Origin of the sequence: Dokdonella ginsengisoli (genome assembly GCF_042652785.1) — a bacterium.
GTDB lineage: Bacteria > Pseudomonadota > Gammaproteobacteria > Xanthomonadales > Rhodanobacteraceae > Dokdonella_A > Dokdonella_A ginsengisoli.
On record NZ_JBHSHD010000010.1, the window covers coordinates 792,410 to 907,752 of the forward strand.

A 115,343-nucleotide genomic window follows, 5' to 3' on the forward strand; every position below is an offset into this window, starting at 1 on the left:
ATCGGTCTGGCGATGGGCCGGCGCGGCACCGACGTCGCGCGCGAGGCCGCCTCGATCGTGCTGCTGGACGACGACCTCGGCCACCTCGTCGCCGGCATCCGGACCGGACGCCGCATCTTCGACAACCTGCGCAAGGCGACGATCTACATCACCGCGGTGCACGTCCCGATCGCCGGCCTCGCGCTGCTACCGCTGCTGCTCGGCCTGCCGCCGCTGCTGCTGCCGATGCACGTGGTGCTGATCGAGATGGTCATCGATCCGATCTGCGCGATCGCGTTCGAGAACGAGCCGGTCGAGCCCGGCACGATGGAGCAGCCGCCGCGCCATCCGGACGATCCGCCGCTGGGCTGGCCGCAGATGCTGGTCGCCTTCGCGCAGGGCGCGCTGCTGCTGGCGGCCTCGCTCGGCCTGTACGCCGCGCTGCTGGCGGCCGGCCAGCCGGTCGACCTGGCGCGCACGCTCGCCTTTCTCGCCTTCGCCGCCGGCAACCTCATGCTGGTGCGCGTGGTCGGCACGCGCGGCGCGACGCTCGCCGCGCTCGCCGCACCGGATCATCGCGCCTACTGGACGGTGGCCGGCGTCGCCGCCCTGGTCACCGCGGCCTGCGTGTTCGTGCCGTTCCTGCAGCGCCTGTTCCGCTTCGCCGTGCCGCCTGCGGGACTCGCCGCGGCGGCCGTGGCGACCGGCCTCGCCGCCGCCCTGGTCTTCGACCTGGCCAAGACGCTGCCGGCGGTGCAGCGCGTGCTCGGCCGCCGCCGGCCGGCTTCCCTCCGACCCGTCCCGGGAGATTGCCCATGAAAGTGCTGTTCGCCTCCGACGGCAGCGACTGCTCCGACCGCGCCGCCCGCTATCTCGCCGGCACGCTGCGCCGGCACGCCGACGACCTCTGCGTCACCCTTCTGCACGTGGACGCGCCGATGCTCGGCGGCGTGGTTTCGGCACTCGGCGAGCGGCGCGTGGCCGAGATCCATCACGAGAACAGCGGCACGGCCCTGCGTGCGGTGCGCCGCAGGCTGAAACGCGCGCGCATCCGCTTCGACGAAAGGCACGAGGTCGGCAACGCCGCGCAGCACATTTCGCGCCTCGCCGAGAAGGAGCGCGTCGACCTGATCGTGATGGGTTCGCACGGACGCACGCCGCTGGGCAGCACGCTGCTCGGTTCGGTCACCATGCGCGTGCTGGCGCAGTGCAAGGTGCCGGTCCTGGTCGTGCGCTGAGCCGCGACGCTAGGCGCGACGCGGCCGCGGCAGCATGCGCCGCAGCGTGTCGTCGCGGCGGATCGCGTGGTGGAACAGCGCCGCCGCGGCGTGCAGGCCGATCAGGCCGTAGCCGGCGGTGCCGATGGTCTCGTGGATCTCCTCCAGCCGGTCGGCGAGCGCGGGATCCTGCGCGACCAGCGACGGCAGCTGCAGGCCGAAGAACGGCGCGGTCTTGCCTTCGGCGCCGAGCAGCAGCCAGCCCAGCAACGGCATGCCGAGCATGAAACCGTACAGCAGCACGTGCACGCCGCGCGCCGCGAGGCGCTGCCAGCGCACGGGCTCGGGTGCGATGCCGGGCGGAGTATCGGTCAGGTGCACCGCCAGCCGCAGCGTGGCCAGCACGAACACCGACAGGCCGAGCATGAAGTGCCACGTCTTCAGCGCATCGCGCGCGGCGCTTCCTTTCGGGAAATAGCCGCGCATCTCGATGCACAGGTAGACCGCCGCGATCAGCACCAGCATCGCCCAGTGCAGGGCGACCGCGAGCGAACCGTAGTGCGTGCGCGTGTTGCGCAGGGTCATCGATCTTCTCCTACGGAAAACGAATGGAAGTGGCGATCTTCAGTGCAGCGTGCGGTGGACGATCAGCGCGAGCGCCGCGATCCAGCACAGACCGACGAACAGCGCTCCGCCCCACCCCGCCGTCAGGCCGCCGCGCTTCCTGTACAGCCAGCGCAGCATGCCGGTGGCGATGACGGAGACGGCGATGACGAGGACGATGACCCACAGCAGGGGATCGGAATTGGAGTACGTCATGGCGACACCTTCGGTTCAATGGTGGAGGAACAGGGGAATGGCGGCCTGCCGCAGGACGCTGCGCGTGGTTCCGCCCAGCGCCCATTCGTCCAGCCGGCTGCGGCCGTAGGCGCCCATCACCAGCAGGTCGGCGCCGACCTGCGCGGCGGCCTCGAGCAGGGGCGCGCCGGCGTCGCGATCCGGCGTGGCGAGGGTGCGCGGTTCGGCGCGGATCTCGTGGCGCTCGAGGTAGGCATCGATCGAGAACGGCGGATGCCAGCCGGCCGCGCCCAGCGGCTTGCGCGGTGCGCCTCGCAGCAGGACCACGCGCGCGGCGCGCCGCACAAGCGGCATGGCCGCATGGATCGCGCGGATCGATTCCACGCCCGCATTCCAGGCGAGCGCGACGCAGTCCAGGCGCGCCTGCTTCAGGCCGGCCGGAACGGCGATGCACGGCAGCGGCGTGGCGAGCAGCAGGCGCGCGAGTTCGCCGGGGTCGCCATGCGCGTGCTCGTCGTCGCGCTCGAGCACGAGCAGGTCGTGGCGCAGGCTCAGGCGGGCGAGCACGTCGGGGAGATAGCCCTCGGCGATCTGCCAGCCGGCCGTTCGCGCGCCGAGCGCCCGCGCATGCTCGACGAACGCCTCGCCGCAGGCCTGCGCCAGGGCCAGCCGCTCGCGCGCGTGCCGCAGCAGCGTGCCGAACAGCTCGGAAGAACCGAAGCGCGGCATCGAATCCAGCGGCGAGGCGTGCACGTAGACGCCGGTGGCGGCGCCGTCGATCCGCGCGGCCAGATCCGCCGCGTAGGAGACGCCGGCATTCCATGGCTGGATGCGGGTGACCCGGCAGAGGATGTCGCGCATGATGAAACGGACTCGCGGAAGATGCCGTCGAGCTTAGGTCACCGCGGCGCGGGCGCGTTGATCCCGGTCAAGGCCCGCTGCGGCACGGCGGCGCATTTCCGCCTGAATCGAAGCCCGGTGCCGTCCGCTCAGCGATACACCAGCACCGGAATGTTCGAATGCGTGAGCACCTTCTGCGTCTCGCTGCCGAGCAGCAGGCTCTGCACGCCGCGCCGGCCGTGCGAGGCCATCACGATCAGGTCGCACTTGCGCTTGCGCGCGGCCTCGACGATCGCCCCGGCCGGATCGTCGGTCGTCGCGTATTCGACCTCGCACTTCACGCCGGCGGCGTGCGCGGCGCGCGCGACGAAACCGGTGTAGTTGCCGGCGTAGTTCATCGCCGCCTTCTCGTAGTCGCCGCGGCTGGTCTCGAGCAGGCCCAGCATCACGTCGGAGGCGTGAAAGCGCGGGATCGCGTGGAAGCACGTCACGCGCGCGCCGATTTCGCGGGCCAGGCGGATGCCCTGCTTCGCAGCGGCCTCGGACAGCGTGGAGCCGTCGGTCGGGATCAGGATGTGCTTGAACATCGTCTTCCTCGTCGTTTCAGGAAATCGCCACGCGCCGCGACCTGCCGTCGGCGCTCTTGGGCAGCGTCACGGTGAGGATTCCGCGCTCGTAGGTCGCCTCGGTGCGCTCGGCGTCGACGTCGAGCGGCAGCACGAACACGCGCCGCGCGCGGCCGTAGCGGCGTTCGACGTGCAGTTCCTTCTCGCCCTCCTGCCGGCTTTCGCGCTTCACCTGCGCGCCGATCGACACCTGCCTGCCGTCGATCGACAGTTCGATGTCGTGCTTCTCGACGCCGGGGATTTCCGCGCGGATGACATAGTTCGCCTCGTCCTCGCCGACGTCGAGGCGGATGTCCGGCGCCGCGTCGCTCGCGCGCCAGGCCGGGCGGAAACCGATGCTGCGGAAGAAGTCCTCCAGTTCGGCGAACGGGGTCGACGCGGCGCGCGGACCGGACGCATTCGGCGGGACAGAAGTGCTCATCGGCGATGTACCTGCGCGGGAAATCGGTGCCAGTCCGGGACCGGCACCGGAACCCTACGCCCGGCAGCGGCGGACGCGTTGACGTGCGTCAACTGCCGGCGTGGCGGCGGATTCAGCCGTCGGACCCACGGTGTCGATCGCACCCGCAGCGCAGGTCCCGATCAGGCACTGACCTCGATCAACTGCGCCGCGCGGCGGCGGCGCTACAGTCGGCGGCAACTGTCCAAAGGAGAATCCCCATGACCCGGACGATGCGCGCCGCCGTCGTGCGCGAACTCGGCAAGCCGCTGGCGATCGAGGAGCTGCCGGTGCCGACCCCAGGCCCCGGCGAAGTGCTGGTGAAGATCGCCGCCACCGGCGTGTGCCACACCGACCTGCACGCCGCCGACGGCGACTGGCCGGTGCGGCCGTCGCCGCCGTTCGTTCCCGGCCACGAAGGCACCGGCATCGTCGCCGCGCTCGGTGCCGGCGTGCGCGGACTCAAGGAAGGCGACGCGGTCGGCATCGCCTGGCTGCACGACGCCTGCGGCGGCTGCGAATACTGCACGACCGGCTGGGAAACCCTGTGCGAGAGCCAGCACAACAGCGGCTACAGCGTGAACGGCACGTTCGCCGAGTACGCGATCGGCGCCGCGCCCTACGTCGCGCGGCTGCCCGCGGGCGGGGATTTCGCCGAGCTGGCGCCGATCCTGTGCGCCGGCGTCACCACCTACAAGGGCATCCGCGAGACCGAGGCCAGGCCCGGCGAGTGGATCGCGATTTCCGGCATCGGCGGGCTCGGCCACCTCGCCGTGCAGTACGCCAAGGCGATGGGCCTGCACGTGGCGGCCCTCGACGTCGGCGAGGAAAAGCTCGCGCTGGCGCGCCGCCTCGGCGCCGACCTCGCCGTCGACGCGCGCTCGCCCGACGCGGTCGCGCGCGTGCTGGCGGCAACCGGCGGCGGCGCGCACGGCGTGCTGGTCACGGCGGTATCGCCGCCGGCGTTCCGCCAGGCGATCGACCTGACGCGCCGTCGCGGCACGGTCAGCCTGGTCGGCCTGCCGCCGGGCGACTTCGCCACGCCGATCTTCGACGTCGTGCTCAAGCGCATCACGCTGCGCGGCTCGATCGTCGGCACGCGCCGCGATCTCGCCGAGGCGCTGCAGTTCGCCGCCGAGGGCAAGGTGCGCGCGCACCTGCACAAGGCGCGCCTGTCCGACATCAACGGCGTGTTCGACGACCTGCGCGCCGGCCGCGTCGACGGGCGCATCGTGATCGATCTCTGAGTCCGCCCCGAATGGCGCGCGACGCGGCGGGACGGCCGCGCCGCGTGCGTGCGCGTCTCAGCGCACGATCAGCACCGGCAGGCGCGAACGCGCGATCGTGCGCGTGGCGACCGAGCCGAGCAGCAGGTTGCCCAGCGCGCCGTGCCCGCGCGAGCCCATCACGACGAGATCGCGTGCCTCGGCCTTCGCCACGCGCGCGATGACGCTCGCCGGATCGCCGACCGCGGCGACCTCGCGGAACGCGATGCGCGCCTTCTTCAGGATCGCCGCGATCGGCTGCAGTGCGGCCGCGCTGGCCTCGGCGTGATAGCGCGCGGCCGCTTCGGCGCCGACCTCCAGCGTCAGCGTACGTCCGAGCGGGCGGTCGACGTTCAGCACGATCACGTCCGGCTTGCGGCCGAGCATGCTGCGCGACTGCACGAGGAACTTCGCCGCCTTGCAGCTGTATTCGCTGCCATCGGCAGCCAGCAGGATCTTCATGGGTTTGCCTCCTTCGACGGGGTTGCTGGAAGGGAGAAATGCGCGCAGGCGCTTTTCGTTCTTCGCGCAGCATCGCCGCACGCGGCGATTCGCCCTTGACGAAGATCAAGCGGGCGCCGTCGAGCGCATGCGGTACGCTTGATCCCGATCAAGCGGCAGCGCCCGCCCGCCGATAGCGTGGGCGCGACTCCCCCCACCACCCGCCCGGCCATGCAAGAGAAGATCCTCCTCGACGGAATCGACCTGTACGGCCTCGTCGTGGCGCTCGGCGGCGGCCTGCTCGTCGGCCTGGAACGCGAGCGCCGGCGCACCTGGGACAGCGGCCTCGCCGGCGGCCTGCGCACGTCGATGCTGGCCGCGCTGATCGGTGCACTCGGCATGCTGCTCGGCCCGGTCGCGGCAGCGCTCTGCGCGGTGCTGGTCGGCGCCTGCGTGCTCGCCGGCGGCTGGCCGCTGCGGCACCGCCACCGCACGCTCACCGCGGAATTCGCCCTGTTCGCGACCTTCCTGCTCGGCGCGCTGGCGATCGGCCATGCGCAGCTCGCCGCCGCGCTGTTCGTGGTCCTCACCGCGCTGCTCGCCGGCAAGGAGACCCTGCACCGCTTCTCGCGCGAAGTGCTCGGCGAACAGGACCTGGACGACATCCTGCTGCTGGCCGCCGCCTGCCTGATCGTGCTGCCGCTGCTGCCGGACCGCGTCGTCGGTCCATACGGCGTGCTCAATCCGCACAAGCTCGGCCTGCTCGTGATCTGGGTGATGGCGGTCGGCGCCGTCGGCTACCTCGGCCTGCGCCTGTTCGGCGCGCGGCGCGGGCTGGTGCTCGCCGGCGTCTTCGGCGGCTTCGTCTCCAGCACCGCGACGATCGCCGGCATGGGCCAGCGCGCACGCGCCGATCCGGCGCTGACGCGGTCGTGCATCGCCGCCGCGCTGGCCTCCAACGTGGCCACGCTGGTGCAGCTGGCGCTGATCCTGGCCCTCGTTTCGCCGGCCAGCCTGGTGGCGCTGGCCTGGCCGCTGCTCGGCGCGGCGCTCACCACGATGGTCGTATGCGTGGCCGCGATGTGGCACGCGAACGGCGGCGCGGCCGATGCAGGCGCCGCGCAGGACTACGGCCGTCCGTTCGTGCTTTCGCACGCGCTGGCGTTCGCCGCCATCGTCGCCGTGGCGCTGCTCGGCGCCGCCGCCCTGCAGGACTGGCTCGGGCCGCGCGGTGCCTTCGCGGCGGCGGCCTTCGGCGGCTTCGCCGACGTGCACGCGGCGACGCTCGCCGTCGGCCAGCTCGCCGCCACCGCCACGCTGACGCCGCTGCAGGCAGCGCAGGCGATCGCCGTCGCCTTCACCGCCAACGCGGCGTTCCGATGCTTCGCCGCGCTGTCCGGCGGACGCGCGTTCGGCCGGCCGGTGGCGGCCGGTCTGATCGCCGTCAACGTGGTGCTGCTGCTGATGCTCGGCCTGGAGCCGCCGCGCTTCTGAGCGGCCCGCTTGCGAGCGGTGCGCTCAGTGCGTCTGGACCGGTTCGGCCTGCGCCAGCGGGAACGCGAACGGCTCGTCGATCCACGGCCGCACCGCGTCGTGCATCGCCAGCCGCGCTCGCAGCGGCACCGTCGCCGCCGTGTCCACGTGCATGGCCCCGGCACGCAACGGCTGCATCCGGCGCAGCAAGGTCAGCGCGTAGCCGGACGAGCGGATCGCGCGATCCTGTCCGTGCGAGGCGACGTGGCGGACGTGATTGGCGCCGGGCAGCGGCTCGAGCGCATCGGCGACGTTGTTGGCCAGCAGCGCGAGCCGCGGCTGCGCGGTGATGGCGGTCAGGCCGGCGTGCCGCACGCCGTGCAGGGCGGTCTCCTCGAGCAACGGTCCGGCGATGCCGCGCAGGCGTGCCCGGCGCAGCGTCTGCTGCGTCCAGTCCGGCTGCCCGCCGCGCTCGGCCGCCAGTCGCACCGTCCCGCGCAGGCATCCGTGCGCCAGCGCCCGCGCGAAAACGCCCGCCTGCCGGCGTGCGGCTTCCGCGCCGTACGGCAGGCCGAGCATCAGCAACGCATCGGCGAGCCCGATCATGCCGATGCGCAGCCGCGGCGCCGGCGCGTGTGCGTTGCGCGCCAGCAGCAGGGCGTCGTCCAGCGCGCGCACCGCCAGGCCGGCCACGGCTTCGAATGCCGATTCGTCGAATTGCGGATGCGCGGAGAACGCGCCGCGCACGAACATCGGCAGGTTGAGCGCGGCGACCAGGCGATCGTCCGGCCAGCGGCGGCCGGGCGTGCCGGCGCTCTCCAGGATGCGTTCGTCGAGCAGCAGCTGCCACGAGGCCAGCGCCGTGAACAGCTCGTTGCGTTCGCGCGAGGCCCACATGCCCCGCTCGCCGCACAGCGCGTCGGCGACGCGGCGCCAGGTCGCTTCGATCGACAGATCGTGCAGGCGATCGTGCTCGCGCCAGCGGAACCAGGCGTCCCACGCCTCGACGGCGGCCGCATCGATGAATGGCGAATATCCGTGCATGCGTGGACTGCGTACTCCGGCACGCAGTATCGGTGCGACGCCGGCGCGAGCCGTTGAGCTGGATCAAGCCGGCGCGGCGCGGCCGCGTTACACGCTGTTACACACCGTTACCGAAACGTCGTCGAGGCGTGACGCGCACCGCCGAGGCTGTGCGCATCGAACGACGAGCGGAGAGCGAGGATGAACACGGTTTCAGCGCAGGCGGCCGCGGCCGGCCCGGCGGCCCTTCACGAACCCCGGTACCTCGGCGACGTCGACATCGAGCAGCTTCGGCAGCACGTGCCGGTGACGCGGCGCCGTCTCGAGGCCGGCCAGCACCTGTATCGCGCCGGCCAGCCGTTCAACGCGCTGTTCCTGGTCAACGTGGGCTGCCTGAAGACCTGCGAACTGTCCGACGACGGCCGCGAGCAGGTCACCGGCTTTCGCATGCGCGGCGACCTGATCGGCGCCGAATCGATCGGCCTGCGCGGATACGCCTGCGACGTCGTCGCGCTGGAAGCCGGCGAAGTGTGGGAACTGCCATATCCGCCGATGCTGTCGGCGTGCCTGCGCATTCCCGAACTGCAGGCGCGCCTGACTTCGGCGCTGGCCGAGGAGATCCGCCACGACCGCTCCTGGATGCTCGCGCTGGGCACGCTCGGCGCCGAACGCCGGGTGGCGTCGTTCCTGCTCGACCTCGCCGCGCGCTACGGCCGCCTCGGCTTCAGCGCGTGCCACTTCATCCTGCGCATGAGCCGCGCCGACATCGCCAGCTTCCTCGCGCTCAAGCATGAGACGGTGAGCCGGGTGCTGTCGCGGCTGCAGGAGCGCGGCCTGATCCTGGTCGAGCGCCGCGAGATCCGCATCCTCGACGCCGACGGCCTGCGCGAGGCCGAACCGGCGACGCTGCACTAGCGGCGGTCGAGCGTGCTGCGCAGCGCGGCGGCGAATTCCTCGCGGCTGTACGGCTTGCGCAGCAGGTCGAAGCGGTTCGCGTCGGTGTCGCCGCTGAGCAGCGGATGCTCGTAGCCGGAGGTGAGCAGCACGCGCAGCGCCGGGCGCAGCCGCTGCGCCTCGTGGGCGAGGTCGACGCCGGTCATGCCGCTGCCGAGCACGACGTCGGAGAACAGCAGCTCGATCGCACGGTCGCCGCGCAGCACGTCGAGCGCCTCCTCGGCGGTGGCGGCGACGCGGCTGGAATAGCCGAGCGAACGCAGGAAGGCGACCGCGATCTCGCGCACCTCCGGCTCGTCCTCCACGACCAGAACCTTCTCGCCGCCGCTGGTCAGCGCGCTGCGTTCCGGCCCCGCCGCATCGGCCGCAGCCGGCGGCGCCACCGGCAGATACAGCACGATGCGCGTGCCGTAGCCGAGCTGGCTCTCGATGCGCATCGCCCCGCCGGACTGCTTGGCGAAGCCGTACACCATGCTCAGCCCCAGGCCGCTGCCCTTGCCGGCGATCTTCGTGGTGAAGAACGGCTCCATCGCGTGCGCGAGCACGTCGGGCGCCATGCCGATGCCGGTGTCGGCGACGCTGATGGAGAGATAACGGCCCGGCTCCAGCTCCAGCGCCGCATCCTCGGCGAGCGCCTCGTGCGCCTCGACCGCGATGCCCAGCTCGCCGCCGCGCGGCATCGCGTCGCGCGAGTTCAGCGCGAGGTTGACCAGCGCGGCGTCGAGCTCGCCGGGGTCGACGAACACGTCCGGCAGCTGCTCCTCGCAGCGCGTGTGGACGACGACGGTTTCGCCGAGCGTGCGCTTGAGCAGCGCCGACACGTCGCCGAGCCAGGCGGCCGGCGCGATCGGCCGCGGCGACAGGCGCTGCCGGCGCGCGAACGCCAGCAGCTTGCGCGTCAGCGCGGCGCCGCTGCGCACCGCGCGCAGCGCGCTCTGGATGATCGGTGCGCGCTCCTCGCGGCCCTCCTCCTCGTCCTCGAGCAGCTGCAGGTTGCCGGAAATGATGGTCAGCAGGTTGTTGAAATCGTGCGCGACGCCGCCGGTGAGCTGGCCGATCGCCTCCAGCCGCTGCGCGTGCGCGAGCCGCTCCTCGCTGCGGTTGCGCTGCATGGCCGCGGTGAACAGGTGCGCGGCCGACTGCAGGAAGTGCAGCTTGTCGCGATCAAACGCCTGGGCCTCGCCGGTCAGCGCCAGCAGCACGCCGACGGCTTCGCGGCGATCGAACAGCGGCAGCAGCGCCGCGTCGCGGAAGCCGGCCTCGGCGAGCAGCGCCTGCAGCCCGCCGGCGCTGGACGCGGGCAGGTCCTGCAGCGCGATCGCGCCGCGATGGCCGCCGGAGGCCGCGGCCTTCCAGTTCACCTGCTGCAGCAGCGCGGGCAGGCGTTCGAGCGTCTCCAGCGGCATGCCGACGCTGCCGCGCGCACGCAGGTCCTGGCGCTGCGTGCCGGAAAGGAAGATCGCGCTGGCCTCCACCTCGAGCGCCTCGGCGACCAGCTCCGGCAATTGCGCGAGCAGCGCCTCGTAGTCGCGCGATTCCAGCGCGAGACGGCCGAGCTGGCCGACGAAGGCGTCGTAGCGCGCACGCGCCAGGGTCAGCCGCGCGCGCTGCGTCTCGGAGATGTCGCGGATCGAGGCGGCGTACAGCGGCGCGTCGCCGGCGTGGATCGGGCTCAGTCCGATCTCCACCGGAAACTCGCTGCCGTCGCGGCGCATGCCGACCAGCTCGAACCCGGCGCCCATCGGACGCACGCGCGGATTGGCCATGAAGCGCTCGCGATGCGCACCGTGCGCCGAGCGCAGGGCCTCGGGCAGCAGCGCCTCGACCTGCAGTCCGCGCAGGTCGGCATTGCCGTAGCCGAACAGCCGTCCGGCCTGGACGTTGGCCAGGACGATGCGCCCCTCGCGGTCGACCACGATCATCGCGTCGGGCGCCGTCTCGAACAGCGCCTGGAACAGGTCGGCGCGGTCGGCCGCGCTCATGCGCGCTGCGGCCTCACCGCCAGCACGTAGCCGACGCCGCGCACCGACTTGATGATTTCCGGGTTGGCGGGATCGGCTTCGATCTTGCGCCGCAGCCGTCCGATCTGCACGTCGACGGCGCGGTCGTACGGGCCGGCCTCGCGTCCGTGCAGCAGCGAGACCAGATCGTCGCGCGACAGCACGCGGTTCGGACGCTCGAGCAGCACGCACAGCAGGTCGTATTCGCCGGTGGTCAGGTTGACCGGGCGGCCTTCGGCGTCGGTCAGCCGGCGCGCCGAGAGGTCGAGGCGGAAGCCGGCGAAGCGGACGGCGGCCTGCTCCGGCGGCGCCGGCGTCTCGCGGCTGCCGCTGCGGCGCAGGACGCTGCGCACGCGGGCGAGCAGTTCGCGCAGGTCGAACGGCTTGGTGACGTAGTCGTCCGCGCCCAGTTCCAGCCCGACGACGCGGTCGACCGATTCGCCGCGGCCGGTGACGATGATGACCGGGCCGCGCCAGTTCGCGCGCAGGTAGCGGGTCAGGTCGAATCCGTCCTCGCCGGGCAGGCCGAGGTCGAGCAGCACCAGGTCGACCGGCGCTTCGGCCAGCACGCGCCGCATCGCGGCGCCGTCGGCGGCGGCGCTGACGCGGAAGCCGTGCTTGCCGAAATAGCGTTCGGCGAGCGCGACGATTTCCTCATCGTCGTCGACCACGAGCAGGTGCTGGGACGGAGGGGACGAAGGCGTCGCGGCCGGCATGACGAAATGGAGAAGTGGACGGCCGCATTGTAGTCCGCCCGGGCCGCTGCGGGGCGAACGCGCGGCCGCGCACGTTCACGACGACGCGACGCGTCATCCGTGCCTTCGCCGGTTCCTCACGCCAGCGACAGCGTGTGCACGACCTGCCGCGGATCGGCCGGATCGACGGCGCGGCGGAAGCCGAGGAAGTCGGCCAGCTCGCGCATCGCGGCGTTGTCGGCCGCGTCGTAGGACACCATCGAGCGGATGCCGCGCGCCCGCGCGACCTCGATCAGGTGCCGCATCAGCACCACGCCCAGGCCCTTGTGCTGCCACTCGTCGGCGACGGTGACGGCGCATTCGCACGTCCGCCCGTCGGCGCCGAGGCTGAAGCGGCTGACGCCGACCTCGCGCTTCTCGCCGTCACGGTGGACCAGCGCCACGAAGGCGGCGTCGCGGCGGTAGTCGATGTCGGTCAGCCGGCGCAGCAGTTCGTCGCCCGGCTCGCCGATCGAGCCGAGGAACCGGTAGCGCCGCGACACCGGCGAGAGCCGCTCGATGAATGCTTTCTCCAGCGCCGCGTCGGCCGCGCGGATCGGCCGGATCAGCACGTGGCTGCCGTCGCGCAGGGTGTCGGTCCAGTGCGGATGGTCGGCGCCCGCTTCGGCCGGGGTCAGCGCTCCGCCGTCGCCGGCCTTCGTTTCCGGTCCGCCTGCTGGGATGGTCATGTTCGGATCCTCCAATGGGGTCGGCGCCGAATCTGCGCCGATCCATGCACGGGCTCTTGATCCGGATCACCCGCGGCGCACGCGGCCGCGGCCCGCCTTGACCGGGATCAATCGCCGCTGCGGCGCGGCGGCTAAGGTGGACCGTGATCGCCGTCATCGAGGAGACCGAACATGAGCGCGAAGGGCAAGAACAGGCACGGGCGGCATCGGGCTGCCGGCCCCGCGGCGGTTTCGCCGCCCGCGGAACACCACGAAGAAATGCCGCTGGATCCCGCATCCCGGCTCGGCAGCGCGGTGCTGGAGGGCGTGGTCGAAGCGCAGTCCGAGCTGCTGCGCTTCCTCGGCTCGCGCCTGGCCAAGACCGCCGCGGCGTTCGGCCAGCTCGCCGCGTGCAGGACGCCGGCGGAAATCGTGCAGCTGCAGCTGCAGCTGGGCGCCGACGCCGCCACGGATTGCCTGGCGCAGGCGCAACGGATGATCGGCGTGATGGAAAAGGCGGCCAGCGAGAACCTGGCCCTGGTTCCCTGAGGCGGGAGGAGACGAACATGCGCGACATCCTTGCCCTCGCGGCGGACTACCGCTCCTGGGACGGCGGCATGGCCTATGCGGCCGATCTCGCCGCACGGCTCGACGGCACCCTCACCGGCGTCTTCGTGCAGCCTTCGCCGCTGCTCATGATGCCGGGGTATTCCTCGCCCGACCTGCTGGAGGCGGTGATCGAGAACGCGCGCGACGTCGAACGCAAGGCGCACGACGCGCAAGGCGCGTTCGTGGCGTGGGCAAAGACCATCGGCGCGCGCCGCGTGGCCTGGCAGGTCGCCGAGGGCCACGTGCCGGAGGTGCTGGCGCGCCTGGGCAACTGGCACGACCTGCTGGTGCTGGAGCGCAATGCGCAGGCGCCGTGGGGTTCGCCGCCGGACCTGGGCATGCTCGCGCTGCGCACGCACCTGCCCTGCCTCGTCGTGCCGCGCGACTGGCGCGTCGCCCGGCTCGACCGCATCGCGCTCGGCTGGAACGGGTCGGCCGAATCGCTGCGCGCGATCCACGCTTCCATTCCGCTGCTGCAGCACGCCTCGAAGGTGGCGCTGCTCGACGGCGGACAGCGCGATCCGGACCTGGAGATCGGCTGGATTCCGCACTTCGACGTCGAAGCCTACCTGCGCCTGCACTGCGTGGAGATCGAGCGGATCCGGCTCGACACCGACGACGAGCGCGCCGGCGAAACCCTGCTCGACGCCGCGGCCGACATCGGCGCCGAGCTGCTGGTGATGGGTGCCTACGGCAGGACGCGCATCAGCGAGTGGGCGTTCGGCGGCGCCACGCGCAAGGTGCTCGCCGATGCGACGATTCCCTTGTTCCTGCGGCACTGAGGCGGGCCCGCGACGTGTGGACGCAGCGGCTGGCGGTGCGGATCTTCGCCCGTGCCGCGCTGCTGCTGTTCGCGGCGGCGCCCGCCTGCGCCGCCGGAACCGGGCTTCGCCCGGGGCAGTACCTGTGGCATCCGCAAGTCGCGCCGGAAGGGCCGCTGGTCGTCGTGGTCAGCCTCGACGAACAGCGCCTGTACGTCTACCGCAACGGCGTGGCGATCGGCTACAGCACGATCAGTTCCGGCCGCCGCGGCCACGAGACGCCGAGCGGCGTCTTCACGATCCTGCAGAAGGACCGCGATCATCGTTCCAACCGCTACGACGACGCGCCAATGCCGTACATGGAGCGGCTGACCTGGGATGGCGTGGCGATGCACGGCGGCACCCTGCCCGGCTATCCGGCCTCGCACGGCTGCGTGCGGCTGCCGCACGACTTCGCCGAGCGCCTGTTCGCGATCACGCGCCGCGGCGACACGGTGGTGGTGGCGAGCGGCGCGGCCTCGCCGGTGGCGATCGTGCATCCATCGGTGCTCGCTCCGGTCACGCCAAGCGGGCTGCCGGCCGACCTGCGCGATCGTGCCCACTCCGCCTGGGCCTGGGACGAATCGGCGGCCCCGCCGGGGCCGCTCAGCCTCGTCGTCAGCACGCCGGACCGGCGCGTCCACGTACTGCGCAGCGGCATCCGCATCGGCACTTCGCGCATCGACGTGGCCGAGGGGTTCGACTTCAGCGGCGCGGTGGTGTTCGTGCGGCTGCGCGAGGCCGGGACCACGGCTTCCGCGCTTGCCGCACCGCGCTGGGCGATGTACCGCCTGCGCGGCGAGGCGGCGCCGACGATGGACGAGCTGGCGGCGAAGCTGAAGGTTCCCGACGAATTCGCCGCGCGGGTCGAAGCGGCGCTGGCGCCCGGCACCAGCATCCTGGTCGTCGACCGCCCCGCGACCGGAATGGCCGATGCAGCAGGCGCCGCGCAGCCGGTGCTCGAATCCGAAACGGTGCGCGATGGTAAGCTGGATGTCTCGCGCTAGCGCGCCGTTGCGTCGCGAACGGCCGGCCTGGCGTTCGTTCGAGCTCATCACGATGTGGATCCGTTTCGCCGTCCTGCGGCTCGCCTGGCTGCCGCTGTTGTCCTGGTCCGCTGCCGCACCGGCGGCGACCACCGCACCGGAGGCTTCCGACCGTCTCGCCGCCACGCTCGCCGCCGCCGCACCATCGGCCGACCGCGAAGTGATCCGGCTCGCCACGCACGCGCTCTCCTGCGTGCGCCGCCACGGCGGCGAGGACCGCGTGCTCGGCGTGATCGACTACTCGCGTCCCTCCACCGAGCAGCGGCTGTGGGTGTTCGACCTGCAGCAGGAGAAGCTGCTGTTCCAGGAATGGGTCGCGCACGGACGCAACACCGGCGACAACTACGCCGAGCGCTTTTCCAATCGCCCCGGCAGCCTGATGTCGAGCCTGGGCGGCTTCGAGGCGGCCGGCACCTACGTCGGCCAGAACGGCTACTCGCTGCGGCTGCAGGGACTGGAGCCGGGATTCAACGATCGCGCCTACGAGCGCGCCATCGTCATCCACGGAGCGCCGTACGTGAGCGAGGACCTGATCCGCACGCAGGGGCGGCTCGGACGCAGCTTCGGCTGTCCGGCCGTGCGGCCGCAGGTCGCCCGTCGCCTGATCGACACGCTGAACGAAAGCTCCTTCGTGTTCGCCTACTACCCGGACCCGCACTGGCTGTCGACCTCGCCGCTGCTGGGCGACTGCGGCGGCGCGAACGGACTGGAGTGATTGGCTCCCTGCGCGGCGCCTAGCCCTGGTCGCGCGGCGCCGTCGCACCGAGCAGTTCGGCGTAGGCCCGCTCGAGATCCGCGCTGAGCTTGCTCAACAGATCGATGCGCCCCTGCAGCTGGCGCGCGATGTCGGCCTTGGTGTCGACCCGGGCCTTGCCCATGTCGGCGATCTGCTCCAGCACCAGCCACTGCATCTGCATGAACATCCCCTGCAGTTCATAGCAGCGCGAGACCTCGATGGTCCAGGCGTAGTCCGTCTCGCGCAGCGCCTGCGAGGACTGCGCGGTGCGCCATGCCGCCTCGGAGAGCAGCGCCAGCGGCACGTCGAAATGGGCGCTCTGTCCCTTCGCGGAGGAATCGTCCTTCGCCAGTTCGGCCAGGTAGGCCAGGTTGCGCGACATCGCCTCGCGGCTGCCGCCCAGCTCGGTGCGGTTGGTGCGCATCTCGGCGAGGATCGCCGCGCGCGCCGTGCGTGCGCGTTCAACGTCCTGGCCGTGCTCGTGCCACGCGTTGGCGCCGAGGGCGAGGAACAGGGCCAGCACCACCGAAGCGGCCTCGATGAGGATTTCCGGCAGCTTTTCGCGCAGGCGCAGGCGCAGCGGCGGTGCGGAGGAATCGGCAGGCATCGCGGTCTCACCCGGTTTCGGCAGTCGCGCAGCATACGCCGCCGGCACGTCGGATGAGCGCCGCCTCGCCACGCCGGCGCAACCGGTCTCGCCGCCCCTGCCCGTCGCCGGTGGCAACGGCTACTATGCCTGCGTCGTTGTCGGGGATTGCTGACGTCGGTGGCTGCGCTGGAGTATTCATTCGAGGGGTTTCGCGTCAAGGTTGCCGAGCGCGAACTCTGGTGTGGCGACGCGCTGCTGTCCGTCAACCGCTACATCTTCGACTGCATCGCCTACCTCATCGAGCACCGCGACCGCGCCGTCGGCCGCGACGAACTGGTGGCGGCGGTATGGGGCCGCGTCGAAGTCACCGACGGCCATCTCAACCAGATCATCGCCCGCGCCCGCCGCGTGCTGGACGACAACGCGCAGACGCAGCGCCTGATCCGCACCGTGCCCGGATTCGGCTACCGCTGGGTCGGCGAAGTCGACGCGCGGGAGACCAAGGCAGCGGAGGAGACCCCGGCCAGACCGCCGGCGCCCGCTGCCGTGCCGGCGTCCGCACCCGAGGCGGCAGAACCGCCCCCCGTCGCAAGCGAAGCGAACCGGCGCGCGCGGCCGCAGCGGCGCTGGGCATACGCCGCCGCCGCGCTGCTGGCCGCCGGCCTGGCCGCCTCGTGGATCGCCGCGCACCGTCCCGGCGGCGGCGCGCCGACGGCGGCTCCGGCCGGCGAGGCGCTGCTCGCGGACAAGGCCGTCATCGTGCTGCCGTTCGCGGTCGAGGCGTCCTCCGAATCGGGCTGGCTGGAACTGGGCGCGATGGATCTGGTCGCCGAGCGCCTGCGCGCGGCCGGCCTGCGCGTCTCGCCCAGCCGCACCGTGGTCACCGCCCTGCACGGCGCCGGCACCTCGGCCGACGCGCCCGACTACGCGAAGATCCGCGGCGTGCTCGGCGGCGACCTGATCGTGCAGGGCAAGGCCACGCGCACGGGCGAGGACTGGCGCGTCGAGCTGGCCGCCGCCAACACCGCCGGCGCCGAACGCCGCATCCAGGCGCGCGGCGGCGACGCGATCCGCACCGCCCGCGCGGCGGCCGACCTGCTGCTCGCCGCCACCGGGCACGAGCCGCCGCAGGACGCGCACGAGGCCGGCGACGATGCGCTGCGCGAGCGCCTGCAGCAGGCGCAGGCGGCCACGCTGGCCAACGAGCTGCAGCTCGCGCGCAACATCCTGCTGGCCATTTCCGACGTGCCGCACGCGCCGCCGCAGGTGCGCTTCCTGCTCGCCGACCTGGATTTCCGCAGCGGCAACTACGACCGCTCGGCCGAAGCGGTGCAGGCGCTGCTGGACGATCCGTCGATCGCGCCGGACGACGTCGATCGCGGCCGCGGGCTGATCCTGCGCGGCAACCTGAACTTCCGCCGCTCCGACTTCGCCAAGGCGGTCGCCGACTTCGATGCGGCGGTGACCGTGCTCGACGGCGGCGCCGCGCCGCTGGACCTGTGCGACGCGCTGACCCGCCGCGGGCTGACGCGCGTGGCGCTGAACGACCCGGACGGCGCGCTGGCCGACTACGGCCGCGCCTACCTGCTCGCCGAGCAGTCCGGCGACCGCCTGCGCGTGGCGCACATCGAGACCGGTTTCGGCCAGCTGCAGATCGCGCGCCACCGCCTCGAGCTGGCGCTGCCCCATCTCAACGCGGCGATCGACCGCTACGAGGCGTTCGGCGTGGTCGAGCGCGTCGTCACCCTGCGCAGCGTGCTCATCGACGTCTACTCCGACCTGCTGCGCTGGGCCGACGTGCTTCCGCTGAGCGAGCGCCAGTGGCAGGCGCGCGACCGCATCGGCGATCCGGGCCTGACCCTGGTGGTGTTCAACCGCCAGGCGCGCGTGCTGATGAGCGTCGGGCGCTACCGCGAGGCGGCCGAGGTGGTGGCCGAGGCGCAGCGGCGCTTCCACGACCTGCGTCCCGGCACCGTGCGCTACCTGTACGACGTACAGGCCGAACTCGCCTCGCGCTCGGGCCAGCCCGAACGCACGGTGACGGCAGTCGACGCCGCGCTGGAAACCTGGCCGCGCGATCCGTCGTTCGACCGCTACGCCTACCTGGTGCTGCTGCGCCAGCGCGCGCTGATCGCCGGCGGGCACGTCAAGCGCGAGCAGATCGAGGACTGGCTGCCGCCGGACGGCGACGGCATGTCCGCCGTGTTCCTGCTGGCGCGCGCCGAGTGGGCGGCGGAACAGAAGGCCGAGGCCGAGTCGGTGCGCGCCACGTTCGACCGCGCGCTGGCGAAGGCCGAGGACGTCGGGCTGCCGGTGCTGGTGTCGCTGGTGGCGCAGTCCTACGTCGACTGGCTGCTCGCCCACCAGCGCCGCGACAAGGCGGCCGAGCTGGCCGGGCGCGTCGCCGTGTGGGCCAACGACGACTACGAATCGGCGCTGATCCGGGTCAAGGTGTTCCACGCGCTCGGCAGCACCGACGCCTGGCGCCAGTCGCTCGGGCGCGCCCGCGAGCTGGCCGGCGAGCGCGTCGTTCCCGCCCGCCTGACCCTGCCGCCGGCGGTCGGCTGAACACCCGGCGCGCCCGGCCCGGCGTGCCGTCGCCGGGCTGACGCACGCCTGCTTCACCCTGCCCCATGCCTGCGAAGTTCCGCGCGGCCGCCCGCCGGACGGCGCCGGTCAGCGCGCGAAGCCGCCGGGACACCCGCCGTCATCGCCTGTCATCGCCTGTCATGTGCGTCACGTGCCTGACCCATAAAGGTTTTGCACAGTCCGTACAGCACCCTCCGAACCGGGTGGCTTCAGGTCCAGGGCCGCGTCGCCGGCCCCGGTGGCAGTGCCAGCAACTCCAACGAGAACCCGAATGAACGATTTCATCCACGACAACGACGCTGCGCCGGCGCCCCGCCGGGGCGGCGGAAGCGGCGGGCGCCGGTACGCCGGCTTCTGGTCGACGCTCGCCGCCCTGCTGCTGGCGACCACCTGCCTGGCGCTGGCCGGCCCGCGTGCGGCGCACGCGTTCGACCCGAACGCCGACAGCCACGTGTACGAAGCGCGCCCGTTTCCCGACGGCGGCGTGCTGATCTCCGGTGCGTTCACCTCGGTCGGCGGACAGCCGCGCAACCACTACGCCAGGCTCAAGCCGGACGGCAGCGTCGATACCGCCTTCCACAATGCCTCCGCCGTGCGCGACGTCATGGCGATCGCGGTGCAGCCCGACGGCAAGGCGCTGATCGGCGGCATGGGCGCGCAAGGCAACGGCGGCCTGCTGCGCCTCAACGCCGACGGCACGGTGGACGGCGGTTTCGTCGACGCCGCCAGCGCCGGCACGCCGCTGATCCGCGCCATCGCGCTGCTGCCGGACGGCAAGATCCTGATCGCCGGCACGTTCAGCGTGATCGGCGGCCAGCCGCGCACCAATCTGGCCCGGCTCAATGCCAACGGCACGCTCGACGCCTCATTTGATGCGGGCACGCAGGCCGCGGCGACGCAGTTCGTCCAGGGCCTGGCGGTGCAGACCGACGGCCGCATCGTGGTTTCCGGCTACGGCATGCTGCTGCGCCTGCTGCCCGACGGCCAGCCCGATGCCGCCCAGCCGCTGCCGGCGGTGAATCCCGATTCGATGGTCTACGCGATCGAGCTGCAGCCCGACGGCAAGCTCCTCGTCGGCGGCGGCTACGGCCTGACGCTCGGCGGCGTCGATCGCGGCACCCTGGTGCGACTGAACGCCGACGGCAGCGTCGATGCGGGCTTCGCCCCCGACGCACGCGGTGACATCAATTCAATCGTCCGCGACGGCAGCGGCAACATCGTGATCGCCGGCAACGCCGGTTCCGCCGCCGGCGCCCTGCATCGCGGCCTGCTCCGGCTGACCTCGAGCGGCGCACTCGACCCGAACTTCCTGATCCCCGAAACGAACGCCACGCCGGTCTACGACGTGGCACTGCAGGCCGACGGCAAGCTCATCCTCGGCGCGCATTTCACGCAGATCAACGGCCTGACGCGCAACCACGTCGCGCGGCTGCATGCGGACGGCCGCCTCGACAACGGAGGCACCGCGCCGCTGTCGGTCACGCCGCGCGTCAGCGCCGGCGGCAGCGCCAGCCCGGCTGCGCCGCAGCCGGTCGGCGAAGGCGGCCGCGCCGAGTTCACGTTCACACCCGATGCCGGCAACGCGCTGGCCTCCGTCTCCGGCTGCGGCGACGGACTGCGCAGCGGCAACGTCTACCGCACCGGCTGGGTCTACGCCGACTGCACGGTGTCGGCCAGCTTCGTGCCCGAAGCCAACATGGTGTTCGAGCCGGCGGCCAACGCCAATGTCGAGTCGATCGAACTGCAGGCCGACGGCCGCATCCTGGCCGGCGGCTGGTTCACGCGCATCGGCGGCCTCGACCGCCTCAAGGTGGCGCGGCTGCGTCCGACCGACGGCGCCGCCGAAGCGGATTTCGCCGACGGCACCGGCATCTACGAAAGCGGCAACACCGGTGGCTCGGTGGTCTACGCCATCGCCGCGCAGCCCGACGGCAAGGTCCTGTTCGGCGGCGAGAAGGGCGTGACCCGCAACAACGCCGACGGCTCGCGCGACACCGCGTTCGCCGCCGCGCTGGGACCGGACGCGTTCGTGGAAAAGCTGCTCGTGCAGCCCGACGGCGGCATCCTGGTTTCCGGACGGCAGCTGCTCGCCAGCGCCTCCGTGTCCAACCTGGTGCGCCTGCATCCCGACGGTTCGCTCGACGCCGGCTTCAACGCCGATTTCGGCCTGGCCGAGGATCTCTTCATCTACGCGCTGGTGCTCGAGCCCGACGGCCGCATCGTGGTCGGCGGCGAAACGGTCGGCGGCGGCTTCCTCGGCCGCCTCGACACCGCCGGATCGCTGCAGACGATGTTCCCGGTCGCGGCGACGATCGCCGGCGTCTCCGCCCTGCAGCGCCTGGACGACGGCCGCTATCTGATCGGCTCGTTCGTGCGCATCGATTTCGGCGACGGCTCGCCGGTCGATTCGCAGCTGGTGCGCATGCTGCCCAGCGGCGCGCGCGACCCGACCTTCGCCGCCCGCGTCGACGGCGGCTACGGCGGCATCAAGAGCATCGCCGTGCAGCCCGACGGCGCGATCCTGATCGGCGGCGGCTTCCGCACCGTCGACGGCGTCGTGCGTCCGAACATGGCGCGCCTGCAGGCCAACGGCACTCTCGACGAGAGCTTCGATTCGCGCCCCAACACCTGGGTCAAGGACATCGCCGTGCAGGGCGACGGCAAGATCGTCATCGCCGGCTACTTCAGCCAGATCTCCGGATTCCCGCGCCGCGGCATCGCGCGCCTGAAGAGCGACGGCCGCGTCGACGTCGACGCTTTCGTGGTCACTCCGCTGGCCGGCGCCAACGGCACGATCACGCCGAACACGCCGCAGGAAGCGCTGCCGGGCGAGCAGGTGCGGTTCACCATCGTGCCCGATCCGGGCTACGTGATCGGCGCGGTGACCGGCTGCGGCGGTTCGCTCGACGGGCTGGTCTACACCACCGGCACGGTCGGCGGCCACTGCACGGTCACCGTCGAGTTCCTGCTCGAGACGATCACCTACACGGTACTGCCGGCCGCCGGCGCCCACGGCAGCATCACGCCGGCGACGCCGCAGTCGGTGCTGTTCGCGCAGACCGCGAGCTTCGAACTCGCACCGGAGGCCGGCTACTACGTCGCCGGCGCGGAAGGTTGCGGCGGTGCGCTCGACGGCACCACCTACACCACCGGCCACGTGCTGGCCGACTGCTCGGTGATCGCGCGCTTCCACCAGCCCGCCGCGCTGACGGCCGGCTCCGGCACGCCGCAGAGCACGGCGGTCAACACCGGCTTCGGCACGCCGCTGTCGGTGCGCGTCAGCGACGCGGACGGCCTGCCAGTGCGCGGCGTGGAAGTGAGCTTCAGCGCGCCCGCCTCCGGCGCCGGCGCGATCCTCGCCCAGGCCAGCGCCGTGACCGGCGCGGACGGCACCGCCGCGGTGCTCGCGCGCGCCAACGGCACCGCCGGCAGCTACGCCGTGACCGCCAGCGCCCACGGCATCCAGACGCAGTTCGCGCTGACCAACGAATCGGCGGCGCAGGGCGGGATCGAACTGCAGGTCACGGTCAGCACGCAGCCGCCGCCGGCCTGCGGCACCGAAACGCACATCGAGGTGACGCCGGGCGAGCCGGTCAACTACTGCTTCACGATGATCAACCGCAGCGACGTGACGCTGAACTACCACACGCTGATGATGCTGACCCACGCGCCGTTCCAGTACGAGTCCAACGGCTGGGACCGCCTGTTCGACCTGCTGCCGCAGCCGGTGCCGCCCGGCGGCAGCTTCCGCTACAACCACGTGGCGACCGCCGGCACGCGCGACCAGGCGCCGCGTTTCACCTGGAACGCCACCGCCGCGCTGCCCGGCTACGAGCTGGGCAGCGACGCCGGCGTCACCTTCACCGACATCAGCGCGACCGGTACCGCGCTGGAACTGGACACGCTGGGCGTGCACCGCCTGGACGCGCTGCCGTTCCCGATCAGCTTCTACGGCCAGTATTTCCACGAAGGCGACCGCAGCGTGCTGTGCATCAACAACAGCGGCACCCTGTCGCTGCGCACGGCCGACGATCCGGACGGCTGCCCGCAATCGCTCGTCGTGCCGCCGCCGCTGGTCGGCGACAACGACGCGATGGCCGCGGTGGCGAACATGAGCTTCCCGTACTACGGCTACAACGGCATGGCGCCCTACTGGGACCTGCTCGGCAGTCACGGCGTGGTGTACTACGCGACCGTCGGGGAGGCGCCCAACCGCCGCCTGATCGTGCAGTGGAAGGACAAGGACCACGCCGACTATCCGAACCCGGCCAGCGGCGTCACCTTCGAGGTGGTCATCGAGGAAGGCACCGGTCGCATCCACTACGTCTACGACGACCTCACGTTCGACGTCGTGGCCGAACCCAACCCGGACTTCGGCGGCTCGGCCACCGTGGGGCTGGTCGGCTTCACGCCGATGTCGAGCGATCCGCCGTTCCGCGAGTATTCCTACGCCAGTCCGGCCCTTGCCGAAGGCCAGGTCATCACCTGGACGCCGGTCGACGTGCCGCGCCAGGCGTGGAACGACGTGCAGGTCGACGTCGGCGCGCCGCGGCTCGTGCTGGCTCCCGCCTCGATCCAGGCGAGCGCCGGCGCGGGCGAACAGGCGCATGCGTCGCTGACGATCGGCAACCACGGCGAGATCGACCTGGCCTGGTCGCTGAAGCAGGCGCAGGCGCGCGGGCACTTCCCGCCGGTCGACCTCACCGGCTGGCTGCCGGAGCTGGAACGTTCCAGCGAGCGCGCCTACCGGCCCGCCGTCAGCCGCACCGCGGATACGGACGGCGACACGCCGCAGTCGGCGCTCGCGGTGCCGGCCTACGCCAACGCGCGCACGCACTGGAACGGCTTCAACTTCGGCGCGATCGCCTTCGACGCGAGCCGGCCGGACCTCGTCGTGCAGGGCGTGGGCGTGCCGCTGCAGTCGGGCGAATACCTCGTCGCCGAATTCGCCGGCAACGACTTCACGCGCGTCTACGAGATCGGCTCGTTCGGCGGCGACTACGGATTCTCCTGGTCGGACACCACCAGCCTGCTGCCCACCGGCATCGGCGAGCTGCTGCCGCAGAACGTGCAGCAGCCGCCCTACATGCGCTGGACCTCGATGGCCTGGGACAGCCGCACCGACACCATGTTCGCCGCCACCGCGGCCGACATCGGCAACTGCACCTCGACGGTGGCGTCCGACCTCTACCGCATCGACCTGGACACGGCGCAGGCGCACTACGTCGGCGCGATCGACGCCGGCGAGACGGACGTGTGCATCCGCGCGCTGGCGGTCGGACCGGACGGCGCCATGTACGGCATCGACGACTTCAACAACACGCTCGTCGCGATCGACAAGACCACCGGCGCGGCCGCCATCGTCGGCCCGCTCGGCGTCGCCGTCGAAGGCCCGGAATTCAGCGCCGACTTCGACGAGTCGACCGGCGTGCTGTACTTCGCCAACGGCAGCCGCCTGTACACGGTGAACCTCGTCACCGGCGCGGCGACCCTGCACGGACCGGGGCTGACCATCGACGGCACGCCGGTGCGCATCGACGGCCTCAGCATCGCGGTGGCCGGCGGCGACTGCGCCGCGCCGTCGCAGGTGCCGTGGCTGCGCGTGCAGCAGAACGCCGGCAGCACGCCGCCGGCGGCGCAGGCGCAGGTCGCGGTCGATCTGGACGCGCGCGAGCTGGCGCCGGGCACCTACGAGGCGAACCTGTGCGTGTTCAGCAACGACCGCGCGCAGTCGCTGGTGCGGGTGCCGGTGTCGCTGACCGTGACCGAGAGCGGCGGCGACGCCCTCTTCGCCGACGGTTTCGACGGCGCGCCCTGACCGTTCCGCTCCACGGCGATCCGGCCGCACGCCGCGGCCGGATCGCTCCTTCCGTCTTCCCGACGCGCTCTTCTCGTCTTTCGGAAACACCCATGACGACTCTTCGTTGTTCCCTGCGTCCGTCCACGCTGCCGTCCGCGATCCTGCTCGCGCTGTTCGCCGCGGCCGGCGTCCCCGCCGCCGCGGCCGCGCCGCCCGATGCGCGGGCGGTGCGCGAAATCCCGGCCTCGCCCGTCGGCCGCTACCTGGTGCGGTTCGAGGAACCGGGACTGGCCGCCTATACCGGCGGGCAGGCGGGCCTGGCGCGCACCGCGCCGGTGAGCCTGCCGTTCCCGTCCCGCTTCGACGCCGCCTCTGCGGCGGCGCGGGCCTATTCGGCGCATCTGGCCGCGCAGCGCGCCGCGCACCTGGCGAGCATCGACCGCGCGCTGGGCAGGCCGGTGACGCCGGCCTTCCACTACGAAGTCACCCATCACGGCGTCTCGCTGCCGCTGTCGGAAGACGAAGCCGCCAAGGTGGCGGCGCTGCCCGGCATCGTCAGCGTCACGCCGGTGAACGTGCAGCAGGCCCTGACCTATCGCGGACCGACCTTCATCGGCGCCGGCGCGATCTGGGACGGCAGCGCCGTGCCGGCGTACGCCACGGCGACGCGCGGCCAGGGCATCCGCGCCGGCATCATCGATGCCGGCATCGACGGCGATCACCCCTCGTTCGCCGACGACGCGGCCTGCGGCTTCGACGCCGATCACCCCAAGCTGGTGGCGCGCGACTGCACCAGCAGCGACGGCATCGTCTGCAACGGCACCAACCCCGCTCCGGACACCGGCATCGGCCACGGCATGCACGTCGGCTCCACCGCCGCCGGCAACACGCTCGACGCCGACACCGTGCCCACGCCCGTGCTGCCGGCCGGCGGACGCATGTCCGGCGTGGCGCCGTGCGCGGCGATCGTCAGCTACAAGGTCTGCGGCAGCGCCGGCTGCTTCGACGATTCCCTCGAGGCCGGCGTGCAGAACGCCGTCGCCGACAACGTCGACGTGGTCAACTACTCCATCGGCCGCACCTGCGGCTACGACGATCCATGGGCCTCGGCGCCGGACTTCCGCGGCGCCGCGGCCGCCGGCATCGCGGTGGTCGCCGCCGCCGGCAACACCGAGTCCATCTGCCTGGACCCGGCCGGGCGCGTCACCAACCTCGGACCGTGGGTGACCACGGTGGCCGCGACCACGCACGACGTCGCCTTCATTCCGGCGCTGTCGATCACCGGTCCCGTCGAACCGCCGCCGATCCTGCGGCAGATGCAGGTGGATGCCGGCACCACCACCCTGTCGGCGCTGGAAGTGGGCGAGCGCCTGGCGAGTCCGTTGCGCACCTTCGACGGCAACCTGCGCGGCTGCACCGCCGGCGGCAGCATTCCTGCCGGGCATTTCGACGGCGCGATCGCGGTCCTGCAGCGCGGCGACTGCAATTTCTCCGAGAAGATCGCCAACGCCGCCGGCGCCGGCGCCGACCTGGTGCTGGTCGTCAACCAGAGCACCGATCCGTTCCAGATGGACACTACCGGCGCGCCGGAGACGATCGGCGCCTTCAGCATCAACGCGCTGAACGTTTCCGAGGCGCTGCTTGCGTACCTGGCGGAACATCCCTCGCCGATGCCGCCGGCCGATGCGCTGTTCGTCGACGGCTTCGACCCGCCGGCCGGCACGACCGCGCATTTCCAGCCCACCCTGCAGGTCACGCAGCAACCCGACGTCATCGGCAACTTCAGCCTGCGCGGCCCGGTGCCGGCGCCGCTGGCGGACCTGGCCAAGCCGGACATCGCGGCGCCGGGCGTGGGCATCTACGCCGCGACCGATCCGGCCTCGGGCCGCTACGAGTGGCTCAGCGGCACCTCGATGGCCAGCCCGCACGTGGCCGGCAGCACGATCCTGCTGCGCGCCCTGCATCCGGACTGGTCGGTGGCCGAGATCAAGTCGGCGCTGCTGACCACCGCCGTGACGCTCGGCTACCGCGAAGACGGCGTCACGCCGTGGACCTCCGAAGACGTCGGCAGCGGCCGCGTCGACCTGACCAGGGCGGCGCTGGCCGGCCTGACGCTGGACGAAAGCATGGCCCGCTACGACGCCGCCGACCCGGACGGCGGATCGATCCGCATCCACGAGCTGAACCTGCCGTCGCTGCGCAACATGAGCTGCGGCGAGCACTGCCAGTGGACACGCACCGTGCGCAACCGCCTGGCGCGCGCCGGCACCTGGACGGTGGATTACGACGTTCCGGCCGGCTACACGCTCAGCGTCGAACCGGCCAGCTTCACCCTCGAGCCGGGAGCGAGCCAGACGCTGACGATCAGCGCGACGGTGCTCGACGTCACCCTGCCGGCGCAGAAGAGCTTCGGCCAGCTGCGGCTGCACGAGAGCGCCGGCGACGTGCCGGACCAGCAACTGCCGATCGCGGTGCGCGGCGACGAGACCAGCGTGGAGTGCGCCAACGGCCACTGCAACCTCCGCACCGACCAGTTCGCCAGCAGCTACAGCGCAGTCGGCTGCGAGGGCTCCGAACCCTGCCGGATGATCTGGGCCAACCGCTTCTCGCCGCCGTCCGCCGCGTTCCCGATCACGCTGACGACGATCACCTTCCTGACCGGATCGTCCGCCTACGTGCACGCCGGCGACCAGTTCGACTTCTACGTCTACCAGGACGACGACCGCGATCCGGCCAACGGTGCGACCCTGGCCGGTTCGCAGAAGGGACACGTCATCGCGACGGCCGGCGCGCGCCTGCGCACGCTGATCCTGGACCAGCCGATCGTGCTGGACGGACCGGGCGACGTCGTCATCGCCATTACCAACCCGGCCGGCACCGGACCGCGCCCGGCGGCCGGCGAACTGTCGACCTTCCGCAGCCGTTCCTACGCCGGTGCCTACGTCGGCGAGGATCCGCAGCTCGACAGCCCGGACGTGAACCTGCGTCTCACGCCCCAGGCCGTCGGCAGCGCCGTGAACTGGGTGATCCGCGCCTCGGGCAGCAACGCGGCCGGACGCCACATCGAGCTGGGCGGCGCGGCGACGCCGGTGGTGCGCTGAGGCGAACGCCCGCCCCGCATGCGAGCCAGGAAAGGCAGGACCGGCCCGTCGTCGACGGGCCGGTCCTTTGCCGGGTCTGGCGATGGCCGGACGAGGCGACGACGAGGTCGCCGCGACTCAAGGAGCGAGGAGGTCCGCCGGCTTCGACCGCCGATGCTCCTCGCGCGTCTGTCCCATCGAGGGAACGAGGAGCGCGTGCGCTCCCCGGATTGCGGAAGCCAGTCCTACGGATTGAATCCGTTCTGAAAGATGATGTCGGCTCCGCAATTCCTGGCACCGAGTGGTCCATCCATGCAGGGATCGCCGGTCGCAATGCCGGCCAGCGGAAATTCGGTCGCGTCGGGAATGCCGTCGCCGTCGGAGTCCGCAGCGTTCGGATTCGTGCCGACGACGTACTCGAAGCCGTCGATCAGACCATCCTGGTCGTGGTCGGTATCAGCATCGATCACGCCATTGCCGTCCGCGTCGGTCGCTGGATACGCGTAGCCGATCATCGTCGTGCTGCTGATCGGGCAAGCCGCGATGTAGCCGGCGGCTACGAACGCAGACTTCTCGCCATCGAGGAATACAGCGCAGTCGTTGTCGGCCTCCCGATACTGGCGCCACAGCTTGACCGCTCCGGGCGGTATGCAGGTCGATTCGGGCGTGCACGGCGCATAGATGTAGCCCTGAATCGTGCGCAGATCGTAGTCATCGCCGGCGCATGTCGACGTCGGATCATTGTCGAGATGGCCGTTGTTGCAATGGACATGATCCGGGCCGAAGTACGCCGATTCGATCTCCGCCTTCGTCGTCGCGAGCAGGTAGTCCTTGCCGCCGGGATAGTCCTTGTCCATCAGATGCAGCGGAATCAGAGCCGGCCATTCACTGCGTGGACGGTACTCGGTGGTCAGCACGTAGATCGACGCGCGCGGCGTGGCCGGCGGTGTCGTGTCGAAGCTGTCGTTTGGGTCGGCCGGATCGTCTACGTCGTAGGGAAAGGCATAGCCTGGAATCGGCGGCTGCTTGCCGGTCCCCGACACCGGCTGTACGTACTTCTTGTCCTGGTTGATCATCAAGCTCAGCGCGTACTGCGGTGAACTGGTCTCGGCGAAGTCCTTGGTCGTCGCTTGCCACAGCCGGAACAGCGGCGTGGCGCGATTGCGCACGGTCGCACCAGCGACGGTGCCGAGCATCTTGCGTGCCGCAGCCGCGGCATCTGGAATGCCATAGCCGAGCTTCGGGTCCCAAGCGCCCGCACGCGATGCGGTTTGCTTCAACACGGTGCGCAGTCCTGCCTTCTCTCCAGCGATCGGCTCCGGGTTGCCGGTCGGCACCAGCGGATTGATCGAGCGCAGCAACCCGACCACTCCCGCGATCTGCGGCGCCGACATCGATGTTCCGGTACACCAGCCGACGCCATCGCCCATCGGCGTGCCGTAACCGTCGCCGCACTCGGCGTATGCCGCATGCAGCGTGTTCGGGTAAGTCGTCGACAACACTCGCTTGGCCGATCCGAGCAGTTCCTGATGGGTGCGGTAGTAAGTACCGTTGCTGCTCTTGCTGTAGTTGCTGCCGCATTGCGCCGAGTCGGGGGATGGCGGGCAATTTGGCGCGTCGTCCCAGAATGCCCGCCCCTCCACGAAGCCCCCGGCGGAGATCACGCGTTTGTCGCTGGCAGGGAAATCCAGCTCGGCTTTCACGTTGCCGGACGAGGCGACCTGCGCTACGTCGCGTCCCGTCGCATAGGCGATGGCCTGGCACATCGGATAGTCACGATAGGCGGTCTTGCAGTCGTAGACGCCGCCGCTGCTGGGAGCGCCGAAACTCATGCTGAGCGCTTGGACGCCGGCGTCGACGGCTTGAGCTTTGGCGCGGTCGGAGGCGTTGTCATTGAAAGAAGGAACAATTCTGGCAGGTGTGAAAGCGTGACTGCACTCAAGGAACGCGGCTTTCCAAGCGGAAATTCCACATTGCTGGCATGTCCCCTGCAAACCCAGGCCGCTCGTTCCATTGGCAGCTAGTAGACCTGCAACGTGTGTGCCGTGGCCGAGATTCGCTGGCAGCAGAAACCCGGGTGTGGCCGTGCACGCCGTATCACTGATGTACATCGCTTTCTTTTCGTCAACATTCGTTGAATCGAATGAGCTCTGCGGGGGTTGCGCAGTCAATCCGACGTCACGCGACGCCGTCTTAATGAAATTGCCGCCGGCATAGGAATTGCCGTTGAACTGTCGTAATCCAACGTGCTGCTCGAATAGTCCAATATCGATCTGACCGATCAGCGCATAACCGCTCGCCCACTGCCATGCCCTATCGACGTTCATGTCGTAGATTCCATATTGCGTCTCTCCGCCGAGAGGATCTTCTGACTCAGGCACAATGCCGGCATCGATCAGCTCGACGGAGTGGAGTTGGTATTCAGGGCTTACGGAAGCCGAAGCAACGTACGGATCGGCCTGTAAGGCCGCCAGTGCGGCTGGCAAGTCCGCAAGGGCGAAGGTCGCCACTTGGCAGTCTTCCAGCTTCTTGCGTGCCGAGTTCGGGTTCCTGTTCAACCAGTCTAGGAAATCCCCCGTAGCGCGATCGGGGATTAGCCAGGCACTGGCTAGTGGCGCCTTGATCTTGAATGCCTCCAGCGGTGGTGTGCTCGAGCGCGGAGAACTGTTGATCCAGGTCATGATTTGCGTCGGTGTCGGCGCGCCTAGTGCGGGCGTCGGCCGAATGCAAACCTGCGCCATAGGCTGCTATGCACGTGTGCCCAATGGGAGGCAGGCGAATGCTACAGCCAGCATGACCAGTCGACGTCTACGTAGCACCCATACGGCTAGTATGAGAAGAACCTATAGCGCGATCGTTCCGGCCTGATTGAACACCGGAACGGAGACCGGTGCCGGGGGCGCGCTTACGCTGAACGGCACGATGCCAATGTTTAGAATGGTCGGACCAAAGACGGGATGCGGATAGATAAGATCAACCGTCAACGTGTAGTCGCCTGAAGGAAACGCGCCTAACTCACGTGTCGTGATGCCAATTCCGTCCACGCAAAGTTCGCTTCCTGGCTCGTAGTGGTGACCGTACTCAAGAATGCGAATTTCATTGCCATTATGGGTGATTTTAGGATAACCATATCGGCCAGCAATCCAATCGCAAATACCTCCGCGCATGCTCACCGACACAGCTTCTCCCGCCAATGGATTTTCCGGCGTGATCCATGGTGGGTCGAAGAACGCCTGCGCGTTCTGCACGAACAAGACAACGAAGGCGAGCACACATTGAAAAACGAAACGACGTACGAGCATATCCCCCTTCCCCTTCCCCTTCCCCTTCCCTAGATATCCAATGGTGCCGCGACTATAGCGGACGCAAGTTTCGGCTCAAGGTCGCACGCCGCATTAGCGGGCGCACCGCTGTTGCGGCGCAGGCTTGAGTCCATGGCGGATCGGTGCGACGAGTATTGTTCGTGTCTAGCCAAAATTTTGATCGCTGTTGTCCAGCAGCGCGGTGCAGCGGTCGGTCGAACGCAGGCCTGTCCGACAGCATGAGCACGTACATTGAATGACATGCAAGCCGCCATCGCAATTACCGGAGCCGCGCGCGAAACATTCCAAATACCATAAGGCCCAGCGACGATATAGCTGTACCGAGTGGACCGAAGGTCGGTACGGAAACAGGTTCAGGTGGCGCCGTTACGGAAAACGGCACGATTCCGATATTCAGGAAGGCAGGGCCAAAGACCGGATGCTCATAGACGAAATCGACGGTCAACACGTAGTCGCCCGGAGGAAGCGCACCTATAGGATCTGTCACCGTTCCGACACCATCGATACAAAATTCGCTACCTGGCTCGTAGTGGTTCCCATACTCAACAATGCGGATCGCATTGCCTTCTTGGGTAATTTGCGGAAAGCCTTCACGGCCAACGATGAAATCGCATATGCCGCCGTGGATGTTGACTGATATGACATTCCCGACGATCGGGTTCGTCGGTGTGATCCACGGCGGATCGAAGAAAGCTTGTGCGCCGTGCGAAAAGAAAACAATGCAGACGAGTAAAAACTGAATCGCTATACGACGTACAAGGACATTTCCCATCGCCTTTCCCCTTCCTTAGATATCCAATGGCGATTCGACTATAGCGGACGCGTTTCGGTTCAAGGTCGCGCGCCACATTGGAGAGTCGACGCCAGCCGTACGACGCGACTTGACGAAGCACTGTTCGGACCTGTCTGAAATTCTCACGACCATTATTCAGAAGTGCACAAACCATGTTTCGGCAACGAGGCACGGAGGCGCCTACGTTTGCACAGCATCCAGACGCATGACGTCAGAGCAACGATCAGCGTGGCCGCACCGATCGGATTGAACACGGGGACGGAAACCAACGCCGGAGGCGTATTCACACGGAACAGCACGACACCGATGTTAAGAATTTCCGGTCTACCCGTGAATTGGTCTTCGTAGACCAGGTCCACGGTCAGAGTGTAGTCGCCGCGCGGAAAGACTCCTATTGACCTCGTACCAGTCCAGACTGGTGGAAAGACGCAAAGCTCATCTCCAGGCTCATAGTGGGCACCAAATATAGCTATGCGGATTGCATTGCCTTCCCGCGTGATCTGCGGATAACCGTCTCGGCCAAGAAGTATGTCGCATATTCCACCTCGAACACCGACCGATATGGCCTCCCCAGCAACAGGATTCTCCGGCATAACCCACGGCGGATCGAAGAATGCCTGCGCGTTCTTCGCGAATAGAGTGGGAAAAGCGAACACCAGCGGCATCGCAATGCAGCGTACGAACATGACCTCTTCCCCAGGATCGGTCGCGTCGCAACTATACCTGCAGCCAATGGCAATTCAAGCTTGAAAGCTCGGGAAACTCGGGAAACTCGGGAAACTCGGGAAACTCGGGCATCTCACTGATTAACTTGCCTCGTATTTTCGCCACATTGCGCGAATTGTACTTATTCACTCGACCATGCACGTGAGTTCGCGCAAGCCAAGTAAGGTCGTAAGAATGGCTCGCTGTGGTCGTCTCAGACTAGCGCCGTGCTCGGCGCGTCAAGGCCAAGCCCTTCGGGCGCGCTGCGCGCGGCCTTGACGCACCTGCGCGCGGCGCTGTGAGGGGTTCGCCCACAGCAATCCACTCCGGATCGCGGGCGAAGAGAACAGCCATGCACAACACACACCGCGCACACAACGCCCCCGACGCACTCGCTCTACAAATCGCCGAACTCAACTACGCCCTCTCCTGCCACATCCCCGCCATGAAGCGCCGCGTGCGCATCTACACCGGCTACGGCTCGGTCGAGTTCTACGGCACGCAGGCGCGCAGGATCGCCGCACTGTGCGAAGGCATCCTGCAGCGGCGCTTGCAGCGCCTCGAACGCCAGAGCGGCCTGCTGCGCTGAGGCGTCGCGCCGGGCGGCTCCCTGCCGCCCGGCGTCTTTCTTGAGCCTGCAAAAAAATGGGGATCCCGCTTTCCGTGCGGACCGAAGCTTCGCCGCCTGCCCGCTTCAACGAGGCCGACCAACGAACGCTTGCGGACAACGATCGACCGGCGTCATTCCTCCCCACGCGGCGAACCGCGGCGCACGCGCCCGAGCATCGCGTCGAGCACGCCGTCGCGGCGGATCAGGCCGTGGTACAGCGCCGCGCCGAGGTGCGCGAGGATCGTGAGGAACAGCAGGTAGGCGAATGCGCCGTGCGCGGCGCGCAGCCAGGCGAAGGCGGTCGCGTTCTCCGGCAGGATCGCCGGCAGGCGCAGGTCGCTGGCGAGCATCACCGGATACCCGCCGGCCGACAGCATCGCCCAGCCGATCAGCGGCATCGCGATCATCAGCGCGTACAGCAGCCAGTGCGACAGCAGCGCGGCGATGCGCTGCAACGGCGGCAGGTCCGGCGGCAGCGGCGGCGGCGGATGACGCAGGCGCACCGCCAGGCGCACGATCGCCAGCACGAAGATGGCCAGGCCCAGCGGCTTGTGGATCGCCAGCAGCCAGGCGTGCCGTTCGGCGACGGTGGCGACCATGCCGACGCCGACGAACAGCATCGCCAGGATCAGCACGGCCATCGTCCAGTGCAGCACGCGCGCGGGCAAGGCGAAGATCATGGACGTATCTCTCACGGACGTTTCTCCTGCTTCGGCGTCGCGTAGCCGGGAATGCCGGCCTCCTCGCTCGTGCGGCGGCGATACGAATCGGCGTAGGCCGCCGAACGCGCCGCCAGCAGCGGATCGCCGGACGGCGCGATGCCCGCGGGCAGTACGGTCGGGTCGTAGTTGACGTCGCGGCAGGCGCCGTCGTCCTGCGCCTGCTCGCGCTCGAGCACCAGCGTGCCCGCGTCGATCTCGGTGCGCTCCGGCGGCCACACCTGGGTGGCGTCGTCGACCGGATCGCCCGGCGCGGCCAGCGTCACCCGCAGATGCCAGCGCTGCGGTGCCGCGGCGAGGCGCTGCTGCAGATCGCGCACGAGGTAGTCGTCGTCGCCCGCCGGCGCGGCGGACGCATCGGCGGCTTCCGGCACCACCCGCCAGCGCACCGCGTGGCGATCGCCGCGCGCGTCGACGAAATAGAACGCGTTGAGGCCGTAGTAGCTCTCGCTGACGAAACTCGCCGACGGCCTGGCCGTCTTGACCCAGGCGCGGAACGGGCCGGTTTCCGGATGCGCGTCGAAGAACGCGGCGAGCTTGGCCGGATCGGGCTTGCCGGTGGCCGGGTCGCGCTCGCCGGCGACGGCCTGGGCGAAGAACGCCTCGGGCGTGGCGACCGGAAACACCGGCATGCTGTTCATGCCGGTGCGCCACTGCTGGCCGTCGGGCAGGTCGAAGCGCAGCGCCAGGCTGCGGATCGGCACGCTGCTGTCGGGCGCATACGGATTGCCGCCGGGGATCGCGAAGCGGCCGATCACCGGCGTGCGCCCGGCGGCGAACACCGGCGCCGTCGAATACGCGCTCGCCTTGCCGTTGCCTTCGAAGTAGCCGGCCACGCACACGCCCTTGGCGTGGTTGCGGCGGTAGCCCGGATGCAGCCCGCCGTTGCGCTGCAGTTCGTCGACCAGGCGCCCGGCGGTGAGCCGGCCCGGCGTCAGCCAGCCGCCGACGTAGGCGAATGCCGCGGCGAGGACCACCACGGCGGCGGCGATCGCCGCCCAGCGCCAGCCGACGCCGGCGGGACGAAGCGGATCGGGAGAATCGTGCATGGGCGGCTCCGGTGCGGGGTGGACTTGCTGCCAGACGCCGCCGGGGCGAGTCTATTCCCTGGCCGCGGAATAATGGCGCGGCAGCGGCGTCCTGCAGGCATGACCTTCGCGCTTCCTCCATGACCGACCTCGCCTTCGACGACGCGCTCGGCGAACTGCTGCCGCGCCTGCGGCGCTTCGCGCTGTGGCTGACGCGCGACCTTTCCGCGGCGGACGACCTCGTGCAGTCGGCGCTGGAACGCGCCCTCTCCCGCCGCGCTTCCAAGCGCGACGACGGCGACCTGCGCACCTGGCTGTTCCGCATCGTCTACCGGCAGTTCCTCGACGGCCGGCGCCGCTCGCAGCGCTACGCGCGCTTCCTCGAACGCTTCCGCAGCGTCGACGAGCCGGAGAGCCCGTCGGCCGAGCGCGATGCGCTGGCGCGGTCGGCGCTGGCCGCGTTCGAGCGCCTGCCGGCCGAGCAGCGCTCGCTGCTGCTGTGGATCACCGTCGAGGGCTTGAGCTACCAGCAGGTGGCCGACATCCTCGAGGTGCCGATCGGCACCGTCATGTCGCGGCTGTCACGCGCGCGGCAGTCGCTGCGCCGCTTCGGCGACGGCGAAATCCGCACGCCCGCGCTGCGGCTCCTGAAGTGAATCGAAAGAACCGATGCCTCCGTCCATGAGCCCGCCCAGCGAACACGATCTGCACGCCTACGTCGACGGCCGCCTCGACGGCGAACGCCGCGAAGCGGTGGAGCGCTTCCTCGCCCGCCATCCCGAGCGCGCCGCCGAAGTGGCCGCCTGGCAGCGCGACGCGCAGGCGCTGCGCGCGCAACTGGGCGCGGCGAATGCGCTGCCGGACAATCCCGCGCTGCATCCGGCGGCGCTGCGCGCGCGCGCGCATCGCCGCCGTCGCGCGCGCCTGTCGCTCGCCGCGGCCGCGCTGGCCTGCCTGTTCGTCGGCGCGCTCGGCGGCTGGCACGCACGCGGGATGCGCGCCGAGACGGCCGCCGCGCCGATGAGCGACGCGCTCGAGGCCTACCGGCTGGTGGTCACCGACGGCAGCGCCGCCCCGGATCTCGTCTCGCGCAGCGAGGGCGACCTGCAGTCCTGGCTGGACCGGCACTTCGCACAGGCGACGCGCCTGCCGGACCTCAGTGCCGCAGGCTTCCATCCGACCGGCGGGCGCCTGTTCGCCACCGACCAGGGCGCCGCCGCGATGGTGCTCTACCGCGATGCGGACGGCCACGCGATCAGTTTCTACGTGCGCCCGCCCGGCCCGCGCCATCGCCTGCTGCCGGAAGGACAGCGCAGCGACCGCGGCCTGCTCGCGCAGTACTGGTCCGGCCAGGGCTACAACTACGCGATGGTCAGCCGCGACGAGGGCGCCGACGCGCAGGTGGCCGCACGGGCGCGCCGGCGCGCCATCTAGGCCGGGCCGGTCATGCGGCGATCCGCCGGGCGTGGACGTGCAGCTCGTCGATCAGCGCGGTGAAGTGATCGAACACCTCGCTCACGAGCGCGAGATGCCGTGCGCGCAGCGCCGGATCGACTTCCAGCGTCACGTCGTTGCCGCCGTGCAGCGCTTCTTCGTGGCTGCCGTCGGCGTCGTGCTCCACCGCGAAGTGACGGGTTTCGGCGACGTAGTGCAGCTTCTGCCCGAGCGGAACCGGCGGGATCCGGTCGGCGATCCCGGCCATCGCCCTGCAGAAGACTTCCCCGGCCGCTTCGATGGCCTCGATGATGACCACGCGCTCCAGGGGATCGGCCCGCTCCGCCATCGACCAGAGCCGATAAGGCAGCAGGCGCGCGGCGCGGTTGTCTTCGCTCCAGAGGAAGCGCAGCGTCTCGGAGAACGGCTGGATGTCGTCCAGCCCGAGAGCGGCGAGATCGTCCAGGAACCACGGCCAGTGGTGGGTGTCCTCCACGGCCTGCCTCGCCTGCCAGCGGTCGTTCGGGCCGAGCGAGCGCAGCGCGTAGTGGTTCAAATCGGCGAAGGCCATGATGAAGTAGGCCGCGTGCTTGACGAATCCCAGGGTGCGCACGGGATCGTCTTGAGGGCTGTGCAGGAACTGGAAGAATGGTGCCTGCCGGAAGGTCTCGCGTCGCTCCTCGATGTGGTCGAGTACGGTTTGCATGATCGGCCTCCTGCCGCTGGTGGTGTCGATGGCTGCACAGGGCAGCGGCGACAGGATTGTTGCAATTCCGCCTCGGTACAAGTGCCGGGCCGTTCAGCCGCCCCGCACGTGCGGTGCAAAGATCGCCACCGGCGGACAGACCGCCGGTTCCCTGCGACGCGAAGGAGCTTCCGTCATGCAATGCCTGGACAACCTGCTGCTCAACACCGACAGCTACAAGGCCAGCCACTGGCTGCAGTACCCGCCCGGCACCGACGCCACGTTCTTCTACGTCGAGTCGCGCGGCGGCACCTACGACCGCACCGTGTTCTTCGGACTGCAGGCGATCCTGAAGGAATACCTGGCCAGGCCGATCACCCATGCCGACGTCGACGAGGCGCGCGACCTGTTCGCCGCGCACGGCGAGCCGTTCAACGAAGAAGGCTGGCGCTACGTCGTCGAGCGCCACGGCGGCCTGCTGCCGATCCGCATCCGCGCCGTGCCCGAAGGCTCGGTGGTGCCCACGCACAACGCGCTGATGACGATCGAGTCGACCGATGCGAAGGCGTACTGGGTGCCCTCGTACCTGGAAACGATGCTGCTGCGCATCTGGTATCCGGTCACCGTCGCCACGATCAGCTGGCACGCCAAGCAGACGATCCGCCAGTTCCTCGAACGCACCAGCGACGATGCGGAAGGGCAACTGCCGTTCAAGCTGCACGACTTCGGCTCGCGCGGCGTGTCCAGCGTGGAATCGGCCGCGATCGGCGGCGCCGCGCATCTGGTCAACTTCCGCGGCACCGACACCGTCTCCGCGCTGCAGCTGGCCAGGGCCTACTACCACGAGCCGATGGCGGCGTTCTCGATTCCCGCCGCCGAGCACAGCACGATCACCAGCTGGGGCCGCGAGAACGAAGTGGCGGCCTATCGCAACATGCTGACGCAGTTCGCCAGGCCCGGCGCGATCGTCGCGGTGGTGTCCGACAGCTACGACATCTTCCACGCGATCCGCGAGCACTGGGGCAGGACGCTCAGGCAGGAAGTGATCGACTCCGGCGCCACCGTGGTGATCCGCCCGGACTCGGGCGATCCGGTCGCCGTCGTGCACCAGTGCCTAGAGCTGCTCGACGAGGCCTTCGGCCACACCGTCAACGCCAAGGGCTACAAGGTGCTCCGGCACGTGCGCGTGATCCAGGGCGACGGCATCAACCCGACCAGCATCCGCGCCATCCTCGAACGCATCACCAGCGCCGGCTACGCCACCGACAACGTCGCCTTCGGCATGGGCGGCGCGCTGCTGCAGCGCCTGGACCGCGACACGCAGAAGTTCGCGCTGAAGTGTTCGGCCGCGCGCGTCGGCGGCCGCTGGATCGACGTCTACAAGGACCCGGTCACCGACAAGGGCAAGCAGAGCAAGCGCGGCCGCATGACCCTGCTGCGCCATCGCGAATACGGCGGCTACCGCACCGAGACGGTACCGCCGGAGGCCGCTTCGCTCGACGAGGTACGCAAGCCGATGGGCTACGACGACGCGATGGTGACGGTCTGGGAAGACGGCCGCCTCGTGCACGACTGGACCTTCGGCCAGGTGCGCGAACGCGCCGACGCCAGCCGGCTCTGATCCGCGCTTCGCGACGTTCCGTACTCAATCCTGCGACCCGGCCTGCCCGGGTCGCACGGGCGCCTGTCTCTTGCGCGGGCGCCCGACCTCCACGGGAGTCCACTCATGTTCGGTTTCCGCTACGTCAAATCCTCTCCGAGCCAGTACCTCATCCAGTACCGCAACGGCCGCATCCTGCGCGAGGGCACGGGACTGGCCTTCTGGCACTTCGCGCCGCAGTCGATCCTCGTCGGCGTGCCGGTAACGGCGATCGAGGCGCCCTTCATGTTCGAGGAGGTCACGCGCGACTTCCAGCAGGTCACGCTGCAGGGCCAGGTCAGCTACCGCATCGCCGATCCGAAGCGCCTGTCCGAACAGCTCGACTACAGCCTGGCGGCCGGCGGCCGTTACGCCTCGGAAGACCCCGAGCGCCTGCCGCTGCGCGTGCTCAACGCGGTCAGGGCCACCTTCCGCAACCTGCTGCAGGCGCTGGATCTGCGCGAAGTCCTGCAGGGCACCGAGCGGCTCTCGGCCGCGGCCCACCATGCCGCGGCTGCGGCGACCGGCCTGAGCGGCCTGGGCATCGAGATCTCGGCGCTGAACCTGCTCGCGGTGAAACCCAATCCGGAAACCGCGCGCGCGCTGGAAGCGCCGATCCGCGAGGAAATCCTCAAGCAGGCCGACGACGCCACCTATGCGCGCCGCAACGCGGCGATCGAGCAGGAACGCCAGGTCAGGGAAAACGAGCTGCGCAGCGAGCTGTCGATCGAGCAGAAGAAACGGCAGGTGCGCGAAACCCAGGCCGAATCCGAACGCGCGCTGCTGGAGAAACAGCAGCAGACGCAGGCGCAGGAACTGGCCGGCAAGGTCGAGCTGGAACGCCACAACGCAGACCTGGTCCGGCTGCAATCGGAGAACCGCAAGCAGGAAGCCGACGCGCGTGCGCACGGCCTGCAGGCCATGGTCAACGCGATGAAGGGACTGGACGCCCGCTCGCTGCAGGCGCTGCTGCTCGGACAGGCCAGCCCGGAGACATTGATGGCGCTGGGCTTCCAGAACATCGCCGACAACGCCGCGCGCATCGGGGAGTTCAACCTCTCTCCCGACCTGCTGCGCGAACTGGCCGGGCGCAAGGCGTGACGCATGGATCGCACCGACCGCAAGATCGTGCTGGTGACGCGCCGCACGCGCCTGGAAGAACTCGTGGCGCGCCACAACACGGTCGAGCAGGCACGCTTCCAGACCGAACGGCTGGGCATGGATTTCGGCGACTTCCTCGAAGAGGATCGCCTGCACCGTGCCGCGCTCGACGCGCTGACGCCGGCGCTGCAGGTCCACGGACGGCTGCAGCGGCTGGATCGCCGATTCCTGCCGAACTTCCTGTTTCCGCCGGACTGCCTGGTCGTCGTGCTCGGGCGCGACGGCCTCGTCGCCAACACGCTGAAGTATCTCGACGGCCAGCCGGTCCTCGCGGTGAATCCGGACCCGGCCCGATGGGACGGCGTGCTGCTGCCGTTCGCGGTGGACGACGTTTCCGCCGTACTGCCCGAGGTGATGCGCGGCCGCCGGCCCGTGCGCGAGATCACCATGGCCTGCGCGCGCCTCGACGACGGCCAGAGCCTGCTCGCCGTCAACGACCTGTTCATCGGCATGCGCGGCCACGCTTCGGCGCGCTACGAGATCGCCTTGGACGGACAGCGCGAACGGCAGTCCTCCAGCGGCATCATCGTCTCGACCGGCCTGGGCTCGACCGGCTGGCTGCGCAGCATCCTGACCGGCGCCTGCGCCGTGGCCGGGCGCGACGCGGACGAGGGCATGCTCGGCATCCGCCAGCACGGCTTCGCCTGGAACAGCCGCACCCTGGTCTACAACGTGCGCGAGCCCTACCCCAGCCGCACGACGGAAGCCGGCCTGGTGTTCGGACAGATTCCCGAAGGCGGAAGCCTGCGCATCCGCTCGCTGATGCCCGAGCACGGCCTGATCTTCAGCGACGGCATGGAATCGGACGGGCTCGAGTTCCGCTCGGGACTGGAAGCTACGATCGGTGTCGCGCCGCGCCCGGGTCTGCTGCTCGGCTGAGGTCCGCCCGGCCCTGCCGGACCTGCCGGGCAGCGCCCCGGACTTCTCGCCACGGACGGGCGCGCCGGAAGCGAAGCGCCGATCCCCCGGCTGCTTCGTCTTCCGTCGGCGCGCCCGCCGCTCGCGGCGGCGTCAGAACTGCCAGCTCGCCTCGCCGAACACGCTGCGGCCGATGCCGACCTGGGTCGTCGTGCCCGGGTAGCCGGGGCGGATCACCTCCTGGTCGAACACGTTGCGCACGCCGCCCGCCAGGGCGAAACCGGACCATGCGCGCGGACGCCAGCTGACGAAGACGTCGTGGGTCTTGAAGCTGCGGTCGATCAGCCACTGCCCCGAGGCGTTGCGCGCGGGGCGGTTCGGCGCGGCGAAGTACCAGTTCAGGCGCCAGTCCAGCTGCACGTCGATCGGTGCGATGCGGTAGCCGGCGGTGAGCAGCAGCTTGTCGGCGAACGCGTGCGGCACGTCGCTGCCGGTCTCCTCGTCGCGCACCTTCAGCTTCGAGTAGACCAGGTCGGCGCTCCAGTTGCCGTTGCGGAAGCTGCCCTCGACCTCGATGCCGCGGCGCTCGACCGAATCGAGGTTGCGGTACTGGTTGAGGCGGTCGCGCAGGGTGCCGCCGACGCCGGTGTCGCCGGCGATCGGCGTGCGCGGGTCGATGTCGACCAGGTCGATGAAGTCCTCGAAGTCGCCGCGGAACGCGTTGAGCTTGAACAGCAGCGCGTCGACGCCGGCGAGCGAGCCGAGATCGAGCGCGATGCCGCCCTCGTATTCGCGCCCGACCTCGGCCTTCAGGCCCAGATTGGGCACCCAGAACGTCCACGGATTGCCCGAGCCGGTCGCGTAGAGCTCGAACGCCGACGGCGCGCGGAACACTTCGGAGTAGTTGGCGAACACGCGCAGCCAGTCGTTCGCCTGCCAGCCCAGGCCCAGGCGCGGCGACAGCCGGTGGCTGTCGTAGGTGTCGGTGGATTCCTGCGGCAGCGGCTGGCTCAGGCGGCCGGCCTCGCGCTCGAAGCGGTCGTAGCGCGCGGCGGCCAGCACTTCCCACTGGCCGCGTTCGCCGAAGCTCATGCTGTCCTGCAGGTAGAGTCCGTAGTCGCGCGACTTGGCCGATGCGAGCAAGGCGTACTCGCGCGTGTACTTGTCGAACTGGTCCTCCTTGCGCGCGGTGGCGTCGAAGCCGAACTGCACCGTGTGGCGCACGGCGCCGGTGCTGAAGCGCGTCAGGTTCTGCGCGTTGACGCCGGCGTAGCGGTTGCGGTCGACCAGTCCGCTGTATTCGTCGATCGGCGGGAGATCCCAGATCCTGCGGTCGTACTCGGTGCGGTTGGCGAACACGTCGACGGCCAGGTTGATCCAGGAGCCGGCCGGCGTGTAGTACCAGCTGGCGGCGACGTCCTGCTGCGTGTGCGTGCCGGTGATCTCGGTGTCGGTCCACTCGGCCAGGTGCCACAGCGTGTTCCACGGGTTGCGCACGTCCATCTTCGAGCTCTGCAGCTTGAAGTGGAGCTCGTGGTCGGAGGCCGGCGCGTAGCGCAGCTTGAGCAGGCCTTCGCGCTTGTCGTTCTTCGTCGGGACGTCCAGGCCGCCGGCGAGCTGGTGGGTGCGCGCGTTGGTGCCGAGCGCGCTCAGCAGGTAGTCGAAGTTGCGCGCGTCGTTGGTGCCGAACACGTGGGCGGCGACGTGGCTGCGGTTGTTGTCGTTGTAGCCGAGCTTGATGCGCGTGCCGAACGCCTCGCCGTCGCGCAGCAGGTCGCGCGCGTCCTTCGTGCGCATCTCCATGACGCCGCCGAAGGCGCCGCCGCCGTGCACGACGCTCGACGAGCCGCGCACCACCTCCACTTCGCGCAGCATTTCCGGATCGACGCCGAACGTGCTGATCTGGTTGGCGAAGTTGAAGCTGCGGCGGGCGCCGTCGACCTTGACGATAACGCGATCCTCGTCGGCGAAGCCGAAGCCGCGCAGGGTGAAGTTGCGGCCGATGTCGCGGCCGACGTCGTAGTCGAGGTTGAATCCCGGCACAAGGTTGAGCAGGTCGATCACGGTCGACGCCTGCTCGCGCTCGATCACCTCGGGCGAGATGACGCTGACCGCGCCCGGATAGGAGAGCGCATCACCCTTGATGCGCCGCGCGGTGACGGTGATCTGCTCGAGCGAGGAGATCTTGCCCTCGGCGTTCTTGCGCTCGGATTCGGAGACGGAGGAGAACGGCGTCTCGACCTCCTCCTCCTGCGAGAAGGCGGCGGTCGGGAGAGAGAGTGCGATGGCGGTGAACAGCAGTTTCTTCGGCATGATGTCCTCGCGAATGAAAGAAGATTCGCTGGCGGACATCGGGCACGGCCCGGAACTGCTGGCATCGGATTGCGGGCCGTCGGGCCCGAAACGCGCGGCATCTTAGTGACGGCGGCGGAATGTGACAAGGCCGCGCGAGCCGCGCCGGCGCGGTCCGGAGCCGCGCCGGCGTGTGGAAATGCGACGCCGCCCCCGCGCATGCGGAGGCGGCGCGCGCCTTACGGCGCCGAGTCGAAGCCGTTGGCGAAGATCACGTCGTTCGGCAGCACCGAAGCGTTCACCGCCACTTCGATCACCGGGTTGGCCGGGTCGTTGCTGTGCACGCAGACGAAGGCGGAGTAGCTGCCCGGCGCGAGCGTGGCCGCATCGACGGTAGCGGTGATCTTCGTCGTCGCGCCCTGCGCGACGCTGCCCGATGCCGGCGCCGCGCTCAGCCAGGCAACGGCGGCGGGACTCGCGCAGGAGGTCGGTGCGGTGTCGACCGTATAGGTCAGCGTGCTGCCCTTCGCGCCGGTGTTGCTCAGGCCGAACAGGTCGCTGCCCGTGGCGCCCGCCGTCACGCTGACTTCGAGATCGCCCGAGGTGACCGTCGCAGTCGGGTCGGCCGGCACCGAGCCGACCCACGGCCCGAACGGCGTCAGCGTCGGCCCGGTCTTCTTGCACACCATCGAGTCCTGCGGGATGCAGTCGCTGCCGCTGCAGCCCGGCGGCCAGTCGTTGGACGTGGAATCGCGCACCGCCACGCGGTAGTACAGCGCCGGCCGCACGTCGACCAGGCTCTCGTCGTTGACGAGGTTGCCCGCTTCCATGTTGCAGATGAACAGGTCGGCCTGCGGATCGGATTCCACGATGTCGGCGTATTCGCCGTCGTGCTGCTGCGTGGCCATCACGTCGACGAGATGGAAACCGCGGCCGGACTGGTTCGCCGGCACGGTGTAGTCCTCGTCGCCCGGGGTCAGCTTGTAGCCGTTGCCGGTGGCCGGGTTGCGCACTTCCCAGGTCTTCGCCACGCCGCCCGGTCCGCCGGTGGCATCGCGCAGGTCGGAGAACTCGGTGGTCTTGTCGACGCCGTTGACGCTGACCGTGTTTGCCGCATCGTCGATGGCGAATTCCATGCGCCAGTAGTTGTGGTGCCAGTGCGTGACGTCGTTGAAGGTACCGTCGCGGTTGCCGAAGCCGAACGAGGGCTGGATGCGGCCGTCGTTCCAGAACGTCCAGCGCGAGGCGTACATGTACCAGTCGGCGCGATACTGCGTGGTCAGCACGACGTGGTCGCCGTTGTCCTCGATCGCAAACGGCGCACCGCAGGTCGCCGTGGCGTTGGGATAGCCGGACAGCTGGTACGGGCAGATCTCGTAGGACATGGTCGGGTCGTGGGAACGATCGCACGAGGCGATCGCCGCCGGCGGATCGACCGAGACGCCGAGCTTGTTCTGCACCGCGCGGTCGGCGAGCAGCGGCGAATCGTCGTTCTTCCAGTCGCGATAGCAGTCGCCGCCTTGTTCGTCCTTGTACTCGGCGAACAGCATCGGCGCGTGCGCGCGCACGAACACGAGGTGCCCCTTGAAGTAGACCTTGCGCAGTTCCATGCCCGAACCGATGCCGCCCACGCTCTCGCTCGGCGGCAGCCAGCACATTTCCCAGATCGGGTCGGTCGCCGGCCAGCTCAGTTTCGTTTCCGGACTCGTGCAGGTCGGCGAACCGGCGTGGGCGACGCCCCAGCCGGCGAACAGCAGCAACAGCGGCAAAGCGAGCTTGCGTGAACGCATGACCTAATCTCCCTCAGGGTTTGGTGGACGTCTTCTCGTCCGACGGGCGATAGAACGGATACACGACGCGATCGCTCTGCAGATCGACGATCGAATGCGAGACCGCGGTATTGCCGCCGTCGGCGGACGCGATCGCATGGATGCAGCGCGTCCTGTCGCCGCAGTACGGGTCGCCGGGCTTGCGGTAAACGAAGCCGCCGGCCCAGACGACGACGCCGGGCCTTTCGATGAGCGGCTTCAGCTCGGGCTGCTCGCGCACCAGCACCTGCACGCGCTCGCGCTCGGCCTCCGTCAGCGGCGGTTCCTCACCCGTGACCCGCTGCGTCTTCAGCAGCGCTCCGCTCTGGTCGAAGGTCTTGCGCAGCGCGATGCCCTGGTCGTAGTCCCAGCCGTATTCGACCTGGAAGCGCTGCTCCTTGCCGTCCTTCCACGAGAAATCGCTGTGGCGGCGGCCGACGACGTAGCCGTGCAGACGGCCCGCCCCGGCGACGTCCTTGGTGGTGCCGGCGTCCGCGGCGGATCGTTTCACGCGCGCGGACTGGCCGGCGCAGGCGGTGCACAGCGCCGCGAAGAGAAGTACCGGGATGCGGGTGGAAGTGTTCAAGGCGTGCGCTCCTGCGCGGTGACGGCAGCGGCGCTGACGACGGGTGCCGGCGGCGACTTGCCGTAGCCCGGCTGGTCGGGATCGTCGGCGGCGTTGTTCCACAGCTGGTAGACGAATTCGCCGCGGCTGCGTTCCTGCGGGCCGACGGCGAACGGCCGCTCCGGACTGCCGCTGCACATCGCGTTCTCGCCCGGCGTGGCGTTGAGCACCGCCTGATCGCGCAGGAATTCGATGTATTCGCGGCTGGAGGTCTGGTAGTACAGCGTCGCGCTCGCGGTGAACGGCGGCGTGGTGCCGGCCGCCAGCGGGAAGCTGTAGTCGGCGCGATCGAGGTTGACCAGCACGCCCGAGCCGGGCGAGGTTTCCGGGTAGACGTGGCCGACCGGCGCGGCTTCCTCGCCGTCCGGATCGTCGCCCGCCTTCGGACGGAAGCCGAGCGGCGGAATGCGGTTGTCCTTGGCCACGCAGTTGTTGAGCACGAAGTGGAACTGCTTCTTGCCGCCCTGCTCCACTTCGCAGGCCTGCGTGGTCGCGTTCCAGATGCCCTGCAGCGCCTCGTAGACGCGCGCCTGCGGGTCCTGCGTCAGCGTCGCGCTGGTTGCGTCGTATGCGCCGCTCTCGGCGACCAGCTGGTTGTTCGCATCGCGCACCTGCACGTTGATCCACATGCGGCGGCCCTCCGCGTAGCCGGTCGGCAGCTTGTGGCCGGACAGGTTGGTGATCTCCACGCGCACGCCGAGCGAGCCGGCACTCGCGCCGGTCGGCGGCTGGTACTTCGTCGTGGTGGCGCTCAGCGCGGCGCTGGACTGCAGCATCGCCTGCGCGGCGGCGATGGTGCGGTCGAAATCGGCGGGCAGGCTGCTGCTGATCAGGCCGGCGTACTCGCCCTTGATGATGGCCGGCACCCAGGTGTTGGCGCCGGCGAATTCGTGCATCGGCAGGTTGCCGGTGCGCGAGCCGGCCGGATTCTGGCGACAGGCCGCAGCCTCTTCGGAAATCGACGAAGGCATGTGGCAATCCTGGCAATGGCGTGCGCCGGCGACCGCCGGAGTGCCGGGTGCACCGTCGCCCAGGCCGTCGCGGAAGATCGCCTCGGCGAACAGGCTGCGCTTCCACTCGGTGTAGGTGCGCTCGATCGGGAACGGCCGGCCGCTGTCGCTGCCGTCGGCGCGGATCAGCGTGCGCAGCGGCCCTTCGTCGGTGTCCGGCGTGGTCACGTCGTGGCAGCTGCCGCACAGGGCGGAATCCTTGTGGTAGCTCGAATACACGTAGCCGTGCGGTGCCTCGAGCGGATCGTTCTCGGCGTACGCGTACGGCCCGCGCCGGCACGGACCGGCGTAGGTGCCGCCCGACGGCGTGGTGCAGCTGAGCGCGTCGTCGACCCAGGTGTTGCCGTTGCCGATCGCGACCGTTTCTCCCTGCGGTCCGGCCGGCATCAGGCGGTGGCAGTACTGGCAGTCGACGCCGCTGTAGTCGTTCGACTTGCCCTCGCGCTCGGCGTAGTTGCCGAGCAGGCGGCAGCCCTTCTCGCCGTCGGCTGCGGGCGGATTGCCCTCGGCGTCCTTCACCACGCGCCCGCTGAGCCAGCCGCGCGGCGTGTGGCAGCGCAGGCAGTAGTCGCCGACGCCGTCCTTGCCGATGCTGGCCGCGTCGTGATTGGCGACGTCGAGCGCAGCCCAGAACAGCGGATCGCGCACCGCATTGGCCATCATCGAACCGCTCCAGGTCGAGTGCGGCATGAAGGTCGACTGCACCGGCGGCACGCCGCGATGGCAAGACGAGCAGCCGGTCGGATCGATCAATGCCGACTGCAGCCCCGGCTGCGTGCCGTGCGGCGTGAAATCCAGCGCCTGCGCACCGGCGCAGGCGAACACGGCCACGGCGGCGAACAGCAGCCTGGCGCACCGCCGAAGTCGACGGTGCGGTTTTGTCTCGGAACCACGGGCGGCGCTCCCCGGGAGCGCCCACTCACGCATGATGCGATCGACCTGTTTGCATGTCTTCGGCTCCCCAGCCGTGCGAAATCCAGCAGTGACCGTACGACCGTCGCGACTGCGATCGCCCGCACGTACTGGCGGCCCGACCGCCGCGGCGCATCCGGCATTCTGCACTCCGCCGGCCGCCGCACGAAAGGGCCGCGGCAAGGTAGCAATGCCGGGCGGGGAAAGGGACTGCACAAATCCGGCACTTCGTCTTGCCCGGCGTCCGCGTTCCGTCGGAAAGGCGAGGCCTCCCTGCGGAGGCCTCGCCCTCTTGCGGATGACTGCCGAAGGACTGCTCAGCGCCGGCTGGAACCCTCCGCCTCGTCGATGGTGATGTCGTCGACGAAGCAGTTGCCGTCTTCGGCACCGGTGGTGGTGTACTCGAACCGGATCTCATGCGCGGCGTCGTCGGCGTAGTCGCTCAGATCCACCGACACGTTGGTCCAGTCCGCATCCACGCCGTTGGCGACGATGTCGGTCGTCGAGACCGCGGTGCCGTCGACCGAGATCGTCAGCGTCGCCGTGCCGTCCGGGGCCTGGTCGACGAAACGCCAGTAGTTCAGCCAGCGCGGACCGCCGCTCGGAATCGTCACGCTCTGCGACCATTCCTGCGTCCCCGCGGCATCCCAGCCACCGCCCCAGGCCGCAAAGCCTTCTCCGCCGTGCCCCACCGGATTGCCCAGGCCGGAGGTTTCGTAGAAGGGAGTGCCGCCCCCGGTATCGTTGCTGTCGCTGCCTTCCCAGAACGGATTCACTTCCGTGTTCCCCGGCGTGGCCTCGAAACCCGGATCCTGCACCGGCTGCTCGAACGGGCCGACTTCCTCGCCGTCGAAGCCGTCGCAGAAGATCGTGTCCTTCGCCGAGCACGGATCGCCGCCCGTGGTCGCCTCGACCGTCACGTCGACCGGCACCGTCACCAGCGGCGTGGCCGCATCGTTGCTGGTCACGCACAGGTTGGCCGAATAGCTGCCCGCGGCGAGCGCGGAAGCGTCGACCGTCACGGTCGCATCGGCCGAGGCGCCGCCGGCCAGCGAGCCGCTCGCCGGCGTCACGCTCAGCCACGGGACATCGCCCGGACTGTCGCAGGCGGCCGGCGACGAACCGCCGCCGATCGCCATTGCCACGAGCTGCGCGCTGTCCTGCGCGGCGCCGACCGCCGTGGCCACACCAGTGGTGACGTCGACGGTGAAGACGCCGATACCGGCGTTGGCGAAGTACAGCGTGCCGCTCGCCGGGTCAAAGGCCAGGCCCGAGAGATTCGTCACGTTGACGCCGAGGGAGCCGATCACCGCCGTGTCGCCGGTGGTCTTGTCGATCGAGATCAGGCTGTCGCCGGTCTGCAGGGTCCCATACAGATGGCCCTGCGCGTCGGCCGCGATGGCGTTGATGGTGTCGCCGACGGCTGCACCGGTGATCGCGGCGATCAACGTCGTGGCGCCGGTGACGGGATCGACCGTCGACAGTTCCTGGTCGCTGGTCGGGCCGATCCAGTACAGCGTGTTCGTCGACGGATCGGCCGTCATGCCCCAGACGTCGCCGCCGCCAGCACTGCCCGAAATCTCCGTCGCAGCGCCGGTGGTGGTGTCGACCGAGAACAGTCCGCTGTCGCCGAGCATGTACAGCGTGCTGGTGTCGCCGTCGAGGAAGCCTGCACCCCAGAACGGTTCACCGTTCGCTGGGCCTACGGCCGTCAACGTGCCGGGCGCATTGAAGTCGAGCGAAACCAGGGTGCGCGTACCGGAAACCTGAGCGAAGCCGTTGACGCCGCTGCCGAACGCAATCGCCGCAGCCGGTGCCGCGAATGGCGAGGCAAGGCGAGGTGCGAGCTTGGGCTCGACGCCGTCTGCCTGGCCGACCGGCGTGACCTGGCGTCGATCCAGCGGGAAGTGACCGCGCGCCGCGTCGAAGCTCCGCTTGGAGGCGTGCGCGTGGCGCGCGGGCGCCTTCGCCGGCGCTTCCGCGATCGACCAGGTCAACGTGCCGCCGCCGGTGTTGGCGACGGTCAGCGTGCCGGTTCCGGTGGCGCCGGCGTCGACCGAGATCGCCAGCGGCGACGGCGTCACCGAGATGGCCGGTGACGCCTCGCCCGCCGCGAAATTGGCGATGACCGTGCAGTCCGCCGTCACCGCCGTCGTGGTGTACACGTTGCCGGCGAGCGAGCCGCCGCAGGTGCCGCCGACGGCATCGACGTGAAAGCCCGAGTCCGCCGTCAGCGTGAAGCTGGCGGTGGCGCCGGAATTCACCGTCTGCGGCGTGTCCGGCGAAATCGTGCCCGACGGCGTGCCGACGCTCGGCGTCACCGTGAAGGTTTCGACCGGACCGATCGTGATCGGGTTGCCGTCGCCGTCGTAGGCGTAGTCGACGATCGTCGCCGGGAATCCGCTCGGAGCGGTGGTGGTCACGTGCACATAGCCGTAGCACACGCCGCCGGCGACCGGATTGGCCAGGCGGCCGTCGCAGTTGAACTTGAAGCCGATGTAGCCGTCCGCGCCTGCAAGCCAGCCTGCCGCAGCCTCCTGGTCGCCGTCCTTGAACGTCGAGGAAGGGCCGATCACCGCTCCCGACTGCAACAAGGAGAACTTTTGATCGGCGTCGACGACGATCTCGTCGCCCTGGTCGTCGACCGCGAACAGGTCGAACGTCGCGTTCCCCGTTCCCGAGCCCCAGAAATTCAGGTCCCAGTCGCCGTTGATGGGGCCGCCGTCGTCGAACACGCCGGTGACCCAGTTGATCGTCGTGCCGTCGAACGTCTGCGGCACGGACTTGTTCAGCGCCGGCGACTGATAGATGCCGTTGCCGGCACCTTGGGTCGCGGCCGGGCTGGCCTGCACCGGCGCCACCAGACCGGCGCCGGAGGCGAAGACCGCCCCGGCGACGGCCACGGCCAGTCCGAGCGACTTCGACCATGCGTTCGCTCGCTTGCTTCTCTGATTCATCGACATGCGGTGATCCCCAGTTGATAGGTCCGCAATCGCGTCAGCCGTCGGCGGCGACGCGACCGTTCGTTCGGGAGATCAGCCGGCACACGTCATCCAGGCGCGACTGCCTGTCGCTGCCCGCGCGCGGTTACGCGCCTGACGTATGAATTCCGGTCCTGCGGCGGCAGCCGTCGATCCCCGGTTCTTCGATGCCCCGCACCGCCCACCCTGCAGTCCGGACATTCCCTCGAGCGTGCCTCGGCGATGGCGTTCGTCCGGCGAACGAGAAGCGGGAGCATTCGATCCGCCGGCGAGAAAGCGGATCGAATGGACGAGCGATCCCGCTCCGTTCAGGACCCTGCCCTTCGCGGAGTGCGACTCGATGAAATGAACGACATCGCGATCGATAATGACATTGCATAAGCGCGCACGGCACTGGACAAATGCACGCAATCATTCAGTGCCCCGTATCGATGCAAAGCAGCCGTGCCGCGGACTGCGTTTGGAGAGGCCGCATTTTTCTGGAATCACGCAGACAATTGGAGCAACATCAATCGTTTATTTCTCGATTCCATTTCTATACAGATATACGAAAATTCGACATCGTTATATCTTTCCATTGATTAATTCGTCCCCTTTTATCATTCATTTGTCGGCATTTTTCCGGCGTTTTTCGGGAATCGCACCGGCGAATCGCGCAATGTCAGGCGGGGCGGCCGGAGGACGGCGAAGCATCGACCTGCCGGGCGAGAAAATCGCTCGTCGCCGATTCGTCGAAGACGTCGGGCATGCAGCGCTGCAGCGCCGGACCGAGCAGCGCCGGCCCCAGCGCGAGCAGCAGGAACTGCAGCGATCGATCCGTGCTCTCCGGCCCGGCCGCGCCGCGACGCGGCTTGCGCACCAGGCTCCGCGCGAGCGTCAGCAGCGACTGCAGCAGCAGCGCGCCTTCCGGCGTCGGCTCGACGACGGTGACGCGGCGCAGGTACTCGCGCACGTCCGGCTGCGAGGCCATCAGGTCCCCGATGCGCCGGGCGAACGCGCCCAGTGCGGTTTCGCCGGCGAAATCGGCAGGGTCGTCCGCCGCGGCGGCTGCGGCCTGCTCGAATCGCCCGGCGATCCAGCGCTCGACCGCCTCGCGCAGCCGCTGCTTGTTGCCGAAGTGGTGGGCGATCAGCGTGGCGGAAACCTGTGCCTCCTGCGCGATCACGCGCAGCGGCGTGCGTGCATGGCCGTGCGTCGCGAACCGGTGCAAGGCGGCCTGCAGGATGCGCTCGCGGCGGTTCGGCTCGCCGGACCGGATTCCGCTCGTGCCCATCGAACCTCCCCGACGCGCGCGCCGGAAAGGCGCTCGGTGCACAGACGTGCAACGGCGACAATCCCCTACCCGGCGGGCACCGGGCCCATGTTCAGAAGCGGTACGCGGCGCGGAACGTGTAGTAGCGGCCGACGGCGTCCTCGAACGCGGCGTTGTAGCCGCCGGCGGCTTCGTCGTAGTAGCGCGGCGAGCGGTCGAACGCGTTGTTCACGCTCAGCGTGAACGTCCAGTGCGCGATGCCGCCGTAGGTGAGATTGAGGTTGGCGAGCAGCAGCGGCGGAACGGCGCATTTGCCCAGCGCCGACTTGTACTGCGGACACGGCGAAGCGGAGTCCGCGTAGGGCTCCAGCTCGTACGATCCGACGTAGCGCAGGTACGCCGCACCGCTCCAGTCGCCGCGCGTCCAGCGCAGGCTCGACACGCCGGTCAGGCGCGGCGCGTCGGCGTAGCCGGCACTCCGCGACACCGGCACGCCGGGGGCGATGCGGCGATCGAGCGTGTCGAGATAGTTCAGTCCCAGGCCCAGGCGGAAGCGCCCGGCGTTGCCCGCGTCGAGGTCCCAGCGCGCTTCCGCATCGGCGCCGCTGGTGACGGTCCTGGCGAGGTTGGCGAACGCATTGTCGACCGCGACCAGCTGGTCGTCGCCGTTGCGCTGCAGGAAGCCTTCGAACTGCTGCGGATGGTCGAACACGTAGGCCAGCGGCGCGGCGGCGATTTCGTTGTCGCGCACGCTGCGGTACAGGTCCACGCTCAGGCTGAACGTCGCCGACGGCGCCCATACGGCGCCGAACGCCGTCGTCACCGACTTCTCCGGACGCAACGCAGCGTTGCCGCCCATGCTGATGTCGAGCTGGCAGGCGCTCTGGCCGTCGGCCGTGGCGAGTTCGATCGCGCACGGCCCGGCCGACTGCGGAATCCAGACCGTGCTGGAAGCGGGCACGCCGCGCGGCTGGTGCAGTTCGAGCAGGGTCGGCGTGCGGTAGCCGGTCGAGCGCGACGCGCGCAGAACCAGGCTGTCCAGCGGAGCCCAGCGCAGACCCAGCACCGGCGTGGCGTGCGCGGCGAAGCCGGCGGTCTTCTCCAGCCGCCACGCCAGCGATGCGTCGACGCGCTCGACGATCGGCAGGTCGAATTTCAGGTAGGCCGCGGAGGAATCGCGCTCGAGCGACTGCGCGTATTCGCGCGGCTGGTTCAGCAGCTTGCCCGCCGTGAGTTCCCTGCCCGGCTGCTGCTCGATGCCTTCGCGACGGATCTCCACACCGGCCGTCATCGACGCGGCGCCTGCGGGCAGGTCGAAGAGGTTTCCGGAAGCGTCCAGCGAGAATTCGTCCAGCGACGTGCGTCCCCTGCGCCGGATCTGCGGGGCCATCGCCTCGCGCAGCGCACGGCTCGGCGGCGCCTCGCCGAACGAATAGTCCTCGCCGTCGATGGAAAGGATGTCCGAGCGCACGAGTCCGTCGATGACGTCGTCGACGCGATTGCGCTGCACGCTCGCGTCGGCGCCCCAGTTCCAGTCGCCGAGCGTTCCGCGCACGCCGGCGTCCACGCTCAGCAGAGTCGATTCGGTGCGCTCGCGCACCGTCCCGATGTCGTCGAACGAATACAGCAGCGCGAACGGGTCCTGCGCCGAAACCTCCCGCGGCAGCGGCAGGAATACCGTGGCGCCCGACGGCGCCGCCTGCTGCCGCTGCAGCAGGTCGCTGGCGCGAAGATCCAGATGCAGGCGGGTCGATTCGCCGAGCGGGACGTCCAGACGTCCGAGCACCGACTTGCCGACCTTGCCGGTCTGCAGCGTGGTGTATCGCGCCGAATCGAGCAGGCAGGTGCCGTCGGCAGCGAGCGCGGTGCGGCAGCCCGGCGCGGCGGCGACGCGCACGCCGCCGTCGTCGCCGAAGTAGAGATAGTTGCCGCGAAACGAATACAGGCTGCGCAGATCGAGCAGGCCCTGCCGCCTCTGGTCGAGGCTGTACCAGGAGCGCTGCTCGCCGAGCAGCGGATCGGCGTGCAGGTACGACACGTTCAGCAGCAGGCCGATGCCGCTCTCGGTGCGGGTTCCCCACAGCAGCGAGGTCTGCTGCATGCCGGCGTCGCCACGGGCCGACTCGCCGGCGGAGGCGCTGATCTCGGTGCCGGAGAAGTCGTGGCGCAGGATGACGTTGACCACGCCGGCGACCGCGTCCGCGCCGTAGATCGCCGAGGCGCCGTCGCGCAGGATCTGGATGCGTTCGACCATCGCCAGCGGGATCGCGTTGAGATCGGGCACGGTGCCGCTGCCGTCCTGCGCCAGGCCGTAGCCGGCGATGCGCCGGCCGTCGACGAGGAACAGCGTGCTCTTGCTGCCGAGCCTTCGCAGGGCGACCGCCGCCGCCCCGGCGGCGCCGGTGCGGAAGTTCGCATCGCTCGACGAGGCCATCGCCTCGGGCTGGTTGGCGACCTGCATGCCGGGCTGCGCCTTCAGCAGATCGAACAGCGTCGCGTAGCCGCTGGCGTCGATCTGCTCGCGCGTGATCTCGGTGACCGGCGTCACTCCCTGCGCGGCGAGGCGCTGGAAGTCCTCGTCGCGGACGGTCACGGTCGACAGTTCGGTGGTCATCGCCGGCGCCGGAACCGGCACGCGGATCTCGCGCGGCTCCTCCTTCGCCGCCGGTTTCGGCAATCGCCTGACGATGAAGGTTCCGTCGGCGACGGCCAGCGCTTCCAGCTCGCTGTCGCGCAGCAGGCGCGCGAGTGCCGCCTCGACCGAGTAGCCGCCCTGCAGGCCCGGCGTGCGCCGGCCCGAGACCAGCGTCGAGTCGTAGAGAAGCTGGATACCGCTCTGCTGCGCGAATTCGCCGAGCGCCGCGGACAGCTCGCCGGCCGGCAGGCGATAGGCGTGCATGCGCGACGCCGCCGAGGCGGTCGAAGCGAAAGCGCAGAAAACGTGCAGGACCAGACCTGTCCCGGCGAGCACGAGAGCGTTCGCGCGCAATGCGTCGACTCCGGATCTTCTCCATCCGCACAGGCCCGCGCGCTCGCGATCCGCGCCGGCCTGTTGCTGCGTTGCCCCACTTCGGCGCGCCCCGCTGCGGAGAAGGCTCCGATCCGGTGACGCGGCCAGCGACCCGCCGCCGTCCTCGCTCCGGAAAGATGTGCAAGCGAAAACCCTGCGGCGATTCGATCTTAGGCACAACGCATCCGGCGGAGAAATAGGCCGTCGGCCACGATGTCGGGCGGCGCGATGCCGCCTGCACGGCGCGCGAGCGGCCGTCCAGGGCCTTGTAGCGCGCCGCGGCGACCACGACAGGCGATCGATGCGCAACCCGGCGCACCGGGCAGGACACGATTGTTGACAGTCGACGGCGGCGCGCCGCGGACCGCGCCTACGAACGGATTGGTACGAACGCGGCGTTTTGTACAGTGCGCTGCGCGCGGGCACGAGTTCATCCAATGGCGGCACGCCGGCGCGGCCGATATCGTCCGCTTCGAATTCGATCGGATGCGCCGCGGCTTCCTTCGGGACGTCCGCGCATCCGCTCGCACGCTCCGGATTCCTTCGAGGACGCTTCCATGCCCGTACGCACTGCCCGTACCGCCCTGCTCTCCGCGCTCGTTCTCGCGCTCGGCTGGCCGGCTTCCGATGCACGCGCCGCCACCACCACGGTCGCCGCCGCGCCGCTGCCGCTGGATGCGCTGGACGCCGCGCGCGCCGATTCGCGCCGGCTGATCCTGCAGGCGGGCGCGTTCGATCCGGCCGCGCAGCGGCTGGACGTTTCCGCCGTCGGCGCGGCGGACGCATCGCAGCCGACGTCGTACGCGATCGTGCAGCTCGACCCCGACCATCTCAAGGCCGCGCGGCGAGAGCTGCTTGCGCGCGGCGTGGAACTGCTCGGCTACGTGCCGAACAACGCCTACTACGCGCGCCTGGACGCCGCGGCGCTGGAGAGCGTGCGCAAGATCGCCGGCGTGCGCTGGGCCGGCGCGCTGCAGCCGGCGATGAAGCTCGATCCGCAGCTGTGGCGGTCGCGGCGCACCGCCGCCACGGCGAGCCAGGAAGACGGCGGCCACGAGATCGTGCTGTCCGCTTTCCGCGGCGCGTCTTCGGCGCAGATCGCCGCGACCCTGCGCAAGCGCGTGCCGGGCGTGGAGATCACCGCGCGCAGCGAGCGCGCGCAAGCATCGCCGTACGTGCGCGCACGCGTCGCCGACGCGGCGCAGCTCGACGCGCTGGTGCGCGAGGCCAGCGCGATCGACGGCGTCCGCTACGTCACGCCGTGGGTGCAGACCCGGCTGACCAACGCCGGCTCGGTCGGCGCGATCCAGGCCAATTCGACCTCGATCTGCGCCGGCAGCGGCGCGGTCTGCGGACCGAGCCCGCTGTGGGACCAGGGCCTGCTCGGCAGCGGCCAGATCGTCGCCGTCGCCGATTCGGGCACCACGCCGGACGCGGCCTGGTTCGCCACCCTCGACAAGGGCAGCGGCGCGCACACCGAAGTGACCTTCGCCGACGATCCGCCGCCGCTGCCGCCGGCGATCGGCCGCCTGTATCCGGACAACAAGATCATCGGCTACTGGACGCAGCCCGGTAACGTCGCCTACGACTACTACTCCGGCCACGGCACGCACGTCACCGGCAGCGTGCTCGGCGACGCCGCCGGCACCTTCGGCGCGTCCAGCTTCCTGCCGTCCACGCCGCTGCTGCCCAGCCACGACCTGGCCGACGGCATGGCGCCGAACGCGCAGCTGCTGATGCAGGACATCGGCGGCACCAGTCCGCGCAACGTCAACGCCGGCGACGTCGAAGACCTGCTCGAACAGGCGCATGCCGGCGGCGCGCGCCTGCACAACGACAGCTGGGGCGGCGCCGAGAACGGCCTGTACGTTGCCGACGACGCCGCGGTCGACCGCGTCACGCGCCGGCGCGAGGACCTGCTGGTCATCATCGCCGCCGGCAACAACGCCGACGGTCCGGTGCAGACCGGCTCGCCGAGCAACGCCAAGAACGCGCTCAGCGTGGCCGCGCTCGATCACGCCGGCAGCACCGCGCACGCCTGGTACTCGAACCTCGGCCCGGCGGCCGACGGCCGCATCAAGCCCGACATCGCCGCGCCGGGCACGGACATCATCTCCGCACGCAACACCACGGCCTCCTCGCCGGTCTCGGCGACCGTGCGCGCGCCGCAGTCGCGGCCCGACTCGGGCACCTCGATGGCCGCGCCCACGCTCACCGGCAACGCCACCCTGGTGCGGCAGTTCTTCACCGACGGCTTCTACCCGCGCGGCGAGCGCAGCGCCGCCGATGCGCTCAACCCGACCGGCGCGATGCTCAAGGCGGTGCTTCTCAACGGCACCAATCCGCTCGCCTCGCCCGACTGGCCGACCGGCGAGAACGGCTGGGGCCGCGCCTGGCTCGACGGCAACCTGTGGTTCAAGAACACCACGCCCGGCGGCGACGACAGCCGCCGCCTGCGCCTGTTCGAGCGCGTCAACGCGGCCGGCCTGGAAACCGGCGATGCGAACGAGTACGTGATCGAGAACGTCGCCGCCGGTCTCGAGCTGCGCGCGACGCTGGCCTGGTTCGACGTCGAAGCCGCGCCCGGCGCGGCCTCGACCCTGGTCAACGATCTCGACCTCGAAGTGGTCGCGCCGGACGGCACGGTCTATCTGGGCAACCACTTCAGCGGCGATGCATCGGTCGCCGGCGGCAGCGCCAACGCCAAGGACACCGTCGAGCAGGTGCGCTTGCCGACGCCGGTCGCCGGCCGCTACACGATCCGCGTGAAGGCGGGCAACGTGCCCGGCGACGGCAGCGACGGCTCCGACCGGCAGGGCTACGCACTGGCGCTGTCGGCCGCCTTCGCCCTGCCCGATCCGGCCGCGTTCCCGGCGCCGACCGCGCTGACCGCGGCGAGCAACGGCGACGCCGGCGTCGGCATCGGCTTCACCGCCGCTGCCGGCGCGCAGGGTTTCCAGCTCTACCGCGCCGACGGCGACTGCAGCGCGAACGCGGCCGACTTCCACCTGGTCGCCAGCGGAACCGCAGCGCCGCTGACCGACGACCGCACGCAGGGCGGCTATTCCTACGCCTACCGCGTGCGCGGCGTGCAGGGCGACGTCGAAGGCGAGCTGTCGGAAAGCTGCGTCGCCGTGGTCTCGCAGGACGCCTGCACGCGCCTGCCAGGCTTCGACACGCACTCGCTGCTCGCCGACGGCGCGAACGCGAGCTGCAGCGTCGATCTGGCGTGGGCGACGGCAGCCTCGCAATGCCCGACCACCTCGACCATCACCTACACGGTGCTGCGCGACACCGACCCGTACTTCAGCGCGCCGACGACCCTCGCCGACGACCTCGCCACGCCGGCATTCACCGACACCGGCGTCGGGAACGGCACGCCGTACTTCTATCGCGTGTTCGCCAACGACTCGCTCGGCAACGCCAGCCCGGTGTCGGACACGCTCGGCGTGACGCCGACCGGCGCCGACGGCCCCGATCCGAACGCCTACCTCGACGACGCCGACACGCACGTCTACGCCACGCTCCAGTCGCCGTGGCAGATCACCAATACCGAGGCGAGCGCGGGCACGCTGAGCTATCACAACGCCCGCGACGGCGGCGTGTATCCGTCCAGCACCTGCGCCAGCCTGGAGACGCCGCCGCTGCGGCTGCCGGCCGGAGCCAGCCTCGGCTACCAGGCGCGCTACGACCTCGAGCACGAATGGGACGGCGTGGTCACCGAGATCTCGACCGACGACGGCGCGACCTGGACCGACCTGCCGCCGGACGGCGGCTATCCGAGCACGTTCGACCAGACGCAGGGAACCACCCACGCCGACGCGCCGGCCAATGCCTGCGGCTACGCCTACACGCACGGCGCGTTCAACGGCGTCAGCACCAGCGCCGACCCGGCCGATCCGGACAACGGCGAAGCGACGCCGGTGTTCCTCGGCTTCGGCTCGGATCTGGCCGCCTACGCCGGACAGACCGTACGCATCCGCTGGCGCTTCTCGTCGGACAGCGGCTCGGAATTCACCGGCTTCTGGCTCGACGAGGTACGCATCGGCGGCGGCGCCGCCGCCGACCTGATCTTCGCCGACGGCTTCGAACAGGGCGGCGGCGGCGCCATGTGCCACTGACCCGACGCATCGTGCCGGCGTCCGCACGGGACGCCGGCACCGCCTCATCTTCCGTCCGACACGTTTCCGCACGATCATCGGGGCGACCCGATCCCTTCGCGCGGAGCCGCCATGAACGACCTGTCACCCGCTTCCTCGCCCGCGGGCGGAATCCGCGCCGGCGCGAGCACCCTGCTCGAGCAGGCACAGACGCTCGGCGCGATCCGCGTCGCCGTGGTGCATCCGTGCGACGAAACCAGCCTCGGCGCCGTGCTCGAGGCGCGTGCCGCCGGCCTGGTCGATCCGCTGCTGGTGGCGCCGCGCGAGCGGATCGAAGCCGTCGCGCGGCAGGCCGGCTTCGATCTCGACGGCATCGCGATCGAGCACGTGCCGCACAGCCACGCCGCGGCCGAGCGCGCGGCGGCGCTGGCCGCCTCGGGCCGCGTCGAGGCCCTGATGAAGGGCAGCCTGCACACCGACGAACTGATGAGCGCCGTGCTCGCCCGCGAAGCCGGCCTGCGTACCGCGCGGCGCGTCTCGCACTGCTATCTGATGCAGACTCCGGCCTATCCGCGCCCGTTCATCATCACCGACGCGGCGATCAACATCGCGCCGACGCTGGAGGAGAAGGCCGACATCGTGTGCAACGCGATCGACCTCGCGCGCATCATCGGCGTGGACACGCCGCGCGTGGCGATCCTCGCCGCGGTGGAGACGGTCAATCCGCGCATGCAGGCCACGCTCGACGCGGCGGCGCTGTGCAAGATGGCCGACCGCCGCCAGATCGAAGGCGGCGTGCTCGACGGCCCGCTCGCGTTCGACAACGCGGTCTCGGCCGACGCCGCGCGCATCAAGGGCATCTCCTCGGAAGTGGCCGGGCGCGCCGACGTGCTGGTGGTTCCGGACCTGGAAAGCGGCAACATGCTGGCCAAGCAGCTCGAATACCTCGGCGGCGCCGCCAGCGCCGGCATCGTGATGGGCGCGCGCGTGCCGGTGATCCTGACCAGCCGCGCGGACCCGGGCGAAACGCGCGTGGCCTCCTGCGCCGTCGCCGTGCTGGTGGCCAACCGCTACCGCGCGGTGAAGCCGTGAGCGAACGCATCCTGGTCCTCAACTGCGGTTCCTCCAGCATCAAGTTCGCGCTGTTCGACACCGCCGAGCCGCTGCCGCGCACGCCGGCCTGGAACGGCAAGGTCAACGGCATCGGCAGCGACCGGCCCACCCTGGACGAACGCGGCGAGCCGCGGCGATCGGTGCCACTCGACACCGCGCAGCCGTACCACGCCGCGCTGGCGCTGATCCGCGAGCGCGTGCAGGCGCGCCTCGACGGCGCGCAGCTCGTCGCCGTCGCGCATCGCGTCGTGCACGGCGGTGCGAAGTACTTCGAGCCGGTCCGCGTCGACGCCGCCGTGCTGGCGGACCTGCGCGACTACATTCCGCTCGCGCCGCTGCACCAGCCGTTCGCGCTCGACGCGATCGGTGCGCTGCTGCAGGCGCGGCCGGACCTGCCGCAGATCGCCTGCTTCGACACTGCCTTCCACCACACGCTGCCGGACGTGGAGAAACTGCTTCCGCTGCCGTACGACGCCTGGCAGCGCGGCCTGCGCCGCTACGGCTTCCACGGCCTGTCGTACGAATACCTGTCGATCGCGCTGGCCGAACGCTACGGCGATGGCGCGCGCGGCCGCACGATCTGCGCGCACCTGGGCAGCGGCGCCAGCCTGTGCGCGATGCGCGAGCTGCGCAGCGTCGCCACCACGATGGGCTTCTCCGCGCTCGACGGCCTGATGATGGGCACGCGCTGCGGTTCGCTCGATCCGGGCGCCCTGCTCTACCTGATGCAGATCGAGCGGCTCGGCGTCGACGAGGTCGCCGACCTGCTCTACCACCGCTCCGGCCTGCTCGGCGTCTCCGGCGTGTCGTCCGACCCGCAGGTGCTGCTGCCGCGCGAAGCCGGCGACGAACGCGTGCAGCTGGCGCTGGCCCTGTACGTGCGGCGCATCGTGCGCGAGATCGGCGCGCTCGCCGCCGTGCTCGGCGGCCTCGACCTGCTGGTGTTCACCGCCGGCATCGGCGAACACAACGCGATCCTGCGCGAGCGCATCGGCCGCGAACTCGGCTGGCTCGGCGTCGCGATCGACGAGGAAAGCAACGCGCGCCATGCGCCGGTGATCTCGGCAGCCACCAGCCGCGTCACCGTCGCCGTCGAGCCGACCAACGAGGAATGGATCGCCGCGCGCCACGCCCTGGCGCTGGTCGCGCACACCTGAAGCTTGACGCCGCGAGGCACGCCGGCTACGGTGCGCCCGCCGACGGTTTCATCCCTCTATCCGTATAGAAGGATGAATTAATAGGGAAGCCGGTACGGTCCTCGCGACCAACTCCGGCGCTGCCCCGCAGCGGTGTGTGGAAACGACCTTCGCCAATAGCACTGGTTCTGCGCGACCTGGAAAACCGCCCGCACGGCGGTTTTCCGCGAGTCGGACCGGGAAGCGGCGAACACTAGGCGGAACCCGCGAGCGTTCCTCGTCCACGAGCCCGAAGACCTGCCCCGGCCCGGGAGAAATCCCGGTCTGACCTGGAGCTTCCGTGGGGAAGCGCCGGAGCGCACGCGCGGCCCGCCCGCGCGCGCCTTCCCGCGCCCGCGCCACGTCGTTCCGGATCGCCCGAGGGGGCGAAGGTCGCTGGCGTGGCGGTGCGTCCCTTCGCGGGAGGCGGCGGCGCGCGGTTCCTTCGTTCCTCACTGCCCATCACGCATGAGGAAACGCATCCAATGACTCTCGTTACGAATCTCGGCTTCCCGCGCATCGGCGCGAAACGCGAACTGAAGTCCGCGCTGGAAGGCTACTGGCGCGGCGAACTCGACGCCCGGCAACTGCAGGAGACCGCCGCGCAGCTGCGGCATGCCCACTGGCGCCTGCAGCGCGAAGCCGGCGCGGACGTCGTGCCGTGCAACGACTTCTCGCTCTACGACCACGTGCTCGACACCGCCTTCCTGCTCGATGCGATCCCGGACCGCTACCGCGCGCTGGCCGATCGCGATCCGCTCGCCGGCTATTTCGCGCTGGCCCGCGGGGTGCAGACCGGCGGATTCGACCTGCCCGCGCTGGAAATGACCAAGTGGTTCGACACCAACTACCACTACCTCGTGCCCGAGCTGCACGCAGGACAGTCGTTCCGCCTGCGCGGCGACAAGCCGCTGGCCGAATACGTCGAAGCGCGGCAGCTCGGCCTCGACGCACGGCCGGTCCTGCTCGGGCCGGTGAGCTTCCTGCTGCTCTCCAAGACCACCGACGGCAGCGACCGCCTGCAGCTGCTCGATCGCCTGCTGCCGGTCTACGCCGAGCTGCTGCAGCGCCTGCACGCCGCCGGCGCGACCTGGGTGCAGATCGACGAGCCCTGCCTGGTGCTCGACCAGGACGCCGACGACCACGCCGCCTACCGCCGCGCCTATGCCGCGCTTGCCGCCGCGCAGGGCCCGAAGCTGATGCTGGCGACGTACTTCGGCGCGCTCGGCGACAACCTGGCGCTGGCGATGGAACTGCCGGTCGACGGCCTGCACGTCGACCTGGTCCGCGCGGCGCCGCAGATCGACGCCGTGCTCGATGCCCTGCCCGCCGGACGCACGCTCTCGATCGGCGTGGTCGACGGGCGCAACATCTGGCGCGCCGACCTCGATGCGGCGCTCGACCTCGTGCGCCGCGTCGCCGCGCGCATCGGCGCGCAGCGGCTGCAGCTCGCGCCGTCGTGCTCGCTGCTGCACGTGCCGGTCGACACCCGGCTGGAGACCGAACTGCCGGCGAACATGGTCGCCTGGCTCGCCTTCGCGCGGCAGAAGATCGACGAGCTGCGCGTGCTGGCCGACGCCGCCAACGGCGCGTTCTACACCGCCTCGACGCTCGAACTGGCGCGCGAGCGGCGCGAATCGCGGCGCACCTCGCCGAAGGTGCACCGGCCGCAGGTCGCGCGCCGCCTCGATGCGCTGGATGAGGTGCAGGTGGCGCGCCGCTCGCCGTACGCCGAACGACGCCGCGTGCAGCACGAACGCATGCGCCTGCCGGCGTTCCCGACCACGACGATCGGCTCGTTTCCGCAGACGCGCGAGGTGCGCCAGGCGCGCGCCCGGCATCGCGGCGGCAAGCTGTCCGACGCCGACTACGACGCGTTCCTGGCCGCGGAAACCGAGCGCTGCGTGCGTATGCAGGAGGAGATCGGCCTCGACGTGCTGGTGCACGGCGAATTCGAGCGCAACGACATGGTCGAGTATTTCGGCGAACGGCTCGACGGCTTCGCCTTCACGCACAACGGCTGGGTGCAGAGCTACGGCTCGCGCTGCGTCAAGCCGCCGGTCATCTACGGCGACGTGCAGCGGCCGGCGCCGATGACGGTGCGCTGGTCGCAGTACGCGCAGTCGCTGACCGAGCGGCCGATGAAGGGCATGCTGACCGGACCGGTGACCATGCTGCAGTGGTCGTTCGTACGCGACGACCAGCCGCGTGCGACCACCTGCCGGCAGATCGCGCTGGCGCTGCGCGACGAGGTGCTCGACCTGGAACAGGCCGGCATCCGCACGATCCAGATCGACGAACCGGCGCTGCGCGAGGGCCTGCCGCTGCGGCGCGCCGACTGGCCTGCGTACCTGGAATGGGCGGTGGACTGCTTCCGCATCAGCGCCTCCGGCGTCGCCGACGACACGCAGATCCACACCCACATGTGCTACTCGCAGTTCAACGACATCATCGACGCGGTGGCGGCGATGGACGCCGACGTGATCTCGATCGAGACCTCGCGCTCGCGCATGGAGCTGCTCGATGCCTTCGTGCGCTTCCGCTACCCGAACGAGATCGGCCCCGGCGTCTACGACATCCATTCGCCGCGCCTGCCGTCGGTGGAGGAGATGACCGCGTTGCTGCGCAAGGCCGTCGCGGTGCTCGACGCCGGCCAGATCTGGGTCAACCCGGACTGCGGCCTGAAGACGCGCGGCTGGCCGGAGACGCGCGCGGCGTTGCAGGCGATGGTCGAGGCGGCGCGCCGGCTGCGCGCGGCGTCGGCGCAGGCGGCCTGAGGTCCGGCGCATCGCCGCGCCCGCGCGCGGCGATGCGCTTGCGGCGGTTGCATCCGTTCCTGATCATTCGGATTTCGAATAGGCCTTATCAATCCATTTCATTGGGAAATGGTCGGTCCGGGCGCTAGGCTGGAAATCCGATTCTCCGCGGGCGATCGTCGTGCCGGCCACGGCGACCGCCCACCAGGACCCTGCGATGACCGACCGCCTCTTCGCCAACGCCGTGGACATCCACGGCCATCCGCTGCGCCTGGCCGTCCGCGACGGACGCTTCGTCGAGGCCGGCGTCCAGCCCGCCGCGGCCGAGGTCGTCGATCTGCGCGGCGCGCTGGTGCTGCCGGGCTTCGTCGACGGCCACATCCATCTCGACAAGAGTTTCGTCGGCGACGTCTGGCGGCCGCACGTGCCCGCCGCCACCCTGCGCGAACGGCTGGCCGTCGAGAAGCGGCTGCTCGCCCAGGCCAAGCCGATGGTCGAACGCGCCGATGCGCTGATCGCACAGGCGGTTTCGTTCGGTACACTCGCGATGCGCTGCCACGTCGACGTCGACGCGACCACCGGCCTTTCGCATCTCCACGCGGTGCTGGAAGCCGCGGAAAAATGGCGCGACACGGTCGCGATCGAGATCGTCGCGTTTCCGCAGGCCGGCGTCGCGTCGTGCCCGGGCACCGCCGAGGTGCTCGACGCCGCGATGCGCGAAGGCGCCGACGTCGTCGGCGGCATCGATCCGAGCGCGCTGGACGGCGATGCAAAAGCCCAGCTCGACGTCGTCTTCGGCCTCGCCGAACGGCACGGCGCCAGGATCGACATCCACCTGCACGAGCCCGGCCAGCAGGGCATCGAACAGCTGCTGCGCATCGCGTTCCGCACCGCCGCCGCCGGCCTGTCCGGCCGCGTCGCGGTCAGCCATGCCTACGCGCTGGGCGAGGTTGCACCCGACACTCTGGAACGCACCGCCGCCGCGCTCGCCGCTGCCGGCGTCTCGATCATGACCAACGCGCCGGGCGACCGCCCTTTCCCGCCGGTGCGGCGCCTGCGCGAGGCCGGCGTGCGCGTGTTCGCCGGCAACGACAACATCCGCGACGCGTGGTGGCCGTACGGCAACGGCGACCTGCTGCAGCGCGCGATGCTGATCGGCTACCGCTCCGGCTTCCACACCGACGACGAACTGCGCATCGCGCTCGATCTCGTCACGCACGCACCCGCCTCGGTCATCGGCTTGAAAGACTACGGTCTGAGCCCCGGCGACGAAGCCTCCTTCGTCGTGCTGGACGCCCGCAACGGCGCCGACGCCGTTGCCGGCGTGCCCTGCGCCCGGCGCGTGGTCGTGCGCGGCGAATGGCTGCCGGCCCGCGCCAGCTCTCTCTCGACCGGATGAGAAAACGACTTCTTCGCCTCTCCCGCCAACGGGAGAGGGGGAACTGAAGTCTCACGCCAGTACGCCCCGCCAGCGACGGAGCGGGAGCGCACGATCGCTATCTCCGCTCCCGCTCCAGCATCCGGCGCAATTCCTCCGCCAAGTCCCTGACGATCGGATCGGCCGTCGGCCGGTGCAGCAGCGCGACGTCCATCGTGTCGATCGCCGGCAGCCCCTTCCTTCGCGTCAGCACGACGTGCTCCGAGGTGACGGCGCGCGCGGGAAGCAGGCTGATGCCCAGGCCGCCGGCGACCGCGGCCTGGATACCGGAAAGGCTGGAGCTGGTGAAGCTGATGCGCCAGCTGCGCCCGAGGCCTTCGGCGACGCGGATCATCTCGTCGCGGTAGAGCCCGCGCAGCGGGAAGGTCACCAGCGGCAGCGGGTCGGTGTCGAACGCGGGATGCCTGGCGCTGTCGATCCAGCGCAAGGTTTCCGGCCAGCGTGCGACGGCTTCGCGGCTGTGGCGCTTCTGCTTGAGCACGACGAGGTCGAGTTCGCCGCGGTCGTAGCCGCCGCCGAGATCGCGGCTCAGTCCCGTCGTCACCTCGAGCTTCACCTGCGGATGCCGCCGGCCGAACGCGGCGAGCAGCGCCACCGTGCGTCCGGCCGCGAAATCGTCGGGCACGCCCAGGCGCACCGTCATCGCCACCGCTGCGCCCGCCAGCACGTCGAGCGTCTCGTCATTGAGCTCGAGCATGCGGCACGCGAGCGCGAGCAGGGCCTCGCCGGCGTCGGTCGCACGCACGTCGCGGCTGGTGCGCTCGAGCAGGCGATGGCCGCTCATTTCCTCCAGGCGCCGGATCTTCTGGCTCACCGTCGACTGCGTCGAATGCAGCCGCGCGGACGCGGCGGTGAAGCTGCCGCAGTCGGCCACCGCAACGAGGGTCCGGAGCAGGTCCAGATCGAACAGCGGCCTATTCGGTTTTGCGATGGGTTTCATTCGAATATTTCGCTTTCAAATGCCCGAACGCGCTTCTAGCATGATCCGGCCGTGCCGAACAGCGCCGCGCCGCGCGGCCGCCATCCCGGAGGAGAACCGATCCATGAATCCGTTGCCTGCCACGCTCGCGACGACGCTCGCCGTGTTCGCCCCGCGCCTGAATCATGTCGACGCCGCGCGCGTGCTGATCGAAGCCGGCGCCGACGTCGAGCTGGCGGACGGCGACGGCCTCACGCCGCGGCAGCACGCGCACCGGCGCGGCCACGCCGCCATCGAGCGCCTCCTCGCCGACGCCGGAGCGCAGTGAAATGACGCGTCCGGGTCTGCTTTTCGCCGCCTTGCTGGCGGCCGCACCGGCCTTCGCCGCGGTGCGCAGCGGCGACGTGATCGTCCGCCACGCCACCGTCGTCGACGTCGAACACGCCCGCACGATCGCCGATCAGGCGGTGGTCCTGCGCGGCGAGAACATCGTCGCGGTCGGCGCGGACCGCGAGATCGCACGCGGCTGGCGCGCCGCGCAGACGCTCGACGCCGAGGCCCGCTACCTGATCCCCGGCCTGTGGGACATGCACGTGCACTTCGGCGGCGGCCCCGAGCTGATCGAGGAGAACGAGGCCCTGCTGCCGCTCTACCTCGCGCACGGCATCACCACCGTGCGCGACTGCTCCGGCGACCTGCCCGGGCAGGTGCTCGCCTGGCGCGAGGCGATCGCCGCCGGCAGGCTCGCCGGTCCGCGCCTGCTCACCTCCGGCGCCAAGATCGAAGGCCTGCGCCCGGTCTGGAAGGGAACGATCGAGGTTGGCAACCGCACGGACGTCGATGCGGCGCTGGCGCGCCTGCAGGAGAAGGACCGCGTCGATTTCGTCAAGATCACCGACAGCACGCTCGATCCGCCGCTGTTCCTGTACGCCGTGTCGCGCGCGAAGGAGCGCGGCCTGCGCACGTCCGGACACATTCCGATGGCGCTGACCGTGGCCCAGGCGGTCGACGCCGGCCTCAGCTCGATCGAACACATCGACTACGCCTACAAGGCCGGCGTGAAGGACGAAGCCGCAATCGCCGCGGATTTCGCCGCCGGCCGCATAGAGCGCGCCGAGGCCAACCGCCGCCTCGACGGCGGCTTCGACGAGGCCACCGCGATGGCCGCGTATCGCGAACTGGCCCGGCGCGGCGTGTCGGTCACGCCGACGCTCAACGGCAGCCGCATCCTGGCCTACCTGGACACCGACACGCACGCCGATGACGCGTACCTGGCCTACATCGGCCCGAAGCTGCGCAAGACCTACGACTGGCGCATCGAGCGCGCCGCCAAGGCGAGCCCGCAAGCGATCGCCGCGCGCCACGCGCACTTCGAGCGCATGGCGGCGGTGCTGCCGATGCTGCAGCGCGCCGGCGTGACGATCATCGCCGGCACCGATGCGGGCTTCCTCAACTCCTTCAACTACCCCGGCGTCGGCCTGCACGACGAACTGACGCTGTTCGTCGAGAGAGGCCTGACGCCGGCGCAGGCGCTGGCCGCCGCAACCCGCGCCGGCCCGGCCTGGTTCGGCACGCTCGACCGCTACGGCAGCGTGTCCGCCGGCAAGGCGGCCGACCTGGTGCTGCTCGAACGTGATCCGCTGCGGGACATCGGCGCGACGCGCAGCGTGGCCGCGGTGATCGTGAAAGGCCGTGTGCACGAGCGCCGGGCGCTCGATGCGATGCTCGACGCAACGCGCAGGAAGGTGGCCGCATGGAATGCTTCGGCCGGCCGCTGACCGGCGCGATACCGGCGGCTGCGCCTAGAAATTCCACATCGCCGACACCAGCCAGCGCGAATGCGCCGGGCGCCGGCGGTCGGCGTCTTCCCACCAGTAGTGCGGTGTCGCGCCGTCGGTCCACACGCGCGCGAAATACAGCTCGACGTCGCCGATGCCGTAGCTGAGGCCGGCGCTGCCGTAGCGGTAATTGCGATCGCCGCTGCGCGCGAGGTAGGCGTAGCCGAAGCCGAAGTCGGCGGCGAGGCGGCCGGCGATCGGCTGGCGGAAGGTCGCCTCGGTCCACGCGGCGAAGCCCTCGCGCTGCGGCACGGTATAGGCGTAGACCGCCTTGCGGTTCGGCGTCGCCGCCAGGCTCAGGCTCCAGCGGCCGCGCCAGCCGAGCGCGACGTTGACCTCGTCGTAGCGAAGCTCGTTGCGCCAGAAGTTCCAGGGTTCCTCGTAGTGCGCGTAGCCGACCTTGGCGGCCCAGTTCTCGCCGAGCTGCCAGCGGCGGTCGATGCGCAGGGCGATCTGCGCCGCAGGCGATTCGTACTCCGGCCGCTCGGCGCTGGCGCCCAGGCCGATCAGCCATTCGTCGCCGATCTCGTAGCGCAGGTCGGCGATCCACGCCGGCCGGTCGAGGGTCAGGCTGAGCCCGCGGTAGAGATTGTTGCTGGCCAGGCCGAGCGAGCCGCTCCAGCCCTCGGCGCCGGCGCGTGCCGCCGCCAGCGCGCCGATCGCTGCGCAGACGGCTATCCGCCGTAGCGGCGCCGTCGCGCCGCCGCGCGCGCCCTGCCTCGAGCCTGCCGCCATGCCGTCCCCAATCGGATTCCGCCGCGCCGATCCTAGCCGCTTCCGCGCCGCGTTCGGCGGCCGGCGGGTCCGATTCGCGCACGGCGCAACCTTTTCGTTCACTCGTGGTACATACGAACGGCATCGCCACGATGGCCGAGGAAGGCGCTTGAACGCAGCGGACGAGGATCGCAGCCGGGCATCGCACGACGACGGTCGCGCGGACGCGGCCGCGCGCGACCTCGAATGGCTGCGCGGCGTCGCCCGCGGCGACCGGGTCGCGTTCGAGCGGCTGTACCTGCACCACCACGGCCGGCTCGCGCGCTTCCTGGCCAGGCACACGGCCAGACGCGACCTGGTCGACGAGATCGTCAACGAAACCCTGTGGGCCGTCTGGCTCGGAGCGAAGGACTTCCGCGGCGACGCGAAGGTCGCCACCTGGATCATCGGCATCGCCTACCGGCGCCTGCTGAAGGCGCTGCGCGACCGGCCCGAACCGGTGGAGCTGTCCGCCGCGGCCGTCGAGGAGAGCGCCGGCGACGCCGGCGAGGCCGAACGGCGCGAACTGCGCGACTGGGTGCGCAGCGGCCTGCTCGCCCTGCCGCCGGAGCAGCGCATGACGATGGAACTGGCCTACTATCTGGGCCAGTCCTGCGAGGAGATCGCCGCGATCATGGACGTCGCGGTCGGCACCGTGAAGGCCCGCCTGTTCCATGCGCGGCTGCGGCTGCGCAACACGCTGCCGGCGCTCGGCGGCGACGGTCCGGCCCCGACGCGCGCGGCGCGAGGATGATGCGATGAACCTGTCCACCCTGCCCCACCGCCGGATCTGGGAACTCATTCCCTGGGTCGTCAACGGCAGCGCCGACGCCGCCGACCGGCAGGCGGTCGAGGAACACCTGCGCGACTGCGGCGACTGCCGCGACGAGTACGCCTTCCAGAGCCGGCTGCACGCCGGCATCGCGGCGGAGACGACCAGCACGTCCGATGCCCAGGCGCAGGCCGGACTGCGCCAGCTGCTCGCGCGCATCGACGCCGGCACCCGGCCCGAAGCCGCCCCCGCGGCGCCGCGCCGCTTCCGCCCCGGCGGCCGCGCGCTGCTCGCGGCGGTGGTCGTGCAGGCGATCGGCCTGGCGCTGTTCGCGGTGCTCCTGCTGCAGCGCGAACGTGTGGATGCTCGCTACGAAACGCTCACGCGCGCGCCCGAACGCGCGACGCCGGCGGCGATCCGGCTGGTGCCCGCACCGGCGCTGACCCTGGCCGAGCTGCAGGCGCTGCTCGCCTCGCAGAAGCTGCACGTCGTCGAGAGCAATCCGGCCGGCTCGATCTACGGCCTCGCCTTCGACGAAGCTGTACCGTCGGACGCGGTAGCGGCGACGGTGGAACGCCTGCGCGCGAACCGCGGCGTGCTGCTGGCCGAACCGATCGCGCCGGCGCGCCGATGAACGCCGTGCGCGGCCGCCCGGGGTCGCCGGTCGCGCGCTGCGGCGGTGCGCTGCTGGCCTGCGCGGCGTGGCTGTTCGCCGCGGCGATGCCGGCCGCCGCGCAAGGCGTCGCCGCGCACGACGAGGACGCCTCCGCGCGCATGCTGATCGTCGCCATCGCGGAAAAGGCCGATCCCGCACCCGGCGCCGGTTCGACGCCGCGCGGCTACGCCGGCCTGCCGAACTACGGCGGCAGCGCGCGCAGCATCGCCGGCGCGACAGGTCTGGCGCGCGACTACGAACTGCGCGAGGTCTCGGCCTGGACGATCCGTCCGCTGCGCCTGCGCTGCATGCTGTACGAGATCCCGGCGTCGGCCGATCGCGACGCGCTGCTGGCGCGCCTGCGCGGCGACCGGCGCGTGCGGCTGGCGCAGCCGCTGCAGCGCTTCGACACGCTGACCGAAGCGCCCGACGCGGCGGCCGGCACCGGCTACAACGATCCCTACATCGGCCTGCAGCGCGGCTTCGCCGCGATCGGCGCGGACCAGGCGCAGCGCTGGAGCCGCGGCGACGACGTGCGCGTGGCGGTGATCGACGCCGGCGTCGACACCGACCACCCCGACCTGCGCGGACGCATCGCGGCGCAGCGCGACTTCGTCGCCGACCCGGCCCTGCCCGCGGCCAACGACCGCCACGGCACCGAAGTGGCCGGCGTGATCGGCGCGGTGGCCAACAACCGCCTCGGCATCGCCGGCGTCGCGCCGGGCGCGCGGCTGTATGCCTACCGCGCCTGCTGGAGCCCGCACGCGGGCGACGCGGCGCGCTGCAACTCGTTCACTCTCGCCCTCGCGCTCGGCGCGGCGATCGACGCCGGCGCGCAGATCATCAACCTGAGCCTGGGCGGGCCGGCCGATCCTCTGCTCGAACAACTCGCCCGGCACGCCGTCGAGCACGGCGCGATCCTGGTCGGCGCGGTGCCGCCGAGCCGGCGCCTGGACGGCTTCCCGCTCAACGTGCCCGGCGTCGTCGCGGTGACCGGCGTCGACGATCCGCCCAGCGACGGCCCGGCGCTGCGCGCGCCCGGCAGCGAAGTGCTGACGCTCGAACCCGGCGGCCACTACGACTACGCCTCCGGCAGCTCGCTGGCGGCGGCGCACGTCAGCGGCGCGATCGCGCTGCTGCTGCAGCTGGATTCGCGCCTGGCGGCGCGCGACGCGGTCGCCCTGCTCGGCGGCCCGGCCGCGGCGGCGATCGACGTCTGCGCGGCGGCGGCGACGCGGCGCCGCGCGCCCGACGGCTGCCGGCGCACTGCACTGGCCGCGAACGCCGCCGGCACACCACCGCGCAGCCGCTGAGCTGGCCCGGCCCGCTGCGACGTTCGCCTTCGGCGCGCCGTCCTCTGCGCAACGCGCAGGCCTGTCCCTGGGGGATCTTCCGGCCCTGCGTTCGCCGGCGCCGAGCCGGTACCATCGGCGTTCCCGGCGCCGCCTGCCGCGCACGGCGCCGCGACGCCGCCACCGAACGGACATCCTGTTTTGCCTCAGCTTCGCTTCGAACGATTCCTGCTCGACCCGGCACGACGCGAGCTGCGCCGCGACGACGAACTGCTGAACCTGCCGCCGAAGGTGTTCGACTGCATCGCCTACCTCGCCGAGCATCGCGAGCGCGCGGTCGGCCGCGACGAGCTGATCGCGGCGGTGTGGGGCCGCACCGAAGTCGCCGACAACCTGCTCGACCAGATCATGCTGCGCGCACGCCGCGCACTCGGCGACACCGACGGCGAGCGCCGCGTGATCCGCACGGTGCCGCGCTTCGGCTTTTCCTGGGTCGCGCCGACGGTGGCGGTCGAAGATGCCGCGGACGGCCCGCTGATGCCGGATGCGGCAGCGCCTGATGTGCCGGCTGCAGCGCCGGACGAAGCGCCCGCGCGCGCGACACCGCCGCGGGCCGGCGCACGCCGCTGGTTCGCCGCCGCGGCGCTGCTGCTGGTGCTCGCCGGCGCCGGCGCGGCGATCCGCTACGCCACCGTGTCGCGCACGGCGCCGCCGACGGCCGCGTCGGCGCGGCTCGGCCTGCTGCTGCCGGTGACGATCGAGGGCGAGGCGCGCTACGCCTGGGCCCGACTCGGCGCGATGGACCTGATCGCCGACCGGCTGCGCGGTTCCGGCCAGCCGATGCTGCCGAGCGACAACGTGATCGCCCTGCTGCGCGGACGCGGCGACGCGCCGGTCGACGCCGCCGCCGCGCAGGAACTGGCGCAGTCGACCGCGGCCGGGCTGGTGCTCGACGCGCAGGCGCAGCAGTCCGGCGGCTACTGGCGCGTTTCCGTGCGCAGCCTGCACGGCCGCGATCCGCCGCTGCTGGCCGAGGGCGAGGCGCGCGACCTGCTCGAGGCGACGCGCGCCGCCGCCGATCGCACCGCACGTGCGCTCGGCCTCACGCCGCCGGCCGACGGCGACCTGCTGCCGCCGCGCGAACGCGCCCTGGCCGGCCTGCTGCAGCAGGTCGACGCGGCGCGGCTGGCCGACCAGCCGGACACCGCGCGCGCCCTGCTCGACAGCCTCGACACCGAGCAGCGCGCATTGCCCGACGTGCGCTCGCGCCGCGCCGCGGTGGATTTCCAGAGCGGCCATCTCGACGCCGCGCAGAAGGAGTACGAGGACCTGCTCGGCGCCGCCTCGGTCGCCGACGATCCGCTGCGGCACGCACGCGTGCTCAACGGGCTGGGCAACATCTTCCTGCGCCGCGACGATTATCCGGCGGTCGAGCGCATCGCCGAGCAGTCGATCGCCCTGCTCGGCGCGCTCACGCCGTCGGTCGAACTCGGCAACGCCTTCGTCGGCCGGGCGATCTCGCGCAGCGCGCAGTTCCGCTTCGACGAGGCGGTGGCCGACTTCGCGCAGGGCCGCGTCGTGTTCGAGAGCACCGGCGACCGCTTCGGCATCGCGCGCGTCGACGCCAATCTCGGCATCCTCGAGGCGCGTCGCGAACGCTACGCCGAAGCGCTGCCCCTGCTCGAAGGTTCGGCCGAGCGGCTGGCGACGTTCCACGACCTCAGCAGCGAGCTGTTCGTGCGCGTCGCCGCGTCGTACGCGCACCTGGCCCTGCTCGATCCGGCCGCGGCGCTGGCCGGCGAGCCGCGCCTGCGCGGGCTGGTCGCGCGCGAGCGCAATCCGCAGTACGCGCGCTACGCGAGCCTGGCACGCGTCGACGCACTCGACGCCAACGGCCGCATCGCGCAGGCGCGCACGCTGCTGCGCGGGGTGATCGACGAAGCCGGCGCCAGCGGCGACGAACCGCTGCTCGGCTCGGCCCGCATCATCGCCGCGCGCATGGCGCTGGCCGCCGGCGACGCGCCGGAAGCCGCACGCCTGTCGGCCGCCGCGCTGGAAAAGACCTGGGAGGCGGAAACGCCGCGCGAACGCGCCGGCGCGTGGCTGGTGCAGATCCGCGCGCAGATCGTGCAGGGATCAGCACAGGCCGCCGCCAACGCGGCGAAGATGAGCGAGTGGGCCGGCGCGGACGAAGCCTCGGCGCCGCGCCTGTTCGCCGCGCTGGCGGCGGCCGAGCAGGCGGCCGCGGCCGGCGAGCAGGCCGCCGCCGGCGCCGCCTACGAGCGGGCGCTGGCGCAGGCCGCTGCGGCGCGCGTGCCGGAGGATCTGCTCGAGGTGTGCGGTTCCTACGCGCAGTGGCTGATCCGCGGCGGCGACCTCGCCCGCGCCGGTGCGGTCGCCGCGCGCGTGGCGAGCTGGGCGCCGCGCAGCTACGACGCCGCCCTGCTGCAGCTGCGCCTGTATCACGCCCTCGGCCAGCCGGCGCCGACGCGCAACGCGATGGCGCAGGTGCGGCGCCTGGCCGGCGAACGCGTGCTGCCGCCCGCGCTCGAGGACGAGGCGACGGTGAAGCGCTGAGGCGGAGCCCGCGCCGCCGCGCTCCCGTGCGGCGGAACAAGGCGGCGGCAAAGCGCGCGCGAAGGAACACGCCACGGCGCGCGCGCGGTCGCCGGGCCGCCGCCGGCGGAGGATGCAAGCGCCTGATCGCGCTTGGAAATAAGGGGCAGCAAAGGCAGCGTAAAGCCGGCGCGAATGCATGTCCGGCACGGCCTCGCCTAGGGTCGGCCGGACGATCCGCCCTGCCGCCGCCGCTGCGCGCGCCGGGGCCGCATCGCCCATTGCTCCTGCCGAGATCGAGGAAACACCATGCCTGGGGATCATCCATTTCCGAAGCGGCGCCCGCCGCACCGTCGCGCCTGGCTCGGCGTCGTCGCTTCCGTCCTGTGCGCCGCGACGCTGACCGTCGGCAGCGGCCTGGCCGCGGTCGCGCCCGTCGCCGGCACGCCGCGCACGGCCGTCGTGCCGGGCGCCGGCGGCGCCGGTCCGAGCGGCGCCCCGGCGCCGGTCGACGTCGCCGCAGCGCTGCATCGCGCGCTGATGTCCGGCGGCAAGCGCACCTTCGCGATCGAATTCCGCGAGCGCCCGGACCTGTCGCCGGCCTTGCGCATGGACTGGATCCAGCGCGGCCGCTACGTCCACGAGCAGCTGAGCGCGGCCGCGCAGCGCAGCCAGGCGCACGTGCGCGCGATGCTCGACCGGCGCGGCGCGCGCTACGAGGCGTACTGGATCAAGAACGCGATCGTGGTCAGGGACGGCGACCTCGCCACCTTGCAGGCGAGCGCCGCGTTCAACGAAGTGGCGCGCATCCGCGAGGTGCCGAAGGCAGCGCTGGTCAAGCCCGAGCCGTCGAACCCGGCCAGGACGGTGGCGCTGAACGCCGACGGCGTCGCGCCGAACATCGCCCAGGTCGGCGCCGACCGCGTCTGGGCCAACGGCACCACCGGCGACGGCGTCACCGTCGGCCTCATCGACGACGGCGTGTACGCCACGCACGAGGCGCTGTGGCGGCAGTACCGCGGCAACCACGGTGCGGCCGGCGTCGACCACAACTACAACTGGTTCGCGCCGAGCGGCCACGGCGACACGCCGATCTCCGGCGGCGGCCACGGCAACCACGTCACCGGCATCATGGTCGGCGACAACGGCGCCGCCGATCCGGCGCAGCGCAAGCACATCGGCATGGCGCCGGGCGCGCGCTGGATCGCCTGCCAGGGCCTGCTCGAGGACGAAGGCACCGAATTCACCCTGCCCGCCTGCGGCCAGTTCATGCTCGCGCCGACGCGTACCGACGGCAGCGCGCCCGACCCGGACCTGCGCCCGCAGGTCGTCAACAATTCCTGGGGCAGCAACACCTGCGACGGCACCGCCAACGACTTCTACCGCGAGATCGTCGAGAACTGGATCGCCGCCGGCATCTTCCCGGCCTTCGCCGCCGGCAACGCCGCCTCGTGCGGCTTCCCCGAACCGGCCGGCCTGTCGACGGTGCTCAGCCCGGCCTCGCTCGGCGCCGCCTTCGCGGTCGGCTCGACCGGCAACCACGACGGCCTGTACGCGGCGCATTCGCTGTGGGGCCCGAGCGCCGAGAGCAGCCTGGGCCTGCCGAACTATCCCGATCCGCGCGGCTGGCCGACGCTCAAGCCGCAGGTCGTCGCGCCGGGCGTGGACGTGATCTCCTCGTTCGACGGCGGCAACGCCTACGAGCCGATGACCGGCACCTCGATGTCGACGCCGCACATCAGCGGCCTGGTGGCGCTGATGCTGGAGGCCGGCGAGTGCCTGCGCGGCGACTACGCCACGCTCGGCACGATGATCATGCAGACCGCGCGGCCGATCGACTACGCCTCCGGCGGTTCGCCGCCGCCCGGCCCCGGCAACGTGCCCAACTACGCCACCGGCTGGGGCGAGATCGACGCGCCGGCCGCGGTCGAGGCGGCCGCACACGCCTGCGGACCGCAGGGCATCGTGCGCGGCGCGGTCACCGACGCGGGCGGCCGGCCGGTGCCGGGCGCGAAGGTGGAAATCTTCGTCGACGAGAACGTGCGCATCTACCAGAGCACCACCGAGAACGACGGCCGCTACGTGCGCCGCCTGCCGGTGAATGCGTCCGGCTACACGATCCGCGTTTCCGCCTACGGCTACCTGCCGTCGAGCGAGTCCGGCGTGGTCGTGCAGCCCGACGGCACGCTGGTGCACGACGTGCAGCTCGCCACCGCCGCCACGTACAAGATCAACGGCCGCGTCACCGACGCGACCACCGGCTGGCCGCTGCACGCCAGGATCGTCGTCAGCGGCTATCCGGGCGCGCCGGTGTGGACCGATCCGGCCACCGGCAGCTATTCGATCCGCCTCGCCGAAGGCAGCAGCTACCGCTTCGACGTCGACAGCGACATCCCCGGCTACGCAGCGCAGGCACGCGAGGTCGCCTCGATCACCGGCGGCGCGCAGGACTTCGCCCTGTCGGCCGACCTGGTCGCCTGCCTGGCGCCCGGCTACGCCTACGCGACGTCGCGCCTGAGCGAGGATTTCGAGGACAACGGCAGCGCGCTGCCGAGCGGCTGGACGCGCTCGAGCAACGGCCTGGGCTGGCTGTTCGGCACGCGCACGGAGCTGGCGACCGGCTACTTCCCGGTCACCGAGCACGGCCGCTTCGCCGCGGCCAACGATCAGCTCGGCGCCGGCGAGGGCTGGGAGAACGACGCCAGCGTCGACTACCTGGTGACGCCGCCGCTGAACCTGACCGGCGTGCCCGATCCGGTGCTCACCTATCACAGCTTCTACTTCAAGGAGGGCTACGGGCAGGCGCGCGTGGAGGCCAGCACCGACGGCGGCGCGACCTGGACCGCGCTCGGCGTGCCCGCCGCCGCGAGCTGGGACCAGCCGTGGACGCGCGAGGCGGTCAGCCTGGCCGGCGTGGTCTCGCCGGCCACGCGCATCCGCTTCCACTCCAGCGACGGCACCACGCCCGGCAATGACCTGTTCGGCACCGGCTGGGGCGTCGACGACGTCGCCGTGGTCGGCGCCTGCAGCGCGCCCGCCGGCGGCGGCCTGGTGTTCGGCCACGTGCGCGACGCCAACACCGGCGCCGGCCTCAACGGCGCGCAGGTGCGCGTCGACGGCGGCCGCACGGTGGTCACCGCGACCAGCGCCGATCCGAACCTCGGCGACGGCTACTACACGATCCACGCACCCGCCGGCACGCCGAACGTGGTCGCGCAGCGCGGCAGCCAGCCGGCTGGCTACGGCGACGCGAGCGCCACGCCGAGCGTGACCAGCAGCGCGAACACGCTGGCCGACCTCGCCCTGCCGGCCGGACGCCTGCGCGTGTATCCGACCACCATCGCCGCCAGCGTCGAACTGGGCACCACGCGGCAGGTGCCGGTCGACGTCGGCAACACCGGCACCCTGCCGCTGGAATTCGGCTTCGAGCAGGCACCGATCGAGGAGCACTTCGAAGGCGCCGCGTTCCCGCCGGAAGGCTGGACGGTCGACAATCCGAGCGGCGGTTGCGCCTGGGGCCCGATCGACTTCGAGCGCATGCAGAACTACGCCGCCGGCGACGGCGACGCGGCGGCCATCGACCTGTATCCGTGCTGGGGCGGCGCGGAGTCGGACACCTCGCTGATCTCGCCGCCGCTCGACCTGAGCAGCAGCCACACCGCCTCGATCGGCTTCTTCCTGTCGCTGTTCGACGGCGCCGACAGCGTGCCGCGCCTGGACGTGGACGTGTCCGCCGACGGCGGCGCCACCTGGACCACGGTGCACAGCGAAACGCGCGACAACAACGGCGCGGGCCCGGGCGCGCTGATCGAGATCGACATCAGCGCCTTCGTCGGATCGAGCGACGTGCGCGTGCGCTTCCACTTCACCGCGACGCCGCCGTGGGGCTGGGTCATCGTCGACCAGGTGCACCTGTTCAACACGGTCAGTTCGAGCCCGATCCTCGACCTCGCGCCCGACTCCGGCCCGCTCGCCGCCGGCGAGTCGCGCACGCTGAACGCCACCTTCGACGCGCGCGACGTGCCGCAGCCGGGCGTGTACGAGGTCGCCGTGCAGATGTCGGAGAACACGCCGTACTACTGGTCGCTCGGCGACGTCACCGCGCAGATGACGGTGACGCCGCCGGCCTCGTGGGGCTGGCTCGCCGGCACCGTGCGCAGCCTGGGCTACTGCGAGGCGAATCCGCGTCCGCTGGCCGGCGCCAACGTCGCCATCGTCGACCGCAACGGCACCGCGCACGCGGTGACGAGCGCGGGCGACGGCGGCTTCAGGTACTGGGTCGACTCCGCGCTCGGACCGTTCACGCTGACCGCGTCCGCGGCGGAGCATCTGGACGCCGGCGGCGAATTCGCGGTCACGGCGGGCACGCAATCGACCGCCGACTTCGGCCTGCGGCCGCTGCAGGCCTGCGTGGTCACCGATCCGCCGGCGCTGACCGCGCAGGTCGACGCGGGACAAGGCGTGCAGCGCCCGTTCGAGCTGATGAACACCGGCGCGGCCGGCGCGGACTGGACCCTGCGCGCCGGCGGCGACCCGGGCGTGAAGACCCTCGTGCCGTGGGTGCAGACGCTGAGCACCGAGCCCGAACAGGACATCACCTTCGGCTGCCGCGCGGTGTTCTCCGGGCAGAACAGCTGGATGCGCAGGTTCGACCTGTCCGAGCGCAACGCGCCGGGCGACGAGGTGCTGGTCACGAAGGTCAACTTCGCCGTCAACAACGCCTCGTCGCTGACCGGCTCGCAGCCGCTGGCGATCCGCGTGTACGAGCTCGACGGCGAGTTCGTCTACGCCAACCTGCACCTGCTCGGCGAGAAGACTCTGGACCTGCCCGACTCCGGCCTGCAGGCGATGAGCGTGACCTTCGACCCGCCGCTGTCGGTGACCGGCGACAGCGTGCTGGTGGCCGAGATCCGCATGCCCGACGGCACCGCCACCGGCTCGACCCTCTACCCCGGCGGCAACCAGGCCGGCGAGACGCAACCGGCGTACTGGGCCTCGGATACCTGCGGCCAGGCCGAGCCGATCACCTACGAGGAAGCCCACTTCGGCTGGATCCACCTGCTGCTCGACGTCGAGACGATGGCCAGCGATCCCTGCGGCGCGGACACGCCGGCGGTGGACTGGCTGACGGTGTCCTCGGCCGGCGGCAGCATCGGCGCCGACACGGTGGTGCCGCTGCAGGCGACGTTCGCTGCCGGCAGCCGTCCGGACGGCAGCTACCGCGGCTCGATGTGCCTGACGCCGGGCCGCGGCTCGCCGTATCCGTACGCGGTGCCGGTGACGCTGCAGGTCGGCCAGGGCGGCGACACGATCTTCGCCGACGGCTTCGACTGAGCGCGAAGGCGGACCACGCGCCGGCCGTGTCGCACGGCCGGCGCGTCAGTCGCCGAAGCGGCCGGCCGCGCGCAGCGCCTCGACCTCGTCGTCCTCGAACAGGCGCGAGCGCACCAGGAAGCGCACGCCCTCGCCGTTCTCCAGCGAGAACATGCCGCCGCGCCCCTCGACCACGTCGATGATCAGCTGGGTGTGCTTCCAGTACTCGAACTGCGGCGCGCTGATGTAGAACGGCGCGCCGCCGATCTCGCCGAGCTGCACGTCGCGGTCGCCGACGATGAACTCGTCCTGCGCGTAGCACATCGGCGAGGAGCCGTCGCAGCAGCCGCCGGACTGGTGGAACAGCAGCGGACCGTGCCGGGCGCGCAGGCGCCCGATGAGTTCCAGGGCGGCCGGCAGCGCGATCACCTGCAGCGGAACGGATGCCATCGCGCGACCTCCTGCTTCATTGGCCGTAGTAGCGCAGCGGCGTCTTCGAACCCTTCGCCGCGTCGAAGGTGAGCACCTGCTCGCCGGCAGGATAGCCGTTCTGCTGCAGGATGAAGGCCATGATCTTCACGTACTCCTCCTGCGTCAGGCTGCCCGGCGCGGTCGCCGGCATGTTCTGCGCGACGATCGTGAAGATGTCGCCGACCTTGTACTTGTGCGTGGGCGAGGCGAAGAACTTGCCCTTCAGCGCCGGGCCGGCGCGGCCGGTCAGGTCGGGCGCGTGGCAGAAGCTGCATTTCGCCTCGTAGATCGACTTGCCCTCGCCGGCCTGCGCCTGCGTGAACAGCGCCGGCACCTTGGACGCCTTCTTCGGCGAGGCGCAGCTGCGCGCCGAGCGCAGGTGGCTCCTGACGGAAGCGCGGCGGCCGGCGAAAGCGGTGGCCTGCGCAGCGGCCGCCGCGCCGACCGCCTCGGCGTAGGCGCCGAGCGTCCTGGCCAGGCGCCCGTCGGCGCGCAGGCGCGCGATGGCCGCGTCGAAGATCGCCGCCGCGCCGTCGTCGTCGCTGCCGTACAGCGCGACCAGGTTCCACTGCGAGCCGTCCTCGTCGATCGGCTGCAGGCGGAACGCGTCGCGATCGCCGGCACGTTCGAAACGCGCGGCGACCGCCGCGCGCCACAGCATCGCGCCGGCCACCTCGCCGCCGGCGACCCCGGCGAGCGAGTCGTTCTCGTCCTCGAAGATGTCGCGCACGAGAGCGGGATGGTGGCGGAAGTAGTGGTTGGGCAAGGTGTCGTAGGCCACGCCCACGTGCGTGCCCTGCGGCATCGAGGCGAGCGTCGCGTACGGCGAATCGCGGCGCGTCACCAGCACGAAGCCGGTGCGCGCATATGGCGCGGTCGCCTTCAGGTAGCGCGGCAGCGGGCCGGCCGCTTCGTCGTAGGGAAAGCCGACGACGAAGCGGCAGTCGCCGCCGAGCAGCTTCTTGAAGTCGTGCAGCGAGAAGTCGTCGTCGCCGCGGCCGCGGCCGTCGTAGCGGTGCAGCTTCGGCGTCGCACCGGCGGCGCGGGCCAGCTCGTCGGCGAAGCGCGCGTCGGCTTGCGCGGCGGGGCTGGCGCGGTCGATGCAAATGGACAGCTCGCCGGCCGGCGAAGCGGCGAAGGCGACGGAACAAGCAAACGCGGCGGCCAGCGCGAGGACGCAGCGCGCGGCGTTCGGAACGGAATGGGTTTTCGGCATGCGTAAAGTCTCTGGAGGAGTCGTCCCGGCGGCGCGCGCGGCGTGCCGCCGGGACGGCGTCGGGATCAAAGCGTGAAGACGTACAGGTGGCCGCCGAGCGGGATGTTGCGCACCCTCGGGTCCTCGGCCATCTCGCCGCCCCAGATCGGCGACGCGCCGCCCCAGCCGGCCCAGATGCCGACGTACTGCTTGCCGTCGACGCGCCAGGTGCTCGGCACGCCGAGGAAGCCGGAGGTCGCCTGCGGGCTCTTCCACAGCACCTTGCCGGTCTTGGCGTCGAACGCATGCAGGTAGCCGTCGGCGCTGCCGGAGAAGACCACGCCGCCAGCGGTGGCGAGCATGCCGCTGTTCCACGGCAGCTCGGACTTGAACGACCACGCCTGCTTGCCGGTATCGAGCGCGATCGCCTGCACCGATCCCCAATGGTCCTTCTCGGCCGGATCGTGCAGCACCTTGAACGAGGCGCCGAGGTACGGCAGGCCGGCCTTGTAGTTCACCGGCACGCCCTTGATCGTCATGCACGAATGCAGGGTCGGCACGTAGGCGTAGCGCGTGTCCGGGCTGATCGCGATCGGCCACCAGTTCTTGCCGCCGAGGAAGCTCGGGCAGGTGAACACTTCCTTGTCGACGTCGGGGCGCTTGGCCGGGTCGGTGATCGCGCGGCCGTCGGCGTCGAAGCCGGTGACCGAGGTCGCGGTGGCGAACTTCTCGGCGTAGATCAGCTTGCCGTTGGTGCGGTCGATCGCGTAGAACCAGCCGTTGCGGCTGGCCGAGACCAGCGCCTTGTAGGTCTTGCCGTCGCGCGTGATGTCGGTCAGCACCTGCTCGTTGGTGCCGTCGTAGTCCCAGGTGTCGTTGGGCGTGTACTGGTAGTGCCACTTGATCTTGCCGCTGGCCGGATCGAGGGCGAGCACCGAGTCGGAATACAGATTGTCGCCGGGGCGCATCGTCGCCAGCCACGGGCCGGGATTGCCGACGCCCCACAGGATCGTGTCGGTGTCGGCGTCGTAGGTGCCGGTGAGCCAGGCCGCGCCGCCGCCGGTCTTGTAGGCGCCCTTCGGCCAGGTGTCGCTGCCCGGCTCACCCGGCGCCGGGATCGTGTGCCGCTTCCACAGCAGCTTGCCGGTCTTCGCGTCGAACGCGGCGACGTAACCGCGCGCGCCGTACTCGCCGCCGGACACGCCGACCACCACCTTGCCCTTCACCACCAGCGGCGCCAGGGTCATCGCGTAGCCGAGGTCGGGCTTCTCCAGCCGCTTCTTCCATTTGATCTTGCCGGTCTTCGCGTCGAGCGCGACGACGTCGTTGTTCAGGGTCGCCAGATAGACCTTGTCCTCGTACAGCGCGACGCCGCGGTTGACCACGTCGCAGCACACCGTCTTCAGGCCGGCGTCGCCGAGGTCGTGCTCGTACTTCCACAGCGGCTTGCCGGTGCTCGCCTCGAACGCGAGCACGCGGCTGCGCGGCGTGGTCACGTAGAGATAGTTGCCGTTGACCACCGGCGGCGACTCGTAGCCGACCTGCAGCCCGTCGGTGTGGTCCCAGGCGAGCTTGAGGCCGGCGACGTTGCCGGCGTTGATCTGGTCGAACGGCGCGTAGCCGGAGCCGGTGTAGTCGCGGCGGTACATCAGCCAGCCGTCGTCCTTGGCCGCGGCGGCCAGGCGCGCGTCGGTGACGGCCGGATAGTCGCCGGCAGCCGCGGCGGCGCCGGCGAACGAGGCGATCGCGAGCGCCAGCAGCGTGCGCGGGATCAGGGCGGATCGGGAAGCCATGGAGTCACTCCGTGTCGTGGAAAGGAAAAGTCGCGCGTCGCGCGGCAGGCGCACGCGTGTTCGGGAATCAGAAGAACACGATGCCGCCGAGCGAACCGCCGTATTGCTTGGCCTCCTGGCCGAGGTAGTCCTTCGAGCGCGTCACGCCCAGTTCGCCGGCCAAGGTCACGCTCTGCGTCAGCTTGTAGTACAGGCCGCCGGTGATGTTCTCGTTCGACTTGAAGCTTGCGTTGAGCGCGTCGTTGTAGACGTCGTCGTCGCGGTTTTCGCTCTTGCCGTAGTTCAGGCCGAACTTCAGCTTGTCGGTGAAGTTCCAGGTGCCCTGCAGCAGGTAGTTCAGGCCCTTCACGTCGCCCTGGTCGCCGTCGGACAGGATGCCGATGCCCTTGCCGTACTGGACGTTGGCGAGCAGGCCGAACGCGCCGGCACTGAGCGAGGCGCCGACCTCGCCGGCCACTTCGGTGAAGTTGTCGCCTTCGGCCGTGCTGCCGCTGGCGCCGTAGAACTTCTGCGACTTCACCCCGGCCCACACCTTGACGCCTTCGGTCTTGTAGGCGAGCTGCGCCTGCACCTGCGGATACGCCTTGGACACGTACAGATCGGCGTCGACCGGACTGATCACGCCGCCGCTGAAGGTGAAGCCGCCGCCGAAGCTGGGCGAGGTGTAGGCGATCTGGCCGTAGGTGCCCAGGTACGTGTAGCCGGCGCCGATGTGACCGAGCGTGACGCGGCCGCGCTGCGTGGCCTGTGTCGGCGCGCCGGCACCGAGCAAAGTCATGTCGGTGAGGATCGCGTTGGCGCCGAAGATGCCGTAGTCGCGGCCGATCTTCACCGTGCCGGCCTCGGCCGTGCCGACCGTGAAGAAGGCCTGGCGCACGTCGACGTTGGTGTTGGTGTTCACGCCCGAGGACGTCGCCGCGTGCACCATGATGCCGACGGTGCCGCCGATGTCGATGCCGTCCTGGGTGGTCTTGAACTTGGTGATCAGGCCGCTGGGCAGGAGGCCGTTACCGATCGAGGTCTTGTGGCTCTCGCCCGAGCAGCCGAGCGCGCGGCCGGCCAGCGCCAGGCCACCGACGGCGTCGCCCGAGCAGCTCGTCGCCGTGTAGTAGGCGTTGACGATGCCGCCGACGTCCAGTTCCCAGTCGCCGCCCTGGATCGAGACGGCACCGGCCGGCCCACCTGCTGCGGCGAGCGCGAGCAGGCAGGCGCCCGCCAGCGCGCGCGGTGCGCCACATCGTCTCGCCCCTTCGCTTCGAAACCGTTCGTGCATGTACGTTCTCCCCTCGTCGACGCCGAAAGACCCATGTCCCCGTGCGCCGGACTGCCGTCGCGGACAAGCCGCCCCCGCGGGCCGCGCGGGCCCGTTCTTCACCTGCAAGGAAACCGACGGCGGACGGCGCGTGCGAGCGCGCCGTCCGCGTGCGCGGGCTAGAAGAAGCCGAGCGCCTTCGGCGAGTAGCTGACCAGCATGTTCTTGGTCTGCTGGTAGTGATCGAGCATCATCTTGTGGTTCTCGCGGCCGATGCCGGACTGCTTGTAGCCGCCGAACGCGGCATTGGCCGGATACAAGTGGTAGCAGTTGGTCCACACGCGACCGGCCTGGATGGCGCGGCCGAAGCGGTAGCAGCGGTTCGCCTCGCGACTCCACACGCCGGCGCCCAGGCCGTACAGCGTGTTGTTGGCGATCTCCAGCGCCTCGTCCTCGTCCTTGAAGGTGGTCACCGACACGACCGGGCCGAAGATCTCCTCCTGGAAGATACGCATCTTGTTGTGCCCTTCGAACACGGTCGGCTTGACGTAGTAGCCGCCCTCCAGATCGCCGCCGAGCACGTTGCGCTCGCCGCCGGCCAGCAGCTTGGCGCCTTCCTGCCTGCCGATGTCGATGTAGGACAGGATCTTCGCCAGCTGCTCGCCGGAAGCCTGGGCGCCGATCATCGTCTGCGGGTCGAGCGGGTTGCCCTGCTTGATCGCCGCGACGCGCGCGAGCGCCTTCTTCATGAACTTCTCGTAGATCGACTCGTGCACCAGCGCGCGGCTCGGGCAGGTGCAGACCTCGCCCTGGTTCAGCGCGAACATGACGAAGCCTTCGATCGCCTTGTCGAAGAAGTCGTCGTCGCGCGCGGCGACGTCGTCGAAGAAGATGTTCGGCGACTTGCCGCCCAGCTCCAGCGTCACCGGAATCAGGTTCTGGCTGGCGTACTGCATGATCAGTCGCCCGGTCGTGGTCTCGCCGGTGAAGGCGATCTTGGCGATGCGCGGGCTCGACGCCAGCGGCTTGCCGGCCTCGACGCCGAAGCCGTTGACGATGTTGAGCACGCCCGGCGGCAGCAGGTCGCCGACCAGCTCGGCCCAGACCAGGATGCTCGCCGGCGTCTGCTCGGCCGGCTTGAGCACCACGCAGTTGCCGGCGGCGAGCGCGGGCGCCAGCTTCCACGCCGCCATCAGCAGCGGGAAGTTCCACGGAATGATCTGGCCGACCACGCCGAGCGGCTCGTGGAATTCGTAGGCGATCGTGTCGTGGTCGATCTCGCCGATCGAGCCTTCCTGCGCGCGGATGCAGCCGGCGAAATAGCGGAAGTGGTCGATCGCCAGCGGCACGTCGGCGGCGCGCGTCTCGCGCAGCGGTTTGCCGTTGTCCCAGGTCTCGGCGTGCGCGAGCAGGTCGAGGCTTTGCTCCATGCGGTCGGCGATGCGGTTGAGGATGTTCGCGCGCTCGGTGGTCGAGGTGCGGCCCCATGCCGCCCTGGCCTTGTGCGCGGCGTCGAGCGCGAGTTCGACGTCGTCCTTGTCCGAGCGTGCGATCTCGCAGAACGCCTTGCCGGTGACCGGCGTGACGTTCTCGAAGTACCGGCCGGCGACGGGCTTCACCCATTGCCCGCCGATGTAGTTCTCGTAGCGGCTCTTGAAGGGCACCTGCACGGCGAGGTTGTGTTGTTCCAGCTTGGTCATGACGGCTTCCTCGGAAAAAGGGACGAACTCCCAGGAGCACCGGTCGTGCCATCCGCCGTCGTTGCTGCAGCGTAGCAACCTGCAACAGCCGCTGCGGAGGCGAACTTTTTCTTTCCTTGCGCGCTGCAGCATGCGCCGTCGGACAATCCGCTTGCATCGCCTGCGCGACGGTGTGTACTAGCGCTACACCCTCACAGGACGGTGTCGCAGATTGCGACACCCGGGATCGCCGCGATGAACCGCTCCTCCAGCAACCACGGACTCAGCATCGCCCGGCAGCGCTTCTTCGCCGAAGGCGAACGGCCGACCGGACTGGTCTCCAACGTGATCCTCGAATCCTGGCAGCGCTGCGTCGCGCTCGGCCTCGCCGCCGGCGCGCGGCCCGAGCTGGAGCCGATCCCCAGCTCGGCGCTGACCGAACTGCACGACCGCCACGAGATCCTGCGCCGCATCTGCCGCCCGGAACTGGAAGCGCTGCACGCCGACGCGCACGACACCGGCGCGATCGCGATCCTGACCGGGCCCGACGGCTTCGTGCTCGACGCGGTCGGCGACGCGCGCTTCCTCGACAAGGCCGCGCGCGTGGCGCTGCGGCCCGGCGTGCCGTGGAGCGAGAACGCCACCGGCACCAACGCGATCGGCACCGCGCTGGTCGAGCGCCGCCCGGTCGAGGTGCGCGGCGCGGAGCACTACTTCGAGCCGCATCGCATCCTGTCCTGCTCGGCGTCGCCGATCTTCGATCCGCGCGGCCGCCTTGCCGGCGTGCTCGATCTCTCCGGCGAAGCCTCGGTGCAGCACGTGCACGCGCTCGGCATGGTGCGCCTGGCGGTCGACCAGATCGAGCATCGCCTGTTCGAGCAGGTCTGCCACGGCCGCGAGGTGATCCGCTGCCATCGCGACGCGGCCCTGCTCGGCACGCCGCGCGAGGCGCTGCTGGTGTTCGAGGGCCATCGCCTGGTGGCCGCCAACCGTCACGCGCTGGAACTGTTCGGCTTCGGCTGGGACGAACTCGGCCGCCGCCGCTACGACGAGCTGTTCGCCGGCGCGCTGCCCGGCGCCGGCCGCGACGGCCTGCTGCGCGACCATTTCGGCACCACGCTGCACGCGCGCCGCGACGGCGCCGCGACGCGCATCGCCGTCGCCAGGCCGGCCGCCACGCCGCGGCCGCCGCTGCCGCGCGCGCCGGCACCGGTGTTCGACGCGCAGCTCGACGCCGATCTCGCGCGCGCCGTGCGCCTGCTCGACGCCGACATCCCGATCCTGCTGCAGGGCGAGACCGGCACCGGCAAGGAAGTGTTCGCGCGCGAACTGCATCGGCGCAGCGCGCGCGCCGCGGCCGGCTTCGTCGCCGTCAACTGCGCCGCGCTGCCGGAAAGCCTGATCGAATCGGAGCTGTTCGGCTACGCGCCCGGCGCGTTCACCGGTGCGCGCCGCGAAGGCGCGCCGGGCCTGCTGCGCGAAGCGAACGGCGGCATGCTGTTCCTCGACGAGATCGGCGACATGCCGCTGGCGCTGCAGAGCCGCCTGCTGCGCGTACTGCAGGAACGCGAGGTGACGCCGCTCGGCGGCGGCCGTGCGGTCGCCGTCGACTTCGCCCTGGTCGCCGCCTCGCATCGCGATCTCGAGGCGGCCGTGGCGGCACAGACCTTCCGCCCGGACCTGTACTACCGCATCGCGCAGGCGACGGTGCGCCTGCGCGCGCTGCGCGAACGCGAGGACCGCTCCGAGCTGATCGTGCGGCTGTGGACCTCGCTCGGCGCCGCCGCGGCGAATGTCCGGCTCGACGAAGCCGCGCTGGCCACGCTCGCCGCGCAGGCCTGGCCGGGCAATTTCCGCCAGCTGGTCGGCACGCTGCGCAGCCTGCTCGCATTGGCCGAGCCGGACAGCGTCGTCGACGTCGCGCAGCTGCCGCCGAACCTGCGCGGCGCACAGGCGTCCACGCCGGTCGCGCCGTCGCTGGCCGGCGCCGCGTCGATGGACGAACTGCAACGCCTGGCAATGCAGGAAGCGCTCGCCGCCTGCAACGGCAACACCTCCGCCGCCGCGCGCCGCCTCGGCATCAGCCGCAGCACGTTCTATCGCCGCCTGCAATAGGGCGCTGCGAGCGCGCCTGCGCGCGCCGACAACCTTCCGGCCTCGATCCGGTACCAAGGGTCGTTCGCACAGTCGAAGGCTCGCGCCCCATGCCGTCGCACGGAAGTGCCCGGACCGCGCATCAATGCGGTCGCCTGCTGAAAAACGGAATCCTCGCGGCAGCGCTGTGCCTGGCGGCATGGCTGGCTCCGTTCGGCGCGCGCGCGTCCGACGCGGATGAGGCGCGCGCGTCCGCGCCGCTGCCCGTCGCGCCGGGTTTCGCGCGCGCGAAGGTCGCCGCCAATCCGGGCGCGCCCGAGGCGACGCCGGTCGGCGAGGCCACCTGCTTCGCCTGCCATCAGCTCGAAGCCGAGCATTTCACGCATACGCTGCATTCGCTCGGCCTGCACGCGGCGAACAAGGCCGACGCCTCGATTCCGGTGTGTGAGACCTGCCACGGACCCGGTTCGCAGCACGCGCAGGCGCCGCTGACCAAGGGCTCGATCATCGCCTACACCAAAAACGGCGGCACGCCGATCCAAGTGCAGACCCGAACCTGCCTGACCTGCCACGAAGGCGGACCGCGCGACCACTGGCTCGGCTCGATCCACCAGCGCAACGACGTGTCGTGCAGCGACTGCCACAACCCGATGGCGAAGTTCTCGGTCGAAGGTTCGCTCGCGCGGCCGTCGATCAACGACACCTGTGCGCAATGCCACAAGGACGTGCGCCTGGAATTCAACCGCCGCTCGCACATGCCGCTGCCGGAAGGCCAGATGAGCTGCGTGGACTGCCACAACCCGCACGGCAGCCTGACCGATCCGCTGCTGAAGACCAACACGGTCAACGAGACCTGCTACCAGTGCCACGCCGAAAAGCGCGGACCGTTCCTGTTCGAGCACGCGCCGGTGCGCGAGAACTGCCTCAACTGCCACACGCCGCACGGCTCCAACCAGCACGCGCTGCTGGTCGCGCCGATCCCGTTCCTGTGCCTGCAGTGCCACACGCAGCTGCGCCATCCGAACGACCTGCACACGCCGCAGTCGCTGGCGACCGGCGCGCATCCGGACGAACGCATCATGGGCCGCGGCTGCCTGACCTGCCACGCCAACATCCACGGCTCGAACGCGCCGTCGGGGCCGAAGTTCCACGAGTGAGGTCGAGGAAGCATCCGATGACGCTGCTGCCGACTTCCCGCCCTTCGTCATTCCCGCGCAAGCGGGAATCCATTGCCGTCCCTGCGGCGGGATCAGGATGGATTGCAAACTGCATCCGCAGCTTGCCCTTCGGGCCAATCGCTGCGCGAACGTTCGCTTCCCTCACATCGCTGTGGCGATGTTCGACCTGTCTGCGCAGTCCCGCGTTCGCGGGAATGACGGCGCTGTGGTGTGTCTCGATGGCTCATGCCGACAGCGGCGTCGGCGTCGACACCTGGCGTGCGACCAAGCTCGACCCGACCGCCGGTGCGAACGTCGAAGGCTGCGACGAGCGCGGCACGTCGTGGCTGGTGCCGGGCCAGCGGCGTACGCCGACCGGCCATCGGCTTGCCTGCCCGCCCGCGTCCGCGCCGATGCACGAGCGTGGCGACTGGCGCTACTCCGGCGTGCTGCAGTTCGGCTACCTCGGCACCGGCGGCGACGACGGCGCCGCGCTGTGGAACCGCTACGCGTTCTGGGACACCGGCCCGGTGCTCGGCCTCGTCGCCGCCGACGCCGAGCGCGCCGACGACGGCAGCTACGCGAACCTGCGCGCCACGCGCGTCAGCGACGACGACCAGTACTACCAGCTCGCCTTCGGACGCGCCGGCAGCTACCGGCTGCAGGCCTCCCTGCGCGACATCTCCAACGTGCTCAGCGCGAACGCGAAGTCGATCTGGAACGGCGTCGGCACGAACACGCTGACCCTGTCCGACGGACTGACGCCGGGCGGCAGCACGCCCGAACAGGTCGCCGCGGTATCGGCGGCGGCGAGCGAGCGCACGCTGAAGGTCAAGCGCTCCAAGCAGACCCTCGGCTACGGCATGTACCTCACGCCGCAGTGGAGCGCGTACGCCAACGTCAGCAACGAGCAGCGCAAGGGCGCGCGGCCGTACGGCGGCACGTTCTTCTTCAACTTCCCGTTCCCGGACAACGGCGGCGTGTTCGAGACGGTCAAGCCGATCGACGACTCGACCATCCATCTCTCCGCCGGGCTGCGCTACGCGGGCGCGGCGTGGCGCCTGGATTTCGGCTACTCCGGTTCGCTCTACCGCGACGCCAACCGGCGCTACACCTTCCAGACGCCGTACGCGCTGCAGCCGGTCGTTCCCGGCTCGGTGTCGGCACCGCTGACCACCGGCCAGATGTCGACCGAGCCGGACAACGACTACCACAACCTGAAGGCCGCGCTGACGCGCAAGCTGCCGCTGAAAGGCGAGTTCTCGCTGACCGCCTCGGTCGGCCGCATGCGCCAGGACGATTCGCTGATCGCCCCGGTCGACTGCCGCGGCGTGTTCGGCATTGGCACCGGCGGCAGCCTGCAGCCCGGGCCGCAGAACCCGCTCCTGTACGACTGCGCGCAGTGGAACACGCCGGCCGCGCTGTCGCGGCGCAGCGCCGACATGCAGATCGACACGACCCTGCTCGATGCGCGCCTCGTGCTGCAGCCGACCGCCGACCTGAGCGTGCGCGGCGGCCTGCGCTTCAACCGCGACGACTACCGCAACGGCTATCTGATGCTCAACCCGCTCACCGGCCAGTACGGCTACGTCAGCGAGAACGGCAGCCAGGGCAGCGTGGTGCCGGGCGAGAGCGGCATCTGGGATGCCGGCGCCGGCGCTTCCAACCTGACGCGCATCCGCAGCCTGCCGCTGGACCTGCAGACGATCGACGCGAACCTCGGCGCCGACTGGAAGCTCGGCGAGCGCAACACGCTCGGCGCGACCTTCGCCTTCGAGCGCTACGAGCCGACAAATCGCGAACGCAGCGAGGTCGACAGCCGCAGCCTCAAGCTGAACTGGATCAACCGCAGCCTCGACTGGCTGACCCTGCGCGCCAGCCTCACCTTCCTCAAGCAGACCGGCGACCGCTACGACGAAGATCCGTACGGGTTCACCTGGTCGAGCAGCCTGCCCGGCTTCGTCGCGCCGCGCGCCGGCGTGCCGGCGCACACGGTCGACGCGATGCGCAAGTACGACCTGTCCAGCCGCGACCAGCGCAAGGTGAACCTGATGGCGACGCTGGCGCCGCGCGAGGACATGACGATCACCGCTTCGCTGCGCGGCGACTGGAACGACTACGACGCGCGCATCGGCCGCCAGGGCTACTCGACGTTCGGCGCGACGCTGCAGTGGGACTGGCAGCCGACGCCGCGTACGCAGGCCAGCGCCTATTACGGCTACGACCGCTCGCGCCTGCGCGAGGCCAACGTCAACGAACTCAACGCCAACGGCGTCGATCCGCGCCTGGGCGGCGCGACCTATCCGCTGGCCGGACGCTGGTGGGTCACCGACACGCAGCACAACCGCAGCGCGGGCGCGAACCTGCGCCACGACTTCGGCCGCGCGCGCCTCGACCTCGACTGGAGCCGCCTGCATTCGCGCGGCATCACCGCCTATTCCTACGCCTCGTCGCTGGCGCTGGCCTGGGCCGACACGGTGCCCAACGACGACCCCGGCGCCGGCGCGTTCGCACCGATGCGCTACCGCGTCGACACGCTGGCGCTGGCGCTGGTCTTCCCCATCGTGGAGCGCGTCTCGCTGCGCGTGTTCGGCGTCTACGAACGCGGCCGCATCGACGACTGGCACTACGCCGGCTTCGACGCGCGCCGCGTGATCGATCACCGCGTCTACACCGACGGCGGGCCGGAAGACTACAGCGCGCACCTGGTCGGCGTGCTGCTCGACGTGCGGCTGTGAGGCGACGACGATGAAGCCCTTCCTGCACGTGCGTCTGATCCTCGTCCTGCTCGGCGCTTCCTGCACCTGGGCGACGGCCGGCGAATGGCTCGACCTGCGCGGCGCGGCGCCGATCCGCGGCGATGCCGCCGCGGGCGCGGCCAAGGCCGCGGTGTGCGCCGCCTGTCACGGGCCGAACGGCAACTCGATCGTGCCGGCCTTCCCGCGCCTGGCCGGACAGCGGGCGGACTACCTGTACTGGCGGCTGGCGAATTTCAGGCGCGGCGCCTGGCCGCAATCGCCGATGACGGCGCAGGCGGCGAATCTCGCCGACGCCGACCTGCGCGACCTCGCCGCGTATTTCTCCTCGCAGGCCGTGGCGAAGCCGGCCGTCGCCACGGCGCCGTCCGCGCGCGGCGAGGACCTGTTCCGTCGCGGCGACACACAGCGCGGCACGCCGCCGTGTCAGGGCTGCCACGGCGCGGACGCGAAAGGTCCCGCCGACGCGCGATTGGCCACCTGGCCCTCGCTGCGCGGGCAGCAGGCCGACTACCTCGCCGCGCGGCTGAAGGCGTATCGAGACGCATCGTCCGCCGCCGCCAGCAGCAACGAATTCGTCATGCGCGGCGTGGCGCATCGCCTCGACGACGAGGCCATCGCGGCGATCGCCGGCTGGCTCGCATCGCTTCCACCCTGAACCCGGAACACACAGGAGGACCCCATCCCACTCCATCCCGCACGACCCGGCGCGCGCTCGCCGGACCCGGCCGCCGCTCGCACGGCGGTCGCGAAAGACTCTTCACAACGAAACGGAGTACCCATGAAATCCCCAATCGCTCTGCTCGCCGCCGCCCTGCTCGCTTCCGGCTCCACCGGCGCCGCCAATCACGACGTCACGGTCGGCGGCAACGGACAGCTCGTCTTCACCCCGTCGAGCCTGGACGTGCTGGTCGGCGACACGGTGACCTTCAGCAACGCCGGCGGCTTCCACAACGTGGCTTCGACCAACCAGGATCCCAATGCTGGCTTCACGTTCCGCTGCGCGGTCAACTGCACCGACGACAACGAAGGCAGCAACGCGGCGTGGACCGCGGTGATCACGATCCCTGAATCGGCCGGGCACGCGGACATTCCGTACCTGTGCGAAGTGCACGGACAGCAGATGTCCGGCATCCTGCACGTGACGAACCCGGTCTCGCTGCAATCGTTCGAGATCGACTGACGACGCCTGCCGGCGGGAATGCCGGAAACCCGATCGCCGCCGTTCCCGCCCGTGCGGGAACGACGGGATCGTTCCACGCACCTCTGAGCGACCGTCGCCGCCTCCGCACGAACGCCACAGGCTCGTGCGGAGCTTTTTCAGCCCTTCTTGCCGGCGCCTTCCTTGCCCGCCGCCTGCGTGGTGGCCGGCGCCTCGGCGATGTGCACGACGTCGCCTTCGGCGATGCCGTCCGGCGGACTCTCCACGACCTTGTCCTCCGCCGCGACGCCCGAGCCGAGCTCGACCACCTTGCCCAGGTCGCGCGCGATGGTCACGGTCTTCAGGGCGACCTTGCCGTCCGCGCCGACGGTGGCCACGCGCAGGCCGGACTGGTCGAAGATCAGCGCGCTGGCCGGAACGTTCAGCGCGCCGTTGCGCGGCAGGTCCAGGCTCACGTTGGCGAAACCGCCCGGCAGCAGCTCGCCGGCCGTGTTGTCGATCACCAGCTGCATCAGCGTGGTGCCGGAAGCGACGTTGACCGACTGCGACGAGGATTCCACCGTCGCGACATACGGCTTGCCCGGACGTTCGGGAACCGTCAGGGTCGCCTTGGTTCCGGTCGGGATGCTCGGCACGTAGTTCTGCGGCACGCTGACGTAGGCGCGCAGCTTCTTCGTGTCGGACACGACGAACAGTTCCTGCCCGGCGGCGCTGCCGACGTTGACCAGCGAGCCGATGTCGGTGTTGCGCGCCGTGACCACGCCGTCGAACGGCGCGACGATGCGCGCGAATCCCTTGGTGGCGAGCAGGCGGTCGACGTTGGCCTGCGCCGACTGCACCAGCGCGCGCTTGGTGTCGGCGTCGCCGGTCTTCTCGTCGGCGGCCTGCTTGGACACTGCGCCGGTGGCGACCATCGCCTGCCAGCGCTTGGCCGTGGTTTCGGCCAGCGCGGCGTTCGACTTCGCGCTGATCAGGTCGGCGCGCCCCTGTGCGAGCTGCTGGTCCAGATCGGGCGTTTCCAGTTCCGCCAGCACCTGGCCGGCCTTCACCGTCGCGCCGATGTCGGCGGTCCAGCTCTTCACGTAGCCGCTGACGCGCGCGTACAGCGGCGCGCGTGAATAGGCCTCGAGGCGGCCCGGCAGGTCGAGCGTGCCGGCGTCGGCACGCGTACCGGGCGCGACCACGGCGACGGTCGGAACCGCGTTCTCGTCGGTCCACTCGCGCAGCTGCGCGTTGCCGTGCGCGCGTGCGAGCAGGCCGGTGACGACGACGGCGCCGGCGACCACCACGCCGGCCACGCCGGCCAGCTTGAGTCCGCGCCGCGAACGCGCGGCGGGATGTCCGTTCTTATCCGACGACATGGAGATCTCCGAGGGCAGGACGCGGCGCGGGCTTCTCGCCGTGCCGGCGGTGCACGATGCTGAAAACGACGGGGACGAAGATGAGCGTGGCGATGGTGGCGAAGATCAGGCCGCCGATCACCGCGCGGCCGAGCGGCGCGTTCTGCTCGCCGCCCTCGCCCAGGCCCAGCGCCATCGGCGCCATGCCGATGACCATCGCCAGCGCGGTCATCAGCACCGGGCGGAAACGCACGAAGCCCGCTTCCATCGCCGCCTGCGTCGCGTCGCCGAGTTCGTCGAGCTTCTCGCGCGCGAAGCTGATCACCAGCACGCTGTTGGCGGTGGCCACGCCCATGCACATGATCGCGCCGGTCAGCGCCGGCACCGACAGCGGCGTGAAGGTGGCGAACAGCATCCAGACGATGCCGGCCAGCGCCGCGGGCAGCGCGGTGATGATCACGAACGGATCGGCCCAGGACTGGAAGTTCACCACGATCAGCAGGTAGATCAGCACGATCGCGCCGAGCAGGCCGAACAGCAGGCCGGAGAACGAACTCTCCATCGTGCGCACCTGGCCGAGCAGGACCACCGAGCTGCCCTTGGGCACCTGGCCCGCGGTGGCGGCCATCGCCTTGCGGATGTCGGCCGCGATCGCGCCGAGGTCGCGGCCCTGGGTGGTCGCGTTGATCTGCACCATCGACTGGATGTCGTACTGGCTGACCAGCGCGTTGCCGTGGTCGCGCGTGAACGTGGCCAGGCCGCCGAGCACCTGCTGCGAGCCGCCGGTGGCGTTGACCGGCACGTTGGCCAGCGCGGCGAGCGAATCGAGTTCGTACTGCGGGGTCTGCATCACGATCGGATACGACACGCCGTTCTGCGGATTGAGCCAGTAGGTCGGCGCCACCTGGCTGCTGCCGGCGAGGTTGACGACCAGGCTGTTGGTCACGTCGCGCGTGGTCACGCCGACGTTCTGCGCGCGCGAGCGGTCGAGGTCCACGTCGAAGATCGGCGAACGGCGCGACTGCTGGATGCGCGCGTCGGCGATGCCGGGGATCGCGCGGATCTTCGGCAGCAGCAGGTTCGCGTAGTCGAAGTTCGCGTCGAGGTTGGCGCCGCGGATCTGCAGGTCGATCGGCGCCGGCGCGCCGAAGTTCAGGATCTGGCTGACGATGTCGGCCGGCGGGAACGAGAACGTCACGCCGGGGAATTCGCGCGGCAGCTGTTCGCGCAGCTGCCTCACGTACTCGGCGGTCGGACGGTGGCCTTCCTTCAGCGCGATCTGGATGTCGCCGTCCTGCAGGCCCATCACGCCGGTGTTGTTGTAGGTGAGGTTGATCGAGCTGTTGGACAGGCCGATGTTGTCGACGATGACCTCGATCTCCTCGGCCGGGATGATGCGGCGGATCGTCTTCTGGATCGCGGCGAACTGGTTGGCGGTCTCCTCGATGCGCGTGCCGACCTGCACGCGCGCGTGCATCAGGATCTGGCCGCCGTCGACGGACGGGAAGAAGTTGCGGCCGAGGAACGGCGCCAGCAGGAACGAGGCGCAGATGAAAACGAGGAAGCCGATCACGAACACGCGCCGGTGCGCGAGCGCGAGCCCGAGCAGGTCGCGATAGCCCTCGCGGAAGCGCTCGAAGCGCGCCTCGAAACCGCGCTGGAAGCGCACCAGCGGATTCCTCGAACGCGGCAGCGCTTCGTTCGTGCCGTGCACGTCGGTGTGCGGCGCATGCGGATGCAGCAGGTACTTGGCCATCGTCGGCACCAGGGTGCGCGACAGGACGAACGAGCAGATCATGGCGAACATGACCGCCTCGGCCATCGGCACGAACAGGAAGCGCGCCACGCCCTCGAGGAAGAACATCGGCACGAACACGATGCAGATGCACAGCAGCGAGACGAACGCCGGCGTGACGATCTGCGCGGCGCCGTCGAGGATCGACGTCTCCACGTCCTTGCCCTGCTCCAGATGCCAGTTGATGTTCTCGATGGTGACCGTGGCGTCGTCGACGAGGATGCCGACCGCCAGCGCGAGGCCGCCGAGCGTCATGATGTTGAGCGTCTCGCCGAACGCCGCCAGCGCGGCGATCGCGCCGAGCACCGACAGCGGGATCGACACCGCGATGATCACGGTCGAGCGCCAGCTGCCGAGGAACAGCAGGATCATGATGCTGGTCAGCGCCGCCGCGATCACGCCCTCGAACGCGACGCCCTTGATCGCGGCGCGCACGAACAGCGACTGGTCGTTGATCGGCGTCACCTCGAGGTTGTCGGGCAGGCCCGGCTTGATCTCGGCGAGCTTGGCCTTGATGCCGGCGACGATGTCCAGGGTCGAGGTGGCGCCGTTCTTCAGCACCGACAGCAGCACCGAACGCGCGCCGTCCACGTGCACGATGTTGGTCTGCGGCGCGCTGCCGTCGCGCACCTGGGCCACGTCGCGGATGTAGACGGTGGCGCCGTTGACGACCTTGACCGGCAGGTCGCCGAGGTCGGCGATGCCCGACGGCGCATTGTTGAGCTGCACGGTGTACTCGAACGCGCCGATCTTCTGCGTGCCGACCGGAGTGATCAGGTTCTGCGCGGCGAGCGCGTTGGCGACGTCCTGGCCGGTCAGCCCGCGCGCCTGCAGCGCGGCCTGGTCGAGGTCGATCTGCACCTGCCGCGTCTTGCCGCCGAACGGATACGGGATCGCCGCGCCCGGCACGGTGACCAGGCGCGTGCGGATCGTGTTCAGGCCTAGGTCGGCGAGGTTCTGCTCGGACAGGCCCTTGCCGGCCAGCGCAATCTGCAGGATCGGCACCGTCGAGGCGTTGTAGTTGAGGATCAGCGGCGGCGTGGTGCCAGCCGGCATCTGCTTGAGCACGGTCTGCGACACCGCGGTGACCTGCGCGTTGGCGGTGGCGACGTCGACTCCCGGATGGAAGAAGATCTTGACGATGCCGAAGCCCGCGTACGAGTTCGCCTCGATGTGCTCGACGTCGTTGACCGTCGTCGTCAGCACGCGCTCGTAGATGGTCAGGATGCGCCCCGCCATCTGGTCGGGCGGCAGGCCGGTGTACTGGAACGCCGCCGCGATGACCGGGATGCGGATCTCCGGGAAGATGTCGGTGGGCATGCGCAGCGCGGCCAGCGGGCCGACGATCAGGATCAGCAGCGCGAGCACGACGAACGTGTACGGGCGCTGCAGCGCGATGCGGACGATTCCGATCATGCGTGTACCGGGGGCGGAGGCTGATGCAGCGCATCAAGGTAGGTCCCGGCGGCGAAATCGCCAAGCCCCCGACGAATTAAGAAAACTTCATCTCGCGCGCCGCGTGGAGCGCGCGCCGTGTGCGCCGGTCCGCACCGGAAGTGCGTGGCGCCACGCCGCCCCGGCGGTGCTCAGCGCCCGCCGGCGCGCTCGCGCTGGTATTCGCGGTCGCGCGGCGACGGCGGCGCGTTGTAGCCGCGGTCGATGGAGAAATCGAACTCGATGCGCAGCGTCGAGGGCACCGCCAGCCCGTCCATCCGGGCCGGCTCGAAGCGCCAGCCGCGCACCGCGGCGGCGAGATGCCGCCCGAACGCCGGACGCCGCGCGGAGAGCACCGTGATGTCGCGCGTGGCGCCCTCGCGCGTGACCGTGAACTCGACCTCGGCGTGGCCTTCGCCGCCGGTCAGGAACTCGTTGATCGGATAGACCGGCGCGTCGCCGCTGACCAGGCTGGCCGGCGTGTCCCACAGCGGTGACTGCGCGCCGACGATCGAGCCGGCCGCCATCGGCCGGTTGGCGCGCTGCGCGACCGGCGCCGCGCCCGAACACGCCGCCAGCGCGGCGCACAGGGCCAGCGTGATTCCCTTCCTTCCCGGCATGCTTCCCTCTCCCGCGCGGCCGATGGCCGGCGCTGCGTTCAGAACTGCGGCTGCGACGGCAGCGACTGGCCCCAGCAGCAGATGCTGATGCGCGCGCCACCGCCGTCATTGTCGCCGATCTGCAGGCAGAATCCGTGCAGGCGCACGATCGCCGAGACGATGCTCAGTCCCAGCCCGTAGCCCTGCGCCGGCAGCTCGCGGTCGCGCTCGCTGCGGTAGAAGCGCTGCAGCACGATGTCGCGCTCGCCGCTCGGGATGCCCGGCCCGCTGTCGAGGATGTCCACGCGCGCGCCGCGCGCCTCCACGCTCGCACGCACGCAGACCTTGCCGCCGCTCGGCGTGAACTTGATCGCGTTGGCGACGAGGTTGCTGAACGCCTCGAACAGCAGGTTCGGGTCGGCGCGCACGCAGGCGCGCGCCGGCGTCTCGACGCGGAACGCGATGCCGTGGTCCTCGGCCAGCGGGGCGTACAGCTCGTGCACCTGGCGCAGGGTCTGGCCAAGGTCGACGTCGCCGAAGCCGGCGCGGCGGCGCAGGTCTTCCAGTTCGGAGATGCGCAGCAGCGCGCGGAAGCGGTCCAGCAGCGAATCGACGTCGGCGACGCAGCGCTCGAGCAGCAGGCCGCGGTCCGCGCATTCGTCCCCCTTCTGCTGCAGGCGATGCAGCTGCGTGCGCAGGCGCGTCAACGGCGTGCGCAGGTCGTGCGCGATGCTGTCGCACACGCCCTTCACCTCGCCGATCAGGCGTTCGATCTCGCCGAGCATGCGGTTGACGATGCCGGCGAGCAGGTCCACCTCGTCGCCGCGCTTGGACACCGGCAGGCGCCGGCCGAGGTCGCCGCGCGCGATCGGCGCGATCGCCGCCTCGATCTCGCGCACGCGGCGCAGCGGCCGGCGGCTCAGCAGCAGGCCGCCGATCGCGCCCGGAATCACCGTCAGGGTCAGCCCCCAGAACAGCGCATGGCGCAGGATCACGCCGACCTGGTCGATCACGCTGGTGTCGCGCGCGATGACCAGCAGTTCGCCGCTGCGCAGCCGCATCGCCAAGCCGCGCGCGCGCTGCGGTTCGCGTCCGTCGCGCAGCAGGCCCTGCGGCAGTTCGCGGATGCGGCCGTCGGCCGGCAGGTCGGCGGGCACCTTCTGCAGGTTGCCCTCCAGCGGCGTGCCGTCCGAGGCGAACAGGCCGAGCGACATCACGCCGCGCAGGTCCAGCGCGCCGGTCGCCTCCAGCGCCTGCGGCAGGCGCTCGCGGTCCAGCGAGAGCAGGTAGTGCGCGCGCTGCTCGAGGATCTCGTCGACCACGTGCGACAGGTAGCGCGACGTCTCCCAGTACACCAGGCCGATCAGCAGGCTGCTCCAGACGACGAAGAACGCGCCGTAGATGAAGATCAGGCGTGCGGTGGCGGAGCGCCAGTGGTCACTGAGCTTCAACAAGCATGTACCCCGAACCGCGCACGGTGGCGATCAGCGGCGGCACGCCGGGCGGATCGACCTTCTTGCGCAGGCGGCCGATGTGCACGTCGATAACGTTGGTGCCGGGATCGAAATGGTAGCCCCACACCGCCTCGAAGATCATCGTGCGCGTGAGCACCTGGCCCGAGTTGCGCACCAGGAATTCCAGCAGCCGGAATTCGATCGGCAGCAGTTCCAGTTCCTTTCCGGCGCGGCGCGCGCTGCGTTCGATCAGGTCGAGCACGAGGTCGCCCACGCTGAGCACGGTCGAGCGCGCGGTCGCCTGCTGGCGGCGCAGCAGCACCTCGATGCGCGCGACCATCTCGTCGGGCGCGAACGGCTTGGTCAGGTAGTCGTCGCCGCCGGCGCGCAGGCCGCGCACGCGCTCGTCGACGTCGCTGAGCGCGCTGATCATCAGCACCGGCGTCTGTACTCCGGCCTTGCGCAGCGAAGTCACCAGGGCCAGGCCGTCGAGTTCGGGCAGCATGCGATCGAGCGTGATCGCGTCGTAGTCGCCGCCGACCGCGCGCGCGAGGCCTTCGCGGCCGTTGTCGACCCAGTCGACCTGGTTGCCGCGGCTTTGCAGCTCGGCGACGATTTCACGCGCGGTGACCGCGTCGTCTTCGATGGTCAGCACCCTTGGCATGCCGCTACGCTATGGATATTCGGCGCGGAATCAAGGCATCGATGCAGCGCTCGCGGCGGCGGCGCGGCCTGCATGCCCTGCGCGCCGCGGCCACGGGGGTTTGCACGGCCGTCGAAATTCCTTATAATTCCGCGCTTTCCGTGTCCAGAAAACCTCCGCGAGGCGTTCCATGAAAGTGTTGTCATCCCTGAAGTCCGCAAAGAAGCGCCATCGCGACTGCAAGGTCGTGCGTCGCCGCGGCAAGGTGTTCGTGATCTGCAAGAGCAATCCGCGCTTCAAGGCGCGCCAGCGCTGAGCCGGCTTCGCTGCCAGGATTCCGACGAAAGGGCCGCCGATGCGGCCCTTTCTCGTTTCCGGCCGCAACTGACGGCGGCGTCATGGAACCGTTCGCAGGGTTCTGTTAAAAAGAGCGCGAACGACCGCCTGCAGGTTTTTTTTCCACAATCAGATCAGGGGATTGCGCCATGTTCCTGAAGTTCGTTCTCGTGACAGCGTCAGTGCTCTGCGCAAGCTCCCTGGCGGCCCCCTCCGCGCAGGCCGAGGTGCTGGCCACCGGCGCGAAGGCGCCGCGCGCGGCCGCCGGCATGCCCGGCCGCGGCCTGAGCATGGCGCAGGTCGAACGCCGCTACGGCGCACCGCTGGAGAAGCTGCCGACCGCCGGCGGCGACGCGCCGCGGCATCCGCCGATCAACCGCTGGCGCTACCAGGGCTACACCGTCTATTTCGAGCGCAGCCGCGTGATCCACAGCGTGCGCGACGACGCCCCGCCGAAGTCCTGATCCGATGACCGACCGTTTCCGCCTGCCTGCGGAGTGGGAACCGCAGGACGGGGTTCTCATCGCCTGGCCCCACGCGCAGACCGACTGGGCCGCGCGCCTGGAACGCATCGAAAAGGCCTACGTCGGCCTGGCCGGCGCGATCGCACGCCACGAGCCGCTGCTGATCTGCGTCGCCGACGGCGCCGTGCGCGAACGTGCCAGCGCGCTGCTCTCCGCCGCCGGCGTCGACGCGGCGCGCCTGCGCTACGTCGAGGCCGCCTACGACGACACCTGGCTGCGCGACTCCGGCCCGCTCACGCTCAGCGACGGCACGCGGTTCCGCCTGGTCGACTTCCGCTTCACCGGCTGGGGCGGCAAGTTCGAAGGCGGCCGCGACGACCGCCTGATCGAGACCCTGATCGCGCGCGGCCTGTTCGGTTCGGCCGGCCACCGCCGCATCGACTGGGCGCTCGAGGGCGGCGCGATCGAATCCGACGGTGCCGGCACGCTGCTGACGACCTGGCGCTGCCTGCATCAGCGCCATCCGCAGATGACGCGCGAGGAGATCGACGCGCTGCTGAAGGACGCGCTCGGCGCCTCGCGCGTGCTCTGGCTCGAGCACGGCTATCTCGAAGGCGACGACACCGACGCGCACATCGACACGCTGGCGCGCTTCGCGCCGGGCGACGCGATCGTGTTCCAGACCTGCGACGACCCGGCCGATCCGCACTACGACGAACTCGCGCGCATGCACGAGGAGATCGCCGGACTGCGCACCGCCGACGGCCGCCCGTACCGCCTGCATCCGCTGCCGTGGGCGCGCGCGATCGTCGACGACGGCCGCCGCCTCGCCTCGTCCTACGCCAACTACCTGGTCGTCGACGGCGCCGTGGTGATGCCCGCCTACGGCGATCCGGCCGACGCCGACGCCGCGCGCGTGGTCGCCGCCGCGCATCCGGGGCGCGCGGTCGTCGCCGTCGACGCACGCGAGCTGATCTGGCAGAACGGCAGCGTGCACTGCCTGACGATGCAGCTTCCGGCCGGCGTGCTGGCGGCGTAGGCGCCTCTCAACGCGCGTTACGTCCGGCCTCCCCGTCGGCCGGAACCGCGGCCAGGCGGAACGTGCCGCGGCCGGCCTGCTTGGCCGCGTACAGCAGGGTGTCCGCCTGCACCAGCATCTCGTTCGCCGCGAGCAGGCCGCCGCGGCACAGGCAGATGCCGATGCTGACGCCAACCGAGACGATCGAGGCCTCGCCCGGCAGCTCGAACGGCCGGCGCATCGCCGCCACCAGCTTGCCGGCGACGCGCTCGGCGTGGCGGACGTCGGACAGCGCCTCGATCAGCACCGTGAACTCGTCGCCGCCGAGCCGGGCGATCACGTCCGAACCGCGCACCTTCTCGCCGAGCCGGGTCGCGAACGCGCGCAGCAGCGCATCGCCGGCCGCGTGCCCGTGGGTGTCGTTGACCTGCTTGAAGTGGTCGACGTCAAGGTAGAGCAGCGCCAGCAACGAGCCCTGGTCGCGCGCGCGCGCGATCGCGTTGTCGAGGCGCTCATGGAATCCGGTGCGGTTGAGCAGACCGGTCAGCGCGTCGACGCGCGCGAGATGCAGCAGGCGCCGCTCCTCGCGCTTCTGCGCGGTGACGTCCTGCATCATCGCGTGCACGCCGAGCACTTCCGTGCCTGCCTCGCCGCGCTCGGGAATCAGCGTGGCCTCGATGCTGCGCGCGCCCTCGCCCTCGCCTTCCTCGAACTCGAACACCACCCGCTCGCCGGCGATCGCGCGCTCCAGGTACGGCAGGCGCTGACGGTAGCGCCGCTCGCCGAGCACGTCGCGCAGGTGCCGTCCGACCACCTCGCCGCTGCCGCGGCGCAGGCGTCGGTAGGCGTTGTTGGCGAAGGCGACGTGCTGGTCGGCGTCGACGTAGACGATCATCAGCGGCAGCGCATCGGCGATCGTGCGCAGGCGGTGTTCGCTCAGCTCGCGCTCGCGTTCGGCAGCGCGCAGCGCCGTGATGTCCTGCGCGTAGCCCATCACGCGCGTGACCCCGTCGACGTCGGCGAACAGCCGGTTGCGGTACTGCCACAGGCGCTCGACGCCGTCGCCCGTGCGCACGCGCAGGAAACCCTGGTCCTCGCCGTTGCGCGCGATGCGGCGCAGATAGGCCGCGCATTCGGCGCGCAGCGCCGGGCCGATGAGGTCCAGCAGCGATGCGCCCAGCAGCTCGGCGACGGTGCGCCCGAGCGAGGCGGCCGCCGCCGGGTTGATCGCCAGCAGGACCCCTTCGAGGCTGTGGATGCAGATGTAGCCGGCGCTGTATTCGAACAGGTCGCGGAAGCGCCGCTCGCTGGTTTCGATGGCGCGGATCGCGCGGCGCTCGGCGGTCACGTTGCGCGCCTGCACCAGCCGCGCATGCGGCCCCCACAACGGCACCGCCTGCGCGCTGATCTCGACCTCGATCTCGTTGCCGGCGCGGTCGACGTGGCGCCACAGGCCTTCCGGGGAATGCGCCGGCAGGCCGGCCGCGACGTGCGAGCGCAGGCGCTCGGCCTCGTCCGCGGCGCGGATGTCGGCGACCGTCATCGACAGGAATTCGTCCTCGCTGTAGCCGTACGAACGCATCGCGATCTGGTTCACGGCAAGGAAGCGCAGCGTGCGCGCGTCGTAGACCCACATCGGGTGCGGATTCAGATCGAACAGCGTGCGCAGCTGCGCCTCGCGCAGGCGCATGCCGCGCTCGAGGCGGCGGCGCGAAACCGCGTTGCGCAGCACGCGCCGCAGGATGCGCGCCTCGACCTCGTCCAGGCCGATGCAGTCGAGCGCGCCGCTCTCCACCAGGGCCGCCCGGAAGCCCTCGTCCTCGCGCGCCGCGACCATCACGATCGCGCTGTCCGGGGCGACGCCGTGCAGCTCGCGGACCGCGGCCAGCGCCGCCTCGTCCGCGTACGGCAGGCCCAGCACGACCGCCTCGAAGACCGCCTGTCGCAACCGCCCCGCGGCGGCCGCGACGTCGCCGCAGCGCTCCACCACGAAAGCGGGGCCGCCGGTGCCACCGAGCGGCTTTTCGATCCGTCCGGCCTCTTCCGTGCCGGCGACGATCAGAACGTGCACCACGCTCATCTGTCCTTGCCCCTTCCGCCTCCTTTCGTACACCCGTCAACGGTCGTCGGCAAGGCCGTCGCGGTCACGACGGACATCGATCCGCGCTACCATCGCAGGTTCCGGAACGTCCCGAAACAAAATGACACAAAGATCCCTCAAGGTCGCCCTCCTGCAGGAGACCGACCGCGGCAGCCGCGAAGCCAATCTCGATGCGATCGAGGCCGGCCTGCGCGAGGCCGCCGCCGCCGGCGCGCAACTGGTGCTGCTGCAGGAACTGCACAACGGACCGTACTTCTGCCAGCACGAAAGCGTCGACGAGTTCGACCGCGCGGAGCCGATTCCCGGCCCCAGCACGCAGCGCATCGGTGCGCTCGCCGAGGAGCTGCGGCTGGTCGTCGTCGCCTCCCTGTTCGAGCGCCGCACCGCCGGGCTGTACCACAACACCGCCGTGGTGTTCGACCGCTCCCGCGCCATCGCCGGCAAGTACCGCAAGATGCACATCCCCGACGATCCGGCGTTCTACGAGAAGTTCTACTTCACGCCGGGCGACCTCGGTTTCGAACCGATCGACACCTCGGTCGGCCGGCTCGGCGTGCTGGTCTGCTGGGACCAGTGGTACCCGGAAGGCGCGCGCCTGATGGCCCTGGCCGGCGCCGAACTGCTGCTCTACCCGACCGCGATCGGCTGGGACCCGGCCGACACGCAGGACGAGAAGGACCGCCAGCGCGACGCCTGGATCACCGTGCAGCGCGGCCACGCCGTCGCCAACGGCCTGCCCCTGCTGGCCTGCAACCGTACCGGCTTCGAGGCGGGGCCCGAGGGCGGCCGCGGCATCGACTTCTGGGGTTCCAGCTTCGTCGCCGGGCCGCAGGGCGAATTCCTCGCCCATGCCTCCACCCACCGGCGCGAGCTGCTGCTCGTCGACGTCGACCTGGCGCGCAGCGAGAACGTGCGCCGCATCTGGCCGTTCCTGCGCGACCGCCGCATCGACGCCTACGCCGACCTGACCAAACGGTTCCGCGATTGAACGCTTCCGCCGCCGCCCCGACGCCCGAATCCGTTTCCGTTTCCGACGCGCTGGCCGAGCAGCCGGTGTCCCGCGTCCGCCGCGGCGAGGTCGAGTACGTGCTGCTCGGCACCGCGCACGTGTCGCGCGCCAGCGTCGAGGCGGTGCACGCGCTGCTCGCCGCCGAGCCGTTCGACGCGGTCGCCGTCGAGCTGTGCGAACCGCGCTACCAGTCGATCCGCGACCCGGAAGCGTTCCGCAAGCTCGACCTGTTCCAGGTCATCCGCCAGGGCAAGGCCGGCCTGGTCGCCGCCAACCTCGCGCTGTCGGCGTTCCAGCGCCGCCTCGCCGAGCAGTTCGGCATCGAACCGGGCGCCGAGATGAAGGCCGCCATCGACGGAGCCGACGAACGCGGCCTGCCGATCTGGCTGATCGACCGCGAGATCGGCACGACGCTCAAGCGCGCCTACCGCAGTGTCGGCTTCCTCGACCGCCTGGCCATCGTCGGCGGCCTCGGCGCCAGCCTGCTCACGCGCGAGGACGTCAGCGAGGACGAGATCGAAAAGCTCAAGCAGGGCGACCTGCTCGGCAGCATGTTCAACGAATTCGCGCGCGAATCGCCGCCGCTGTACGACACGCTGATCGGCGAGCGCGACCGCTACATGACCGCGCGCCTGCGCCAGCACGCGGCGGAAACTCCGGTGAAGCGCGTGCTGGTGGTGATCGGCGCCGGGCACTTGGCCGGCATCGAGAAGGAACTGGCGGGCCAGAACGAGATTCCGCAGCCGCTGCTGGAGAAGCTCTCGCGCCTGCCGCCGGCGTCGCGCTGGCCGAAATGGCTGGCCGCGGCGGCCTTCGTCGCGATCGCCGCGGCGATCGGCTTCGCCTTCACACGCGGCGCGCGCAGCGGCATCGAGGCCCTGCAGACCTGGGTCGTGTTCAGCGGCGGCTTCGCCGCGCTCGGCGCGATCGCGGCCGCGGCGCATCCGCTCAGCGTGCTCACCGCGTTCATCGCCGCGCCGCTCAAGCCCTTCCGCCCCGGCATTCCCGCCTCCGCCTTCAGCGCCGGCGTCGAAGCCTGGCTGCGCCGCCCGCGCGTGGCCGATTTCGACAGCCTGCGCGACGACGTCGCGCACTGGAGCGGCTGGTGGAAGAACCGCATCGCGCGCACCCTGCTGAACTTCCTGTTCGTCACGCTGGGCACGATGATCGGCAGCTACGTCGCCGGATTCCGCATCATCAGGAACCTGTTCTGAGTGTTCGCCAATGCGATCATCCGTGATCGCGAGAATCACAAAGCGGCCATCCTGGCCGCACTTTTCAACTTATGAAACTACCTGCATTCCTGAGCAAACCGCGCTGGCAGTCGAAAGACGCGGCGGTCCGTCGCGCCGCGATCGCGGCCGACAACGAATCCGGGCTGATCGCCGAGCTCGCACGCCTGGCGCGCGAGGACGCCGATCCCGGTGCGCGCATCGCCGCGATGCGCCGCCTGGCCGATCCGGGGCTGGTGCAGGGGATGGCGAACGACGACGCCGACGCCGACGTGCGGCGGCAGGCGCGCGCGCTGTGGTTCGAGCTGATGTCCGGCGCGCACGCCTCGGCGCCGGCGCTGCCCGACCGCCTGCGCCTGCTGAAGGCGCAGGAGGACGCCGAGCTGATCGAGCATCTCGCGCGCCGCGCGCGCGAACCGGAACTGCGGCTGGCGGCGCTGGACCTGGCGCGGCGCCCCGCCCTGTTCTTCGAACGCGCGCTCGAAGACGCCGATGCGAACGTGCGCGCCGCCGCGCTCGCGCGCGTCGACGACGAGGCGCAGCTGCTGCGCCTGGCCGAACGCGCGCGCAAGTCCGACAAGCAGATCAACCGGCTCGCCCGCGAGCGCGTCGAGGCCCTGCGCATCGGGCGCGGCGACGACGCCACGCTCGAGCAGCGCGCCCGCGCGCTGTGCGAACGGCTCGAGCAGCTCGTGCGCGAACCGCAGGCGCCCGACGCCGAAGCCGAGATCGACGCACGCTGGGACGAAATCCAGGTGCGCATCGCCGAGCCGCTGCGGCAGCGCTATCGCACCGCCCATGCGCTGCTGCTGGCCAGCCGCAGCGAGCGGCCGCCGGTGGCGAATGTCGCCCCGGCGCAAGAGGCCGTCGCCGAACAGGCCGCTGTCGAGCCGGTCGTGGACAGGGTCGAGGTTTCCGAAACGGATGCTGCCGGAGAAACGGAAACGGCCGAGGAAGCCGCCGCCGGCGACGAGCCGGCGACGGACCCGGCGGCCGTGAATGCGCTGCTGGCGCAGGTGCGTTTCAACGCCTCGCTCGACAGCGCGAACGCCGAGCGTCAGCAGCAGCGTGAACGGCAGCAGGCGCTGTTCGCGCGCATCGAGGCCGCTCTGGCTCCGCTGGCGGAAGCGCTCGAAGCCGGCGCGAGCGGCCGTGCTCACGCACTGAAAGCGGAGATCGACGAGCTGCGCCGGCAGAGCGAGGCACCGCTGCCGCGCGCGCTGATGCAGCGCCTGGCCGCAGCCGAGCAGCGCCACGCCGAACTCAGCCGCTGGCAGCACTGGGCCGACGGCCAGCGCAGGCGCCAGCTGTGCGAGGAGATCGAAGCGCTCGCCGAGGCGGGGCCGCATCCCGATGCGGTCGCCGCCCGCGTGCGCGACGCGCAGACCGAATGGACCCGTCTGGACGCCATCGAAGGTCCCGAGGCGGCACGCCACGGCGGCCTCGCGCGCCGTTTCCACGCCGCCTGCCGCAACGCCCTGGCGCCGGCGCGCGCCTACTTCAAGAAACGCCACGAGCTGCGCGAATCGCAGGCGCAGCGCATCAGCGAAGTGCTCGAACGCGCCACCGCGAGCGGCGGTGATGGCGCCGACGCGTCGGCGGTGATCGCGGCGCGGCGCGAGATCGTCGCCGCGCTGCGCGACCTCGACCGCGTCGAGCCGCGCGAGCGCAAGGCGCTGGCCGAACGCCTGAAGAACGGCCTGACCACGCTGGATGCGCGCATCGCCGCGCGCGACGAGGAGATTGCCGCGGCCAAGCGCAACCTGATCGCGCGCGCCGAGGCGCTGACCCAGCCGACGCTGCAGCGCGGCGCGGTGGCCTCCGCGCGCGAGCTGCAGCAGCAATGGCAGACCATCGGCTCCGGCCGGCGCGATCGCGACCAGGCGCAGTGGAAGGCGTTCCGCGCCGCGCTGGACGCGGTGTTCGGACGCCTCGACGCCGAGCGCGCCGAACGCTCGGCGCGCGACGCAGAAGCGCGCGGCCAGGCCGAAGCCCTGTGCGCGGAATTGGAGACCTTGGCCGCCGACGCCGCAAACGCGGACCGCACGGCCGCCTCGCGGATCGAGAAGGCCTGGGGCGCGCTGGACCGCGTCGACGACGGACTGCGCAAGCGCTTCGACGCCGCCCGGGCGGCCCTGCGCACCGCGGCCGAGCAGCGCGAGCGCGGCGTCCGCCAGGCGCGCTTCGCGCACTGGCTGGCGCGCTACCGGCTGTGCCGCGAGGCCGAACAGGGCGGCGGCGCCGCCGACTCGCTGCGCGAACGTTGGAATGCGACGGAGGCGACCGACGTCGCCGGCGCCGCATTGAACGAGCGATTCGATCGCGCCGCGTCTTCCGACATCGCCGTCGCCGACGAGGACACGGCGCGCACGGCCGTGATCGAACTGGAAATGCTCGCCGGCGTCGACTCGCCGGAAGAAGACCGCGAACGCCGCCGCATCCTGCAGGTCGAGCGCCTGTCGGCGCGCATGCGCGGCGGCGCGGCGGCGAGCCCGCAGCAGGAACTCGTCGCGCTGCTGGCGCGATGGACCGGGCTCGGCGCGGCCGATACTGCCTTCGACCGCCGCCTCGAGCGCGCGCTGGCCGCGACGCTCGAAACGCTGCCCTGACCCGCTACGCCGCCTGCGCGCGCACGCGCCGCAGGCGGCCGGCGCGCGCGTCGGCGACCACGCCGCGCGACCACAGCCGCGCGTCGTCCAGCAGCGAATAGATGCACGGCAGCGCGAGCAGGGTCACGATGGTGGAGAACGTCAGCCCGCCGGCGATCGCACGCGCCATCGGGAAGTACGGCGGGCCGTTGCTCCACGCCTCCGCGCCGGCGAAGGTCAGCGGCAGCATGCCCAAGATCGCCGTCGCCATCGTCATCAGCACCGGGCGCAGGCGTTCCTTCGCGCCGAGCACCAGTGCCTCGGTGCGCAGATGGCCTTCGTGCCGCAGCTGGTTGATGTGCACGATCATGACGATGCCGTTGTTGACGACGACGCCCATCAGGATCAGCACGCCGATCGCGGCCATGATCGAGAACGTGGTGCCGGTCAGCCAGAACAGCCAGTACACGCCGAAGATCGAGAACACGAAGGTCATCAGGATCGCCGCCGGGAAGATCAGCGATTCGAACATCGCGCACATGACCACGTACACCAGCACCAGCGCGATCAGCGTGTTGAACAGCATCTGCTGGCCAGCGTTCTCGTCGCGATCGAAGCCTTCGCCGAAACTCCAGCGATAGCCCGGCGGCAAGGCCAGTGAGTTCATCGCCTGGGTGATTTCCTCGCGCGCCTCGGGCATGGTCTTGCCTTCGGCCAGGTTGGCGTTGATCTTCAGCGCGGTCATGCGGTCGACGCGCTGGATCGCCGACGGCGTCTCGCGCGTATCGGTGCGCACCATCGACAGCAGCGGGATCTGCGTGTTGTCCGGCGCGCGCAGCTTGAAGTCGGACAGGCCGGCCAGGCTCTGCGTGTCGGCGCCCTGGAAGCGCAGCCAGGTCGGCAGCTGGCGGTCGCCGGAATTGAAGTCCTTCAGCGGCATGCCGCGCAGCGCGATCTGGATGTAGTTCGACACCGACTGCGCATCGAAGCCGTACTGCTTGGCGCGCACGCGGTCGACCTGGGCGGCGACCTCGCGATCGCCGTTGCCCTTCTCGGTGCGCACGTCGCGCAGGGTCGACAGGTGCGACAGCACCGGCAGCACGCTGCCGCTCAGTTCCTTCAGCCGGTCCATCGAGTCGCCGATCAGCGAGATGTCGACGCCGCCGCTGGTGCCGCCGTTGAAGTCGAAGCCGATCTTGCCGACCGCGAGCTGCGGCAACTCCTTGCGCAGTTCCTCCTTGATCTCGGCGACCGGCCGCTGCTTCTTGACCTCGCGGCCGAGCAGGCGATCGACGAGGTTGCCGATCGTCGAGCCGGTCGAGTCGGTCAACAGCAGGCGCGTCTGCGCCTCGCCCTGTTCGCTGTACCAGGTGTAGACAGAGCGGATCTCGAAGCGCTCGCGGTTCTGGTCAAGGAACTTCTCCACCTGCAGCACGGCGGGCTTGAGATCCTGCAGGCGGTAGTTGGCGTTGAGCTGGTACCACAGGCGCAGCTGGCGCGACTCGCCGTCGTCGAACATGTTCGACTTGGTCTGCGTGATCGGCACGATGCTGGCGAGGACGAGGCCGAGCACGCCGGCCATCGTCCAGCGCCGGTGATGCAGGGTCCAATCGACGACGCGGCCGTAGCGTTCGCGCAGGCGCGAGATCGCGTTCTCGCGGCCGAGGAACTTCGGCGGCGGCAGCTTCGAGGCGAGCATCGGTACCAGGCTGACCGCGACCAGCCACGACGCCAGATGCGCGATCGACATCGCGATCGCGACCTGGGCCAGGAAGATCGAGATGTCGTTCGCCTCGCCGAAGATGTTGGGCAGGAACACCACAATGCTCGACAGCGTGCCGGCGGCGATCGCGATGCCGACCACCTGGGTGCCCTGCACGGCCGAATACCACGCCTTGTCCGGATGCTTCTCGCGGTATTGATAGATGCTCTCGACCACCACCACCGCGTTGTCGACCAGCATGCCGACCGCGAGCAGCAGTCCCATCATCGACAGCACGTTCAGGCTGATGCCGAGGAAGTACATGCAGCCGAGCGTCATCACGAAGCAGATCGGGATGGCCAGCGACACCATCAGCGTCGACGGCCAGTCGCGCAGGAAGAAGAACAGCACCAACACCGACAGCAGCGTGCCTTCCAGGCCGGCCTTGCCGAGCTCGCGCAGGCTGCTCGTCACGCTGTCGGCCTGGTTCTCCATCGCGTAGACCTGCAGGCCGCTCAGCTCCTTGGAGGCCTGGATGCGCTTGACTTCGGCCATCACGTCACGGCCGGTGTCGACGAGATTGGCGTTGCGCTCGCGGAAGATGTCCACGCCCACGGCGGGCCGGCCGTCGAGCCGGCGCGCGAATTCCAGCCGCGCCGGGCGCAGGCCGACCGTGGCGATGTCGCCGAGCTTGAGGCCCTTGGCGTCGAGCGGGATCGAGCGGATGTCCTCCAGGCTGGTCCACTGCCCCTGCGGCTGCACGCGGAAGCGCGTGCCGCCGGCGTTGATCTGCCCCGCCGAGACCGCGAAGTTGGCCTTCTCCAGCTTCTGGTAGAGGTCGTTGAGGTTGAGGTTGTGCGCGCTGAGCCGGTCGGAGGCCAGCTCGATCTGCACCTCCGGCTCGCCGATGCCGGAAATGTTCACCCGTGCCACGCCGGCGATGCGCTCGAGCGGACGCTTGATCTCGCGCTCGATCAGCTCGTAGGCGTTGGCGAGGTCGCCGCCGTCGTTGGCGATGCGCAGCTGCAGCATCGGGTCGTCGGTGGTGGAGAACTTCAGCACGTGGTAGCGCTGCAGGTCCGACGGCAGGTCGGCGCGGATCGCGTCGATCTTCTCGCGCGCCTGCACCGCCTTGATGGCGACCTTCTCGCCCCACTTGAACTCCATGAAGATCTGCGCCGACTCGGCGTCGGAGGTCGAGCGCATGCGCTTGATCCCCGGCAGCGTCGCCAGCGCCTCCTCCACCGGCCGCGCGATCGTGCGTTCGATCTCGGTCGGCGTCGAACCCGGATACGGGATCTCGATGAACAGGAACGGCACGTCGATGCTCGGGAACTGCTCGAGCGGCAGCCGGAACGCCGCGATCAGGCCGACCGCGACCATCGACACGAAGAACATGATCGCGGTGACGGGACGCTTCAGGCTGAGCTCGGCGAGGGTCATGCCGGTTCTCCCTCCGCAGATCCGACCGGAGGCGTGCCGTTGTGGGAAGTGCGGCCATGGACGGCCGCTTCCTGACTCTCGCGATCAGGGACGAGCGCACGAGCGGCGTGACGGCGCCCGCGTTCGACGTACCAGGCGTCGCCGCGCCGGTCGAGCAGATCGTAGACGACCGGGATCACGACCAGGGTCAGCAGGGTCGATACGGCCAGGCCGCCGATCACCGTCAGCGCCATCGGCGCGCGCACCTCGGCGCCTTCGCCGACGCCGATCGCCAGCGGCGAGAAGCCGATCAGCGTGCACAGCGTCGTCATCACGATCGGGCGCAGGCGCGATTCGGCGCCCTGCGCCAGTGCCTCGCGCTTCGGCACCCCGGCCTCGCGCAGCTGGTTGACGCGGTCGATCAGCACGATCGCGTTCTTCACCACGATGCCGACCAGCATGATCAGGCCGATGAACACCACCACCGAGATCGCCGAACCGCTGAGCTTGAGCGCGAGGATCGCACCGACCGCGGCCAGCGGGATCGAGAACATGATGACGAACGGATGCAGCAGCGATTCGAACTGCGAGGCCATCACCAGGTAGACCAGGAAGATCGCCAGGCCCAGCGCGAACAGCAGCGACTGCACCGAGGAATCCAGCTCCTCGCTCTGGCCGCCGATGCGCGTCTTCACGCCGGCGGCGAGCGGATGCTGTGCGATCAGGTCCTGCACCTCCGCCACCGCGCTGGAGAGATCGCCGTAGCGCAGGTTCGACGAGACGATCGCCACGCGCTCCTGGCTGACGCGATGGATCTCGCTCGGCCCTTCGCTGGCGAGGACCTCGGCCACCGCCGACAGGCGGATCGGCGTGTCGTTGCTCGACTGCGCGGTCTCGCTCGCCGCCGTCGTGGAACCGGAGGCGGCGCTCGACGACGACCCGCTGCCGGAGGTGCTGCCGCTGCCCGATGCCGCTCCGGCCGCCGGCACGTAGCCGACGACCAGGTTGCGGATGTCGTCGACGCTGCCGCGGTCGGACGCACGCGCGCGCACCAGCACGTCGATCTTGCGGTCGCGGAACTCGTAGCGCGTGGCCACCTCGCCCTTGACCTTGCGCACGAGCCGGTCGGCGATGTCGCGCGTGGTCAGGCCGAGCGCGGCGGCGCGGTCCTGGTCGAAGCGCACCTGGATTTCCGGATAGCCGCCCTCGACGGTCGACTTGACGTCGGTGAAGCGCGGCGAGGCCTTCATCAGGTCGGCCAGGCGCTGGCCGCCCTTGGCCAGCGCGTCGAGATCGTAGCCGCGGATCTCGATCTCCAGCGGCGCGGAGAAACTGAACAGCTGCGGCCGCGCGAACTTCATGCTGGCGTCGGCGCGCGTCATGCCGGCGCGCAGCCGTTCGGTCTCGGCCGCCTCGATCGCCTTGCTGCCGCCGTCCGTCAGCGCGATCGACAGCCGCGCGATGTTCTCGCCCGATTCGGTCGGGTTGGCGTCCAGGCGCGTGCCCGCGCCGGCGACGCCGTAGATCGAGGCGACGCCGGGATCCTTGGCGTGGCGCTCGGAAATCTGCGCGACGAGCTTGTCGGTCTCGGCCAGCGGCGTGCCCGGCGGCAGCGTCACGGTCATGTCGAAGCGGCCCTGGGCGAGCTGCGGAATCAGGTCGAGGCCGAGCGTGGGCAGCAGGGTCAGCGTCGCCGCCAGCGCGACGGCCGAAAAGCCGAGCACGCGCCAGGGATGCTCCAGCGCCTTCGGCAGCGAGCGATGGTAGAAGGCGGCGGCGCGGTCGTACGGCCAGATCACGAAGCGGCCGACGAAACGCAGGATCCGCCCGAACACCAGGCCGCACACGCGCGCCACGACCGCCACCAGCACACCGAACGCACGCGGCAGCGTGTGGCCGAAGAATTCGCCGAGCGCGCGCGCGCCGATCGCCAGGGCGCGCAGCACGCGGTTGGACGGCAGCGCACGCGGCGGTGTGACCGGCTCGTCGCGGTACGCCAGCGGCGAACGGCCCTTCAGCGAGGCCAGCATCGGGATCAAGGTCATCGACACGACCAGCGACACCAGCATGGCGAAGGTGATCGTCAGCGCCTGGTCGCGGAACAGCTGGCCGGCGATGCCCTGCACGAACACCAGCGGGAAGAACACCGCCACCGTGGTCAGGGTCGACGCCGTCACCGCCATGCCGACTTCCGCGGTGCCGCGCACCGCGGCTTCGAGGATCGGCACGCCTTTCTCGCGCAGGCGCGCGATGTTCTCCAGCACGACGATCGAGTCGTCGACGACCATGCCGGTGGCGAGCGCCAGGCCGCCGAGCGACATCACGTTCAGCGACAGGTGCAGCTGCCCCATGAAGAAGAACGTGGCGATCAGCGACACCGGCAGCGACAGCGAGATGATGAAGGTGCTCCACGAGTCGCCGAGGAAGAAGAAGATGATCAGGATCGCGAGCACGCCGCCGAGCAGCGCGTCGAACTTGACCTCGCTGAGCGCGTGCTCGATGAAGATCGACTGGTCCTCGATCGTGGTCAGCGTGGCGCTGTTGGGCAGGGTGTCCTTCAGCTTGGCCAGCTGCGCCTTGACCGCGGTCGCAACGCTGACCGTATTGGCGTCGCCTTCCTTGTAGATCGCAAGCTCGATCGCCTCGCGGCCGTCGATGCGCACGATGCCCTCGCGCTCCTTGTAGCCCTGGTGCACCTCGGCGACGTCCTTCAGGCGGATCGGCACGTTGCCGTCGACCTTGATCAGCAGCTCGCGCATCTCGTCGAGCGTCTTGAACTGGTTGATCGTGCGCACCAGGAAGCGCTGGCTGGCCTCCTCGATGCGGCCGCCGGAGGCGTTCACGTTCTCGTTCTTCAGGCGCGTGATGACGTCGTTGATGTCGATGCCGAGCCGCGCCAGCTTCTGCTGGTCGATCGAGACGTCGATCTCGTCCTCGAGACCGCCGCCGACCTTGACCGCGGCGACGCCGGCGACCGGCTCGATGCGCTTCTTCAGGTCGTCGTCGGCGAAACGGCGCAGTTGCTTCAGCTGCGCCTCGGTGGTGTCGCCCTGCGCGGTCAGGCCGAGCCGGATGATCGGATCGGTCGATGGATTGAAGCGCAGCAGCAGCGGCTTCTTCGCCTCCAGCGGCAGCTGCAGGGTGTCGAGCTTGTCGCGCACCTCGAGGCTGGCCATGTCCATGTCGGTGCCCCAGGCGAACTCGAGCACGACGTCGGACTGGCCGGTGCGCGACACCGAATGCACCTTGCGCACGTTCTTGACCACGCCGACGGCCTCCTCGACCGGCTGGCTGATCAGGTTCTCGATCTCCAGCGGCGCGGCGCCCTCGTACTCGGTGCGCACGGTCAGCGTCGGATAGGACAGGTCCGGCAGCAGGTTGACCTTCAGGCCGGACAGTCCGATCAGGCCGAACAG

Annotated in this window: 81 protein-coding genes and 1 riboswitch (2 of these 82 running past the window's edge); of the genes, 41 read left to right on the forward strand and 40 right to left on the reverse strand. The window is 70.5% G+C overall.

Annotated features, from left to right (window positions below):
• Positions 1-798, forward strand: the 3' end of a protein-coding gene (locus ACFO6Q_RS15660; RefSeq protein WP_380022037.1) for a cation-translocating P-type ATPase. 1,803 nt of this gene lie to the left of the window's left edge; 798 of the gene's 2,601 nt are visible here — the last part of the coding sequence; the start codon falls outside the window, past its left edge; the stop codon is at positions 796-798.
• Entirely contained in the window at positions 795-1,217 is a 423-nt protein-coding gene (locus ACFO6Q_RS15665; RefSeq protein WP_380022038.1) for a universal stress protein, read from the forward strand. The genes ACFO6Q_RS15660 and ACFO6Q_RS15665 overlap by 4 nt, the downstream gene beginning before the upstream one ends.
• Positions 1,218-1,226: 9 nt before the next feature.
• On the opposite strand, the gene ACFO6Q_RS15670 is transcribed toward ACFO6Q_RS15665, so the two are convergent.
• The 5 genes from ACFO6Q_RS15670 to ACFO6Q_RS15690 form a co-directional block, all read right to left on the reverse strand.
• Positions 1,227-1,781 carry a cytochrome b gene (locus ACFO6Q_RS15670; RefSeq protein ID WP_380022039.1) on the reverse strand — a complete coding sequence of 185 codons (555 nt, stop codon included), beginning with the start codon at positions 1,779-1,781 and terminating at the stop codon, positions 1,227-1,229.
• Positions 1,782-1,820: 39 nt separating this feature from the next.
• Positions 1,821-2,015: a hypothetical protein gene (locus tag ACFO6Q_RS15675; RefSeq protein ID WP_380022040.1), complete on the reverse strand. Its 195-nt coding sequence runs from the start codon at positions 2,013-2,015 to the stop codon at positions 1,821-1,823.
• Positions 2,016-2,030: 15 nt separating this feature from the next.
• Complete coding sequence (locus ACFO6Q_RS15680) at positions 2,031-2,855, reverse strand: universal stress protein (RefSeq protein ID WP_380022041.1); 825 nt, start codon at positions 2,853-2,855, stop codon at positions 2,031-2,033.
• Between the two features lie 128 nt (positions 2,856-2,983).
• Positions 2,984-3,421, reverse strand: a complete 438-nt coding sequence (locus tag ACFO6Q_RS15685; RefSeq protein ID WP_380022042.1) for a universal stress protein — start codon at positions 3,419-3,421, stop codon at positions 2,984-2,986.
• A gap of 16 nt (positions 3,422-3,437) precedes the next feature.
• A complete protein-coding gene (locus tag ACFO6Q_RS15690; RefSeq protein ID WP_380022043.1) occupies positions 3,438-3,881 on the reverse strand; it encodes an Hsp20/alpha crystallin family protein in 444 nt (147 codons plus the stop codon).
• Between the two features lie 239 nt (positions 3,882-4,120).
• Between ACFO6Q_RS15690 and adhP the strand changes: the two genes are divergently transcribed.
• Positions 4,121-5,146 (forward strand): alcohol dehydrogenase AdhP, encoded by a 1,026-nt coding sequence (adhP, locus tag ACFO6Q_RS15695; protein WP_380022044.1) that lies wholly within the window; start codon positions 4,121-4,123, stop codon positions 5,144-5,146.
• Positions 5,147-5,203: 57 nt separating this feature from the next.
• On the opposite strand, the gene ACFO6Q_RS15700 is transcribed toward adhP, so the two are convergent.
• On the reverse strand, positions 5,204-5,626 hold the full coding sequence (locus tag ACFO6Q_RS15700) for a universal stress protein (RefSeq protein ID WP_380022045.1): 423 nt from the start codon (positions 5,624-5,626) through the stop codon (positions 5,204-5,206).
• Positions 5,627-5,836: 210 nt separating this feature from the next.
• Between ACFO6Q_RS15700 and ACFO6Q_RS15705 the strand changes: the two genes are divergently transcribed.
• Positions 5,837-7,099, forward strand: a complete 1,263-nt coding sequence (locus ACFO6Q_RS15705) for an MgtC/SapB family protein (protein WP_380022046.1) — start codon at positions 5,837-5,839, stop codon at positions 7,097-7,099.
• A 24-nt stretch (positions 7,100-7,123) separates the two neighbouring features.
• Here ACFO6Q_RS15705 and ACFO6Q_RS15710 read toward each other — a convergent pair whose 3' ends face one another.
• On the reverse strand, positions 7,124-8,122 hold the full coding sequence (locus ACFO6Q_RS15710; RefSeq protein WP_380022047.1) for a glycyl radical enzyme family protein: 999 nt from the start codon (positions 8,120-8,122) through the stop codon (positions 7,124-7,126).
• A 180-nt stretch (positions 8,123-8,302) separates the two neighbouring features.
• Here ACFO6Q_RS15710 and ACFO6Q_RS15715 point away from each other — a divergent pair, with 180 nt between their 5' ends.
• On the forward strand, positions 8,303-9,016 hold the full coding sequence (locus ACFO6Q_RS15715; RefSeq protein WP_380022048.1) for a Crp/Fnr family transcriptional regulator: 714 nt from the start codon (positions 8,303-8,305) through the stop codon (positions 9,014-9,016).
• Here ACFO6Q_RS15715 and ACFO6Q_RS15720 read toward each other — a convergent pair.
• The 3 genes from ACFO6Q_RS15720 to ACFO6Q_RS15730 all read right to left on the reverse strand — a co-directional run bounded on the left by ACFO6Q_RS15720 (position 9,013) and on the right by ACFO6Q_RS15730 (position 12,478).
• Positions 9,013-11,037 carry a PAS domain S-box protein gene (locus ACFO6Q_RS15720; protein ID WP_380022049.1) on the reverse strand — a complete coding sequence of 675 codons (2,025 nt, stop codon included), beginning with the start codon at positions 11,035-11,037 and terminating at the stop codon, positions 9,013-9,015. The two genes, ACFO6Q_RS15715 and ACFO6Q_RS15720, sit on opposite strands and share 4 nt — an antisense overlap.
• Positions 11,034-11,726: a response regulator gene (locus tag ACFO6Q_RS15725; protein WP_380022050.1), complete on the reverse strand. Its 693-nt coding sequence runs from the start codon at positions 11,724-11,726 to the stop codon at positions 11,034-11,036. Before ACFO6Q_RS15725 ends, ACFO6Q_RS15720 begins: the two co-directional genes overlap by 4 nt.
• Positions 11,727-11,887: 161 nt before the next feature.
• A complete protein-coding gene (locus ACFO6Q_RS15730; RefSeq protein ID WP_380022051.1) occupies positions 11,888-12,478 on the reverse strand; it encodes a GNAT family N-acetyltransferase in 591 nt (196 codons plus the stop codon).
• A gap of 258 nt (positions 12,479-12,736) precedes the next feature.
• On the opposite strand from ACFO6Q_RS15730, the gene ACFO6Q_RS15735 reads away from it, so the two are divergent.
• The 4 genes from ACFO6Q_RS15735 to ACFO6Q_RS15750 are packed head-to-tail and all read left to right on the forward strand — an operon-like array spanning position 12,737 to position 15,627.
• On the forward strand, positions 12,737-13,006 hold the full coding sequence (locus ACFO6Q_RS15735; RefSeq protein ID WP_380022052.1) for a phasin family protein: 270 nt from the start codon (positions 12,737-12,739) through the stop codon (positions 13,004-13,006).
• Positions 13,007-13,023: 17 nt separating this feature from the next.
• Entirely contained in the window at positions 13,024-13,848 is an 825-nt protein-coding gene (locus ACFO6Q_RS15740) for a universal stress protein (protein WP_380022053.1), read from the forward strand.
• Positions 13,849-13,862: 14 nt separating this feature from the next.
• On the forward strand, positions 13,863-14,873 hold the full coding sequence (locus ACFO6Q_RS15745) for a L,D-transpeptidase (RefSeq protein WP_380022054.1): 1,011 nt from the start codon (positions 13,863-13,865) through the stop codon (positions 14,871-14,873).
• 52 nt (positions 14,874-14,925) lie between these two features.
• Entirely contained in the window at positions 14,926-15,627 is a 702-nt protein-coding gene (locus ACFO6Q_RS15750) for a murein L,D-transpeptidase catalytic domain family protein (protein ID WP_380022218.1), read from the forward strand.
• A 19-nt stretch (positions 15,628-15,646) separates the two neighbouring features.
• Here the strand turns inward: ACFO6Q_RS15750 and ACFO6Q_RS15755 are convergent, their stop codons facing one another.
• The gene (locus ACFO6Q_RS15755; RefSeq protein WP_380022055.1) at positions 15,647-16,255 is read right to left on the reverse strand and encodes a hypothetical protein; all 609 of its coding nucleotides are present in this window, start codon (positions 16,253-16,255) and stop codon (positions 15,647-15,649) included.
• A gap of 159 nt (positions 16,256-16,414) precedes the next feature.
• On the opposite strand from ACFO6Q_RS15755, the gene ACFO6Q_RS15760 reads away from it, so the two are divergent.
• The 3 genes from ACFO6Q_RS15760 (at position 16,415) to ACFO6Q_RS15770 (ending at position 27,727) form a co-directional block, all read left to right on the forward strand.
• Positions 16,415-18,805, forward strand: a complete 2,391-nt coding sequence (locus ACFO6Q_RS15760; protein ID WP_380022056.1) for a winged helix-turn-helix domain-containing protein — start codon at positions 16,415-16,417, stop codon at positions 18,803-18,805.
• A 292-nt stretch (positions 18,806-19,097) separates the two neighbouring features.
• Positions 19,098-24,644, forward strand: coding sequence for an InlB B-repeat-containing protein (locus ACFO6Q_RS15765; RefSeq protein WP_380022057.1), 5,547 nt, complete (start codon positions 19,098-19,100; stop codon positions 24,642-24,644).
• Between the two features lie 92 nt (positions 24,645-24,736).
• The gene (locus ACFO6Q_RS15770; protein ID WP_380022058.1) at positions 24,737-27,727 is read left to right on the forward strand and encodes a S8 family serine peptidase; all 2,991 of its coding nucleotides are present in this window, start codon (positions 24,737-24,739) and stop codon (positions 27,725-27,727) included.
• A 224-nt stretch (positions 27,728-27,951) separates the two neighbouring features.
• Here ACFO6Q_RS15770 and ACFO6Q_RS15775 read toward each other — a convergent pair whose 3' ends face one another.
• From ACFO6Q_RS15775 to ACFO6Q_RS15790, 4 genes are all read right to left on the reverse strand, one after another.
• On the reverse strand, positions 27,952-30,387 hold the full coding sequence (locus tag ACFO6Q_RS15775; protein ID WP_380022059.1) for a S8 family peptidase: 2,436 nt from the start codon (positions 30,385-30,387) through the stop codon (positions 27,952-27,954).
• Between the two features lie 162 nt (positions 30,388-30,549).
• Positions 30,550-31,008, reverse strand: coding sequence for a hypothetical protein (locus ACFO6Q_RS15780; protein WP_380022060.1), 459 nt, complete (start codon positions 31,006-31,008; stop codon positions 30,550-30,552).
• Between the two features lie 280 nt (positions 31,009-31,288).
• Positions 31,289-31,801: a hypothetical protein gene (locus ACFO6Q_RS15785; RefSeq protein ID WP_380022061.1), complete on the reverse strand. Its 513-nt coding sequence runs from the start codon at positions 31,799-31,801 to the stop codon at positions 31,289-31,291.
• A gap of 152 nt (positions 31,802-31,953) precedes the next feature.
• Positions 31,954-32,508, reverse strand: a complete 555-nt coding sequence (locus tag ACFO6Q_RS15790; RefSeq protein WP_380022062.1) for a hypothetical protein — start codon at positions 32,506-32,508, stop codon at positions 31,954-31,956.
• Positions 32,509-32,879: 371 nt separating this feature from the next.
• On the opposite strand from ACFO6Q_RS15790, the gene ACFO6Q_RS15795 reads away from it, so the two are divergent.
• Complete coding sequence (locus ACFO6Q_RS15795) at positions 32,880-33,116, forward strand: hypothetical protein (RefSeq protein WP_380022063.1); 237 nt, start codon at positions 32,880-32,882, stop codon at positions 33,114-33,116.
• Between the two features lie 152 nt (positions 33,117-33,268).
• On the opposite strand, the gene ACFO6Q_RS15800 is transcribed toward ACFO6Q_RS15795, so the two are convergent.
• Positions 33,269-33,817 carry a cytochrome b gene (locus ACFO6Q_RS15800; RefSeq protein WP_380022219.1) on the reverse strand — a complete coding sequence of 183 codons (549 nt, stop codon included), beginning with the start codon at positions 33,815-33,817 and terminating at the stop codon, positions 33,269-33,271.
• 11 nt (positions 33,818-33,828) lie between these two features.
• Positions 33,829-34,905: a catalase family peroxidase gene (locus ACFO6Q_RS15805; protein WP_380022064.1), complete on the reverse strand. Its 1,077-nt coding sequence runs from the start codon at positions 34,903-34,905 to the stop codon at positions 33,829-33,831.
• A gap of 119 nt (positions 34,906-35,024) precedes the next feature.
• On the opposite strand from ACFO6Q_RS15805, the gene ACFO6Q_RS15810 reads away from it, so the two are divergent.
• A complete protein-coding gene (locus ACFO6Q_RS15810; protein ID WP_380022065.1) occupies positions 35,025-35,540 on the forward strand; it encodes a sigma-70 family RNA polymerase sigma factor in 516 nt (171 codons plus the stop codon).
• A gap of 25 nt (positions 35,541-35,565) precedes the next feature.
• Positions 35,566-36,318: an anti-sigma factor family protein gene (locus ACFO6Q_RS15815; protein WP_380022066.1), complete on the forward strand. Its 753-nt coding sequence runs from the start codon at positions 35,566-35,568 to the stop codon at positions 36,316-36,318.
• 10 nt (positions 36,319-36,328) lie between these two features.
• Here ACFO6Q_RS15815 and ACFO6Q_RS15820 read toward each other — a convergent pair whose 3' ends face one another.
• Positions 36,329-37,024, reverse strand: coding sequence for a hypothetical protein (locus ACFO6Q_RS15820; RefSeq protein ID WP_380022067.1), 696 nt, complete (start codon positions 37,022-37,024; stop codon positions 36,329-36,331).
• 175 nt (positions 37,025-37,199) lie between these two features.
• On the opposite strand from ACFO6Q_RS15820, the gene ACFO6Q_RS15825 reads away from it, so the two are divergent.
• The 3 genes from ACFO6Q_RS15825 (at position 37,200) to ACFO6Q_RS15835 (ending at position 40,682) form a co-directional block, all read left to right on the forward strand.
• On the forward strand, positions 37,200-38,624 hold the full coding sequence (locus tag ACFO6Q_RS15825; RefSeq protein WP_380022068.1) for a nicotinate phosphoribosyltransferase: 1,425 nt from the start codon (positions 37,200-37,202) through the stop codon (positions 38,622-38,624).
• A gap of 105 nt (positions 38,625-38,729) precedes the next feature.
• Positions 38,730-39,743, forward strand: coding sequence for an SPFH domain-containing protein (locus ACFO6Q_RS15830; RefSeq protein WP_380022069.1), 1,014 nt, complete (start codon positions 38,730-38,732; stop codon positions 39,741-39,743).
• A gap of 3 nt (positions 39,744-39,746) precedes the next feature.
• Positions 39,747-40,682 (forward strand): diacylglycerol kinase catalytic domain-containing protein, encoded by a 936-nt coding sequence (locus ACFO6Q_RS15835; RefSeq protein ID WP_380022070.1) that lies wholly within the window; start codon positions 39,747-39,749, stop codon positions 40,680-40,682.
• Between the two features lie 132 nt (positions 40,683-40,814).
• Here ACFO6Q_RS15835 and ACFO6Q_RS15840 read toward each other — a convergent pair whose 3' ends face one another.
• The 7 genes from ACFO6Q_RS15840 to ACFO6Q_RS15870 form a co-directional block, all read right to left on the reverse strand.
• Positions 40,815-42,974, reverse strand: coding sequence for a TonB-dependent receptor domain-containing protein (locus ACFO6Q_RS15840; RefSeq protein ID WP_380022071.1), 2,160 nt, complete (start codon positions 42,972-42,974; stop codon positions 40,815-40,817).
• 218 nt (positions 42,975-43,192) lie between these two features.
• A complete protein-coding gene (locus tag ACFO6Q_RS15845) occupies positions 43,193-44,743 on the reverse strand; it encodes a BACON domain-containing protein (protein ID WP_380022072.1) in 1,551 nt (516 codons plus the stop codon).
• Positions 44,744-44,756: 13 nt separating this feature from the next.
• A complete protein-coding gene (locus ACFO6Q_RS15850; RefSeq protein ID WP_380022073.1) occupies positions 44,757-45,347 on the reverse strand; it encodes a hypothetical protein in 591 nt (196 codons plus the stop codon).
• Positions 45,344-47,227 carry a hypothetical protein gene (locus ACFO6Q_RS15855; protein ID WP_380022074.1) on the reverse strand — a complete coding sequence of 628 codons (1,884 nt, stop codon included), beginning with the start codon at positions 47,225-47,227 and terminating at the stop codon, positions 45,344-45,346. The genes ACFO6Q_RS15850 and ACFO6Q_RS15855 overlap by 4 nt, the downstream gene beginning before the upstream one ends.
• Before the next feature lie 398 nt (positions 47,228-47,625).
• Entirely contained in the window at positions 47,626-50,265 is a 2,640-nt protein-coding gene (locus ACFO6Q_RS15860) for a BACON domain-containing protein (RefSeq protein ID WP_380022075.1), read from the reverse strand.
• Between the two features lie 685 nt (positions 50,266-50,950).
• Positions 50,951-51,562 (reverse strand): TetR/AcrR family transcriptional regulator, encoded by a 612-nt coding sequence (locus ACFO6Q_RS15865; RefSeq protein WP_380022076.1) that lies wholly within the window; start codon positions 51,560-51,562, stop codon positions 50,951-50,953.
• A 91-nt stretch (positions 51,563-51,653) separates the two neighbouring features.
• Positions 51,654-54,440: a TonB-dependent receptor domain-containing protein gene (locus ACFO6Q_RS15870; protein WP_380022077.1), complete on the reverse strand. Its 2,787-nt coding sequence runs from the start codon at positions 54,438-54,440 to the stop codon at positions 51,654-51,656.
• A 668-nt stretch (positions 54,441-55,108) separates the two neighbouring features.
• Between ACFO6Q_RS15870 and ACFO6Q_RS15875 the strand changes: the two genes are divergently transcribed.
• The 5 genes from ACFO6Q_RS15875 (at position 55,109) to ACFO6Q_RS15895 (ending at position 65,094) form a co-directional block, all read left to right on the forward strand.
• A complete protein-coding gene (locus ACFO6Q_RS15875) occupies positions 55,109-58,672 on the forward strand; it encodes a S8 family serine peptidase (RefSeq protein WP_380022078.1) in 3,564 nt (1,187 codons plus the stop codon).
• 111 nt (positions 58,673-58,783) lie between these two features.
• The gene (locus ACFO6Q_RS15880) at positions 58,784-59,743 is read left to right on the forward strand and encodes a bifunctional enoyl-CoA hydratase/phosphate acetyltransferase (RefSeq protein WP_465251710.1); all 960 of its coding nucleotides are present in this window, start codon (positions 58,784-58,786) and stop codon (positions 59,741-59,743) included.
• Entirely contained in the window at positions 59,740-60,921 is a 1,182-nt protein-coding gene (locus ACFO6Q_RS15885) for an acetate/propionate family kinase (RefSeq protein WP_380022079.1), read from the forward strand. The genes ACFO6Q_RS15880 and ACFO6Q_RS15885 overlap by 4 nt, the downstream gene beginning before the upstream one ends.
• Before the next feature lie 25 nt (positions 60,922-60,946).
• Positions 60,947-61,219: riboswitch (cobalamin riboswitch) on the forward strand.
• 205 nt (positions 61,220-61,424) lie between these two features.
• Complete coding sequence (metE, locus tag ACFO6Q_RS15890; protein WP_380022080.1) at positions 61,425-63,716, forward strand: 5-methyltetrahydropteroyltriglutamate--homocysteine S-methyltransferase; 2,292 nt, start codon at positions 61,425-61,427, stop codon at positions 63,714-63,716.
• A gap of 196 nt (positions 63,717-63,912) precedes the next feature.
• Positions 63,913-65,094, forward strand: a complete 1,182-nt coding sequence (locus tag ACFO6Q_RS15895) for an amidohydrolase family protein (RefSeq protein WP_380022081.1) — start codon at positions 63,913-63,915, stop codon at positions 65,092-65,094.
• A gap of 97 nt (positions 65,095-65,191) precedes the next feature.
• On the opposite strand, the gene ACFO6Q_RS15900 is transcribed toward ACFO6Q_RS15895, so the two are convergent.
• Positions 65,192-66,073, reverse strand: coding sequence for a LysR family transcriptional regulator (locus ACFO6Q_RS15900; RefSeq protein ID WP_380022082.1), 882 nt, complete (start codon positions 66,071-66,073; stop codon positions 65,192-65,194).
• Positions 66,074-66,176: 103 nt separating this feature from the next.
• On the opposite strand from ACFO6Q_RS15900, the gene ACFO6Q_RS15905 reads away from it, so the two are divergent.
• Together ACFO6Q_RS15905 and ACFO6Q_RS15910 are read left to right on the forward strand one after the other, a co-directional pair.
• Positions 66,177-66,380, forward strand: a complete 204-nt coding sequence (locus ACFO6Q_RS15905; protein ID WP_380022083.1) for an ankyrin repeat domain-containing protein — start codon at positions 66,177-66,179, stop codon at positions 66,378-66,380.
• Position 66,381: 1 nt separating this feature from the next.
• On the forward strand, positions 66,382-67,830 hold the full coding sequence (locus tag ACFO6Q_RS15910) for an amidohydrolase family protein (protein WP_380022084.1): 1,449 nt from the start codon (positions 66,382-66,384) through the stop codon (positions 67,828-67,830).
• Positions 67,831-67,854: 24 nt separating this feature from the next.
• On the opposite strand, the gene ACFO6Q_RS15915 is transcribed toward ACFO6Q_RS15910, so the two are convergent.
• Complete coding sequence (locus ACFO6Q_RS15915; RefSeq protein ID WP_380022085.1) at positions 67,855-68,625, reverse strand: TorF family putative porin; 771 nt, start codon at positions 68,623-68,625, stop codon at positions 67,855-67,857.
• A 148-nt stretch (positions 68,626-68,773) separates the two neighbouring features.
• Between ACFO6Q_RS15915 and ACFO6Q_RS15920 the strand changes: the two genes are divergently transcribed.
• The 5 genes from ACFO6Q_RS15920 to ACFO6Q_RS15940 all read left to right on the forward strand — a co-directional run bounded on the left by ACFO6Q_RS15920 (position 68,774) and on the right by ACFO6Q_RS15940 (position 79,252).
• Positions 68,774-69,397, forward strand: a complete 624-nt coding sequence (locus tag ACFO6Q_RS15920) for an RNA polymerase sigma factor (RefSeq protein ID WP_380022086.1) — start codon at positions 68,774-68,776, stop codon at positions 69,395-69,397.
• A 4-nt stretch (positions 69,398-69,401) separates the two neighbouring features.
• Entirely contained in the window at positions 69,402-70,049 is a 648-nt protein-coding gene (locus ACFO6Q_RS15925) for a zf-HC2 domain-containing protein (RefSeq protein WP_380022087.1), read from the forward strand.
• Entirely contained in the window at positions 70,046-71,383 is a 1,338-nt protein-coding gene (locus ACFO6Q_RS15930; protein ID WP_380022088.1) for a S8 family peptidase, read from the forward strand. Before ACFO6Q_RS15925 ends, ACFO6Q_RS15930 begins: the two co-directional genes overlap by 4 nt.
• 180 nt (positions 71,384-71,563) lie before the next feature.
• On the forward strand, positions 71,564-73,939 hold the full coding sequence (locus ACFO6Q_RS15935) for a winged helix-turn-helix domain-containing protein (RefSeq protein WP_380022089.1): 2,376 nt from the start codon (positions 71,564-71,566) through the stop codon (positions 73,937-73,939).
• A 288-nt stretch (positions 73,940-74,227) separates the two neighbouring features.
• Positions 74,228-79,252, forward strand: coding sequence for a S8 family serine peptidase (locus ACFO6Q_RS15940; RefSeq protein WP_380022090.1), 5,025 nt, complete (start codon positions 74,228-74,230; stop codon positions 79,250-79,252).
• A gap of 45 nt (positions 79,253-79,297) precedes the next feature.
• Here ACFO6Q_RS15940 and ACFO6Q_RS15945 read toward each other — a convergent pair whose 3' ends face one another.
• From ACFO6Q_RS15945 to adh, 5 genes are all read right to left on the reverse strand, one after another.
• A complete protein-coding gene (locus ACFO6Q_RS15945; protein ID WP_380022091.1) occupies positions 79,298-79,681 on the reverse strand; it encodes a DUF779 domain-containing protein in 384 nt (127 codons plus the stop codon).
• A gap of 16 nt (positions 79,682-79,697) precedes the next feature.
• Positions 79,698-80,918 (reverse strand): c-type cytochrome, encoded by a 1,221-nt coding sequence (locus ACFO6Q_RS15950; RefSeq protein ID WP_380022092.1) that lies wholly within the window; start codon positions 80,916-80,918, stop codon positions 79,698-79,700.
• A 65-nt stretch (positions 80,919-80,983) separates the two neighbouring features.
• Positions 80,984-82,690, reverse strand: a complete 1,707-nt coding sequence (locus tag ACFO6Q_RS15955; protein WP_380022093.1) for a methanol/ethanol family PQQ-dependent dehydrogenase — start codon at positions 82,688-82,690, stop codon at positions 80,984-80,986.
• A gap of 67 nt (positions 82,691-82,757) precedes the next feature.
• The gene (locus tag ACFO6Q_RS15960; protein ID WP_380022094.1) at positions 82,758-83,963 is read right to left on the reverse strand and encodes a porin; all 1,206 of its coding nucleotides are present in this window, start codon (positions 83,961-83,963) and stop codon (positions 82,758-82,760) included.
• Between the two features lie 158 nt (positions 83,964-84,121).
• Positions 84,122-85,642 carry an aldehyde dehydrogenase gene (gene adh, locus ACFO6Q_RS15965; protein WP_380022095.1) on the reverse strand — a complete coding sequence of 507 codons (1,521 nt, stop codon included), beginning with the start codon at positions 85,640-85,642 and terminating at the stop codon, positions 84,122-84,124.
• Between the two features lie 234 nt (positions 85,643-85,876).
• Between adh and ACFO6Q_RS15970 the strand changes: the two genes are divergently transcribed.
• The 5 genes from ACFO6Q_RS15970 to ACFO6Q_RS15990 all read left to right on the forward strand — a co-directional run bounded on the left by ACFO6Q_RS15970 (position 85,877) and on the right by ACFO6Q_RS15990 (position 92,811).
• Positions 85,877-87,736, forward strand: a complete 1,860-nt coding sequence (locus ACFO6Q_RS15970) for a sigma-54-dependent Fis family transcriptional regulator (protein ID WP_380022096.1) — start codon at positions 85,877-85,879, stop codon at positions 87,734-87,736.
• An 89-nt stretch (positions 87,737-87,825) separates the two neighbouring features.
• Positions 87,826-88,872 carry a DmsE family decaheme c-type cytochrome gene (locus ACFO6Q_RS15975; protein ID WP_380022097.1) on the forward strand — a complete coding sequence of 349 codons (1,047 nt, stop codon included), beginning with the start codon at positions 87,826-87,828 and terminating at the stop codon, positions 88,870-88,872.
• A 239-nt stretch (positions 88,873-89,111) separates the two neighbouring features.
• Positions 89,112-91,610 (forward strand): MtrB/PioB family outer membrane beta-barrel protein, encoded by a 2,499-nt coding sequence (locus tag ACFO6Q_RS15980; protein ID WP_380022098.1) that lies wholly within the window; start codon positions 89,112-89,114, stop codon positions 91,608-91,610.
• A 10-nt stretch (positions 91,611-91,620) separates the two neighbouring features.
• The gene (locus tag ACFO6Q_RS15985; protein ID WP_380022099.1) at positions 91,621-92,286 is read left to right on the forward strand and encodes a c-type cytochrome; all 666 of its coding nucleotides are present in this window, start codon (positions 91,621-91,623) and stop codon (positions 92,284-92,286) included.
• A 123-nt stretch (positions 92,287-92,409) separates the two neighbouring features.
• Positions 92,410-92,811 carry a cupredoxin domain-containing protein gene (locus tag ACFO6Q_RS15990; RefSeq protein ID WP_380022100.1) on the forward strand — a complete coding sequence of 134 codons (402 nt, stop codon included), beginning with the start codon at positions 92,410-92,412 and terminating at the stop codon, positions 92,809-92,811.
• Positions 92,812-92,948: 137 nt separating this feature from the next.
• Here the strand turns inward: ACFO6Q_RS15990 and ACFO6Q_RS15995 are convergent, their stop codons facing one another.
• The 5 genes from ACFO6Q_RS15995 to ACFO6Q_RS16015 form a co-directional block, all read right to left on the reverse strand.
• Positions 92,949-94,151 carry an efflux RND transporter periplasmic adaptor subunit gene (locus ACFO6Q_RS15995; RefSeq protein WP_380022101.1) on the reverse strand — a complete coding sequence of 401 codons (1,203 nt, stop codon included), beginning with the start codon at positions 94,149-94,151 and terminating at the stop codon, positions 92,949-92,951.
• Positions 94,138-97,341, reverse strand: coding sequence for an efflux RND transporter permease subunit (locus tag ACFO6Q_RS16000; RefSeq protein WP_380022102.1), 3,204 nt, complete (start codon positions 97,339-97,341; stop codon positions 94,138-94,140). Before ACFO6Q_RS16000 ends, ACFO6Q_RS15995 begins: the two co-directional genes overlap by 14 nt.
• A gap of 170 nt (positions 97,342-97,511) precedes the next feature.
• Positions 97,512-97,979, reverse strand: a complete 468-nt coding sequence (locus ACFO6Q_RS16005; RefSeq protein ID WP_380022103.1) for a TonB family protein — start codon at positions 97,977-97,979, stop codon at positions 97,512-97,514.
• Positions 97,980-98,017: 38 nt separating this feature from the next.
• Complete coding sequence (locus tag ACFO6Q_RS16010) at positions 98,018-99,412, reverse strand: sensor histidine kinase (RefSeq protein ID WP_380022104.1); 1,395 nt, start codon at positions 99,410-99,412, stop codon at positions 98,018-98,020.
• Positions 99,396-100,076 carry a response regulator transcription factor gene (locus tag ACFO6Q_RS16015; protein WP_380022105.1) on the reverse strand — a complete coding sequence of 227 codons (681 nt, stop codon included), beginning with the start codon at positions 100,074-100,076 and terminating at the stop codon, positions 99,396-99,398. Before ACFO6Q_RS16015 ends, ACFO6Q_RS16010 begins: the two co-directional genes overlap by 17 nt.
• Positions 100,077-100,245: 169 nt before the next feature.
• Between ACFO6Q_RS16015 and ykgO the strand changes: the two genes are divergently transcribed.
• The 3 genes from ykgO to ACFO6Q_RS16030 all read left to right on the forward strand — a co-directional run bounded on the left by ykgO (position 100,246) and on the right by ACFO6Q_RS16030 (position 101,894).
• Positions 100,246-100,371 (forward strand): type B 50S ribosomal protein L36, encoded by a 126-nt coding sequence (gene ykgO, locus ACFO6Q_RS16020; protein WP_291187865.1) that lies wholly within the window; start codon positions 100,246-100,248, stop codon positions 100,369-100,371.
• Positions 100,372-100,540: 169 nt separating this feature from the next.
• On the forward strand, positions 100,541-100,855 hold the full coding sequence (locus ACFO6Q_RS16025; protein WP_380022106.1) for a hypothetical protein: 315 nt from the start codon (positions 100,541-100,543) through the stop codon (positions 100,853-100,855).
• A 4-nt stretch (positions 100,856-100,859) separates the two neighbouring features.
• Entirely contained in the window at positions 100,860-101,894 is a 1,035-nt protein-coding gene (locus tag ACFO6Q_RS16030; protein WP_380022107.1) for an agmatine deiminase family protein, read from the forward strand.
• A gap of 7 nt (positions 101,895-101,901) precedes the next feature.
• Here the strand turns inward: ACFO6Q_RS16030 and ACFO6Q_RS16035 are convergent, their stop codons facing one another.
• Entirely contained in the window at positions 101,902-103,953 is a 2,052-nt protein-coding gene (locus ACFO6Q_RS16035) for a diguanylate cyclase domain-containing protein (protein WP_380022108.1), read from the reverse strand.
• 121 nt (positions 103,954-104,074) lie between these two features.
• On the opposite strand from ACFO6Q_RS16035, the gene ACFO6Q_RS16040 reads away from it, so the two are divergent.
• From ACFO6Q_RS16040 to ACFO6Q_RS16050, 3 genes are all read left to right on the forward strand, one after another.
• The gene (locus ACFO6Q_RS16040) at positions 104,075-104,962 is read left to right on the forward strand and encodes a carbon-nitrogen hydrolase (RefSeq protein ID WP_380022109.1); all 888 of its coding nucleotides are present in this window, start codon (positions 104,075-104,077) and stop codon (positions 104,960-104,962) included.
• The gene (locus ACFO6Q_RS16045) at positions 104,959-106,197 is read left to right on the forward strand and encodes a TraB/GumN family protein (protein WP_380022110.1); all 1,239 of its coding nucleotides are present in this window, start codon (positions 104,959-104,961) and stop codon (positions 106,195-106,197) included. The genes ACFO6Q_RS16040 and ACFO6Q_RS16045 overlap by 4 nt, the downstream gene beginning before the upstream one ends.
• A 71-nt stretch (positions 106,198-106,268) precedes the next feature.
• Positions 106,269-108,824, forward strand: coding sequence for a DUF349 domain-containing protein (locus ACFO6Q_RS16050; RefSeq protein WP_380022111.1), 2,556 nt, complete (start codon positions 106,269-106,271; stop codon positions 108,822-108,824).
• Positions 108,825-108,828: 4 nt separating this feature from the next.
• On the opposite strand, the gene ACFO6Q_RS16055 is transcribed toward ACFO6Q_RS16050, so the two are convergent.
• Positions 108,829-111,948, reverse strand: a complete 3,120-nt coding sequence (locus ACFO6Q_RS16055; protein ID WP_380022112.1) for an efflux RND transporter permease subunit — start codon at positions 111,946-111,948, stop codon at positions 108,829-108,831.
• Positions 111,945-115,343 carry the 3' portion of an efflux RND transporter permease subunit gene (locus tag ACFO6Q_RS16060; protein WP_380022113.1) on the reverse strand. 66 nt of this gene lie beyond the right edge of the window, so the window shows 3,399 of its 3,465 coding nt (coding positions 67-3,465); the start codon falls outside the window, past its right edge; it ends in the stop codon at positions 111,945-111,947. The genes ACFO6Q_RS16055 and ACFO6Q_RS16060 overlap by 4 nt, the downstream gene beginning before the upstream one ends.

Excerpts from the sequence above, each read along its gene's own strand:
- ACFO6Q_RS15665 (WP_380022038.1), top strand. The coding sequence starts at position 795 with ATGAAAGTGCTGTTCGCCTCCGACGGCAGCGACTGCTCCGACCGCGCC.
- ACFO6Q_RS15670 (WP_380022039.1), bottom strand. The coding sequence starts at position 1,781 with ATGACCCTGCGCAACACGCGCACGCACTACGGTTCGCTCGCGGTCGCC.
- ACFO6Q_RS15675 (WP_380022040.1), bottom strand. The coding sequence starts at position 2,015 with ATGACGTACTCCAATTCCGATCCCCTGCTGTGGGTCATCGTCCTCGTC.
- ACFO6Q_RS15680 (WP_380022041.1), bottom strand. The coding sequence starts at position 2,855 with ATGCGCGACATCCTCTGCCGGGTCACCCGCATCCAGCCATGGAATGCC.
- ACFO6Q_RS15685 (WP_380022042.1), bottom strand. The coding sequence starts at position 3,421 with ATGTTCAAGCACATCCTGATCCCGACCGACGGCTCCACGCTGTCCGAG.
- ACFO6Q_RS15690 (WP_380022043.1), bottom strand. The coding sequence starts at position 3,881 with ATGAGCACTTCTGTCCCGCCGAATGCGTCCGGTCCGCGCGCCGCGTCG.
- adhP (WP_380022044.1), top strand. The coding sequence starts at position 4,121 with ATGACCCGGACGATGCGCGCCGCCGTCGTGCGCGAACTCGGCAAGCCG.
- ACFO6Q_RS15700 (WP_380022045.1), bottom strand. The coding sequence starts at position 5,626 with ATGAAGATCCTGCTGGCTGCCGATGGCAGCGAATACAGCTGCAAGGCG.
- ACFO6Q_RS15705 (WP_380022046.1), top strand. The coding sequence starts at position 5,837 with ATGCAAGAGAAGATCCTCCTCGACGGAATCGACCTGTACGGCCTCGTC.
- ACFO6Q_RS15710 (WP_380022047.1), bottom strand. The coding sequence starts at position 8,122 with ATGCACGGATATTCGCCATTCATCGATGCGGCCGCCGTCGAGGCGTGG.
- ACFO6Q_RS15715 (WP_380022048.1), top strand. The coding sequence starts at position 8,303 with ATGAACACGGTTTCAGCGCAGGCGGCCGCGGCCGGCCCGGCGGCCCTT.
- ACFO6Q_RS15720 (WP_380022049.1), bottom strand. The coding sequence starts at position 11,037 with ATGAGCGCGGCCGACCGCGCCGACCTGTTCCAGGCGCTGTTCGAGACG.
- ACFO6Q_RS15730 (WP_380022051.1), bottom strand. The coding sequence starts at position 12,478 with ATGACCATCCCAGCAGGCGGACCGGAAACGAAGGCCGGCGACGGCGGA.
- ACFO6Q_RS15735 (WP_380022052.1), top strand. The coding sequence starts at position 12,737 with ATGCCGCTGGATCCCGCATCCCGGCTCGGCAGCGCGGTGCTGGAGGGC.
- ACFO6Q_RS15740 (WP_380022053.1), top strand. The coding sequence starts at position 13,024 with ATGCGCGACATCCTTGCCCTCGCGGCGGACTACCGCTCCTGGGACGGC.
- ACFO6Q_RS15750 (WP_380022218.1), top strand. The coding sequence starts at position 14,926 with ATGTGGATCCGTTTCGCCGTCCTGCGGCTCGCCTGGCTGCCGCTGTTG.
- ACFO6Q_RS15755 (WP_380022055.1), bottom strand. The coding sequence starts at position 16,255 with ATGCCTGCCGATTCCTCCGCACCGCCGCTGCGCCTGCGCCTGCGCGAA.
- ACFO6Q_RS15765 (WP_380022057.1), top strand. The coding sequence starts at position 19,098 with ATGAACGATTTCATCCACGACAACGACGCTGCGCCGGCGCCCCGCCGG.
- ACFO6Q_RS15770 (WP_380022058.1), top strand. The coding sequence starts at position 24,737 with ATGACGACTCTTCGTTGTTCCCTGCGTCCGTCCACGCTGCCGTCCGCG.
- ACFO6Q_RS15775 (WP_380022059.1), bottom strand. The coding sequence starts at position 30,387 with ATGACCTGGATCAACAGTTCTCCGCGCTCGAGCACACCACCGCTGGAG.
- ACFO6Q_RS15780 (WP_380022060.1), bottom strand. The coding sequence starts at position 31,008 with ATGCTCGTACGTCGTTTCGTTTTTCAATGTGTGCTCGCCTTCGTTGTC.
- ACFO6Q_RS15785 (WP_380022061.1), bottom strand. The coding sequence starts at position 31,801 with ATGGGAAATGTCCTTGTACGTCGTATAGCGATTCAGTTTTTACTCGTC.
- ACFO6Q_RS15790 (WP_380022062.1), bottom strand. The coding sequence starts at position 32,508 with ATGTTCGTACGCTGCATTGCGATGCCGCTGGTGTTCGCTTTTCCCACT.
- ACFO6Q_RS15795 (WP_380022063.1), top strand. The coding sequence starts at position 32,880 with ATGCACAACACACACCGCGCACACAACGCCCCCGACGCACTCGCTCTA.
- ACFO6Q_RS15800 (WP_380022219.1), bottom strand. The coding sequence starts at position 33,817 with ATGATCTTCGCCTTGCCCGCGCGCGTGCTGCACTGGACGATGGCCGTG.
- ACFO6Q_RS15805 (WP_380022064.1), bottom strand. The coding sequence starts at position 34,905 with ATGCACGATTCTCCCGATCCGCTTCGTCCCGCCGGCGTCGGCTGGCGC.
- ACFO6Q_RS15810 (WP_380022065.1), top strand. The coding sequence starts at position 35,025 with ATGACCGACCTCGCCTTCGACGACGCGCTCGGCGAACTGCTGCCGCGC.
- ACFO6Q_RS15815 (WP_380022066.1), top strand. The coding sequence starts at position 35,566 with ATGAGCCCGCCCAGCGAACACGATCTGCACGCCTACGTCGACGGCCGC.
- ACFO6Q_RS15820 (WP_380022067.1), bottom strand. The coding sequence starts at position 37,024 with ATGCAAACCGTACTCGACCACATCGAGGAGCGACGCGAGACCTTCCGG.
- ACFO6Q_RS15825 (WP_380022068.1), top strand. The coding sequence starts at position 37,200 with ATGCAATGCCTGGACAACCTGCTGCTCAACACCGACAGCTACAAGGCC.
- ACFO6Q_RS15830 (WP_380022069.1), top strand. The coding sequence starts at position 38,730 with ATGTTCGGTTTCCGCTACGTCAAATCCTCTCCGAGCCAGTACCTCATC.
- ACFO6Q_RS15835 (WP_380022070.1), top strand. The coding sequence starts at position 39,747 with ATGGATCGCACCGACCGCAAGATCGTGCTGGTGACGCGCCGCACGCGC.
- ACFO6Q_RS15840 (WP_380022071.1), bottom strand. The coding sequence starts at position 42,974 with ATGCCGAAGAAACTGCTGTTCACCGCCATCGCACTCTCTCTCCCGACC.
- ACFO6Q_RS15845 (WP_380022072.1), bottom strand. The coding sequence starts at position 44,743 with ATGCGTTCACGCAAGCTCGCTTTGCCGCTGTTGCTGCTGTTCGCCGGC.
- ACFO6Q_RS15860 (WP_380022075.1), bottom strand. The coding sequence starts at position 50,265 with ATGAATCAGAGAAGCAAGCGAGCGAACGCATGGTCGAAGTCGCTCGGA.
- ACFO6Q_RS15865 (WP_380022076.1), bottom strand. The coding sequence starts at position 51,562 with ATGGGCACGAGCGGAATCCGGTCCGGCGAGCCGAACCGCCGCGAGCGC.
- ACFO6Q_RS15870 (WP_380022077.1), bottom strand. The coding sequence starts at position 54,440 with ATGCACGCCTATCGCCTGCCGGCCGGCGAGCTGTCCGCGGCGCTCGGC.
- ACFO6Q_RS15875 (WP_380022078.1), top strand. The coding sequence starts at position 55,109 with ATGCCCGTACGCACTGCCCGTACCGCCCTGCTCTCCGCGCTCGTTCTC.
- ACFO6Q_RS15880 (WP_465251710.1), top strand. The coding sequence starts at position 58,784 with ATGAACGACCTGTCACCCGCTTCCTCGCCCGCGGGCGGAATCCGCGCC.
- metE (WP_380022080.1), top strand. The coding sequence starts at position 61,425 with ATGACTCTCGTTACGAATCTCGGCTTCCCGCGCATCGGCGCGAAACGC.
- ACFO6Q_RS15895 (WP_380022081.1), top strand. The coding sequence starts at position 63,913 with ATGACCGACCGCCTCTTCGCCAACGCCGTGGACATCCACGGCCATCCG.
- ACFO6Q_RS15900 (WP_380022082.1), bottom strand. The coding sequence starts at position 66,073 with ATGAAACCCATCGCAAAACCGAATAGGCCGCTGTTCGATCTGGACCTG.
- ACFO6Q_RS15905 (WP_380022083.1), top strand. The coding sequence starts at position 66,177 with ATGAATCCGTTGCCTGCCACGCTCGCGACGACGCTCGCCGTGTTCGCC.
- ACFO6Q_RS15910 (WP_380022084.1), top strand. The coding sequence starts at position 66,382 with ATGACGCGTCCGGGTCTGCTTTTCGCCGCCTTGCTGGCGGCCGCACCG.
- ACFO6Q_RS15915 (WP_380022085.1), bottom strand. The coding sequence starts at position 68,625 with ATGGCGGCAGGCTCGAGGCAGGGCGCGCGCGGCGGCGCGACGGCGCCG.
- ACFO6Q_RS15925 (WP_380022087.1), top strand. The coding sequence starts at position 69,402 with ATGAACCTGTCCACCCTGCCCCACCGCCGGATCTGGGAACTCATTCCC.
- ACFO6Q_RS15930 (WP_380022088.1), top strand. The coding sequence starts at position 70,046 with ATGAACGCCGTGCGCGGCCGCCCGGGGTCGCCGGTCGCGCGCTGCGGC.
- ACFO6Q_RS15940 (WP_380022090.1), top strand. The coding sequence starts at position 74,228 with ATGCCTGGGGATCATCCATTTCCGAAGCGGCGCCCGCCGCACCGTCGC.
- ACFO6Q_RS15945 (WP_380022091.1), bottom strand. The coding sequence starts at position 79,681 with ATGGCATCCGTTCCGCTGCAGGTGATCGCGCTGCCGGCCGCCCTGGAA.
- ACFO6Q_RS15950 (WP_380022092.1), bottom strand. The coding sequence starts at position 80,918 with ATGCCGAAAACCCATTCCGTTCCGAACGCCGCGCGCTGCGTCCTCGCG.
- ACFO6Q_RS15955 (WP_380022093.1), bottom strand. The coding sequence starts at position 82,690 with ATGGCTTCCCGATCCGCCCTGATCCCGCGCACGCTGCTGGCGCTCGCG.
- ACFO6Q_RS15960 (WP_380022094.1), bottom strand. The coding sequence starts at position 83,963 with ATGCACGAACGGTTTCGAAGCGAAGGGGCGAGACGATGTGGCGCACCG.
- adh (WP_380022095.1), bottom strand. The coding sequence starts at position 85,642 with ATGACCAAGCTGGAACAACACAACCTCGCCGTGCAGGTGCCCTTCAAG.
- ACFO6Q_RS15970 (WP_380022096.1), top strand. The coding sequence starts at position 85,877 with ATGAACCGCTCCTCCAGCAACCACGGACTCAGCATCGCCCGGCAGCGC.
- ACFO6Q_RS15975 (WP_380022097.1), top strand. The coding sequence starts at position 87,826 with ATGCCGTCGCACGGAAGTGCCCGGACCGCGCATCAATGCGGTCGCCTG.
- ACFO6Q_RS15980 (WP_380022098.1), top strand. The coding sequence starts at position 89,112 with ATGGCTCATGCCGACAGCGGCGTCGGCGTCGACACCTGGCGTGCGACC.
- ACFO6Q_RS15985 (WP_380022099.1), top strand. The coding sequence starts at position 91,621 with ATGAAGCCCTTCCTGCACGTGCGTCTGATCCTCGTCCTGCTCGGCGCT.
- ACFO6Q_RS15990 (WP_380022100.1), top strand. The coding sequence starts at position 92,410 with ATGAAATCCCCAATCGCTCTGCTCGCCGCCGCCCTGCTCGCTTCCGGC.
- ACFO6Q_RS15995 (WP_380022101.1), bottom strand. The coding sequence starts at position 94,151 with ATGTCGTCGGATAAGAACGGACATCCCGCCGCGCGTTCGCGGCGCGGA.
- ACFO6Q_RS16000 (WP_380022102.1), bottom strand. The coding sequence starts at position 97,341 with ATGATCGGAATCGTCCGCATCGCGCTGCAGCGCCCGTACACGTTCGTC.
- ACFO6Q_RS16005 (WP_380022103.1), bottom strand. The coding sequence starts at position 97,979 with ATGCCGGGAAGGAAGGGAATCACGCTGGCCCTGTGCGCCGCGCTGGCG.
- ACFO6Q_RS16015 (WP_380022105.1), bottom strand. The coding sequence starts at position 100,076 with ATGCCAAGGGTGCTGACCATCGAAGACGACGCGGTCACCGCGCGTGAA.
- ykgO (WP_291187865.1), top strand. The coding sequence starts at position 100,246 with ATGAAAGTGTTGTCATCCCTGAAGTCCGCAAAGAAGCGCCATCGCGAC.
- ACFO6Q_RS16025 (WP_380022106.1), top strand. The coding sequence starts at position 100,541 with ATGTTCCTGAAGTTCGTTCTCGTGACAGCGTCAGTGCTCTGCGCAAGC.
- ACFO6Q_RS16030 (WP_380022107.1), top strand. The coding sequence starts at position 100,860 with ATGACCGACCGTTTCCGCCTGCCTGCGGAGTGGGAACCGCAGGACGGG.
- ACFO6Q_RS16035 (WP_380022108.1), bottom strand. The coding sequence starts at position 103,953 with ATGAGCGTGGTGCACGTTCTGATCGTCGCCGGCACGGAAGAGGCCGGA.
- ACFO6Q_RS16040 (WP_380022109.1), top strand. The coding sequence starts at position 104,075 with ATGACACAAAGATCCCTCAAGGTCGCCCTCCTGCAGGAGACCGACCGC.
- ACFO6Q_RS16050 (WP_380022111.1), top strand. The coding sequence starts at position 106,269 with ATGAAACTACCTGCATTCCTGAGCAAACCGCGCTGGCAGTCGAAAGAC.
- ACFO6Q_RS16055 (WP_380022112.1), bottom strand. The coding sequence starts at position 111,948 with ATGACCCTCGCCGAGCTCAGCCTGAAGCGTCCCGTCACCGCGATCATG.